The organism is Azospirillum sp. INR13, assembly GCF_015390205.1.
Lineage (GTDB): Bacteria > Pseudomonadota > Alphaproteobacteria > Azospirillales > Azospirillaceae > Azospirillum.
Genome location: NZ_VUOI01000008.1, coordinates 1 through 110,255, shown reverse-complemented (window position 1 = coordinate 110,255; position 110,255 = coordinate 1). Strand labels below are relative to the sequence as shown.

Below are 110,255 nucleotides of genomic sequence, written 5' to 3'. Positions count from 1 at the left end.
CGGCGCGGCGCACCGTTGTCGCGCGCGACGGTCAGCGTGACCAGGGTGCCCGTCGGGCCACGCAGCCGGTCGCGCATCTCCGATGCGGTCATCCGCGTCGTCAGGTCGCCGTCGATCGCCAGAAGCTGTTCGCCGTCGATGATGCCGGCGCGTTCGGCCGGGCTGTGCGGCATGATGTCATGCACGGTCACGCGGCCGTTGGCGTTGCTGTCCAGCGAAATGCCGACGCCGCCATAGCCTTCGCGCTGCGCCCGCTCGTTGGTTGCGCGCTGGACGCCGGTATAGCGGGAATAGCCGTCGAGATCGGCGGTGATGCCGTCGAACACCACCTGGTACAGCCGTTCCGGCGTCGCCTTGGACAGGACGGGGGAGTGGCTGCGCGCGCGGTCGATGACGCGGGTGGTCAGCGCCGCCCAGCCGCCGGCGTCGGCGTCCGGCGCCGCCCCGTACTCCGCGGCCAGAGTGCCCGACACGTACAGGCGTACGGTGCTGCCGGCGCGCTCCACCGTCACGGCGGGATCGAGGGCGCTCAGGCCCTTCAGCCCGTCCAGGCCCAGGCGGTTGAAGGACACGGCGTCCAGATACACCTCGGCGATCTTGCCGAAGCCGATGGCGAAGACCTGCTCGCTGACGGACGGTGGTGCGCTGGCCGGAAGGGACTGGGTGGGTGCGGCAACCGCGGTGGAGGCGAGGAGCGCCACGGTTGAAAGCTGAAGGGTGGAATGGCGGATGGAGCGGCGCAGGCGGCGCGTCAAGCTCGACATCGCGGGGATCCGAAACGGCAACACGCGTGACGGTACGGTGTGATCGCACGCGCTGTGATCGCAATTGGCCATGGGGCGAACCGCGGCCTCCCTTTCCTGCAGCCGGACCGGACGAGGATGGTGCCGGTCCCGGATGGGGGATAGATACACCTTCGGCCAGAATGGCGTGCGGGACAAAATTGCGGAGCGATTCGCAATGTTGCGGATTGTCCCGGCCTGTGTCGCCCAGGTCACGCTTGTATGGTGCGGCAGGAGAGAACCCTTGGCATTGCCACGAGTCCGCCATCGGTTCGCCACACTGCTTAAGCGTTGCCGTTAAGCAACTGTATCGGAGGGAGACCGGAAGTCAGTCGGAGTCGGCCAGCCGGAAGAGCATGCTGCCGCTGACCGGATCGGCCTCCGTCAGGATCACCTTGACCGGGCTGCTGAGACGGTATGTCCGGCCCGTACGCTGCCCGACCAGGGCGTGCGCCGCCTCGTCATGATCGTACCTGTCGTCGGGCAGGGTGCTGGCGGGGATGAGCCCGTCGGCGCCGCTCTCGTCCAGCCGCACGAACAGTCCGAACCGGCTGACGCCGGCGATGCGGCCGCCGAAGCGCTCCCCCACCCGGTCGGCCAGGAAGGCCGCGGTGTAGCGGTCGACCGCGTCGCGCTCCGCGGCGGCGGCGCGGCGTTCGGTTCCCGACAGATGCTCCCCGATCTCCGCCAGCCGGCCCAGCGTCTCGTCGTCCAGCCCGCCGACGCCCAGCCCCAGGGTGCGGATCAGCGCCCGGTGGACGATCAGGTCGGCATAGCGGCGGATCGGCGAGGTGAAATGGGCGTAGCGGTGCAGGGCCAGCCCGAAATGGCCGATGTTGTCGGGGCTGTAGGCGGCCTGCGCCTGGGCGCGCAGGATCACCTCGCTGACCAGCGGCGCGTGCGACGTGCCCGCCACCTTGCGCAGGATGCGGGTGAAGTGGCTGGGGGTCAGGTCGGCGCTCTTGCCCAGCGGATGGCCGATGTCGGCGAGGAAGCCGCGCAGCGCCTCCATCTTGTCCATGGAGGGACGGTCGTGGATGCGGTAGAGGCCGGGCATGGTGCGCCGTTCCAGCACCTCCGCCGCCGCGACGTTGGCGGCGATCATGAATTCCTCGATCAGCCGGTGGCTGTCGTGGCGTTCGCGCACCGCGATCTCCGCGACCCGCCCGCGCTCGTCGATGCGGACGCGGCGTTCCGGAAGGTCGAGTTCCAGCGTGCCGCGCTTGGCACGGGCGGCGGCGAGCCGGGCGTAGGCGCCGAACAGCGGGGCGATCACGCTTTCGGCCAGCGGCGCCGTCACCTCGTCCGGCCGGCCATCGTGGCAGCTCTGCACCTGTTCATAGGTCAGCCGTGCCGCCGACCGCATGAGCCCGCGGACCAGCCGATGCCGGATCAGCACACCGTTGCGGTCGATCCACAGGTGGAAGGCCAGACAGGCGCGGTCCTCCCCCGGCCGTAGCGAGCACAGCCCGTTCGACAGCGCCTCCGGCAGCATCGGCACGACGCGGTCGGGGAAGTACACCGAGTTGCCGCGCTCGTACGCAGCCCGGTCGAGCGCCGATCCGGGACGCACGTAATAGGACACGTCGGCGATGGCGACGATCAGGTGCCAGCCTTCCGTGTTCTCCGGGGCGCTGTCGGGTTCCGCCCACACCGCATCATCGAAGTCGCGGGCGTCGGCGCCGTCGATGGTCACCAGCGGGATGTCGCGCAGATCCTCCCGCTGCATCAGCGCCGGCACCGCCGCCAACTCCGCCTCGCGCAGGGCCGTATGCGGAAAGACGGTGGGTATGCCGTGGGCATGGATGGCGATCAGGCTGAAGGCGCGCGGTTCGTCGGTGGAGCCAAGCCGTTCCACCACGCGGGCCTGCGGCTGGCCGGCGCGCCCGGCCGGCAGGAGGTCGGCGAAGACGAGGTCACCCGCCTCGGCGTCGCCGCGGTTGGGCGGCAGCACCAGGAACTCGCTCTTGTGGCGGCGGTCGGTCGGCAGGATGCGTCCGCCATCGGCGCTCGGCCGGTAGACGCCGAGGATGCGGCCCTCGCGCTCGCCGTCAATGCGGCGGATGACGCGGGCCTCATAGAGGCGGTCGTTGATGCGGGCGAGCTTGGCCAGCAGCGTGTCGCCGACCGCCAGCGGCTTTCCCTCGCCCCGCGATTTCTTTTCCGGCAGCAGGAAGATGCGCGGCGGGTTGCCCTCGCCGGTCCAGGTCAGCGGGCGGGCCGACAGTTCGCCGTCCGCATCGACGCCGGTGATCAGCAGCACGGCGACGGCGGGCAGGGACTGCGGCGGGGCCATGCGCTTGTTGCGCCCGCGCTCCACCGCTCCGTCCGCTTCCAGTTCGCGCAGGAGGTCCTTCAGCATTTCGCGGTCGGCCGATCCGGACAGCTTGAAAGCGCGGGCGATCTCGCGCTTGCCGACGGGGGTGGTGCTGGACCGGATGAAGGCGAGAATGGCGTCCTTGCCGGGGAAATGGCTGTCGGTCACGGGGCGGGGAGTCCGTCGGTTCTTGTCGCTGGGATGGCTATATAGGGATCAATCGGCATCGGGGCGGATTGCCCATGGCCTGCCTGCCATCGCGCGGATGGTGTCGCTGCGTTCCAGCGCCTCGCGGAAGCCGGCGAGCGGGAAACGCACCTCCGTCTTCTCGCCGGCCGGCGACTGGCCGACGATGGAGACCTCCGGCGCCGGGGCGATCCGCTCCACCATGCGGCGGTTGATGTCGGGATCGGTCACGGCACAGGTGTTGGTTTCGAACCGGTAGGGCTTGCAGGGGGAGTCCGGCTTGAACACCGCCCGGTCGGACCAGACCCGCACCAGCTTGTCGAGATCCAGCGATTCGGCGGAGACGCGGAAGCGCAGCCCCTCGCGCCATTTCTCGGTCGAGCGCAGCCAGACCAGCCGCGCGGTGCGATCGTTGGTGCCGCGGGCGGTCAGTTCGCATTCCACCTGCCGGGTGGCGGTCCAGAGCTGACAGTAGAGCTTCCAGGCCTTGAAGGTCTCGTCGAACTCCTGGAAGGGCCTGTCGTTCGCCTTGGCCACGGGGGAAGCGCCGGCAGAGAGAGCGGCCAGCATCGCCAGGGCGAGGATCAGGCGCTGTCCGTGGCGGAGGGCGGGCATGGGGTGGTCCTGTAGGGCTGTTCGAGGTGGGCGGGGGCGGACCCCCACCCTAACCCTCCCCCGCTGGGCGGGGGAGGGGACAAGTGCTTAAGCGGCAAAGCAGCGGCAGTCCCTCCCCCATCCAGTGGGGGAGGCTAGGTGGGGGACTAAGTCCGCAAGAAACCCACACCCTCACTCCCGCCGCTCGGCCCGGCGCCGCAGCAGGTGGTCGGCCAGCACGCAGGCCATCATCGCTTCGCCGACGGGCACGGCACGGATGCCGACGCAGGGATCGTGGCGGCCCTTGGTCAGGATGTCGGTGTCGTTGCCGGCGGTGTCCACCGTCTGGCGCGGCGTCAGGATCGAGCTGGTCGGCTTCACCGCGAAGCGCACGACGATGTCCTGCCCGGTGGAGATGCCGCCCAGGATGCCGCCGGCATTGTTGGACAGGAACTGCGGCTGGCCGTCGATGCCCATGCGCATCTCGTCGGCGTTCAGCTCGCCGGTCAATTCGGCGGCGGCGAAGCCGTTGCCGATCTCCACGCCCTTCACCGCGTTGATCGTCATCATCGCGCAGGCGAGGTCGCTGTCCAGCTTGTCGTAGAGCGGGTCGCCCAGGCCGACCGGCACGCCGGACGCCACCAGTTCCACCACCGCGCCGACCGACGAGCCGCTCTTGCGGATGCCGTCGAGATACTCGGCCCACTGGGTGGCGGCGACCGGGTCGGGGCAGAAGAAGGGGTTGTTGTCGATCTCCGCCCAGTCCCAGCGGCTGCGGTCGATCCTGTGCGGGCCGATCTGCACCAGGGCGCCGCGCACCTGGATGGCGGAGCCCAGCACCTTGCGCGCCACCGCACCGGCGGCGACCCGGCAGGCGGTTTCACGCGCCGAGGAGCGTCCGCCGCCGCGGTAATCGCGGATGCCGTATTTCTGCCAATAGGTGTAGTCGGCATGGCCGGGGCGGAATTTCCCGGCGATGTCGCTGTAGTCCTTGGAGCGCTGGTCGGTGTTCTCGATCAGCAGCGAAATCGGGGTTCCGGTCGTCTTGCCCTCGAAGACGCCGGACAGGATCTTCACCTGATCGGGTTCCTGGCGCTGGGTGGTGTAGCGAGACTGGCCGGGCCGGCGCTTGTCCATCCAGGGCTGGATGTCGGTTTCCGCAACGAGGTCGATCAGCGACGGGCAGCCGTCGACGACGACGCCGATGGCCGGACCGTGGCTTTCGCCCCAGGTGGTGAAGCGGAAAAGCGTGCCGAAGCTGTTGCCGGCCATGGTGACATCCTCCCGAGACGAACCCGCGCCTGTGACTTCACAAAATGTGAAGAAGCGGGAGGTTTCTTGCGGCCTTTCGGCGGCAAGGTCAAGGAAGCGATGAACCGATTTTCAAGGGGAGTTTTTAAAGAGGGAAATGGTGCTGCCAGAGAGGATTGAACTCTCGACCTCTCCCTTACCAAGGGAGTGCTCTACCACTGAGCTACGGCAGCGCCGGATACGAACGCCTGATGACAGGATCGGAGGAATGGTGCTGCCAGAGAGGATTGAACTCTCGACCTCTCCCTTACCAAGGGAGTGCTCTACCACTGAGCTACGGCAGCCCCGATAACCGATCATCGCCGGGGCGATGCGTTCGGGCGAGGCGTTCAGGCTTGACCGCCCCCCGAAGTGGCGCGGGTTATGCCACAGGCCTTTTGGGGATGCAAGCGCTTAAAATCACCTCGCCGCTGACTTTTTTCCGCACTCGAAACAGACGCGCGGATCACGCCTGCGTCGCAGCGGGCGGAAGCACCGCTTCGGCGCGGAAATCGGGCACGACGGTGCCGAGGATCGACAGGACCCGCTCGCCGTCTCCGGCCCGCGCCGCCGCTTCCAGCTCGCCCACCGCGCGGTTGACCAGCGCATAGTCGATCAGACGGGGGGAGGCGAGGAAGACGCCGTCGGCCTCGGTGCGGCTCGGCGCCTCCGCGGCGGTCAGGATCTCCTCGAACAGCTTCTCGCCGGGACGCAGGCCGGTGAAGGCGATCTCGATGTCCACGCCTGGCCGGTAGCCGGCCAGCCGGATCATCTGGCGGGCGAGGTCGGCGATCTTCACCGGCTCGCCCATGTCCAGCACCAGAATCTTGCCGCGGTCCTCCGCCCGGGTGGCGCCATGGGCCGACGCCTGCAGCACCAGTTCCACCGCTTCGCGCACCGTCATGAAATAGCGGCGCATGTCGGGATGGGTGACGGTCAGCGGCCCGCCCTGCGCCAGCTGCCGGGTGAACAGCGGCACCACCGAACCGGACGAGCCCAGCACGTTGCCGAAACGCACGGTCATGTAGCGGGTGGCGTGCTCCGTCCCGTCGCGTGGCGGCAGCACGTCCAGCGCCTGGCAATAGGTCTCGGCGAAGCGCTTGGCTGCGCCCATGACGCTGGTCGGGCGGATCGCCTTGTCGGTGGAGATCAGCACCATGGCGAGGCAGCCGGCGGCGCGCGCCGCGTCGGCCACGTTGCGGGTGCCGACCACATTGGTCAGCGCGCCCTCGCACGGGTTTGCCTCCACCAGCGGCACATGCTTGAGTGCTGCGGCGTGGAAGACCAGGGCGGGGCGTTCGTCCTGGAACAGGCGCATGATGCGGTCGCGGTCGCGCACGTCGGCGATCACCGCGCGGGTGTCGAGGCCGGGGAACTTCTCCCGCACCTCCATCTCGATGCTGTAGAGGTTGAACTCCCCGGCATCGAGCAGGATCAGCCGTTCCGGCCCCAGCGCCGCGATCTGGCGGACCAGCTCGCTGCCGATGGTGCCGCCGGCGCCGGTGACGATCACCCGCCGCCCGCCGATCAACCCGGATATGGCACCGCGGTCTAGCACCGCCTGCGGCCGGCCCAGCAGGTCCTCCAGCGCGATGGGACGCACCTCCACGCCCTTGCCTTCGCCCAGCGCCGACTTGAACTCGGTCAGGCTGGGCAGGCGGGACATGACCAGCCCAAGCGCCTCCGCCCGGTCGAGCAGGCTGCGCAGGGTCGATCCCTTCAGCTCGGCGTTGCCCTTGGTGACGATCAGCCGCTGCGGCCGCTCGCCCTTGCGCTCAAGCGCCTGGACCACCTGTTCGAGGTCGTCGGGGCCGCCCAGCACCGGCACGCCGCGCACGGCATGGCCGATGCGCCGGCCCTTGTCGTCGAGGATGCCGACCACGCGGTAGGCCGACTGTCCCGGCTGGTCGAGCGAGCGGATGAACAGCTCCGCCGCGTCGCCGACGCCCAGCAGCAGGACGGGGATGCGCGGCACGCCCTCAACCGCCTCCGCCCAGCTGAAGCGGCGGTCTTTCAGGAATCGGTAGGCGAAGCGCGGCCCGCCCAGCAGCAGCATCTGCACCAGCCAGAGGATCGGCGGCAGCGAGCGGGGCAGCAGTTCGGCGCGCGTCAGCAGGAACATCGCCAGCACGAAGCACAACACCGCCACGGTGACGGCGCGCACCACCTGCATCAGGTCGGGGATGGAGGCGTAGCGCCAGATGCCGCGGTACAGCCCGAACAGCACGAACACCGCGGCCGAAACGCCGACCAGCACCGGCAGCGCGATGGACAGCGCGTCGGAATAGAGGCCGAAGGCGGAACCGCCCACCCGCAGATAGAGGGCGACGACCAGGGCCACCCCGGTCATCACCAGATCATGCAGGAACACCAGGGATGCCCGTGCGGACGGGATGCGCATGCCGCTAAACCTTGTTCATTCGTTCGGCGACTGGAGCCTGTGACGGCGGATCCAGCCCGGAAATCAGCCGCGGGAAGCTTTGAACCATTCCGCCGTGGCGCGCAACCCGGTCGCAAGGTCATGCGGCGGGCGCCAGCCGAGCCTGTCGCGGATGGGACCGTCATCCACCGTCAGTGTGCCGGCCAGTCGGTCGAACACCGCCCGCGTCCCGGTCAGCGCCGCGCCCAGCGCCATCAGCCCCTGCGGCACCGGGATCAGCCGGGCCGGCCGGTCGAGCGCTGCGGCAATGGCGCGCACCAGATCGGCGGTCGACAGCGGCTCGCCGTCCTGGACCAGGAAGGTCCGGCCGGCGGCGTCCGGATGCTCCAGCACCGTCACCACCGCGTCGGCGAGGTTGCCGACATAGATCAGGCTGCGCCGGTTGCGGATGCCGCCCAGCGGCAGCGGCAGGCCGGTCGCCACCAGCTTCACCAGCGCCCGCATGTTGCCGGCGGCACCCGGGCCATAGACCAGCGGCGGGCGGATCACCGCCACCTCCATGCCGGTGCTGGCGGAGATCGCCGCCAGCGCCCGTTCCGCCTCCAGCTTCGAGATGCCGTAGGGGCTGGTCGGGGCGGGCGGGGTCGCCGAGTCCAGCGGGGTGGGGCGGCTTTCGTCCACCATCGCCTTGATGCTGCTGAGAAAGACGAAGCGCTTCACCCCGGCCGCCGCGGCCTGCTCCGCCAGCCGGATGGTGCCGGCGGTGTTGACGCGGCGGAACTCCGCCAGCGGATCGGCGGCGGTGTCGCGCATCACATGGACGCGGGCCGCCATGTGGATTACGGCATCCATGCCGGCGAGCGCGGCGGTCCAGTCGGTGTCGGGGCCGATGTCGCCGACGACGGCCGGCTCCCACGGCCCTTCCGAGGCGGTGCGCAGCGCCGCGCGCACCCGGTGTCCGCGGGCGGCGAGCAGCGGGACGGTGTGGCGGCCGACGAAGCCGGTGGCGCCGGTCAGGAGAACGCGCATGTGCAGGATCGTCCGGGCTTGGTTCGTATGGTGGACTGAGCGACGATTTATTATCCGGTTTGGCCAGGGTGCGCCACGGCGCAAAGTCCCACGCCCCTTTTCCGGCTTTCGGTTGATGAAGGGAATGGTTATAAGCTGGACAGGGACGCGTGAATAAGGACGCTACCAAGACATGTCACATATCGTGGACGATGCGAATGATCGGCACAGCCGAATCATCATCGTCAGCTTTAATTGCGCCGACTTCGTCAATCGCGTCATTGGTTGTCTGCTCGACCAGACCGATCCCGCTTTCGAGGTGGTGATCGTCGACAATGCCTCGAAGGACGTCGACGGCATCGCTCTGCCTGCCGATCCGCGATTCCGCATGATCCGGTCGGACACGAATGTCGGCTTCGCCAAGGCCAACAACATCGGCGCGGCCGGTGCCACCGTTCCCTGGATCGTCACGCTGAACCCCGACGCCTTTCCGCGGCGCGACTGGATGGAGCGGTTGCAGGCCGCCGCCCAGGCGCAGCCCGACGTGGCGATGTTCGGTTCGACCCAGCTCTTCTCCCACGATCCCCGCATGATCGACGGCGAGGGCGACCAGTATTCCATCTTCGGCTTCGCCTGGCGGGTCAATTACCGCCGCATGCTGAAGCCGCCCTATTACAGCGGTACGGTCTTTTCGCCCTGCGCCGCCGCGGCCATGTACCGGCGCGACTATTTCGAGGCCGTCGGCGGTTTCGACGAGGATTTCTTCTGCTATTGCGAGGATGTCGATCTCGGCTTCCGCATCCGGCTCAGCGGCGGACCGGCGGTCCAGGTCGGCGACGCGGTGGTGGAGCATGTCAGCAGCGGCGTGTCCAAGCAGTACGGCACCTTCGCCCAGTATCACGGCGTCCGCAATCTGGTGTGGACGATGGTGAAGAACATGCCGCTGCCGCTGCTGCCGCTGGCCTTCGCCGGCCATGCGCTGCTGGTGGTCTATCTGGTGTTGCGCAGCCTGGGCAGCGACCGCACCGGCGCCATCGGCCGCGGCATCCGCGATGCGTTGCGCGGGCTGCCGCGCATGATCGCCAAGCGCCGCACCATCCAGCGCGACCGCAAGGCCACTCTGGGGCAGGTCGCCCGCATGATCGCCTGGAACCCGCTGCTGCTGAAGACCCGCGGCCGGCCGGGGCTGCGGAAATCGCACAGCTCAGACCAGCCGCCATCCGTGGGTGTTGAAAAAGCGTAGGGCGGAGCGGGCGAACATCCGGATATGCGTGCCGCCCTTGCCTGCGGCCTTGCCGCCGAAATGCACCATGCGCACGTCCGGCACATAGGCGATCTCACCCAGCGCCATCGCCCGGCGCGACAGGTCGAAATCCTCGAAATACAGGAAATAGCCGTCGTCGAAGCCGCCCAGCCGGCTCAGCGCGTCGCGCCGGAACAGCATGAAGGCGCCGCTGACCTGCTCCAACCCGGTGACGACGGCGTCGCGAGTGACGTCGCGCATCTCGTAGCGGTCGAGCCGCCGGGCGAACATCCGCTTGACCGATGCGGGGGCGAAGGCGCGCAGGCCCAGATCCAGCACGGTCGGTCGGCGCTTGCACAGGAACTCCTGCTCCCCCGACGGGCCGAACACCTTGGGCGTCAGCAGGACCGTGCGCGGGTGCGCCTCCATATAGCGCCAGCCGGCCAGCAGAGCGTCGGGTTCCAGCAGGATGTCGTAGTTCAGGATCAGGTGATAGGGCGCATCGCCCTGACGGATCGCCAGATTGTGGCCGGCGCCGTAGCCGACATTGCCGTGCCCGGCGATCAGCGTCACCGGCGGCCGGCCGGCTTCCGCATAGCGGTCCAGCAGCGCCCGGAACGGGTTGGAGCCTGGTCGCTGCCCTCCGGTGCGCCATTGTCGATGATCCACAGCCGGGTCTGCACCCCGGTCCCGTCGGCCAGCCGGTCGGCGGCGGCACCGATGGTGTCGAGGGAGCGGGCCAGCAGGTCCGGATCGGGATGGTAGAGGACGACCGACAGGTCGAGGAAGGCGGCGGTCATCAGGATCAGGCCTTCGACATGCGCGTCAGCGTCGCCAGCAGCAGCGCGACGGTCACCGCACCGGGCAGGAGCGTCCAGGCGCCGAAGCTCCCCGCTGCCAGCGCGGCGGCGACGAGCACGAGGCTGTAGCCGATGATGGTCAACACCACGCGGTCATGCCGGCCGACGCCCTTGGCGGCCTTCTGATAAAAATGCTCGCGGTGAGCCTGCCAGATCTTCTCGCCGCGCAGCAGCCGGCGCAGCAGCGTGATGGTGGCGTCGGTCAGGTAATAGGCAGGCAGGATCAGCGCCGCCGCCCAGTCGCCCTGTGCCGCCAACGAGGCCAGCAGGAAGGCCAGGATATGGCCGAGCGGAATGCTGCCGACATCGCCCATGAACATGCGTGCCGGCCGCCAGTTGTGGGTCAGGAACCCCGCCGCCGCCCCGGCCAGCGCCGCCCCGGCGACTCCGGTCAGACCGAACGCTCCCATCACCAGCGACACCAGCGCGACGCCGCCGCCGATCAGGATGGTCTCGCTGCCGGCCAGCCCGTCGATCCCGTCCATGAAATTGTAGAGGTTGACGAACCATAGCCACAGGAAAGCGGTCGCCGCCCGGTCGAGCCACCAGGGCAGCCAGCCCTGCCACACCAACTGGTCGGACGGCAGCGCCAGCAACCCGAAGGCCACCGCCAGCGCCTGCACCGCCAGCCGCAGCAGCGGCGACAGCTCGCGCCGGTCGTCCATCCACGACACCCCCATCAGCGCCAGCGTCCCCAGCAGCACCGCCCCGGTCTCCAGCGGCCGGCCGAAGGCGATCCCGGCGATGGCGAAGACCGGCACCACCGTCAGCATCACCGCCCAGCCGCCGCCGCGCGGAGTCGGGGCCTGATGGCTCGACCGTTCGTTCGGGATGTCCATGATGCTGCTGGCCAGCAGATAGCGCAGAACCCGCGTCGACAGGTACCAGCCGACGGCCAGACACAGCAGGAAGACACCGATCAGCGCGGACGAATAGGCGGTGGAGGTCATGATGGCTCGGGTGGTGGAGGGCAGGTGGAGACGGGGGGAAGGCTCAGAGCTTGTGATAGCCCTTGTACCACTCCACGAAGCGGGGCAGGCCGATCTCGATCGGGGTCTTCGGCTCGAAACCCAGCACTTGGCGGCTCAACTCGATGTCGGCAGCGGTTTCCTGCACGTCGCCGGCCTGCATCGGTTCCATCACCTTCACCGCCTCGCGGCCGAAGGCCTGCTCCAGCACGCCGATGAAGCGCATCAGCTCCTCGCACCGGTTGTTGCCGAGGTTGAAGGCGCGGTGCGGGGCGCCGGTCTCCGCATCGACGGGGGCGGGGCGGTCGAGGGCGGCCAGGACGCCGGCGACGATGTCGTCGATATAGGTGAAGTCGCGCTTCATCCGGCCGCCGTTGAAGACGCGGATCGGCCGGCCGGCGGTGATGGCGTCGGCGAACAGCCATGTCGCCATGTCCGGACGGCTCCACGGGCCATAGACCGTGAAGAAGCGCAAGCCGGTCATCGGCAGCTGATAGAGGTGGCTGTAGGTGAAGGCCAGCATTTCCGCCGCCTTCTTGGTGGCGGCATAGACCGACACCGGGCTGTCGACCCGATCCTCCACCGAGAACGGCATCTTGCGGTTGGCACCGTAGACGGACGAGGTCGAGGCATAGACGAAATGCTTCAGACCGGGCATGCGCCGAGCCGCCTCCAGCAGGGTCACCTGACCGGTGACGTTGGCGTCGACATAGGCATAGGGATTCTCGATGGAGTAGCGGACGCCCGGCTGCGCCGCCAGATGGACCACGCCGGTCGCGTCGGCGAACTGCGGCCACAGCCCCTCCACCGCCGCGCGGTCGGAGATATCGGTTTTGAGGAAGCGGAAGCCGGGCCGCCCACTCAGCCGGGCCAGCCGCGCCTCCTTCAAGGCAACCTCATAATAGTCGTTCAGGTTATCGAGGCCGAGCACGCTCTCCCCGCGGTCCAGCAGAGCGGCGGCGACATGCGATCCGATGAAGCCGGCGGCACCGGTGACGAGGATGGTCATGGTCTCAAGGCCCTTATGACGATGGTCCACCGGTCTTATGCCCCAGCGGCGGCCAAGGCGCCAGCTTCCATCCAGGCCCTTCCGTGGCCGGTCCGCACGCTTGACAGCCGCTCCGCGCTGCCGGTCTACTGCGCGACCGCGACACATCAGGACCGATGGGACCATCGATGCCCCCGAAGAAGAATCCGCTGAACCTGAACCCGCTGCAGCTGCGCACCCTGACCCTGCTGCAGGAACTCGCCCGTCTGGAGAACAAGCCGGCCGAGGACGAGGAGGGTGGCTTCCAGATCACCGCCCTGCCGCATGCGCACGGCAACCACTTCCATCTCGGCCATTCCGTCGTTGCCGCCAAGGACGCCACCGGACTGCAGAACGACGCCGTCTGGACCATTCTGGAGCGCAAGGGCATCGTGAAGCGCACCCCCGGCGCGGCGATCCTGACCGCGACCGGCGTCGAGTACGACACCGGCCTGCGCGACCAGATCCTCCACCAGTCCAACCACTGAGGCCGGCCACCGAGGCCGGCTGCGGAGCCGCTCCGATGGACGACACCGCCGAGTCGAAGAAGGAGCCGCCGGTTCCGGTGAAGCCGAAGCCGGCGGCATCGGGCCGCGACGACCGCCTCGCCGCCCGCCTGCGCGAGAACCTGCGCAAACGCAAGGAGCAGGCGCGGCAGCGGGGGGAGTGAGTTGCGAAGTTAGACCCCACCTATCCTCCCCCGCTCTCAGCGGACCTACGGTCCGCCTGCCGCGTCAGCACAAAGCATAGCTTTGTGCGAGAGCTGGGCGGGGGAGGGACTGCCGCCACTCTCCCGCATAAGTACCTGTCCCCTCCCCCGCTGGGCGGGGGAGGGTTTGGGTGGGGGGTTAACCTCGTCCACAATCTGCAGCCCCCTAAACCAAATCCTTCCTGAACCAGATCTGCCTGTGCCCCGGCGGATAGCCCTCCATCTCCGCCCACACCTGATAGCCGTGCTTCGGATAGAAGCCCGGCGCCTGGAAATCGTAGGTGTAGAGCCGAGACCAGCGGCAACCGCGCGTCTTCGCCTCCGCCTCCGCCGCGGCCAGCAATTGGCTGCCGAGACCGCTGCCGCGGCTCGATTCGTCCACCCACAGAAAGTCGACATACAGCCACTCCCACAGGGTGTAGCCGACCAGCCCGCCCTTCAGCGTGCCGTCCGCATCGCGGGCTACGGCCACCAGGTCGCGGCGGTCATAGGGACGGCCGAGCGCCGCCTCGTTATAGGCACGCAGGCCGTCGAAGACTCCGGCCAGATCGGCCGGGGCGGGGGTGTCCGTCACGGACAGGGTGAAGCTCTGGATCATGATGGACAGCTTAGCCGCGGCGGCGGGCAAGACCAGCGCCGTGATAAAGAACCGTCCATGCACGCCGAGCGGCCTAGCTTTCCTTGAGCCCCGCCGCGTGCTCGGCTACAAACCAGCCTTCACGACCCCTCCATCCAATCGATACGCCAAGGAGTACCCCCGCGATGGGCATCATGCCGGACAGCTGGATCCGCGAGATGGCCGAGACCAAGGGCATGATCGAGCCCTTCGTCGAGACCCAGAAGCGCGAAGGCGTGATCTCCTACGGCGTGTCGTCCTACGGCTACGACGCCCGGGTCGCCGACGAATTCAAGATCTTCACCAACGTCGACAACGCCATCGTCGACCCGAAGCGCTTCGACGATTCGAGCTTCGTCGACCGCAAGACCGACGTGTGCATCATCCCGCCGAACAGCTTCGCGCTGGCCCGCACGGTTGAGTATTTCCGCATCCCGCGCGACGTCCTGGTCATCTGCCTGGGCAAGAGCACCTATGCCCGCTGCGGCCTGATCGTGAACGTCACCCCGCTGGAGCCGGAGTGGGAAGGCCACGTCACGCTGGAAATCTCCAACACCACCCCCGCCTGCCCGCCAAGGTCTATGCGAACGAGGGGCTGTGCCAGTTCCTGTTCCTGAAGGGCGACAGCGTGTGCGAGGTGTCCTACGCCGACAAGTCCGGCAAATACATGGGGCAGAAGGGCGTCACGCTGCCCCGGCTCTGAGCGCTCCTAATCCGACGCCTTTTCCGAAGGCGTATCCGCGAAAGAAAACAGGTCCATGGACAAGATCCGCATCCGCGGCGGCCGCCCGCTGAACGGCTCCATCACCGTTGGTGGGGCCAAGAATGCCGCCCTGCCGCTGATGACGGCGTCGCTTCTCACCGACGAGACGCTGACGCTGACCAACCTGCCGATCCTGGCCGACATCAACACGCTGTGCAATCTGCTGCTGCAGCACGGCGTGGCGATCCACATGGCCGGGGCGGGCGGCGACTGCGCCGGCCGCGCCGTGGACTTCACCGCCCGCGACATCACCAACACCACCGCTCCCTACGATCTGGTCCGCAAGATGCGCGCCAGCGTGCTGGTGCTGGGGCCGCTGCTGGCCCGCTGCGGCGAGGCCAAGGTGTCGCTGCCCGGCGGCTGCGCCATCGGCGCGCGCCCGGTGGACCTGCACATCAAGGGCTTGGAGGCGATGGGCGCCGACATCCGGATCGAGGCGGGCTACATCGTCGCCAGGGCGCCGGCCGGCGGCCTGCGCGGCGCGGAATACGTCTTCCCCAAGGTGTCGGTCGGTGCGACCGAGAACCTGCTGATGGCCGCCACGCTGGCCAAGGGCACCACCATCCTGGTCAACGCCGCGCGCGAGCCGGAAGTGACCGACCTCGCCGAATGCCTGGTGAAGATGGGGCGAAGATCACCGGCATCGGCAGCGACCGGCTGGTGATCGAGGGTGTGGACCGGCTGCATGCCGCCCGCCACATGGTGGTGGCCGACCGCATCGAGACCGGCACCTACGCCATGGCCGCGGCGATCACCGGTGGCCGTCTTGACATCATGAACACCCGTCTCGATCTGATCAAAGCGGCGGTCAAGGCGCTGGCTCCGGCCGGCGTCGCCTTCGAGGAGATCGAGAACGGGATCCGCGTTTCGCGCGCCAACGGCGAACTGCACGGCGTCGATGTGATGACCGAGCCGTTCCCCGGCTTCCCCACCGACCTTCAGGCCCAGATGATGGCCCTGATGTGCACGGCCAAGGGCGCGGCGATGATCACGGAAACGATCTTCGAGAACCGCTTCATGCACGCACCGGAACTGACGCGCATGGGCGCGCGGATCACGGTCCACGGCTCGTCGGCCCTGGTGCGCGGCGTGGAGCGGCTGACCGGTGCGCCCGTGATGGCGACGGACCTGCGCGCCTCGGTGTCGCTGGTGCTCGCCGGGCTGGCGGCGGAGGGGGAGACGACGGTCAACCGCGTCTACCACCTCGACCGCGGCTATGAGCGGGTGGAAGAGAAGCTGGCCGCCTGCGGTGCGGAGATCGAGCGCATCCACGGCGGCGACGAGTAAGCGGCGGGGGCACCCCTCCCGCCATCCCATTGAGGTTGGCCTTTCCCGAGAGGTGCCCCTGATTATGACGGCCATCACCCCGATCCGCCTGCGTGCCGAGGATGAGGAGGACCTGAAGGTCGTTTCCGCCTGCCTGCAGGATGCCATCCTGCCGGTCGGCGACATGTGCTTCCAGCCCGACGAGAACCGGTTCGTCATGGTCGTCAACCGCTTTCGCTGGGAGTCGGCGGACCTGCCCCGGCCCGGCCCCACCGCCGACGACGACGATCTGGCTCCCTACGAGCGGGTCCATTGCGGCGTGCGGGTGGAGGGAGTGACCGGCGCCAAGCTGCGCGGTTTCGACCTGAAGGACCGCGGCCAGATGCTGGAATTGCTCTCGATGGAGACGATGGAGGGCGGGGTCGCCCTGCATTTTGCCGGCGGCGGCTGTGTCCGGCTCGACGGGCCGTCCTGGCGCATGGTGGTGGAGGATCTGGGGGAGCCCTGGCCCACCGGCTGCAAACCCTGCCATCCCGACGAAACCGGTCCCGACCGGATCGGCTGAGCGGTCGGGCGGCTCGGCGGAACGCCGGTTCAGCGCTCCGCGACCCGGTTCAGCGCTCCGCGACCCGGTTCAGCGCTCCGCGACCTGGGTGTCGCTGTGCAGGCGGCGGATCACGTCCTCCGCGGTCTTCTTGTAGGTGACGGTGTCCACATCCTCGCCCGGCGTAAGGTGCGAGCGGTGGACGGTGAAGAAGCGGTGGCCGACGTCCAGCATGCCGCTGGCCTCGACCAGGATGCTGTCATCCTTGCCGTTGGCGGACGGGGAAACGGAAACGATCTGGCCCAGCTCTTCGCCGAGCAGGCCGGTCACCTCGACGCCGACGAGGTCGTCACCGCCGCGCGGATCGGCGGCCAGCGCCGACTCGGCGTGGGCAAAGGATAGGGTGGTCGCCAGCGCAAGGCCGGCCAACATGGTCTGGAACCGCATGAGTCGGGCTCCCATCGCTGATGTGTGTCTCGTATGTCACAATCAACATGGGAATTGCGGGACAGTTCCCAGGGAACCATCCAGGGGTAATCCGGTTGCTGCGGAATAACCTTCAGCGAAGGAGACCCCTCCATGGCCCAGAAACTCGACGGCAAGACCGTCGCCGTCCTCGCCACCGATGGCTTCGAACAGGTGGAACTGACCGAACCGGTGAAAGCGCTGCGCGACGCCGGCGCCACCGTGCATGTGGTCGCGCCCAAAGCCGGGCAGATCCAGGGCTGGAATCACCATGACCGCGGCGACATGGTCGATGTGGACGTGACGCTCGATCAGGCCGATGCCGGCCGTTACGACGCGCTGCTGCTGCCGGGCGGAGTTATCAACCCGGATGCCCTACGGCTTGAGCCCAAGGCGATCGAGTTCGTGAAGAGCTTCGTCGACTCCAACCGTCCCATCGCGGCGATCTGCCACGGCCCGTGGACGCTGATCGATGCGGGCGGTGTGCGCGGCAAGCGCATGACCAGCTGGCCGTCGCTGCAGACGGACCTGCGCAATGCGGGGGCGACCTGGGTCGACGAGCAGGTGGTGACCGACCATGGGCTGGTCACCTCGCGCAAGCCCGACGACATTCCGGCCTTCTGCCGCAAGATGATCGAGGAATTCTGCGAAGGCCGCCACGCCGGCCATCGCAACGCTGCGGAGTAGGGGAGCAGGATTCTTGCGGCGTTAGACCCCCACCTAACCTCCCCCACTGGGTGGGGGAGGGACTGCCGCTACTCCCGCGAATATGTACTCAGTTTCCTCCCCCGCCCAGCTCTCGCACAAAGCTCCGCTTTGTGCTGACGCGACAGGCGGACCGTTGGTCCGCTGAGAGCGGGGGAGGATCAAGGTGGGGGCATCGTCAGCCGACGCCTCTCCAGCACTTCTCCCTACGCCGTCACCAGCGGCGACAACCCGTTCTGGATCGCCCACACCGCGGCCTGCGTGCGGTTCTGCGCGTTGATCTTCCGCATCACGTTCTTGAAATGCATCTTCACGGTGGATTCCGTGATGTGCAGGTTGCGCGCAATGGCCTTGTTCGACTGCCCGGCCAGAAGGCAGCGCAGGATCTGCACCTCGCGCTTCGACAGGTCGCCGCTGGGCGGCATGGCGATGGGAGTCGGGGTGTGCTGCGGACGTTCGTTGGCGGCGGCCATCAGCAGGCCGGCGACATGGGTGGGGTAGACCACCTCGCCCAACATCACCAGCCGCAGGGAGCGCAGCAGGCTCTCGCTCGACATGCTCTTGTTCAGATAGGCGTCGGCGCCCGCCTTCAGCGACTGCGACAGGCTGCGGTCGGCGATGGTGTCGGCCAGCACGACGATCCGCGCCGACGTGCCTTCGCGCAGGCGGCGGATGCCGGCGATCTCCTCGGGCATGCCGTCCTGCAGCGCCAGCACGATCAGGTCGGGCTGGTCGCCATCGGCGATGAGGTCGAGCGCGTCGTCGGCACTGGCCGCATGGGCGCTGACCCGGAAGGGGCCGCCGCCGATCAGCGTCGCCAAAGCCGCCGAAAAAAGCCGGTCGTGGTCGACCAGCATCACAGTCCATGTCTTCATCGATCATCCTCCGCTGGACCGCCCATTGCCGGGCGGCGGCGATCCCCCCTTTGATCTGCATCCCCTGGACCTTGGTCCGAAGACAAGGGCCAAGGACCGGGCCGACTGATCCGGTCCAGGCAGACTCCGAACATGAAAAATTAGAACAATATTGTTCGGAACAGCGGGCTTTACGCTTCGTGCCGGGATGATTTATACGGTTCATTAACCAACCGCGCAAGATGAGAACAGGAAAGTCACAGCCAATAGATCGGATTTGGTCAGAAATTGAACACAGATTCGTTCATTCGATATTGAGAGGTAGGAGCGCCATAGAGCGGCGCGAATGAACCGCTTTCCCGATGGGGTTTTTTGGTGTTCTTGGCCCTTCTGGTAAAGCGGTCCGCTGAGCATAAGGGGACACGATGGAGTTCGAGCTTCAAGCGCGCGGCAGTTCGCGCAGCGCGGGCAATCCGACGCGGATTTTTCTGGTGGTCGACGAGCAGCCGATGGTCCGCCACGGCTTTGCCCTGTCCATCGGCGAAATCTGCCCCGGAACGCGCGTGCTGGAGGCCGGGTCGTTGGATGAAGCACTGGACATCGGCCGCAAGACCCCCGAGTTGGCCCTGGTCCTGTACGATCCCGGCCCGCCGCGCCTGGACGATGCGGATGCCGGCGGCGGCGGCGCCATCGACGGGCTGCGCCGCCTGAAGGAAGCACTGGGCGGGGTGCCCGTCCTGATCCTGACCAACTCCGACGAGGTGGCGGACATCGTCGACAGCGTCCGCATGGGCGCGCGCGGCTATGTGCTGAAGACCAGCCCGCCGGAGGTGCTGGAGCATGCCATCTCGCTGGCCCTCAGCGGCGACGTCTTCCTGCCGCTGCCGCGCGCCGTGCTGAACGGAGCGCTGAGCGAGGGACCGCGCGGCAACGACGACATCCTCGACCGGCTGACCGACCGCCAGCGCGACGTGTTCGAACTGCTGCTGGCCGGCCATTCCAACAAGGAGATCGCCCGCGGCCTCGGCGTGCTGGAAGGCACGGTGAAGGTGCATGTGCGCGCCATCATGCAGAAGCTGGGCGTGCGCAACCGCACCCAGGTTGCGGTGGTCGCCGCCCGCAACGGCTGTTTCAACGGCGAGGGCTGAGCGGGGCGGGGTGTTTGTCCGCATTGCCTGAACGGCTCCGCTTCCGGCAGACTGGCGCCCGCATCATCCAGTTGGGGAGCGGGCGCTTGGTTCAGGTGGCGGTGGCCGACAGGCCGGATAATTCGGCGCGCATTTCAGGGGGCGAGGAAAAGAAGGTCGCGGTCCATGGCGCAGCGACCGTCCGGTTCGAACATCGCCACGGCGAGACCCGTCTGGCGACGCTCTACCACCACGACCCGCTGCGGGTGCTGATGCCGACGCCGCGCCGCGGCGATCTTCCCATCGCCGTGCTCGCCACCACGTCCGGCGGCATGGTTGGCGGCGACCGCATGGACATCGCGCTGTCGGTTGGGACGGGAGCGAAGGCCCTGATCACCACCCAGGCGGCCGAGAAGGTTTACCGCTCCACCGGCGCCGACTGCCGCATCGACACCACGCTGTCGGTCGAAGGCGGCGCGTGGCTGGAGTGGATGCCGCAGGAGGCCATCGTTTTCGAAGGCTCCCGCCTGCGCCGCCTGACACGGATCGACCTGTCGGGCGACGGCCGCGCAATCGCCGGCGAGATGCTGGTCTTCGGCCGCGCCGCCTTCGGCGAGACGGTCACCCGCGGCTTGATCCGCGACGCCTGGGAGGTCGCCCGCGACGGCCGCCTGATCTGGGCCGACGCCCTGCATCTGGACGGCGACATCGCCGAGACGCTGGCCCACCCCGCCGGCTTCGGCGGAGCCGCCGCCTGCGCCACCCTGCTGCACGCCGCCCCCGATGCCGCCCGCCACCTCGATGCCGTCCGTGCCCTGGCGGAGCCGCTGGAGGGCGCGCGCATCGGCGCCACGGCGCTGGACGGCCTGCTGGTCGTCCGCATCCTCGGCGGCGAGGCCCGTGCCGTGCGGCTGGCCTACGCCGCGCTGTGGTCCGGCTTGCGCAATGAGGCCGCCGGACTGCCCACCCGCCTGCCACGGCTGTGGGAGGTGTGATCGAGGCAATCTGCACCGCGTTGCGATTGCTGCGAAGATCTCGCGTTTTTCCGCGAGTGTGATACCCTTTTCGAGCATGTGTGCGGAGCGTACACAGAGCACGGAATGTCAGGGACATGGGCAATGGACTCCTACCGCAAGAACTACGAACCGCTGCCGGATACGGATGGGCTGGACGGCGTTCGCATGGGCAACGGCAGTGAGGTGCTCGATTATGACGCTGCGGTCCGGCATCTGGCGGCGTCCAGCGCGTTTTTGGCAGAACGGTCGAAGCGGATGGCTGCGCGTATTGCGCAGGGTTCCGCGACGGAATGAGCGACCGGTTATCGACCCTGTTTCTCAAGCGGCGGCATTTTCTCGTTGAGTGCGGTCGTGCCGCCGTTATCGCCTTGCCGGACGGTCTCCGCCCCATTTTCCTGGCGGAAAGCCTGCACCTCGATCAACTGGTTGAAGATTACGGCGCCTTGCGCGACCAGTTCGTGGCCCGCCACGGCATGGGCGAAAACCTGCTGGCAAACCACAAGGTTGCGGCCCTTTATGTCTGGCTTCTGTCCAAGGTGCCGGCGGAGTTGCTGTTCCGCTTTCCATCCGATGCGCCCGTCGACTCCCGGCGGCTGGTCATGGCGACCATGATGAATGCGGTGATCGTGGCTCTGCTTGGCATTGATCCGTCACGTGTTGACGGTCTTTTGCAGGACGACATCGAGTACTGCTTGCTGAAGGAAGCTCCGGCGAATCTGGAGTGACTGTGCTGCACGTTGCACGCCCATTGTCTGCTGAACGGTGCGCGGACCAACATCGCCCGCTACTGATGCCAAGCACTTTCAACCCCCTACGTCATACGACGCACTTGGCGCACCGCATCATCGTGGCATAATCGCTCCCAACCGGCCGGCAATGATCCGGTGACGAACAGGGCGGCGAAAGGGCAATCCCCCGATGAACCTGACAGGGCGCGAGAAGGACAAGCTGCTCGTCGCGATGGCGGCGATGGTGGCGCGGCGGCGGCTGGAGCGCGGCGTCAAGCTGAACCATCCGGAGGCGGTCGCCCTCATCACCGATTACGTGGTGGAGGGCGCGCGCGACGGCCGCACGGTGGCCGAGCTGATGCGCGACGGCGCCACCGTGCTGACCCGCGATCAGGTGATGGAGGGCATCCCCGAGATGATCCACGACATCCAGGTCGAGGCGACCTTCCCCGATGGCACCAAGCTCGTCACCGTCCACCAGCCGATCCGTTGAGGGATGCCCGATGAAACCCGGTGAAATCTTCCCGGCGGCCGGCGAGATCGTGCTGAACGACGGCCGCGCCACCGTCGAACTCGACGTCGCCAATGCCGGCGACCGGCCGATCCAGGTCGGCTCGCACTTCCACTTCTACGAGACCAACAGCGCGCTGACCTTCGACCGCGAGAAGGCGCGTGGCTTCCGGCTGGACATTCCGGCCGGGACGGCGGTGCGCTTCGAGCCCGGCCAGACCCGCCGTGTGACGCTGGTCGCCTATGGCGGCGACCGGGTGGTGATCGGCTTCAACCGCAAGGTCAACGGCGCCCTCTGACGGGCCGACAGGGAAGGGCGAAGGAAATGGCGCACCGCATCGACCGGGCCGAATATGCGGCCCTCTACGGCCCGACCACCGGCGACCGCGTCCGGCTGGCCGACACCGACCTGATCGTGGAGGTCGAACGCGACCACACCGTCTATGGCGAAGAGGTGAAGTTCGGCGGCGGCAAGGTGATCCGCGACGGCATGGGGCAGTCCCAACGCTCGCGTCACCAGGGGGCGGTCGACACCGTCATCACCAATGCCCTGATCATCGACCATTGGGGCATCGTCAAGGCCGACATCGGCATCACCGGCGGGCGCATCGCCGCCATCGGCAAGGCCGGCAACCCCGACATCCAGCCCGGCGTCGACATCGTCGTCGGTCCGGGAACCGAGGTGATTGCCGGCGAGGGCAAGATCGTCACCGCCGGCGGCATCGACGCCCACATCCACTTCATCTGCCCGCAGCAGGTGGACGAGGCGTTGAACAGCGGCGTGACCACCATGCTGGGCGGCGGTACCGGTCCGGCCGCCGGCACCGCGGCCACCACCTGCACGCCGGGACCGTGGCACATGGAGCGGATGCTCCAGGCCGCCGAAGGTCTGCCGATCAACCTGGGCTTCTTCGGCAAGGGCAACACCAGCCGCCCCGACGCGCTGCTGGAACAGATCGCCGCCGGCGCCTGCGGCCTGAAGCTGCACGAGGATTGGGGCACCACGCCCGACGCCATCGACACCTGCCTGACGGTCGCCGACCAGTTGGACGTCCAGGTGGCGATCCACACCGACACGCTGAACGAATCCGGCTTCGTCGAGGACACCATCGCGGCGTTCAAGGGCCGCACCATCCACACCTTCCACACCGAAGGGGCGGGCGGCGGCCATGCGCCGGACATCATCCGGGTGGCGGGGCTCAACAACGTGTTGCCCAGTTCCACCAACCCGACGCGGCCCTTCACCATCAACACGGTGGACGAGCATCTGGACATGCTGATGGTGTGCCACCACCTCAGCGCCCGCATTCCCGAAGACGTCGCCTTCGCCGAAAGCCGAATCCGGCGCGAGACCATCGCGGCGGAGGACATCTTGCACGACCTGGGCGTCTTCTCCATGATCTCGTCGGACAGCCAGGCGATGGGCCGGCTGGGCGAGGTGATCATCCGCACCTGGCAGACCGCCCACAAGATGAAGCTGCAGCGCGGCCGGCTGCCGCAGGAGACCGGCGACAACGACAATTTCCGGGTCAAGCGCTACATCGCCAAATACACCATCAACCCGGCGCTGTCGCACGGCATCGGCCATGTCGTCGGCTCGGTCGAGGTCGGCAAGCTGGCCGATCTGGTGGTGTGGTCGCCGGCCTTCTTCGGGGTGAAGCCGGACATGGTGATCAAGTGCGGCACCATCGCCGCGGCGCTGATGGGCGATCCGAACGCGTCGATCCCGACGCCGCAGCCGGTGCATTACCGCCCGATGTTCGGCGCCTTCGGCCGGGCGATGCAGGCCAGCAGCGTCACCTTCGTCAGCGCCAAGGCGATGGAACTGGAGGTCGGCCGCCAGCTTGGCCTGCACCGCGAAACTGATCGCCGTCCAGGGCACCCGCACCGTCGGCAAGAAGGACATGATCCACAACGACGCCACCCCGCACATCGAGGTGGACCCGGAGACCTACGAGGTGCGGGCGGACGGGCAGCTGCTGACCTGCGAACCGGCGGACGTCCTGCCGATGGCGCAGCGGTATTTCCTGTTCTGATGGTACGCTCCCTCTCCCGCCCCGGGAGAGGGAAGGGGCCCATGCGGAGCATGGGAAGGGTGAGGGGTTGGGCAAGGATAGGAAATCCATGTCCGGATCACCCCTCACCCTCCCGCCTTCGGCGGGTCCCTCCCTCTCCCGGGGCGGGAGAGGGTAATGGTTGCGAAGGCTCAAACAGTTGATCGGTGTATTCGACTCAGGACATGGCGGATTGACGGTGCTGCGCGCCCTGGTGGACGCCGCCCCCGACCGGCCCTTCGTCTATCTCGGCGACCATGCCGCCGCTCCCTACGGCCCGCGCAGCGAGGACGACATCTACCGGCTGACCGTGGCCGGGATGGACCGGCTGTTCGCCCAGGGCTGCCGGCTGGTCGTCATCGCCTGCAACACCGCCGCGGCCGTTGCGCTGCGCCGGCTGCAGCAGGAATGGCTGCCGTCGGCCCATCCCGGCCGCAACGTGCTGGGCGTGCTGGTGCCGATGGTGGAGGCGATCACCCGCGTGCCCTGGATGATCGACACCGTGCCGCCGGACCATCTGGCAGAACCGCGCAGCGTCGGCATCTTCGCCACCGCGGCGACGGTCAACTCCGGCTCCTTCCCGCGGGAGATCGGCAAGCGCGCCCCCTCCGTCCGCGTGGTGCAACAGGCCTGCCCCGATCTCGTGCCGTTGATCGAGCGCGGCGCGTCGGATGACGAGATCGAACCGGCGGTCGCCGGCTATGTCCGCGTCCTGCTGGACAAGATGGGCAATCAGCCGCTGGACACGGTGGTGCTGGGCTGCACCCATTATCCGCTGGTACGCCACCTGTTCGCCCGAGCGCTGCCGCCGGGTGTGGAGGTGCTGTGCCAGCCGACGCTGACTGCCCGCTCGCTGGAGCAGTATCTCGACCGCCACCCCGAATACCGCCCTGACCCAGCCGAGCAGGGCCTGCGCTTCTTCACCACCGGGGACGCGGCGCTGGTCAGCGAACTGGCCGGCCGCTTCTTCGGCCACCCGACCCCCTTCGAACGGCTTTAGCTGATGACCGATCCCTCCCGCCGCGCCACCCGTGTCCATGCCCGCGGCCATTGGTCCGCCGAGCAGGCGGCCGGCACCGTGACGCTCGCCTTCGACGACCGCTTCCGCCGCCGCATGGCGATGACCGACGATGCCGGCGGCGCCTTCCTGCTCGACCTGCCGCGGGCGGTGGCGCTGGACGACGGCGACGGGCTGGAGTTGATCGACGGCAGCTTCCTGCGCGTGGTCGCCGCCGCTGAGGAGCTGATGGAAGTCCGCGCGCCCGGCCCGGTCGAGGCCTTCGCGCGGGTGGCCTGGCATCTCGGCAACCGCCACCTGCCGGTGCAGATCGTCGGCGACACCATTCGCCTGCGCCGTGACCATGTGATCGAGGACATGCTGCGCGGGCTGGGGGCCGAGGTGCATGACGTGACCGCGCCATTCATGCCGGAAGGCGGCGCCTATGGCGGGCATTCGCATGGCGGCGGGCATGGGCATTCGCACTGACGTGGGAGATAGCGTCTCCACCCACGCCCTGACGCGCCTGCTGGCGTGGCTGTCGCCCAGCTTCCCGGTCGGCGGCTTCTCCTACAGCCATGGGATCGAGGCGGCGGTGGAGCAGGGACTGGTGCGGGACAGGGCGACGATGATCGTCTGGCTCGACGGTATCCTGCGCCATGGCGCCGGGCGGACCGATGGCATGCTGTTCGCCGCCGCCCATCGCGCCGTGCGGTCGGGGGGACGAGGCCGGTTTCGCCTGGGCTTTGGAGCGGGCCGACATCCTGCGCGCCTCCTCCGAAACGGCTCTCGAATCGCGGGCGCAGGGGCAGGCTTTCCTGTTGGCGATCCGCGCCGCATGGCCGCTCGATGACCTGTCGCGCTGGGATGCCGTCATAGCATCCACCGGACGGCCGGTCGCTTATGCGGTGGCGGTGGCGCTGGTATCGGCGCTGATCGGCGTGGCGGAGGGGCCGGCGCTGACCGCCTACCTGCACGCCTTCGCCGCCAATCTGGTGTCGGCCGGCGTTCGTTTGGTGCCGCTGGGCCAGACCGACGGACAGCGGGCGCTGGCCGCCCTCGACCCCATCACGCATAGCGCGGCGGAGGCGGCGCTGGCGCCCCCGCTCGACGATCTCGGCGGCCGGGCGATGGCCGTCGACTGGACCTCGATGATCCACGAAACCCAATATACGAGGCTGTTCCGCTCATGAGCGCTCTCCCCGCTATCGAAAAGAGCCACGCCGGTCCGCTTCGCGTCGGCATCGGCGGTCCTGTCGGCTCCGGCAAGACCGCACTGACCGACGCGCTGTGCAAGCGCATGCGCGAGGATTGGGAGGTCGCGGCGATCACCAACGACATCTACACCAAGGAGGACGCGGAGTTCCTCACCCGCTCCGGCGCGCTGAAGCCGGAACGGATCATGGGGGTGGAGACCGGCGGCTGCCCGCACACCGCGATCCGTGAGGATGCGTCGATCAACCTCGCCGCCGTCGACCAGATGAACGCGAAGTTCCCCGATCTCGACCTGATCTTCATCGAATCGGGCGGCGACAACCTCGCGGCCACCTTCTCGCCGGAACTGGCGGACATCACCATCTACGTCATCGACGTGTCGGCCGGCGACAAGATCCCGCGCAAGGGCGGGCCGGGCATCACCCGGTCGGACCTGCTGGTGATCAACAAGACCGACCTCGCCCCGATGGTCGGCGCCAGCCTGGAGGTGATGGACCGCGACGCCCGCAAGATGCGCGGCGACCGTCCCTTCGTCTTCGCCAACGTCAAGGCCGGCGAAGGGGTGGACGCCATCCAGTCCTTCATCGTCCAGCGCGGCGGGCTGCCCCTGCCGGGTTGAGAGTCTTACACCCGAAGACACAACCGCAGGAAGACCGGCGCACGGGAACCTCCGGCTTGGCCATGCTGTTCATGCAGCATGAGACGATTCAAGCCGGAGGATGCCCTGATGACGCGCCCGACCCCTGCAACGGCCTTGGGCACTGCGCTGCTGCTGGCCGCGCTGGGACCCATCGCCGCGCCCGCGCTTGCCGCCGACGAGTGTGCGGCCGGGCTCGACCGGCTGGGACAGCAGGCGGCGGCCCTCGAGGCCGCGGCACCCAACAATCCGGCCCCGGTGACCCAGCAGGAGATCGCCCAGCTGCGTGCCCTGCAGCAGGCCGCCCAAGGCGCGGCGCAGAAGGGCAACGCGCCGGCCTGTCAGGCGATCCTGGCGAGGCCACGGCGCTGCAGGAGTCCATCGCCCATCCCCGCGCAATCGCCGCCGACGACCTCGAGGACGCCAAGCTGCGCAGCCCGGACGGCAAGGATATGGGCGAGATCTCCGAACTGGTGATCGATCCGGCGACCGGCCGCATCGCCTATGCGGTGGTCGAACTGGGCGGCTTCCTCGGCATCGGCGACAGCGACTTTCCCGTTCCGTGGGCCCTGTTCGCCCCGTCCGGCGATGGATATGTCCTGAACGTCCCGAAGGACAAGTTGACCAACGCCCCGCGCTTCGACGACAGGAACCGCCCGAACATGAACGACCGCCAATGGGCGATGGCGGTGCACACCTATTACGGCGTCGCTCCCTACTGGATGCAGCAGTCGGCGACGCTGGCCGCCATCGCCGGCTCGACCGGCGGCGGCGGCGACGCCGCGGCGGCGCCCCTGCGCCAGGAGGTCCAGCGCCTGTCCCAGGAGGTGTCGCGGCTGAACCAGGAACTGCAACAGGCGCGGGCATCCGGCTCCAGCGCCGCGACGGCCGGCGGAAGCGGGCAGGGTGGCGCCTCCCAGACATCTCCTCAGGCGTCTCCGCAGGCACCGTCGGGGAACGACACCCCCCAGCCGCCGGTTTCCCAACAGTGACACGATAACGATCCGATCGCGGGCGCACCCGGCTTCGGGTCCCGCATCCAGGAGGACCGACATGGAACTCTCTTCCATCACCGATACGGCCCAGCGCAACCTGCGCAATCTCAACGACCGCATCCATGGTCCCGGCGGCGGCTATACCATCAATGTCGGCCACAGCGAACGGCTGGCCTCTCTGGCCGGTGGCGTGGCCCTGGCGGTGCTGGGCCTGCGCCGGCCGAACTGGAGCGGTGCCGCGATGGCGCTGGCCGGCGGCGTCCTGGTGGCGCGCGGCCTGACCGGCTACTGCCCCGGCAAGTCGATGCTGGCCGATTGGGCGCGCGGCGACCGCGCGGCCATTCCGTCGCAGGATGTGGAACGCGGGATCGATCCCTATTCCCGCCATCCCGGCGACATCTATCAGGAAGCCTGCGAGGAGGAGATCGTCGACGAGGCGTCTCAGGAATCCTTCCCGGCCAGCGATCCGCCCTCCTTCATGCCCGGTGTTGCCCGGTAAGGGGTGATCGGCCAAGCGGTGTGGCTGGATAACAGAAATGTCATCAAGAAACGGCCTTCCGGCCCGGTGCCGGAGGGCCGTCTTGACATGGATCAATGAAAGGGATTGCGGGCAGGGCTTCTGCCTTTACTGAACATACCGGCGTCAATGCTGCGCGATGATTGGGGGGCGGGTGCGGATTGCATCCATTGCACGTTGCGGACCTCTCGTTATTGGTTTATGGTGCACCGCACAAGGAACGCCGCGTGCCCTTGCCCGGCGAAAAGGCCGCCAGGGTTGCGGCCGCTCCTCCCGTCACACCGACCGCAGGACCGTCCGCCATGACCACGATCATTCCCGCCGCCGCCACGCTCGAAGGCAAGAAGGGGCTCGTCCTTGGCATCGCCAACGACCAGTCCATCGCCTGGGGCTGCGCCCGCGCCTTCCGCCGCGCTGGGTGCCGACCTTGCGGTCAGCTACCTGAACGACAAGGCGAAGCGCTTTGTCGAGCCGCTGGCCCAGCAGCTTGAGGCCGAGATCTTCGAACCGGTGGACGTCACCGGCGAAGGCGAGCTGAAGGCCATGTTCGACAAGATCGGCGAGAAGTGGGGCAAGCTGGACTTCGCGCTGCACAGCATCGCCTTCGCGCCGAAGGAGGACCTGCACGGCCGCGTCGTCGACTGCTCGCGCGAGGGCTTCCAGCAGGCGATGGACGTCTCCTGCCACTCCTTCATCCGCATGGCCAAGTATGCGGAGCCGCTGATGAAGGACGGCGGGTCGCTGTTCACCATGTCCTATTTCGGCGCCAACCGCGTCATCGACAATTACGGCGTGATGGGTCCGGTCAAGGCCGCGCTGGAGGCCAGCGTGCGCTATCTGGCGTCCGAACTCGGCCCGAAGGGCATCCGCGTCCATGCCATCTCCCCCGGCCCGATCAAGACCCGCGCCGCTTCGGGCATCGCCCATTTCGACGAGCTGATGAACAAGGCCACCGAGCGGACCCCCGAAGGCCGCTTGGTGACCATCGAGGAGGTCGGCTACACCACCGCCTTCCTCGCCACCGACGGCGCCAAGGGCATCACCGGCGACACCACCTACGTCGATTGCGGCTATTCCATCATCGGCTGAGGTCGGCGGATTTCCGGTTGAAGAATGGGGCGGGTGCGGCGACGCATCCGCCCCATTCCGTTTGGAACGCCTCTCCAAGGTGCGTCAAATTGCCGTGTGACGTCCCGACTGTTTGGGTGCGGTGGTAGCACCAGCCATAATCCGCCCGAACGGGGTGCCGGCAAGGGGGGAGGCGGCAAGGTCATGGGCGCCATCACATGGCGACGGCAGTTGAGCGTCGGCCAGCCGGCCATCGACGACGATCACAAGCATCTGATCGAGTATCTGAACGAACTCGACGCAGCGCTGGCCGCCCCGCGGTTCCAGCCGGTTCGCGTTGCCAAGATTCTGGTCAAGCTGCTGGAATACACCAAGGAGCATTTCGCCCGCGAGGAGCGGATCATGCAGATCGTGCGCTATCCGCAATTCGAGGAGCACGTCGCCATGCACCGCGCCGCGGTCAAGATGGTCAGCGAACTGTCCAACCGCTTCTCCATCGAACCCACCCACGAGAACGCCGAGAAGCTGTACAAATTCACCGCCGACTGGCTGGTCCGCCACATCATCCTGATGGACACGCAGCTCACGCCCTATGTGCGCGGCGTCTGGGCGTGATCGGATAGGGGCAGGCGCCTACCCCACGAACTCGGTGGCGCGATAACCCTGGGCGTAGAGCAGGGCGGTCAGGTCGCCATGGTCGATGCGGGCGCGGGCCTCGGCGGCGACCACCGCCTTGGCGTGGAAAGCGACGCCGAGCCCGGCAGCCAGCAGCATCGGAAGGTCGTTGGCGCCGTCGCCGACGGCCATGGTCTCCGCCATCGGCACGCGGTTCTCGCCGGCATAGGCCATCAGCGCCTGCAGCTTGCTGTCCTTGTCCAGGATCGGCTCGGTCACCATGCCGGTCATCACGCCGTCGACCACTTCCAGATCGTTGCCGCGGTCGTCGTCGAAGCCGATCCAGCTGCGCACCCGGCCGGTGAAACAGCGGAAGCCGCCCGACACCAGCACGCAGACGGCGCCGTTGGCGCGCATGGTGCCGACCAGCTGGGCCGCCCCCGGCATCAGGGTGGCGCGCTGCCACACCTCGTCGATCACCGTCTCCTTCAGACCCTTCAACAGAGCGACGCGTTCGCGCACCGCGTCCTTGAAGTCGATCTCGCCGTTCATGGCGCGGGCGGTGATGGCGGCGATGTGGTCCTTCAGCCCGACATAGTCGCCGAGCTCGTCCAACATCTCCTGCTCGATGATCGTCGATTCCATGTCGGCGACCAGCAGCCGCTTGCGCCGGGTCGCCGCCGGCTGGGCAACGATGTCCAGTCTCGCGCCATTCAGCGCATGGCGGATTGCCGCCTCCGCCTGTTCCGGCGCCAGATTGCCGAAAGGCAGGTCGCAGGCGGTGCCGGGGGCCAGCCAATCCGGCGCCCCGGCATCGGCGCCCAACCCGACCAGTGCCGCCTTGGCGGTCTGGACGACGGACTCGTCGAGCGTGGCGGTGCGCGGGGCGATCAGCGTGGCGACGGCGTTCATCGGCGGGTATCCCGAGGAAAAGAGGGCCTTTGCGCGCTGCCTACCACAGGCGGAGAGCCGGGTCCAACGAAGCTTCGGCGGCGGCATGCGGTTGGGTGTTGCAAAGAGAGCGCCGGAACGCCATGGAAGGACGATGGAACAGGTTCGACGGACCATATCCCCTCTCCCCCCCGGGGAGAGGGTTAGGGTGAGGGGGAGCGCCTCGTGGCTTTGCTCGACGCGCGACGCTTTGGCTTCTCCCATCAATCCACACTGTGCCTCCCCCTCACCCGACCCTCTCCCCGGGGGGGAGAGGAGGATATGAGGCGGGGGGCCTGCGATGACCGACCTCACCGACGTCATCGTCATCGGCGGGCCGACTGCGTCGGGCAAGTCGGGGCTGGCGCTTGCCGTCGCCGAGGCGTTCGGCGGCACCGTCATCAATGCCGACAGCATGCAGCTCTACGCCGACCTCGACGTGCTGACCGCCCGCCCGCCGGCCGAGGATCTGGCGCGGGCGCCGCACCGCCTCTATGGCGTGCTGCCGGCGGCGGAGCGCGGGTCTGCGGCGCGCTGGCGCGACATGGCGCTGGCGGAAATCGACGCCGCCAAGTCCGAGGGGCGGCTGCCCGTGGTGGTCGGCGGCACCGGTCTCTATCTGCGTGCGCTGATGCAGGGTTTAAGCGAGGTCCCCCCCATCCCCGACGAGGTGCGCGCCGCTGCTCACGCCCGGCTGGCGTCCATCGGCGGCGAGGCCTTCCGCTCCGAGCTGGTCGCCCGCGATCCGGCATCGGCCAAGCTGAACCCCGGCGACACCACCCGCTTGACCCGCGCCTGGGAGGTGCTGGAGGCCACCGGCCATCCGCTGTCCCACTGGCAGAGCCAAACCGCCCAGGGCGCGCCGGAGAACCTGCGCTTCACCGTCATCGTGCTCGATCCACCGCGCGCCGACCTCTACGCCCGGTGCGACAGGCGTTTCGACCTGATGATGGAGCAGGGCGCACTGGAGGAGGTGCGGCGGCTGGATGCTCTGGCGCGGGAGCAGGGCCTCGCCCCGGACTTGCCGGTGCTGAAGGCGCTGGGCGTGCCGGAACTGCGCCGCCACCTGCATGGCGAAATCCCGTTGGACGAGGCGGTCGCGCTGGCCCGGCAATCCACCCGCCGCTATGCCAAACGGCAGGTGACGTGGTTCCGGCATCAGATTGTTGGCAAAGCACCGGAAATGCTGGTAAGTCATACAGGACAGCATAGCTGCCATACCATCGATTCACCCTGTTCAGAGGCGGAACGAAATGCAATGCTCGGCCGCCTGAGAACGATACTAAATTACTGATCCGAAGGAGAAGCACCGTGTCGGTTGATTGGGGTCATGTGTTCGCGGGCCGCGTGGGCGGCATGACGGCGTCCGAAATCCGGGAACTGCTGAAGCTGATCGATCGCCCGGAGATCATCTCCTTCGCCGGCGGCATTCCCGACCCGGACCTGTTCCCCAGCTCTGCCATCGCGCGGTCCTACGAGAAGATCTTCCAGTCCAACGCCGGTGCCGGGGCTGCGCTGCAGTATTCCATCACCGAAGGCTATACGCCGCTGCGGGAGTGGATCTGCGATTACATGGGCGGCAAGGGCGTCAACATCGGGCTGGATGGCGTGCTGGTCACCAACGGCTCGCAGCAGGTACTGGAGTTCGTCGGCAAGCTGCTGATCGGCCCCGGCGACAAGATCGTTGTCACCCGCCCGACCTATCTCGGCGCGTTGCAGGCCTTCTCGCCCTACGAGCCGACCTACCTCTCCATCCCGATGGACGAGGAAGGGCCGGAGATGACTGCGCTGACCGAGGCGCTGGCCCAGAAACCGAAGTTCTTCTACCTCGTCCCCGATTTCCAGAACCCCAACGGCACCACGGTGACGCTGGCCCGCCGCCACGCCATCCTGGACGCCTGCGATGCGGCCGGCGTGCCGGTGATCGAGGACACCGCCTATTGCGAACTGCGCTATGACGGCGAACATCTGCCGCTGATGGCGGCGCTGGATTGCGAGCGCAACGGCGGCAAGCTGACCAACGTGATCTTCGGCGGCACCTTCTCCAAGACCATGGTCCCGGCGATGCGCGTCGGCTGGGTCAATGCCGCGCCGGAGGTGGTGAACCGGCTGGTGCTGATGAAGCAGGCGGCCGACCTGCACGCCAGCACGATCAACCAGATCGTCATGCACGACGTCGTCTCGCAGATCTTCGACAGCCACATCAAGCTGCTGCGCGCCCAATACAAGGAGCGTCGCGACGCCATGCTGGCGGCCCTGGACGAATACGCCCCGCCGGGCGTCACCTGGACCAGGCCGGAAGGCGGCCTGTTCGTCTGGATCGAGGCGCCGGAGGGCGTCGACGGCACCGAACTTCTGGCCCGCGCCATCAAGGAGGCCAACGTCGCCTTCGTCCCCGGATCGGCCTTCCACGCCGACCGGTCGGGCAAGAACACGCTGCGCCTGGCCTTCTCCGTCACCAAGCCGGCCCAGATCCGCGAGGGCATCCGCCGGCTGTGCGAGCTGCTGAAGACCGCCGCCTGACGGTTCGTCCGTCCCAGTCGTCGCCTGTTCGAAACGGCGGCCGCGCTTCGGTGCGGCCGCCGTTTCCGTTTCGGGCAAGCTGGGACCGGGCAGGACCGCCACCTCCTATGGGCGCGCAACAATTGGAAAAACTGCGGCAAAAAAACTTTGCAAACATTCGCGAATAGGGTTGACCTATGACGGATGATTTGACTAATTTGCCGGTCCCAGCACACGCCATCGGGGCTAAGTCGTTGTTCTGAACGGCTATGCCCATCCGGCGGGGTTGGTGTTCCCAAGGAACCGGGTGCCCTAGAGGAGGCGCCCACATGAGAAGGTCGTGAGCGATGTCCGAACAGAAGCTGACCGGCGCCCAGATCGTCATCAAGGCCCTGAAGGATCAGGGCGTTGACATCATCTTCGGCTATCCCGGCGGCGCCGTACTTCCCATCTACGACGCGCTGTTCCAGCAGAACGACCTGAAACATGTCCTCGTACGCCATGAACAGGCCGCGGTTCACGCGGCGGAGGGCTATGCGCGCTCGACCGGCAAGGTCGGCTGCGTGCTGGTGACCTCCGGCCCCGGCGCCACCAACGCGGTGACCGGCCTGCTGGACGCCCTGTGCGACAGCATTCCGCTCGTCTGCCTGTCGGGGCAGGTGCCGACCCACCTGATCGGCAACGACGCCTTCCAGGAAGCCGACACCACCGGCATCACCCGTCCCTGCACCAAGCATAATTACCTGGTGAAGGACGTCGACAATCTGGCCCGCACCCTGCACGAGGCCTTCTATGTCGCGCGCAGCGGCCGTCCCGGCCCGGTGCTGGTCGACATTCCGAAGGACGTGCAGTTCGCCGACGGCACCTATGTCCCGCCGGCGGAGGTCAAGCACAAGACCTACCGTCCGCAGGTGAAGGCGGAGATCGCCCGCATCGAAGAGGCGATCGAGTTGATCGCCAACGCCAAGCGGCCGGTCTTCTACACCGGCGGCGGCGTGATCAACGCCGGCCCCTTCGCGGCCAAGCTGCTGACCCAGTTCGTCAAGACCACCGGCTTCCCGATCACCTCCACCCTGATGGGCCTCGGTGCCTTCCCGGCGTCGGACAATCAGTGGCTGGGCATGCTCGGCATGCACGGCACGTACGAGGCGAACCTCGCCATGTACGAATGCGACGTGATGATCAACATCGGCGCCCGTTTCGACGACCGCGTGACCGGCAAGCTGTCGGCCTTCTCGCCGGGCTCCAAGAAGATCCATGTCGACATCGATCCCAGCTCGATCAACAAGAACGTTGCGGTCGACATCCCGATCGTCGGCGATTGCGGCGCCGTGCTGGAAGACATGCTGCGCATCTGGAAGGCGCGCGCCAAGAGCGCCGACAAGCCGGCGCTGAAGGAGTGGTGGGGCAAGATCGAGGGCTGGCGCGCCCGCAACTGCCTGAACTACAACCGCACCGAATCGGTCATCAAGCCGCAATACGCCCTGGAGCGCCTGCGCGAGGCCCTGCGCGGCAAGGACCACTACATCACGACGGAAGTCGGCCAGCACCAGATGTGGGCCGCCCAGTTCCTGCCCTTCGACCAGCCCAACCGCTGGCTGACCTCGGGCGGGCTCGGCACCATGGGCTACGGCCTGCCGGCTGCCATCGGCGCGCAGCTCGCCCACCCCGACGCCATCGTGGTGGACGTGTCGGGCGAGGCCAGCTTCCTGATGAACATGCAGGAGATCGGTACCGCCGTGCAGTACCGCGCGCCGGTCAAGATCTTCATCCTGAACAACCAGTATATGGGCATGGTGCGCCAGTGGCAGGAACTGCTGCACGGATCGCGCTATTCCCAGAGCTATTCGGAAGCCCTGCCGGACTTCGTGAAGCTGGCGGAATCCTGGGGCTGCGTCGGCCTGCGCGCCACCACGGTGGCCGAGGTCGATCAGGTGATCGAGAAGATGCTGGCCGTCACCGACCGCCCCTGCATCATCGACATCGCCGTCGATCCGAAGGAAAACTGCTTCCCCATGATTCCGGGCGGCAAGGCCCACAACGAAATCCTGTTCGGTCCGGACGACAGCCCGTCCGACGCCACGCCGGAAGACGGCATGGTGCTGGTCTGATCGGCTGACGACGAACGAACGGGGGGAATGGGTCTCATGGAAAACGCGATCGAAAAGCACACCATCGCCGTGCTGGTGGACAACGAGCCGGGCGTTCTCGCCCGCGTCATCGGGCTGTTCTCGGGCCGCGGCTACAACATCGAAAGCCTGACCGTGGCGGAGGTGAACAACGCCGACCACCTGTCGCGCATCACGCTGGTCACCTCCGGCACCCGGATGATCATCGAGCAGATCAAGGCGCAGCTCGGCCGGCTGGTTCCGGTCCACCGCGTCCACGACCTGACCGACGAAGGGCCGTCGGTGGAACGCGAACTGGCGCTGGTCAAGGTGGCCGGCACCGGCGACCGCCGGATCGAGGCGCTCCGTCTCGCCGACATCTTCCAGGCCAAGGTGGTCGACGCGACGCTGAGCAGCTTCGTCTTCGAGCTGACCGGCACCACCGAGCAGGTCGACGATTTCGTCGGCCTGATGGGCCAACTCGGCCTCGTGGAAGCCAGCCGCACCGGCGTTGTCGCCATGTCGAAGGGACCGGCGGCGTTCTGAGGCGCCGTCACCCGCAGAAGAACATTCTGCGAAAGATCGGAGCGGCAAAAACGCAAGGAAGCTTTGCATTTTGCCGTTCCGTCGAGCGATTGTTTCCCTTGACGGGCGGCTTTGCTCAATGGAGTAATCCGCCGCAGGAAACGCACTCAGTCTTCGTTCGTTGCGAATTCAAGGAACCATCTCCATGCGCGTCTATTACGATCGTGATGCCGACGTCAACCTGATCAAGGGCAAGAAGGTCGTCATCGTCGGCTACGGCAGCCAGGGCCACGCCCACGCCCACAACCTGCGTGACAGCGGCGTGAAGGACGTGCGGATCGCGCTCCGCCCGGGTTCGGCCACCATCAAGAAGGCCGAGACTGCCGGCTTCACCGTGATGACCCCGGCCGAAGCCGCTGCCTGGGCCGACGTCGTGATGGTTCTGACCCCGGACGAGCTGCAGGCCGACCTGTACCGTGACGATCTGGCCCCGAACATGAAGCAGGGCGCCGCCCTGGCCTTCGCGCACGGCCTGAACGTCCACTTCAACCTGATCGAGCCGCGCGCCGACCTCGACGTGTTCATGATCGCGCCGAAGGGCCCCGGCCACACCGTGCGCAGCGAGTACCAGCGTGGCGGCGGCGTGCCGTCGCTGGTCGCCGTTCACCAGAACGCTTCGGGCAACGCGCTGGACATCGCCCTGTCCTACGCCTCGGCCAATGGCGGCGGTCGCGCCGGCATCATCGAGACCACCTTCAAGGAAGAGTGCGAGACCGACCTGTTCGGCGAGCAGGCCGTGCTCTGCGGCGGCCTGACCGAGCTGATCCGCGCCGGTTACGAGACTCTGGTCGAGGCGGGCTATGCCCCCGAGATGGCCTATTTCGAGTGCCTGCACGAAGTGAAGCTGATCGTCGACCTGATGTACGAGGGCGGCATGGCCAACATGCGCTACTCGATCTCCAACACGGCCGAATACGGTGACTACCGCACCGGCCCGCGCATCATCACGCCCGAGACCAAGGCCGAGATGAAGCGCGTCCTGACCGACATCCAGGAAGGCCGCTTCGTCCGCGACTGGATGCTGGAATGCAAGGCCGGCCAGCCGTCCTTCAAGGCGATCCGTCGCCGCAACGCCGAGCACGAGATCGAGAAGGTCGGCGAGAAGCTGCGCGCCATGATGCCGTGGATCGCCGAGCGCCGTCTGGTCGACAAGTCGAAGAACTGATCGGGCGAAAGCCAAGTCGGTTTTCCGGAAAGCGCGTCCCTTCGGGGGCGCGCTTTTCATTTGGGAGGTGCTTCACGTGATGCCCCCTCCCTAACCCTCCCCCGTGATCGGACCGGCCTTTGGCCGGCCGAGGGTGGGGGAGGGAGTAACCACGGCGAAAGCCTACCCCCGCGGATCCTTGAAACTCGACGGCGGGGTTTCGGCCACCGCGGCGCGGCCGGGGTCGCGCTTCTGGGTTTCCAGCAGGATGTCGCGGGCGATCGGCGCCGCCGCGGTGGAGCCGCCGCCGCCATGCTCGACGAAGACGGCGCAGGCATAGCGCGGCGCCTGGACGGGCGCGAAGGCGACGAACAGGGCGTGGTCGCGTTCGCGCCAGGGCAGATCCTCGTTCTTCTTCACGCCGGTGGTGCGCTCCGCCATGGTGATGCGGCGGACCTGGGCGGAACCGGTCTTGCCGGCCATCTCGTACCCGACCTCGGTGATGCGCGACTTGAAGGCGGTGCCGTTCGGCGCGTTGGTCACCTCGTTCATGCCGCGCAGCACGATGTCGAGATTCTCCTTCTTCACGCCGATGCTGGGCCAGGCGGTCTGTTCGCCGCTGACGGTCTTGATCTGCTTGGTCAAATGCGGCTTGACCGCATAGCCGCCGTTGGCCAGCCGGCAGGTCATCACCGCCAGTTGCAGCGGCGTCGTCAGCACATAGCCCTGGCCGATGGAGGCGACCAGCGTCTCGCCCATGTCCCAGCCCTTGCCCAGGGTCGCCTTCTTCCAGGCGATGGACGGCATCAGCCCGGCGCGCTCGTGCGGCAGGTCGATGCCGGTGCGGGCGCCCAGGCCGAAGCGGTTGGACATCTCGGAAATGCGGTCGATGCCGATGCGCCGCGACACGTCGTAGAAGAACACGTCGCAGGAATGGCGCAGCGCCCCGACGAAATCGACCGTACCGTGGCCGCCGCGCTTCCAGCAGTGGAAGCGATGGTCGCCCAGTTCCATGTGGCCGGGGCAGAAGACGGTGTGCCGGCTGCTGACGATCCCCGATTCGAGTGCCGCCAGCGCCGCCATCATCTTGAAGGTGGAGCCCGGCGGATACTGGCCGACCACCGCCTTGTTGTTCAGCGGCGTCGCCTGGTTGGACAGCAGCTCCTCCCACAGCTCGGCGCTGATGCCCATGGTGAACTGGTTGGGATCGTAGCTGGGGTGGGAACTCAGCGCATAGATGCCGCCGGTGTGAACGTCCATCACCACCGCCGACGCGCTGACCTCCTTCGACAGGCGTTCCTGCACGAAGCGCTGCAGCGCCATGTCGATGGTCAGCTGGATCTCGCGGCCCGACTGCCCCTCGTCGCGCGACAGCTCGCGGATGACGCGGCCGACAGCGTTGACCTCCAGCTGGCTGGTGCCGGCGGTGCCGCGCAGAACCTTCTCGTGGAACTTCTCGATGCCGGCCTTGCCGATGCGGAAGCCGGGCAGGGACAGCACCGGATCGCTGTTGCCGCTCAACTCCGCTTCCGAAACCGCGCCGACATAGCCCAGGATATGGGCGGTGGCCTCCGCCTGCGGGTAATGGCGCAGCTCGCCCACCTCGATCGACACGCCCGGCAGGTCGGGGGTGTTGGTCTCCAGCGTCGCCACCTGCTCCCAGGTCAGGTTCTCGCGCACGGTGACGGGGACGAAGCGGCGCTTGCGGTGCAGTTTCGCGCATCACACGGCGGCGGTCGCCATCGGTCAGCGGGACGATGCGGGAGATCTTGTCGAGCGTCTCCTGGATGTTGTGGGTGCGCTCCGACACGACGACGACCCGGTAGTTCTGCTCGTTCACCGCCAGCGGCACGCCGAACCGGTCGACGATGTTGCCGCGCGACGGGGCGATCAGCCGCAGGCTGATGCGGTTCTCCTCCGCCAGCATGGTGTAGCGCGCGGATTCGACCACCTGCAGGTAATAGAGCCGACCGACCAGCGCGGACAGACCGGCCAGCTTGATGCCGCCCAGCACCAGGGCGCGGCGCGCCAGCAGGCGGGAACGGTCGGTGTCGCGATCGATCGAACTCATGAAACCGCCGGGACCCTTTACCCGTTCAAGAACGCGCGGTGGACGCGGATCAGCAGCCAGCCCACCGCAGGAAACACCGCCACCGTCAGCAGGCCCTGGAACAGCGCCGGCAGGATCGACAGCGCGGCCGCATCCAGTGCCGTGAAAGCCAGCCATTGCAGAACCACGGCACCGGCCATCACCAGGGTGAAGCCGAACCACAGCAACGCGAAGGTGCTGGCCAGGAACACCCGGCGCTGGTTCAGGACCGCCCACTGCGCCACGATCAGCAGCAAGGCATTGACGCCCAGCGGCCCGCCGATCAGGAAATCCTGCAGCAGCCCGATCAGAAAGGCCACCCCCGGACGCATCAGGTCAGGCCTGTGGATCGTCCAGTAATAGACGGAAACCAGCGTCAGGTTCGGCGCCACCGGGGCGTAGCCCGGCACCGGCACCGGAATCATGCCGACCAGAACCATCATGACGGTAACGGCGAAGGGTGCCAGATTGCGCCCGGCCTTATCGACCCGTTGCCAGAACGTTGCCGTCATACCGGCGGCCTTCCCGCCGGGGCGCTGTCGGACCGGCTCACTTCCACTCCGGCGACGGGTCCAGGTCGGTGCCGGGCAATCCGAAATCCACCAGGCGCAGATGTTCGATCCGCGACAGGTCGGCGCTGGGCAGCACGCGCACGCCACGCTCGCTGACCGCGGTCACCACGCCGACCGGCAGGCCGGACGGGAACAGGCCGCCGTCGCCCGAGGTCACCACCTGCTCGCCCACCTGGATCGGCGACTCCGGCGGCAGATAAAGAAGCTTGGCCTGGTCGGAATTGTCCCCGGCCAGGATGGCGCGCTGACGCGTGTTGGCCAGGATTACCGGGACACGGGCGTTGATGTCGGTCAGCAGCAGGATGCGGGACGACCATTCGCCGACTTCGATCACCCGGCCGACCAGACCGGCGCCGGCCAGCGCAGCCTGTCCCTTGCGCACCCCGTCGCGCTTGCCGGCGGTCACCACAAGCGTGCGGACGAAGGAACTGCCGGGGGGTCGCGATGACGCGGGCGGCGATGTAGGTGAGAGAGGGGTCCGGACGGACGCGCAGCAGGCTGCGCAGGCTGCTGTTTTCCGCCTCCAGCCGCAAAGCCGCCTGCTTCCACTGCAGAAGCCGGGCGTTCTCGGCCTTCAGGCGCTGGTTCTCGTCGAAGGCGTTCTCAAGCTCGACCACCGACTCGACCACGCGCGCCGCGGTCGCGGCGGGGCGGGAGATCGCGTCGAGGATCGGGGCGAAGGCGTCGGTCATGCGGGCGCGGGCGCTGTCCACCGATACGGACTCGATCTTGCCGACCATCATCAACGCGATGGAGGCAAGGACAAGCAGGAGGAAGGAGAAACGCTGCGCGAGAGCCCGCAAAGGCGCGGCAAGGCGGATGACGGAGCCGGATGAGCGTGACTTCACAGGAAATTCCCGTCCAGATACGCGGTCCGTCTCCGGCCCTCACCGCCCGGGGTTGGGCGACGGGCCGGAGGCCTTCCAATCAGGGATACACCAATCAGTAAGCGCTGACCAAGACGTTTCGCAGCGTCTTCATCTCCTCCAGCGCGCGGCCGGTGCCGAGCGCCACGCAGGAGAGGGGATCGTCGGCGATCGACACCGGCAGGCCGGTGGCGTGGCGCAGGACGAAGTCCAGGTTGCCCAGCAGGGCGCCGCCGCCGGTCAGCACGATGCCCTTGTCGACGATGTCGGCAGCCAGTTCCGGAGCGGTGTGTTCCAGCGCCACCTTCACCGCCTCGACGATGGCCGACACGGGCTCGGCCAGCGACTCGGCGATCTGCCGTTCGGAGATGATCAGTTCCTTGGGCACGCCGTTCATCAGGTCGCGGCCCTTGATTTCGAGGATGCGGCCCTCGCCGTCCTCGGGCGGGCAGGCGGAGCCGATTTCCTTCTTGATCCGCTCGGCCGAGCCTTCGCCGACCAGCAGATTGTGGCTGCGACGGATGTAGCCGATGATGGCCTCGTCCATCTTGTCGCCGCCGACGCGGACCGACCGCGAATAGACGATGCCGCCCAGCGACAGCACGGCCACCTCGGTGGTGCCGCCGCCGATGTCGACGACCATCGAGCCCGTCGGTTCCGTCACCGGAAGCCCGGCGCCGATCGCGGCGGCCATCGGCTCCTCGATCAGGAAGACGCGGCGGGCGCCTGCGGCCTCCGCCGATTCCTGGATCGCCCGGCGTTCCACCGCGGTCGAGCCCGACGGCACGCAGATGATGACCTGCGGGCTGGCGAAGCTGCGGCGGTTGTGAACCTTGCGGATGAAATGCTTGATCATTTCCTCCGCGACTTCGAAATCGGCGATGACGCCGTCGCGAAGCGGCCGGATGGCCTGGATGTTGCCGGGGGTTCGGCCGAGCATCATCTTCGCCTCGTCACCGACGGCGAGGACCTGCTTCTTGCCGCGCACGTTGGCGATGGCGACGACGGACGGTTCGTTCAGGACGATGCCGCGGCCCTTGACATAGACCAGGGTGTTGGCCGTGCCCAGATCGATCGCCATGTCGGCGGACAGAACGCCCAGCAGTTTGGAGAGCATGGAGCTGACGAACTCTATCAAAGCGGTTGAGACGGCCGAGCCGGCGGCGACTGGCATAGCATGCCCGCCGACGGTTCCATAGTCGAATGCGTCCGCACGCTCAAGCGGAGAGTGCGCCCGGCAGGCCTGACCCGTGTCGCGAAAGCAGGTTCCGGTTGGCCGGTGCCCGCCGCTCTTGCGGTGTCTGGTGAAGGCAAAACTGGCGGATCAGGGTTAATTTTCCGTCAACGGCCGAACTCTTGAGATCGGCCCTTGCGGTAAATGCCGTCCCGATCCGCCGATAGCCATTCGGCCGGTGTGGCGGTTCAGTGTCTAGTCCGAACCATGGTGTGCCGCAATGGGCAATTGCCCGCCTGTCCGGCAGGGTGGTCAGTGATGCCCGGCCTCGGGATTGCCCGTCGGCTTTGCCGCATGGGCGTGGTGTCCCTCCAGCCGGTCCATGCAGGCCAGCAGAACGCCCGACACCACGAAGGTCATGTGGATGATCACCAGCCACATCAGCTCCTCCTGCGAGGTCTGGGACAGATTCATGAAGGCCTTCAGCAGATGAATGCCGGAAATGGCGACGATGGAGGCGATCAGCTTCAGCTTCAGCCCACCGAAATCGACCTTGCCCATCCAATCCGGACGATCTTCGTGATTGGCCACGTCGATCTTCGAGACGAAGTTCTCGTAGCCGGCGAAGATCACCATCAGCAGAAGATTTCCGGCGAAGGACAGGTCGATCAGCGTCAGCACGGCCAGCAGCACGTCCTTCTCGCTCATGTCCAGCACATGCGGAACGATGTGCAGGATTTCCTGGGTGAACTTCACCAGCAGGAGCACCAGCGAGACCACGAGCCCGAGATAGAAGGGGGCGAGCAGCCAGCGGCTGGCGAAGATGATCTGTTCGAAGCGGCGTTCGATCATGGCGGGTTCGGCACGTCGTTGATTAGGGAAGTCGCGGAGACGGCGGATGTGTCGCAATGCTGCGCCGCAAAATCAATCGGACATTTCATTCGTCGTGCCGAGGGCGGGGAACCTCCATTCGTCATAGGCATTGTCATCGTATCGTAACGTCGAGGCGCTATGGTCGCGGCTTTGGATGAGACCGCCGGGAAGGGTTTGCCGACCATGAAGACCTCCGCTCCACACATCGTGTCCGCGTTCGAGGACGCGCTGAAGCGGATGAAATCCGCCATCGTGCAGATGGCCGGCGCTGCGGAGACGCAGATCGACCAGGCACTGACCTGCCTGGCCCAGCGCAACCCCGATCTGGCGCGGGAAATCGTCGAGTCGGACGCGCGACTCGACTCGTTCGAGCATGACATCGAAGCGCACTGCATGCGCCTGCTGGCACTGCGCCAGCCGGTGGCCGACGACCTGCGCGAGGTCGTGGCGGCGCTGAAGATCGCCGGCAACCTGGAACGCATCGGCGACCATGCCGCCAACACCGCCAAGCGCGCGGTCGCCATCTTCAGCCTTGCGGAATCGGCCTCTCTGTCGGGCCTGCCGCAGCTCGGGCGGCTGGTGCGCGAGCGGCTCAGCGCCGTGGTCGACGCCTATGTCGACAGCGACAGCGAGGCGGCACTGCGCATCTGGCGCACCGACGATGAGGTGGACGCGCTCTACACCAGCCTCGTTGCGGAGGTGGAACGGTCCGCCCTGGCGGCACCGGACCAGTTCATGGCGCATATGCATCTGATGATGATCGCGAAGAACCTGGAGCGCATCGGCGACCACGCCACCAACATCGCCGAGGTCGTGCATTTCGTCAGCACCGGCCAGACCCTGCTGGACGAGCGTCCAAAGGCCGACCATTCCTATGATCCGGTGAGCTGAGGCCCTGATCCGAGACAAGGGGGCGTCACCGCAAGGCATAAGGCGATCGTTCGGCCTGGAACCGGGCCGATGGGGGATAGCATTTCCGTTGCGGAGCGATCACGTTAACGGGATGCCGTTCCCACCCGCAGACGAGACAAACCCTCCCTGATGACCGACGACCTGATCCGCCTCTATGCCGCCATCCTCGACCGCCAGCAAATGGACCCGGCGCAGTCCAAGACCGCCCGTCTGATCGCCGCCGGTCCGAAGAAGATCGCCAAGAAGGTGGGCGAGGAAGCGGTCGAGGTGGCGCTGGATGCGATGAACGAGGATCGCCAGGGGGTCATCAACGAAAGTGCCGACCTGCTGTACAACCTGTCGGTCCTCTGGGCGACGCTGAACATCCACCCGGACGACGTGTTCGCCGAAATCCGCCGGCGCGAAGCGCTTTACGGCATCGCCGAGAAACTGCCGAAGGTGGTCGCCGAGCGTTGAGCGGGGCTGTCGGGGACATCGACGTCGACACCTCCTGTCCTCAAGCCGCTCCCAAACCCTCCAGCAACGGCAGCCTCCGCTGCACGAAAGCCGCATGCCGGCGCGTCAGTTCAGTCCGGCTGGCCTCATCCCCCTCGCACCGCTCGCCGTCGCGGCCAAGCGTGATACCGTCGGCGGACAGATGGCGCCAGGCGAAGGCTGCGGGGTCCTCACCCAGCCGGGCGGCCAGCAGGAACAGCGCCTCGATCCGCGATACCGGCACCCCGGCGCCCAGCAGCGGGGAGGCGAGCTGCCCCGGCGTATCGCCAAAGCGGTGGCGTTGCAGAACGGCGGCGTTGAAGCGCTCGCTCGAAGCTTTACGTTCCGCAAATCCGTCTTCGGGCATGATCGGCGCCGCCAGAGTCAGGCTCGTCAGCAGGACCAGCGCGCGCAGCACGGCATCCTCCCCTTGCGCCGCCAGGGCCGGCCGGGCGAGCAGCGCGTCGAGGCTCTGCGGCTCCTCGGCCAGCGCCTCGCCCAGCGGCTGGTAGAGCGCCTGCGGGAAGGGCAGGCGGCCGATGGGGGTGGAGGCGACTTCCGGCAAATCGTCGGCGGCCACCAACAGCGCGAACCGGGTCTCACCCAACAGCGCGCGCCGCTCCGCCGGTCCCAGCCGCTCGCCGCCCTTCACGAACAGGTCGCGGCGGAAGCTGCGGTTGGTCATCACGTCGCGCAGGGTCTCGGCCTGGGCCGGATCGCGCGCCTCATCCGCCAGCGCCTGCTTCGCGGGGGACAGGCTGAGATCGTGCAACTGCTCCATCGGCACGGCAGCGCCGGCGAACTCCAGCTTGGCGGCCGCCAGCTCGCGCGCCACGTCGGCATGGTAGAAGGCCGTCCAGTCGCCGTTCAGATATTCGTGGGCGATGTAGTTCGGCGACTTGTGGCGCAGCTGCTCGATCCGCTCCACCACGCCGTCGGTGGCGCCGAACCAGCCGCCGCCCCGGGCGGCCATCCGCGAGGCGAACTCGACCGCCCGCGCGATGCGGTCGGGCAGGGGGCCATCGCCGTCGGCGCAGCGCTCCACCAGCAGGCGGCGCAACGGCATATGGGCCAACGTGCCGGGGAGGGCGTTGTAGCTGACGAACACAACGCCACCCGGTGCCAGTCGGCGGCGCAGCGTGTCGAGCAGGATCGCCCGGTTCTCGGCGCTTACCCAGGACCAGACGCCGTGCAGGGCGACCACGTCCAGCATCGGCCCCTCGCGCCGGGCATAGTCGGCGAAGCTCTCCTCCAGGAAGTCGGCATTGTCGAGCCCGGCATCGTCGGCCAGCCGACGGACGCCGGCGATGTGGGAGGGGTTGAAGTCCATCGCCTCGAAACGTGCGGCCGGATGGGCGCCGGCCAGCAGCGCACTGGTCAGCCCGTGGCCGCATCCCGGTTCCGCCATGGTGAAGCAGCCGCGGCGCAGCGCCTCGGGCGGACGCCAACCGCGCAGCGTCAGGGCCAAGCTGAGCAGGGCCGGCGACCAGTCGCGATAGACGGCGCGGATATAGTCGATGCCGCCGACATAGCCTTCCGTCCAGCCGCCCATTCCCGATCTCCCGTTTCGATGCCCATTGTCGACAGCGCCGGTGTAGCCGCCGTGGGTGGAGTCCGGCCACCGAAAAGCGCGCGCCAAAAAATTCACATGGGGTGCGATTTTGCTATCGACAGGCCAAAAGCCCTTCGCTATAAACCGCGCCACACCGGCCGGGACAACGGCTTGGCCGGGGCGATGAACAGTCGGCTGTTTCAGCCAAGTTCGCCGCAGCAAGAGATGGGCGCATAGCTCAGTTGGTAGAGCAGCTGACTCTTAATCAGCGGGTCCAAGGTTCGAGTCCTTGTGCGCCCACCATCTCTTGAGCATTTCCTACGGATGGGCGCATAGCTCAGTTGGTAGAGCAGCTGACTCTTAATCAGCGGGTCCAAGGTTCGAGTCCTTGTGCGCCCACCATCCATAAGGGGCTGGAACCGAGCAGGTTCCGGCCCCTTTCCAGTTTTGGGCTTCTGTTTGGGAGCGGTCGTGGCGTCTCGTGTGATGCCCCCTCCCTAACCTTCCCCCACCTTCGGTGGGAGAGGGAACTCCGCCGCTTTCGCGGTTACTTTACGCCGACAAGCGTCCTGCCCCCTCTCCCGCGATCGGACCGGCCTTTGGCCGGCCGAGGGCGGGGGAGGGATGGGGAGGGGGCAGCCGGCTGCCGAACCCTCACCCTTGCACCTGCGCCAGGAAATCCGCGGTCACCCGGTCCATCGTCGCCAGATGGGTGTGGAACCAGTCCGGGAAATGCTCGGTGACGTACAGGCGGGCGCGGTCCTCCTTGCCCTCGGCCAACTCCGCTTCGATGGTCGCGACCACCTTCAGGACGCGGGCATGTTCGTCCTTGTGGCAATGCAGGGCGAAGAAGCCGTGCTGCGTCATCAGCGCGTTCTCGCGGGCAAAATGCTCGCGCAGATGCTTGGCGAAGGCGGCGAAGGGAGCCTGCAGTTCGCCGGCCGGCGCATCGCAGGCGGCCTGCAGCAGGGCGACGGAATCGACATGGTCGCGGTCCATGACCGCATAGCCGAGCATGGGGACATCGCTGGTGGGGTCGGCGGCGGGGGTGGTGGTCGCAAGCATGGTGGGGCTTCCTGAAACGAAGATGGCCTTCGGAGACGACGCTCCGAAGGCCACCATACCCGCACTGTCGTCATGGTCTCTTGACGGCGGTCAAGACACCCGGATCGTCAGCCTTTCGCCTCGCCGGCCTCCAACTCGTCGATGAAGCCGCGGATGACGCCGAGGCCCTTCTGCCAGAAGGCCGGGTCGGAGGCATCCAGCCCGAAGGGAGCCAGCAGTTCCTTGTGGCGCAGCGTGCCACCGGCCGACAGCATCGCCAGATACTTCTCGGCGAAGCCCTTCTCCGCGTCCTGGTAGACCGCGTAGAGCGAGTTCACCAGGCAGTCGCCGAAGGCATAGGCGTAGACGTAGAAGGGCGAATGGATGAAGTGGGGGATGTAGGACCAGTAGTGCCGGTATCCCTCGTCGAAACGAAGCGCCGGGCCGAGGCTTTCGGTCTGCACCGCCATCCAGATCTCGCCGATGCGGTCCGAGGTGAGCTCGCCCTCGCGCCGTTCGGTGTGGACGCGGCGTTCGAAATCGAAGAAGGCGATCTGGCGGACCACCGTGTTCAGCATGTCCTCGACCTTGCCGGCCAGCATGATGCGGCGGCGCTTCGGGTCGGTCTCCGCCGCCAGCAGGGCGCGGAAGGTCAGCATCTCGCCGAACACCGATGCCGTTTCCGCCAGCGTCAGCGGGGTGTCGGACAGGAAGTGCCCCTGCTTGCCGGCCAGGATCTGGTGGACGCCATGGCCCAGCTCATGGGCCAGCGTCATCACGTCGCGGGTCTTGCCCTGGTAGTTGACCAGCAGATAGGGGTGGACGCTGGGCACGGTCGGATGGGCGAAGGCGCCCGGCGCCTTGCCGGGACGAACCGGGGCGTCGATCCAGGGATTGTCGAAGAAGCGTTTTCCCAGGCCGGCGAGGTCGGGGGAGAAGCGGCCATAGGCGCCGAGCACGATGTCGCGCGCCTCCTCCCACGGGATGCTGCGGTCGGCATCCTCGGGCAGGGGGGCATTGCGGTCCCAATAGTCCAGACGGTCCTGGCCGAACCACTTGGCCTTCATCGCGTAATAGCGGTGGGACAGGTCCGGATAGGCGCCCTTGACGGCGGAGACCAGCGCATCGACGACCTCGTCCTCGACCCGGTTGGACAGGTTGCGGGCGGAGGTCGGCGTCGGGTAGTTGCGCCAGTCGTCCTCGATTTCCTTGTCCTTGGCCAGCGTGTTGGTGACCAGCGCGAACAGCCGCGCATTCTCGCCCAGCACCTTGCCCACAACCTCGCCGGCCTCGCGGCGGATCGCGGGGTTGCGGTCGGACAGGCGGTTCAGCGCCTCCGCACAGGTGAGCTCCTTCCCGCCCATGGGGAAACGCAGGCTGGCGATGGTCTCGTCGAACAGGCGGTTCCAGGCGGCGCGGCCGACGACATGCTTTTCGTGCAGCAGCCGCTCGATCTCGTCGGACAGCTGGTGGTCGCGGTAGAGGCGGACGTCGCGTAGCCACGGCTCGTAATGGCGCAGCGCCGGGGACGCCGTCTGTATGGCCGCCAGATCGGCCTCGTCCAGCCGGTTGATCTCCAGCGTGAAGAAGATCAGGTGGGCGGAGATGTCGTTCACCCGCTCCTGCGCCGACTGGTAGAACTTGGCGATGGTCGGGTCGACCATGTTGCCGTTGTAGACCAGTCCGGCATAGGACATGACGCGCGACAGCGTCTCGTCGATGTCCTCGTAGCTGCGGATCGCCGCGGCCAGTTCGTCGCCCTTCAGCGTGACCAGCTTGCCGGCGTAGCGTTCGCGGAAGGCCTTGCACTCCCGCTCCATCCGGTCGAGGTCGGCCTTCAGCTCCGGCGACTCCATGCCGGGATAGAGGTCGCTCAGGTCCCAGGTGGGAAGCGCACCCAGTTCGGGGGTGTCGTTTGCGGCCATGGCGGCGCTGCTGGTCATCGAATCCCTCCAGAGATTGGTTGGATCCATATAAGCGCGCACGCGCCGCGGGCAAAGTCCTCATGCGGGGTCCTGCAGCGCCCGCCGGCCGGCGCGCAGGACGGCACGCGACAGCCCGGCCAGCGCCGTTCCGGCGATGCGGCTCTGCTGCCAATGGAGCGGCACGTCCAGCGGCCGGCCGGGTACCAGCTCCACCAACCGGCCGGCAGCGAGATGGTCGGCGACCAGCGGGTCCGGGTTCATCCCCCATCCCAGCCCGGCCAGCGCCCCGTCGACGAAGGCGTGGGTGGAGGGCAGCCAGTGGGTGGGCGGAGTCGGCGTTTGCGAATCGTGGTCGCCCAGCACCAGACGCAGCCATTGCGTTTGCAGCCGGTCCTTGCGGTTGAAGGTCAGGCAGGGCGCGCGGGCCAGGGCGTCGGCTGTCACGCCGTCCGGAAAATGGCGGCGCATGTAGTCGGGGCTTGCGGTGGCGCGGTAGCGCAGCGCGCCCAGCGGATGGCTGTCGCAGCCGGGAACCGGCGCCGGGCTGGCGGTGACGGCGGCCAGCACCTCGCCCTTGCGCAGCCATTCGGCGCTGTGGTCCTGGTCGTCCAGAACCAGATCGAACAGGCAATCGGGCAAGTCTGCCATCGCCGCGACGAACCAGGTGGCGAGGCTGTCGGCGTTCACCGCGATGCGCAGGGTGGCCGGCCCCTCCGCCGGGATCAGGCCGGGCAGGGCACCGCGCAGTTCGCTTTCCAGCAGGGCCACCTGCTCCACATGCTGGCACAGGCGCTGGCCGGCGGCGGTCCCGGTGCAGGGCTGGCCGCGTACCACCAGGACGCTGCCCAGCCGTTCCTCCAGCAGCTTGACCCGCTGCGACACCGCCGATGGCGTGACGTGCAATTGCTGCGCGGCGCGTTCGAAGCTGCCGGTGCGGATCACCGCGGCCAGAGCGGTCAGCAGCGGATAGTCCAGCATGGATTAGCTCTGCTTAATCGGATCAAGGAGGATTAAGTACGGCAAAGGGAGATCAGATGGTAGCGGATTGGCGTCCACCGACTCCGGAACCGTGCCATGACCGATCCCTTCGCCGCTTCGATGGTCTCCTCCGCCCTCGTGACCGCCTTCCTGCCGGGCCTGTTCCTGGGGTTCAGCCTGATCGTCGCCATCGGCGCACAGAATGCCTTCGTGCTGCGCCAGGGCTTGCGCAACGAACATGTGCTGGCGATCTGCGCCACCTGCGCCGTTTCCGACGCGGTGCTGATCCTGGTCGGCGTCAGCGGATTTGCCACGGCCGGCGCGCGCTGGCCGTGGCTGGAACCGCTGATGCGTTATGCCGGCGCCGCGTTCCTGCTGGTCTATGGGCTGCGCAGCGCCCGTTCCGCCCTGCGCAACGGGACCGGGCTGACCCCGGCGGACCGGGAGCCGGCGGGCCTGCTGCCTGCGCTGCTGACCTGTCTGGCGCTGACCTGGCTGAACCCGCATGTCTACCTGGACACGGTGGTGCTGGTCGGCTCCGTCTCCGCCCGCTTCGCCGAGGCGCGGGAGGCCTTCGCGCTGGGGGCGATGACGGCGTCCTTCCTGTTCTTCTTCGCGCTCGGCTATGGCGCCCGCCTGCTGCGCCCGCTGTTCGCCCGGCCGGCGTCCTGGCGGGTGATGGACGGCGTCATAGCCCTGGTGATGTGGGCCATCGCGGCCGGATTGCTGATCGGCTAGGGGCGGGCGAACAGGGCTTCGTCCTCGCAGAACAGCAGCGAGCGGTGAAGCGCGGTTCCTGCGATCGTGCCGGCGCCGACGGCCAGCGCCACCGATCCCGCCGCCCGTGCCGCGTCGCCGCAGGCGAAGACGCCGGGGACACTCGTCTCCTGCATCGCATCGACCCGGATGTGGGTGCCGAGCGGCCCGTCCTCCGTCGCGCATCCCAACTGTTCGGCCAGCGGACTTGCGATGCGGCTTCTCGGCAGCACGAACAGGCCGGCGAAAGGTAGAATCCGCCCATCGTCAAGCACGACCTCCGCCGGATCGCCGCCGATCCCGGTGATGAGGCTGGTCTCGACGGCAACCCCGCGCCGGGCCAGATGGGCCGACTGGTCGGCGTCGGGCACGAACGCCCCGTTCAGGAGCAGTGTCGTCGGTCCCCAATCCGGCAGCATCAACGCATGGTGCATGGATTGCCCGGATACGGCGACGACGCCGATCCGGCCCTGCTCCAGCTCGTAGCCGTGACAGTAGGGGCAGTGGAAGACGGAGCGGCCCCATCGTTCCTTCAAGCCGGGAATCGCCGGCAACTCGTCGACCACACCGATGGCGAGCAGCAGCCGGCGCCCCCGGTGGGCGATCCCATCCGAATCGGTGATCCGAACTCCCTCCGCTGTCCGCGCGGCATTCTCGGCCCTGCCGGTCTTCCAGGTGACGGTCGGGTAGCGCATCAGCTGGTCGCGGGCCTCGGCGGCAATGTCTCCCGGCGGACGACCGTCCTGGCCGAGAAAACCATGGGAGTGGGAGGCGAAGCGGTTGCGCCGCACCCCCTCGTCGATTACCAGCACCCGGCGTCGGGCGCGGGCCAACTGCAGCGCCGCCGCGATTCCGGCATAGCTGCCGCCAACGATGATGGCGTCGTAGGTCGTCGTGTCGTTTCCGTACATGACCGTGCCTTTCCTCGGATTGGCTGGGCGCGCCGTCCGCGCCCAGTCACGACACATGATAAGTTACATGAAAGGCGGCGGTCAATGTGCCATGTAACTTATGAAGTGGCCTGACTTGTCCGGCCGCCCGGCGCGCTACCGGAAGGAACCGATCACCGATGCGACAGGACAGCCGCCTTTCCCGCATGCTGCATGTGCTGATCCACATGGATCGGCATGACGGCGCCCTGACGTCGGAGGCGATTGCCGAGATGCTGAACACGAATCCGGTGGTCATCCGCCGCACCATGGCGGGGTTGCGCGACGCCGGCCATGTCCGGTCGGAAAAGGGCCATGGCGGCGGCTGGCGGCTGGCACGGCCGCTCGATGCGATCACCCTGCTCGATATCCATCGCGCATTGGGGAGCCGGGGATTTTCGCCATCGGCCCGACGGCGGACGAGCCGAGCTGTCTGGTGGAGCAGGCCGTGAATGCGGCCCTGGACGGAGCACTGCGCGAGGCGGAGGCGGTGCTCGTCCGCCATCTCGGCCAGGTGACGCTTGCCGACCTCGCCGCCGATTTCGACCGGCGCATGACGGCGCGGGGGACTTGCGGGGCCTAGAGCCTACGCCCTTTCGGTCGTCTCCCCCTCCTGCGCCCGGCGGATCGCCGCCTCCACGCATTGCAGGTGCAGCTTCTTGCGGGCGAGCTGGCGGGCGCGGCGCTCCTCCAGGTCGGTGGTCGCCATCGCTTCGATGCTGCAGCCGCGCCAGCCGTTGGCGTCCAGCGCGCGGGCGACCTCCGCATAGCCGAAATAGCCCTTCTCCGGCTGCTCCCACGGTGCGCGGAAATCGGCGCGGCGCAGGACGAAGCGGTTGGACTGGCTGCCGCCGCCGAGATTGGTGAGACGAGCCACGATCAGGCGCTCGCCGTTGCCGTGGACGACGGTCAGGATCGGGCGAATCCCGGTGATGGGTGGATCGATGGCCATGATCCATGCATAACGGTCCGTGGGCGTCCTGACCAGAGCGTCGCTGATCCAGATGCCGCCCGCCTGACTTGACGTGCCATCCCTCGCCCGAACGGAGACTCGCCGATGCGCCCCGTCCCGACTCTGCCGTCCGTTCTTCTCCCGCTCCTGCTGCTGAGCGTGCCGGCCGCGGCACAGCTGGCCCCCATGCAGCCCGCCTTCGCTCCGGCCGCGGCTCCGCTTGCTTGCGAAGCCTACTCCGCCGCCCCGATGATCGAGGCGCAGCTGTTCTTCGGCCGCAACATCGGTGCGGACGTCGGCGTCAGCGAGCGCGACTGGGCCGATTTCCTGGATGGCGAGGTGACGCCGCGCTTCCCCAACGGCCTGACCGTCATCGACGCCTCCGGCCATTGGCGGGACAGCGAGACCGGCCGGCTGATCCGGGAGCCGAGCAAGGTGCTGACCCTGCTGGCCGAAGGCGGACCGGCGACGCTGTCGCTCATCCGCGAAATCGTCGAATCGTACAAGGAGCGGTTCCACCAGCAGTCGGTCGGACTCGCCATAAGGCCGGTTTGCGTATCCTTTTGAATTTCAGCGTTCGGAGCGGCATTTCGCGAACGGGAAATGCGACAGCTCGCCGCACCCCCGACCTTCTGACATTTGCCTGCACTTATGCTTTTGTCGCAGATTGTGGAGGCTGCGGAACTGATCGTTTCGCGGCCGAGAGGAAATGCGCACCGAATAGTACCAAAATAGAACGAGGGACGCCCCGCCATGAGCCCGACCGCCAGCACCACGACTGCAGAGCTTTTCGACCGGATGCATGCCCGTTCCCTGTCGGACCCCGCCGGGTTCTGGGGCGAGGCGGCGAAGGACATTTCCTGGTTCAAGCCGTGGGACAAGGTGCTGGACGACAGCAACGCGCCCTTCTACCGCTGGTTCACCGGCGGGGAGCTGAACACCTGCTACAACGCGGTCGACCGCCATGTGGAAGACGGTCGCGGCGCGCAGGCGGCGATCATCTATGACAGCCCGGTCACCCAGACCGTCCAGACCATCACCTATGCCGAGCTGCAGGATCAGGTCGCCCGCTTCGCCGGCGCGCTGCGCGCCCAGGGCGTGGAGAAGGGCGACCGCGTCCTTCTCTACATGCCGATGATCCCGCAGTCGGTCGTCGCCATGCTGGCCTGCGCCCGCCTGGGCGCCGTCCATTCGGTGGTGTTCGGCGGCTTCGCCCGCACGAGCTGGCGACCCGCATCGACGACGCCAAGCCGAAGGCCATCGTCTCGGCCTCCTGCGGCATCGAGCCGAACCGCATCGTCAAGTACAAGCCGATGCTGGACTCCGCCATCGAACAGTCGGCCCACAAGCCCAGCAGCGTCATCGTCTGGCAGCGCCCGCAGGAGACCGCGACCCTGGTCGCCGGCCGCGACGTCGACTGGATGGAGGCCGTGGCGAAGGCAGAGCCGGCGGAATGCGTGCCCGTCAAGGCGACAGACCCGCTCTATATCCTCTACACCTCCGGCACGACCGGCCAGCCCAAGGGCGTGGTGCGCGACAACGGCGGCCATGCGGTGGCGCTGCGCTGGACCATGACCAACATCTACAACGTCAAGCCCGGCGAGGTGTATTGGGCGGCGTCGGATGTGGGCTGGGTCGTCGGCCATTCCTACATCGTCTATGCGCCGCTGCTGACCGGCTGCACCACCGTTGTGTTCGAAGGCAAGCCGGTCGGCACCCCCGATCCGGGCACCTTCTGGCGCGTGATCGAGCAGCACAAGGTCGGCACGCTGTTCACCGCCCCCACCGCCTTCCGCGCCATCAAGCGCGAGGATCCGGACGCCAATTACCTGAAGAAGTACGACCTGTCGCACTTCCGCGCCCTGTTCCTGGCCGGCGAGCGGTCGGACCCCGACACGCTGCACTGGGCCGAGGACAATCTGAACGTTCCGGTCATCGACCACTGGTGGCAGACCGAGACCGGCTGGGCGATTTCCGGCAATCCGCTGGGCGTGCACCTGTTCCCGATCAAATACGGCTCCGCCACCCGCCCGATGCCGGGCTGGGACGTGCGGGTGCTGAATGCCGAGCTGAAGGAGGTTCCGCGCGGCGACATCGGCGCCATCTGCGTCAAGCTGCCGCTGCCTCCGGGCACGCTGCCGACGCTGTGGAACGCCGACGAGCGCTTCAAGAAGTCCTACCTCGCCGATTACCCCGGCTATTACCAGACCGGCGACGCGGGCTTCATCGACGATGACGGCTATGTCTACGTCATGGCGCGCACCGACGACATCATCAACGTCGCCGGCCACCGCCTGTCCACCGGCGCCATGGAAGAGGTGCTGTCGAGCCACAAGGACGTCGCCGAATGCGCGGTGATCGGCGTGGCCGACGACCTGAAGGGTCAGGTGCCGCTGGGCTTCGTCTGCCTGAAGGCCGGCGTTACCCGTCCGCATGAGGAGATCGTCAAGGAGGTCGTCCAGCTGGTGCGCGAGCAGATCGGCCCGGTCGCCGACTTCAAGCGCGCCCTGGTGGTCGACCGCCTGCCGAAGACGCGGTCGGGCAAGATCCTGCGCGGCACCATGCAGAAGATCGCCGACAGCCAGGACTACAAGATGCCGGCGACCATCGACGATCCGGGCATCCTGCCGGAGATCGCCGACGCGCTGAAGACGCTGGGCTACGCCAAGACCAGCAGCACGCCGGCCTGATCGGGCGGACAGGGAAAAGGGCGGCTCTCGGGCCGCCCTTTCTCATCAGGCTGTGTCAGACGGATACGACCGACAAATTCTCCGGCTCCTCGCTGCCGAGGTCGAGCAGCGGCAGGAAGCTCGCCGGCTCCTGCGCGCCGGACAGCGCGTAGCGGCGGTTGAAGATGTAGCAGGGCACCGCCTGCAGCCCCATCTGGCGGGCCAGCGCGTCGGCGGCATGCACGGAAGCCGATTCGGCTTCGGTGGACAACTGGCGCCGCGTCTCGGCAAAATCCATGCCCAGCCCGGCGGCGACGCTGGCCAGCGCGTCCCGGTCGCCGATGTCCACGCCCTCGACGAAATAGGCGGCGAACAGCGCATCGGCCATCGCGTTGCCCAGCCCGTGGCGCCCGGCGATTCGGACCAGCCGGTGCGCGTCGAAGCTGTTGGGCGTGCGCTGGATGCGGTCGAGCGCCAGCGGCAGCCCGTCGCGTGCCGCCGTGTCCTCGACCACCCGGTGAATCTGCCGGGCGCGCTCCCCGCCGCCGAACTTCGCGGCCAGATAATCGTCGCGCGACATTCCCCCGCGCGGCATGTCCGGGTTCAGCTGGAACGGCTGCCAGCGGAGCTCCGGGCGCAGGCCGGGCCGTTGCATCAGCGCGCGGTCGAGCCGGCGCTTTCCGATGTAGCACCAGGGGCAGATCAGGTCGGCGAAGGTTTCGATCAGCATCCCGCCACTATCCGCGCCTCCCGGTTCCGCGGCAACCGCTTCTTCCATTCCTTCCGGAATGTGCAAAGGGCTCTGCAACCGTTTGTTAACCGAGTTGGACCGACAGTCCTCCGTGGTTCTCGCGGTCCCAAAGCGGCTGGCGGACATATCCCGGTGGACGATTCCCGATGAGCAATTCCTACGTCGACGGCAAGGTCCGCGAAGCGATCCTGGCGGCCAAGGGCAGCCGGATGAACGCGCAGAAGATCCTGATGGCCTGGGCCGTCGAGGACCCCGACCTGCTGCGCGGGATCGCCCAGCCCTTCCTGAAGGCCATCGCCGCCGCCGCCATCGAGCGTGCCGGCCGTCCGCCCAGCCGGAGCGCGGCCGCGCGTCCGGCCGCCGGCGGCGGGGCAGGGGGAGGGCGGACGTCCGCTTCCGGCCTCAGCCGCGATGCACTTGAAAACCTGCTGAACCAGCTTGGCCGCGACTCCGGAGAATCTGTGCCGCAACGCGGCGCCCCCGCCGGCAAGGCTGTGGCGGCTGCAAAGGGAGCCACCGTTCACGATGCACCGGCCGGCGGACCGACGCACGAGAAGGCGATGATGGCGATCGCCAAGGCCTTCGTCGCCAAGAAGGTGCGCTGAACGGCACGGAAAAGCCGAACGTTCAGGTCCCGTTGTTTGCCGTATAGGGCGTGGCGTCGTCGAACCAGCTCTTCCTGCGCGGCACGGTCCGGATGTCCGGCGGCGGGCTGGCGAGCGCCGTGTTGCCGTTGCGGTAGGGATCGGGAATGTGGTGGCACTCGACATCGGCCAGCGTGCGGTAGCAATAGACCCGCGAGCGGTCGACTTCCACCTTGTCCGGGCAATAGTCGCCGCTCTGCTCGAAGCTGATGATCGAACAGTCGCGGCCGGTCGCGGCCGACACCAGATGATCGCCGATGGTCTTCTTGGTGGCGTTCAGCGTCACCACATCCGCGCCGGCCACCGCCAGCCCGAGCGGGGAGGTGCAGCCGGCCAACGCCACAACCGGCCCTGCCACGGCAATGGCCAGCCAACCCCGCATCGACGCCGTCCGTCCCATGCCCATCGTCATCCGGCCCCTGTTGCCATGCGCGCACCGCTCCTGGTCCGCCGCATTCCGCAATTGCGCGCGACCGCGGTTAACAAGCGGTGAATTCACTCATACGGCTCGTCCTTGCGGCTCTCAGCGCGCCAGCGCACAGATGCGCGACCGGCACTGCACGACGACGAAGGCGTCCTTGTCCTCGCTGCAGCCGATCTTGAAGGTCGTCGATCCCTCGCGCCCGACCGTATAGCGCAGGACCTCGACCTTGGCCGGGGTGCAGTTGCCCATGGACTTGGCGATCTCCTTGGCCTCAGCCTGCGCGGCGGAGACGTTGGAGGCGGCCGGCGCCGGTTCCGCCGCCATGACGAGGCCGGCGGTCAGCAGAAGGGCGACGAGGCTGCGGCAGAATGAAGCATGGAACGGCATGGCTGGACTATCGCATGGGACGGCCCCTCTTCGGAAGAGGTGCCTCCGAAATGTCGCAGCGTGCGATTCCCGCCGCTCCGCCGCGGCGAAACTGCTATCCTGCAGACGCAACCGAAACACCGGCGGCCGATGGCCGGCCGCAGAAATCCACGGGCTGGGGAAACGCATGACTTCGAACGACCGGCGGCTCGGCGACCGCATCCTCGCCGCTCTCGAACTGGCGCTGGAACAAAAGCATCTGGACGTTGCCGAACATCTGGCCCGGGCACTGGAAGAAACACTGACCCGTTTCGGCGGACCCGATGCCGTCGACCACCGGGAACTGTCGGCCGGCATGATCCAGGCCTTCGACCTCCTGGAGGCTCTGCGCCGGGAAGCGCATCAACTGCCTTGAACAGGGTGGGGCGACGGCCAGGACCCGAGCGACCGGCTCGACATTAATTTTTTGCAATTTGGTGATTGACAGGCGGCCTCCCGGGCGACTACAAACCGCCCACCGAACGACGGGGGGCCTCAACGGTCCCGGTGAAAACAGCAGTCAGTTCAAAGCTTTGGCTTTGCGATTGGATGGTGTTCGAACCAAGTCGCTCAGCGCGGGTGTAGCTCAGTTGGTTAGAGCGCCGGCCTGTCACGCCGGAGGCCGCGGGTTCAAGTCCCGTCACTCGCGCCACTTTCCTTTTGAAAAATCTCTGACGTTCGCCAGTATGGCCCAAGGACTCGCAGATCGCGGGTCCTTTTTCGCATGCGAATAGTCTTTCCTTTGCCCGTTTTTAAAAACGTGGTATTACCAGGATCTACCGCAGGGACCGGCTTGTCCTTCCGCGTAGTGAAAAGCGATTCAAAGCGCTTTCCTTGCCCACGGTCTCGGCATATATTCCGGCCCGTCTGATGGGCTAATCCAAGGCATGGCTGCCACGGCTTTGCGCTTCCGCCGATTTCCGGCTGGAACGGCGCCCGTGGTCGTGGGCTTATGGGAGGAACGCGGTGTCGACTCCGCTGATCATTGAGTATCTTCCGATCCTGGTGTTTCTGCTGATCGGCATCGCGCTGGCCGCGGTGATGGTTGGGGCATCCTACGTCATCAGCCCGAAGAACCCGGACGCCGAGAAGGTCTCCCCCTACGAATGCGGCTTCGAGCCGTTCGAGGACGCGCGCACCAAGTTCGACGTGCGGTTCTATCTGGTCTCGATCCTGTTCATCATCTTCGACCTGGAAGTCGCCTTCCTGTTCCCGTGGGCGATCGCCCTCGGCGATATCGGGCTGTTCGGCTTCTGGTCGATGATGCTGTTCCTGGGCATCCTGACCATCGGCTTCATTTATGAGTGGAAGAAAGGAGCTCTGGAATGGGAGTAGAGGTCGCCAAGCCGCTGGCGCCGATTCCGCCCGGACCGGAACAGGACGCCTACATCCGCGCGGTCTCCGACGAGATCCAGGACAAGGGCTTCGTGCTGGCGAAGTACGAGGACGTGCTGGCCTGGGCCCGGACCGGCTCGCTGTGGCCGATGACCTTCGGTCTGGCCTGCTGCGCGGTGGAGATGATCCACGCCTATATGAGCCGGTATGACCTGGACCGTTTCGGCGTGATCCCGCGTCCCAGCCCGCGCCAGTCCGACTGCATGATCGTCGCCGGCACCCTGACCAACAAGATGGCCCCCGCGCTCCGCAAGGTCTACGACCAGATGCCGGAGCCGCGCTGGGTGATCTCCATGGGGTCCTGCGCCAACGGCGGCGGTTACTATCACTACTCCTACGCCGTGGTTCGTGGCTGCGACCGGATCGTTCCGGTCGACATCTATGTGCCCGGCTGCCCGCCGACGGCGGAGGCGCTGATCTACGGCATCCTCCAGCTCCAGAAGAAGATCAAGCGCGGCAACCGCATCGCCCGCTGACCACGGCGTACCGTTCCCGCCCGCAGCCATGCCGCTGCCGGGCGGGACGAACGACAAGCGCGCTGAAGACAAGTAGGAAGGCAGGGTCCCACCCATGTCCGAACAGGCGTTGAAGGAACTCGGGGACGTCATCGCGGCCAAACTCGGCGGCGACGTCCTGAAGGTCGAGGTGAGGCTCGGCGAGCTGATGGTGACGGTCAAACGTCCGGCCATCCTGACGGTGCTGACCGCGCTGCGCGACGATCCGGCCACCCGGTTCGAGCAGCTGACCGACATCACCGCGGTCGATTACCCGGATCGCGTCGAGCGGTTCGAGGTCGTCTATCAGCTGCTTAGCTACACCCACAACCGGCGCATGCGCGTGAAGCTGGCCACCGACGAGGACACGCCCGTTCCGTCGGCCGTGTCCGTCTTCAGCGCGGCCAACTGGTTTGAGCGCGAGGTGTGGGACCTGTTCGGCATCTTCTTCGAGAATCATCCGGACCTGCGCCGCATCCTCACCGACTACGGGTTCGAGGGGCACCCCTTCCGCAAGGACTTCCCGCTGACCGGCTATGTCGAGGCCCGGTACGACGAGGACCAGAAGCGCGTGATCTACGAGCCGGTCCGTCTGACCCAGGATTTCCGCGCCTTCGACTTCCTCAGCCCGTGGGAAGGCATGACCAACGTCATGCTGCCCGGCGATGAGAAGGCGGCCCTCCAGGACGGGAGCAAGAAGCCGTGAGCATGACCGTTTCGACCGAATCGGCGACCGGCGTCGTCACGACTGGTCCGATCAGCGCGTCGGGTCCCGAGACCAAGACGCAGATCAAGCCCTACACGATGAATTTCGGGCCGCAGCACCCGGCCGCCCACGGCGTGCTCCGTCTGGTTATGGAGCTGAACGGCGAGGTGGTGGAACGCTGCGATCCGCACATCGGCCTGCTGCACCGCGGCACCGAAAAGCTGATCGAGTACAAGACCTACGTCCAGGCCGTGCCGTATTTCGACCGGCTGGACTATGTCAGCCCGATGTGCATGGAGCACGCCTATGTGCTCGGCATCGAGAACCTGCTGCAGATCAAGGCGCCGCTGCGCGCCCAGTACATCCGCGTGCTGTTCTCCGAGATCACGCGCATCCTGAACCACATCCTGTCGATCACGACGGGTGCGCTCGACGTCGGCGCCATCACGCCGGCTCTCTGGGGCTTCGAGGAACGCGAAATCCTCATGGAGTTCTACGAGCGGGTTTCGGGTGCGCGCCTGCACGCCAACTATTTCCGGCCCGGCGGCGTCGCCTGGGACCTGCCGGACGGGCTGCTGGACGACATCTGGGCCTTCACCGAGCGTTATCCGAAGTTCATGGACGACCTCGAAAGCCTGCTGACCGAGAACCGCATCTTCAAGCAGCGTACGGTCGACATCGGCATCGTCACCAAGGAGGAGGCGCTCGACTGGGCCTTCACCGGCCCGATGCTGCGCGGCTCCGGCGTGGCCTGGGACCTGCGCAAGTCGCAGCCCTACGAGGTCTACGACCGCATGGAGTTCGACGTGCCGGTCGGCCTGACCGGCGACTGCTGGGCGCGCTATCTGGTGCGCATGGAAGAGATGCGGCAGTCGCTGCGCATCATCCGCCAGTGCTGCAAGGAGATGCCGGCCGGCCCGTACAAGATCGAGGACCGCAAGGTGTCCCCGCCGCCGCGCGGCGAGATGAAGCGCTCGATGGAAGCGCTGATCCACCACTTCAAGCTCTTCACCGAGGGCTTCCACGTCCCCGCCGGCGAGACCTACACCGCCATCGAGGCGCCCAAGGGCGAATTCGGCGTGTATCTGGTGTCCGACGGCACCAACAAGCCCTACCGCTGCAAGATCCGCGCGCCGGGCTTCGCCCATCTTCAGGGCCTGGACTTCATGTCGAAGGGTCACATGCTGGCCGACGCCGTCGCCAACATCGCCTCGATGGACATCGTTTTCGGAGAAATCGATCGATGAGCGCGCCCGCTTCCGATCACGGCCACGCCGAGCCGACCAGCTTCGCCTTCACTCCGGAAAACCTGGAGCTGGCGAAGCGCATCATCGCCAAGTACCCGCAGGGCAAGCAGGCCAGCGCCTGCATGCCGCTGCTGGACGTGGCCCAGCGCCAGAACGGCGGCTGGCTGCCGCGCGTCGCCATGGACGCCGTGGCCGACCTGCTCGGCATGCCGCGCATCCGCGTGTACGAGGTCGCGACCTTCTACACGATGTACAACAAGAACCCGGTCGGCAGGCACCACATCCAGGTCTGCACCACCACGCCCTGCTGGCTGCGCGGGTCGGACGACATCGTCCACACCTGCAAGAAGAAGCTCGGCATCGAGGTGGGCGAGACCACGGCCGACGGCCAGTTCACGCTGGGCGAGGTCGAATGCTCGGGCGCCTGCGTCAACGCGCCGGTTGTGCAGATCGGCGACGATTACTACGAAGACGTGGCCCCGGAGCATATGGAGCGCATCCTCGACGCGCTGGCGCGCGGCGAGACGCCGAAGCCCGGTTCGCAGACCGGCCGTCAGTCTTCGGAGCCGGTCGGCGGCCCGACGACGCTGAAGGCCTTTACCACCGCGCAAGCGGACGCCACCACCGCGCAAGCGGAAGATTGAGGGGGAGGGGACAGCGATGCTTCGCGATGAGGACCGCATCTTCACCAACCTCTACGGCTACCAGGACTTCGGTCTCGAGGCGGCCCGCAAGCGCGGTGACTGGGACAACACGGCGTCCTTCCTGGCCAATGGCCGGGACTGGATCATCGAGCAGGTGAAGGAATCGGGGCTGCGCGGCCGCGGCGGCGCCGGCTTCTCGACCGGCATGAAGTGGTCCTTCATGCCCAAGAACGTGACCGACAAGCCCGTCTACCTCGTCATCAACGCCGACGAGGGCGAGCCCGGCACCTGCAAGGACCGCGACATCCTGCGCCACGATCCGCACAAGCTGATCGAAGGCTGCCTGATCGCCGGTTTCGCCATCGGCGCCAGCGCCTGCTACATCTACATCCGCGGCGAGTTCTACAACGAGGGCTCCAACGTCCAGCGCGCCATCGACGAGGCGTATGCGGCGGGGCTGATCGGCAAGAACGCCTGCGGCACCGGCTACAGCTACGATGTCTACATCCACCGCGGTGCGGGCGCGTATATCTGTGGCGAGGAAACCGCGCTCATCGAGTCGATCGAGGGCAAGAAGGGGCAGCCGCGCAACAAGCCGCCGTTCCCCGCCCAGGCCGGTCTCTATTCCTGCCCGACCACGGTGAACAACGTCGAATCCATCGCGGTTGTTCCCACCATCCTGCGTCGCGGCGCCTCCTGGTTCGCCGGCCTCGGCCGTCCGAAGAATTCGGGCACCAAGCTCTTCTGCATCTCCGGGCACGTCAACAACCCGTGCAACGTGGAAGAGGAGATGGGCATCCCGCTGAAGGAGCTGATCGAGAAGCATGCCGGCGGCGTGCGCGGCGGCTGGGACAATCTGCTGGGCATCATCCCCGGCGGTTCGTCGGTTCCGGTCCTGCCGAAGTCGATCTGCGACACCGTCCTGATGGACTTCGACAGCCTGCGCGAAGTGCAGTCCGGCCTCGGCACCGCCGCGGTGATCGTGATGGACAAGTCCACCGACATCGTGAAGGCCATCGCCCGCCTGTCGCAGTTCTACGCGCATGAATCCTGCGGCCAGTGCACGCCGTGCCGCGAAGGCACCGGCTGGATGAACCGCGTCATGCAGCGCATGGTCACCGGCAACGCGCGCATGGAAGAGATCGACATGCTGCTGCAGGTCACCAAGCAGGTCGAAGGCCACACCATCTGCGCGCTCGGCGACGCCGCCGCCTGGCCGATCCAGGGCCTGTTCCGCCACTTCCGCCCGGAAGTCGAGCGGCGCATCCAGGCCTACCGCAACAGCGCCCCGCTGGCGGCCGAGTAAGGAGTTCCCGTTCCCATGCCGAAACTGACCATCGACGGGATCGAGATCGAGGTCGAGCCGGGCACCTCGATCCTCCAGGCTTGCGAGCAGCTGGGGATCGAGATTCCGCGCTTCTGCTACCACGAGCGCCTCAGCGTGCCGGCCAACTGCCGCATGTGCCTGGTGGAGATGGAGCGCGCGCCCAAGCCGGTCGCGTCCTGCGCCATGCCCTGCGGCGACGGAATGGTCGTCCGCACCAACAGCGAGACCGTCCTGAAGGCCCGCAAGGGCGTCATGGAATTCCTGCTGATCAACCACCCGCTGGATTGCCCGATTTGCGACCAGGGCGGCGAGTGCGATCTGCAGGACCAGGCCATGGCCTATGGCTTCGACCGCGGCCGCTACGGCGAGAACAAGCGGGCGGTCAACGACAAGTATATGGGTCCGGTCATCAAGACCATCATGACCCGTTGCATCCACTGCACCCGCTGCATCCGCTTCATCAACGAAGTGGCCGGTGTTCCCGATGTCGGCGCCGTCTATCGCGGCGAGCATATGGAGATCACCACCTTCGTCGAGAAGGCGATCGGTTCGGAGCTGTCCGGCAACCTCGCCGACGTCTGCCCGGTCGGTGCCCTGACCCACAAGCCCTACGCCTTCACGGCGCGTCCGTGGGAACTGCGCAAGACCGAGACCATCGACGTCCTCGACGCCGTCGGCTCGAACATCCGCGTCGACGCCCGTGGGCCCGAGGTGATGCGTGTCCTGCCGCGCGTCAACGACGACATCAACGAGGAGTGGCTGAACGACAAGAGCCGCTACTCCTATGACGGTCTGAAGCGCCAGCGCCTGGACCGCCCCTACATCCGCCAGAACGGCAAGCTGGTCCCGGCCAGCTGGGCCGAGGCCTTCACCGCCATCGCGGCGCGCCTGAAGGGCCTGCCCGGCAACCGCATTGCCGCCATCTCCGGCGATCTGGTCGATGTCGAGGCGCAGTTCGCGCTGAAGGAGCTGCTGTCGCGTCTGGGTTCCACGAACCTGGATTGCCGCCAGGACGGTGCGCGGTTCGACACGTCGGTGCGCGCCGGCTACCTGTTCAACTCGGGCATCGCCGGCATCGAGAAGGCCGACGTGATCCTGCTGGTCGGCACCAACCCGCGCTGGGAAGGCACGCTGGTCAACGCCCGAATCCGCAAGCGCTATCTGGCCGGCGGCGTCACCATCGCCTCCATCGGCGAGCAGCGTGACCTGACCTATCCCTACAGCGTGATCGGCTCCGGTCCGGAGACGTTGCAGCAGCTGGTCGACGGCAGCCATCCGTTCGCCGAGACCCTGCGCGCCGCCAAGAACCCGATGATCATCGTCGGCATGGGCGCCTTCCAGCGCGCCGACGGTCTCGCGGTGCAGGCCGCCGCCCGTCTGGTCGGCGAGGCCTACGGCATGTTCCGCGACGACTGGAACGGCTTCAACGTGCTGCACACCGCCGCGGCGCGTGTCGGCGGCATCGAGGCCGGCTTCCTGCCGGGCGAGGGCGGCCGCGACGTCCACGGCATCCTCGACGGTGCGTCGAAGGGCGAGATCGACGTCGTCTACCTGCTGGGCGCCGACGAGATCGATACGGCGAAGCTGGGCAACGCCTTCGTCGTCTATCAGGGCCACCATGGCGATGCCGGCGCCCACCGCGCCGACGTCATCCTGCCGGGTGCCGCCTACACCGAGAAGAACGCGGTCTACGTCAACACCGAGGGCCGTCCGCAGCTCGCCCGCCTCGCGGTCTTCCCGCCCGGCGAAGCGCGCGAGGACTGGAAGATCGTCCGCGCCCTGTCGGAAGTCCTGGGCACCACGCTGCCCTTCGACACGCACGGGCAGCTGCGCCAGCGGCTGATGGCGGCGAACCCGATCTTCGGTGCGATCGGCGAGATGACCCCGGCCGCCTGGGCGCCCTTCGGCGCGCAGGGGCCGGTCGACGCTGCGCCCTTCGTGACGCCGATCACCAACTTCTACATGACCGACCCGATCAGCCGGGCATCGGTGACGATGGCCAACTGCACGGAAGCGCTGGTGGGCCCTGTTCAGGAGAGGACTGGCACCCATGGCTGAGTTCTGGAGCGGCTTCCTCCTGCCGCTGATCATTATGGTCCTGCAAATCCTGGCGATCGTCGTGCCGCTACTGGTCGCCGTGGCCTTCATGACTTACGCCGAGCGTAAGATCATGGGCTCGATGCAGCTGCGCCAGGGGCCGGCCATCGTCGGGACCCTTCGGCCTGATGCAGCCCTTCGCCGACGGCCTGAAGCTGTTCGCGAAGGAGCAGATCCTGCCGGAAGGCGCCAACCGCGTCGTCTTCTACATCGCACCGATGCTGACCTTCTTCCTGGCGCTGGTCGCCTGGGCGGTCATCCCGTTCGACTACGGGGTGGTGCTGTCCAACATCAACGTCGGCGTGCTGTACCTTTTCGCGATCTCGTCGCTCGGCGTGTACGGCATCGTGATGGCCGGCTGGGCGTCGAACTCGCGCTACGCATTCCTGGGTGCGCTCCGCTCGGCGGCGCAGATGGTGTCGTATGAGGTCTCGATGGGCCTCATCATCATCACCGTGCTGCTGTGCGTCGGCTCGCTGAACTTGACCGACATCGTGCGCGCCCAGGAGACGGTGTGGTTCGCCATCCCGCTGCTGCCGATGTTCGTGATGTTCTTCATCTCGGCGCTCGCAGAAACCAACCGCGCCCCCTTCGATCTGCCGGAAGGCGAATCGGAACTGGTCGCGGGCTTCATGGTGGAATACAGCTCCGCTCCCTTCGCGCTCTTCTTCCTTGGCGAATACGCCAACATGATCCTGATGAGCGCGATGACGAGCATCCTGTTCCTCGGCGGCTGGCTGCCTCCGCTGCCCTTCGCGCCCTTCACCTGGGTGCCGGGCATCGTGTGGTTCGCGCTGAAGATCGCGCTGTGCCTGTTCACCTTTGTCTGGGTTCGCGCCACCGTGCCGCGCTACCGCTACGACCAGCTGATGCGGCTGGGTTGGAAGGTCTTCCTGCCCTTCTCGCTGTTCTGGGTCGTGCTGACCGCCGGTGTCCTGGTGACCTTCGACTTGCTGCCCAAGTAAGCGGACCCCGCACAAGCAAGTACCGAACCCATCACTGATGTGTCGATTTGAGTGCCGGCGAGCCGTCCGAACGAACGGGCGTCCGCCGGCGAGGAAGGAGACGAAGAGGCCATGGCGTTCCTCGACCGCGCGGCGCGCAGCCTGTTCCTGACCGAGCTGCTGGGCGGCATGGCGCTGACCTTGCGCTACATGTTCAAGCCCAAGGTCACGATCAACTATCCCTATGAGAAGGGACCCATCAGCTCGCGCTTCCGCGGCGAGCATGTGCTCCGCCGCTATGCGAACGGCGAGGAGCGCTGCATCGCGTGCAAGCTCTGCGAAGCGGTGTGCCCGGCTCTCGCCATCACCATCGAGGCCGAACCGCGTGACGACGGCAGCCGCCGCACGACGCGCTACGACATCGACATGACCAAGTGCATCTACTGCGGCCTGTGCCAGGAGGCCTGCCCGGTCGATGCGGTGGTCATGGGGCCGAACTTCGAGTTCTCCACCGAATCCCGTGAAGAGCTCTTCTACAACAAGCAGAAGCTGCTGGCGAACGGCGACCGCTGGGAGGCGGAAATCGCCCAGAACCTCGCGGCCGAGGCTCCTTACCGGTAAGCGGAAGCGAGAAAAACGATGATACTCCAAGGCATCGCCTTCTACGTGTTCGCCGCGCTGCTGGTGGCCTCCGGTGTGATGGTCATCTCGGCGCGGAACCCCGTTCACTCAGTTCTTTTCCTGATCCTCGCCTTTTTCCAGGCGGCCGGTCTCTGCGTCCTGATGGGCGCCGAGTTCATCGCGATGATCCTCGTCATCGTCTATGTCGGCGCCGTGGCCGTGCTGTTCCTGTTCGTGGTGATGATGCTCGACATCAACTTCCGCGAACTGCGCAAGGGTGCGATGGAAGCGCTGCCGCTGGGCGCGCTCGTCGGGTTGATCCTGCTGGCGGAACTGGCGGCCGTGCTGGGCGGCTGGATCGTCGCCCCGAACGTCGCGACCGTCGCCGGTGCGCCGACGCCGGCGCTCGACCAGGTGACGAACACCCATGCCCTGGGCCGGCTGATGTACACGCAGTACGTCTACCTGTTCCAGGCGTCGGGCATCGTCCTGCTGATCGCCATGATCGGCGCCATCGTGCTGACGCTGCGGCATCGTCCGGGCGTGCGCAAACAGAATGTCGGCGCCCAGATCTCCCGTCGCCGGGAAGACGTGGTCGTCATTCGCAAGGTACCGACCGGGGAGGGCGTGTGATCATGGAGATCGGTCTCGGACATTACCTGACGGTCTCGGCCATCATCTTCACGCTGGGTGTGCTGGGAATCTTCCTGAACCGGAAGAACGTCATCATCATCCTGATGTCGATCGAGATGATGCTGCTGGCGGTGAACCTGAACCTCGTCGCCTTCTCGACCTTCCTGCACGATCTGGTCGGCCAGATCTTCGCCATGATCATCCTGACCGTCGCCGCCGCCGAGGCGGCCATCGGCCTTGCCATCCTGGTGGTCTACTTCCGCAACCGCGGCTCGATCCGAGTCGAAGACATCAACATGATGAAGGGCTGAGGCGGCGCCATGGAAGTGCTAGTCGTATTCCTTCCGCTCCTGGCGTTCCTCGTCGCCGGATCGATTGCGCTGTTCGGCGGGCCGAAGGCCGAGCCGGCGGCTGCGGGTCACGGAAGCCACGGTCATGGCCATGACGATCACGGGCACGCCCAGATCGCCCACGCCCATGACGATCATGCCCACCACATCTCGCACGACGAGCTGGACCACGCGCACGACGACGCCCACGACGACCACCATGTCGTCGCCGGCCCGCCGACCGTCGGCGACCGCGTCTCGCAGTTCGTGACCGCGGGGGCCGTGCTGGTCTCGGCGATCCTGTCCTGGGTCCTGTTCTTCGACGTCGCCGTGGGCGGTCATCCGCGCACCATCGAGCTGATGACCTGGATCCAGAGCGGCACGCTGGACGTGAAGTGGGCGCTGCGGGTCGACCAGCTCACCGCGGTGATGCTGATCGTCGTCAATACCGTCTCGGCCTGCGTGCACGTCTACTCCATCGGCTACATGGCCGAGGATCCGCAGAAGCCGCGCTTCATGGGCTACCTGTCGCTGTTCACCTTCGCCATGCTGATGCTGGTGACGGCGGACAACCTGGTCCAGATGTTCTTCGGCTGGGAAGGCGTCGGTCTCGCCTCCTACCTGCTGATCAACTTCTGGTACGAGAAGCCGTCGGCCAACGCCGCCGCCATGAAGGCCTTCCTGGTCAACCGCGTCGGCGACTTCGGCTTCGCGCTCGGCATCTTTGCGATCTTCGTGCTGACCGGCTCGGTCCAGTTCGACGCCATCTTCGCCAAGGCCCCGACGCTGACCGGCGAGACGCTGCATTTCCTCAGCTGGGACTTCAACGGCCTGACCATCGCCTGCCTGCTGCTGTTCATGGGCGCCATGGGCAAGTCGGCGCAGCTTGGCCTGCACACCTGGCTGCCGGACGCGATGGAAGGCCCGACTCCGGTGTCGGCGCTCATCCACGCGGCCACCATGGTGACCGCCGGCGTCTTCATGCTCTGCCGCCTGTCCCCGGTGTTCGAATACGCGCCGACGGCGCTGGAAGTCGTCGCGGTGGTCGGCGGCCTGACGGCGTTCGTCGCCGCAACCATCGGCTTCACCCAGTTCGACATCAAGCGGGTCATCGCCTATTCGACGATGTCCCAGCTCGGCTACATGTTCTTCGCCATCGGCGTGTCGGCTTACGGCGCCGCCATGTTCCACCTGTTCACGCACGCCTTCTTCAAGGCCCTGCTGTTCCTCGGTGCCGGCTCGGTCATCCATGCCCTGCACCATGAGCAGGACATGCGCAAGATGGGCGGCGTCTGGCGCAAGATCCCCGTCACCTACGCGATGATGTGGATCGGCAACCTCGCGCTGGCCGGTCTGCCCTTCTTCGCCGGCTTCTATTCCAAGGACATGATCCTGGAGGCGGCCTTCGCCTCGGGCAGCGGGGTTGGGCGCTTCGCCTTCGCGCTCGGCATCGCCGCCGCACTGATGACCGCCTTCTACTCCTGGCGCCTGCTGTTCATGACCTTCCACGGCACGCCGCGGATGGACAAGGAAGTCTACGACCATGCCCATGAGTCGCCGCTCGTCATGCTGGTGCCGCTGGCGGTGCTGACGCTTGGTGCGCTGTTCGCCGGCGTCGGCTTCCACGAGTGGTTCATCGGCCACGACCGTGCCGAGTTCTGGGGCAAGGCCCTGATGGTTCTGCACGACCACGACACCATCGAGGCCGCGCACCACCACACCCCGGGCTGGGTCAAGCTGGCTCCGCTGGTGGTCGGCCTGCTCGGCATTGCCATGGCCTATGTCGGCTACATCATGATGCCGGGCCTGCCGGGCAAGATCGCCGGCACCTTCCGCGGCATTCACCAGTTCCTCTACAACAAGTGGTACTTCGACGAGCTGTACGACGCGCTGTTCACCCGTCCGGCCAAGGCCCTGGGCTATGGGCTGTGGAAGGCGGGTGACGGTGCGGTGATCGACGGCGTGGGGCCGGACGGCATTGCCGCCGCCACCCGCGACATCGCGGCACGCACCAGCCGGCTGCAGTCGGGGTACGTCTATCACTACGCCTTTGCCATGGTGATCGGGGTCGTCCTGTTCGTCGCCTGGCTGTCGGTCTTCGGCTGAGCGGTATCGAAGGAGAACAACAACAATGGCTAGCTGGCCGATCCTGTCGTTCGCGACCTTCCTGCCGCTCGTGGGCGTCGCGCTGATCCTGCTGTTCTGCCGGGGCAATTCCCCGGACGTGCTGCGGAACGTGCGGTACATTTCTCTGTGGACGACGCTCGTCACCTTCGTGCTGACGCTGCTCGTCTGGGCCAACTTCGATCCGCGCAATCCCGGCTACCAGATGGTCGAGAAGGCGGGCTGGATCCCGGAATTCGGCATCAACTACCACATGGGCGTCGACGGCATTTCGGTGCTGTTCGTCGTCCTGTCCGGCTTCCTGATGCCGCTGTGCATCCTGGCGAGCTGGGAGTCGGTGCAGGTCCGGGTGAAGGAATACATGATGGCCTTCCTCGCGCTGGAAACCCTGATGATCGGGATGTTCTGCGCGCTGGACTTCGTGCTGTTCTACATGTTCTTCGAAGGCGTCCTGATCCCGATGTTCCTGATCATCGGTGTCTGGGGCGGTCCGCGCCGCGTCTATGCCGCCTTCAAGTTCTTCCTCTACACGCTGCTCGGCTCGGTGCTGATGCTGCTGGCGATCCTGGCCATGTACTTCGTGGCCGGCACCACCGACATCCCGACCATCACCGCCACCCAGTTCCCGCGCAACATGCAGCTGTGGCTGTGGCTCGCCTTCTTCGCCTCCTTCGCGGTGAAGGTGCCGATGTGGCCGGTCCACACCTGGCTGCCGGATGCCCACGTCGAGGCGCCGACCGCCGGTTCGGTCATCCTGGCCGGCGTGCTGCTGAAGATGGGCGGCTACGGCTTCCTGCGCTTCAACATTCCGATCCTGCCGGAAGCCACCGAGTATTTCGCGCCGCTGATCTACACCCTGTCGGTCGTCGCCGTGATCTACACCTCGCTGGTCGCTCTCGCCCAGGAGGACATGAAGAAGCTGATCGCCTACTCGTCGGTCGCCCATATGGGCTTCGTCACCATCGGCATGTTCGCGCTGAACCAGCAGGGCATCGAAGGCTCGATCTTCCAGATGCTGTCGCACGGCATCGTGTCGGGAGCCCTGTTCCTGTGTGTCGGCGTCGTCTATGACCGGCTGCACACCCGCGAGATCGCCCGCTACGGCGGTCTGGTGAAGAACATGCCGAAATACGCGGTGATCTTCCTGTTCATGACCATGGCGTCGGTCGGCTTGCCGGGCACCGCCGGCTTCGTCGGTGAATTCCTGGTGCTGCTCGGCGTCTTCCGCGACAACACCTGGGTTGCCGCCCTGGCCGCCACCGGCATGGTTCTGGGTGCCGCCTACGCGCTGTGGCTGTACCGCCGCATCGTCTACGGCAAGCTGGTGAAGCCGGACGTCAAGGCGATGTTCGACATAACCCCGCGCGAGGTCGCGGTGTTCCTGCCGCTGGTCGCCGTCGTCCTGTGGATGGGCGTCTATCCCAGCAGCTTCCTGAACGTCACCTCGGCATCGGTCGAGCAGCTGATCCAGACCTACCAGACCAAGCTGGCCGCGTCGCACGCCGCGTCCGGTGTCTCGGTCGCCGCTCGGTAAGGGGTTCTTCGACATGACCGCAGTGTTTCCCGACATCTGGCCGGCCCTGCCGGAGATCTTCCTGGCACTCTCGGGCGTCGCCCTGCTGATGCTGGGCGTGTTCCGCGGCGACGGCTTCACCCGTCCCGTCTCCTACCTGGCGATCGTCTGCATGCTGCTCGCCGCCGTCCTGGCGATGGGCTACGGCAGCGGCCGCATCGTCACCTTCAACGGCATGTTCGTGATGGACGCCTTCGGCGTCTTCATGAAGGTGCTGGTGCTGGTGTCGGCGGCCTTCGCCGTCGTCCTCTCGCTCGGGTTCAACGAGCGGGAGCAGATGGCCCGCTTCGAGTTCCCGGTGCTGATGGTTTTCGCGACCCTCGGCATGCTGATGATGATCTCGGCGAACGATTTCATCTCGCTGTATGTCGGCCTGGAGACGCAGAGCCTCGCGCTCTATGTCATCGCGGCCTTCCGCCGCGACAGCGCCAAGTCGTCCGAAGCCGGCCTGAAGTATTTCGTCCTCGGCTCGCTCTCCTCGGGCATGCTGCTGTACGGTGCGTCGCTGGTCTACGGCTTCGCCGGCACGACCTCCTTCGACAAGGTCGCTGCCCTGTTCGCGGGCGGCGCCCACGTGTCGCCGGGTCTGGTGATCGGTCTGGTCTTCGTGATGGCCGGTCTGGCCTTCAAGGTCTCGGCCGCGCCGTTCCACATGTGGACCCCGGACGTGTATGAGGGCGCGCCGACCCCGGTGACCGCCTTCTTTGCGGCGGCGCCGAAGGTCGCGGCCATCGCCCTGCTGACCCGCGTGGTGATCGAGCCGTTCGGCCATCTCGCCGACCAGTGGCATCAGGTGCTGGTCGCCGCCGCCGTTCTGTCGATGGTGATCGGGTCCTTCGTCGCCATCATGCAGACCAACATCAAGCGCCTGATGGCCTACAGCTCAATCGGCCATGTCGGTTACGCCCTGGTCGGCCTGACCACCGGCACCCAGGACGGCGTGCGAGGCGTGCTGATCTACATGGCGCTCTACATCGCCATGAACATCGGCGCCTTCGCGGTCATACTCAGCATGAAGGCCAAGGGCCAGATGCTGGAGGAGATCAAGGACTTCGCCGGCCTGTCGAAGACCAACCCGATGCTGGCCGCGACCATGGCGATCTTCATGTTCTCCATGGCCGGCATTCCGCCGATGGCAGGTTTCTTCGGCAAGCTCTACGTCTTCCTGGCCGCCGTCGCGGCGCAGGAATACACGTTGGCCGTGATCGGCGTGCTGACGAGCGTCGTCGGCGCCTTCTACTACCTGCGCATCATCAAGATCATGTATTTCGATGAGCCCGCGGTGGTGGTCGACAAGGTGGACGACGACGGCATGACCGGTGTCCTGGTCGTCACCAGCCTGTTCACCCTGCTGTTCTTCGTCGCCCCGGCGCCGATCCTGAACGGCGCGGCGGCTGCCGCGGCGGCTCTGTTCGCCGGCTGACGGCGGACCGATGACGGTATCGTTCGAAGCGGAGGCGGCGCGACTGCGCCTGCCTCCGGGCTTCCAGGTCAAGGCCTTCGACTCCGTCGGCAGCACGAACGACGAAGCGAAGGCCTTGTCGCGTTCAGGGGCACCGGAAGGCACCATCGTCTGGGCGCGCCGGCAGGAAAGCGGCCGAGGCCGGCGCGGCCGGGCCTGGACGTCTCCCGAAGGCAACCTCTACAGCACGACGATCCTGCGGCCCGGCCTGCCGCCGGCGGAAGCTGCCCAGGTCTCCTTCGTCGCCGCCCTGGCCATTGCCGAGACCGCCGAATCGGTGCTGCCCGATCCCGGCGGGGTGCGCTGCAAATGGCCGAACGACGTGCTGGTCCATGACCGCAAGCTGTCCGGCATCCTCCTCGAGTCGGAGCCTGCGGCGGACGGTACGGTCGCCTGGGTGGTGCTGGGCGTCGGCATCAACCTGCGGCATTTTCCCGCGACCGCCGATTACGGTGCCACCTCGCTGATCGCCGAAGGAGCGCCGCCGATGGGGCCAGGGCCCTTGCTGGAGGTCTTTGCCGGCCATCTGGCGAGTTGGTATGGCCGCTGGCGCGCCCATGGCTTCGCTCCGGTGCGGGAGGCGTGGCTGTCGCGCGCCCGTGGGCTCGGCGGGCCGATCGTGGTCAGGCTTGCCGATCGGACGATCCCCGGCACCTTCGCCGATCTGGACAGCGACGGCGTTCTGTTGCTTGATCCAACGGACGGCGGACCGCGCCAGCGGATCGCCGCCGGGGATGTGTTCTTCGCACCCCCTGCCGCCAGCTGACCCCAAGTGCCCATCGCCTTCAGGACCAAGCCATGCTGCTAGCCATCGACGCCGGAAACACGAATGTGGTGTTCGCCATCTATGACGGCGACCGCCAGCGCGGCATCTGGCGCACGGCGACCGATCCCAAGCGCACCTCCGACGAATACATGGTGTGGCTGACCCACCTGATGGCGTTGAAGGGGCTGAAGCCGGTCGACATCCATGGCGCGATCATCGCCAGCGTCGTGCCGGGCGCCACCTTCAACCTGAAGCGCCTGTGCAAGGATCATTTCGGCTGCGAACCGGTGATCGTCGGCCAGTCCGGCGTCGAATTGGGCGCCAAGGCGCTGGTCGACCGGCCGGAGGAGGTCGGGGCCGACCGGCTGGTCAACACGGTGGCAGCCGCCGCGACCTACAAGACCCCGCTGATCGTCATCGATTTCGGCACGGCGACGACCTTCGACGTGGTGGATGCCGACGGCAACTATTGCGGCGGCGTGATCGCGCCGGGGCTGAACCTGTCGCTGGAGGCGCTGCAGATGGCCGCCTCCAAGCTGCCGCGGGTGGAGATCCAGCCGCCGGACCAGGTGATCGGCAGGAACACCATCGCCTGCATGCAGTCGGGCATCTTCTGGGGGTATGTCGGCCTGATCGAAGGGCTGGTGGCCCGCATCCGGGCGGAGTACGGCGAACCGATGCGGGTGGTAGCCACTGGCGGATTGGCTGTTCTTTTCGCCAAGGCTACCCATGTGATCGAACACACCGACAATGAGCTGACGCTCCGCGGTCTCCTCCTGATCCACAAGCGCAACACGGTCCAATGACACAATCCTCCAAGACAGCCGCCGGAATCCCTGCAGCCCCGGCGGACACCTTCGTTCCGGAGGATGGCGGCCTGTATTTCCTCCCGCTCGGCGGTTCCGGCGAGATCGGGATGAACCTCAACCTCTACGGCCATCAGGGCAAATGGCTGATGGTGGATCTCGGCATCTCCTTCGCCGACGACACCATGCCCGGCCTCGACGTGATCATGCCCGACCCGGCTTTCATCGCCGAACGGCGGGCGGATCTGGTCGGGCTGGTGCTGACCCACGCGCATGAGGACCATCTGGGCGCCGTGCAGTATCTGTGGCCGGAACTGCGCTGCCCGGTTTATTGCACGCCCTTCACCGCGGCCTTCCTGCGCGCCAAGCTGCACGAGAAGGGGCTGAGCGCGACGGTTCCGATCCATGAGATCCCGCTGGGCGGCACGGTGGAGATCGGTCCCTTCTCCGTCGAATACGTCACCATGACGCATTCGATTCCGGAGCCGAACGCGCTCGCCATCCGCACCTCCGCCGGCACCGTCCTGCACACCGGCGACTGGAAGCTGGACCCCGATCCGCTGGTCGGCGACACCGCCGACGAGGCGCGGCTGCGTGCCATCGGCGACGAGGGGGTGCTGGCGCTGGTCGGCGACAGCACCAACGCGTTGGTCCCGGGCTCCGCGGGCTCGGAGGCGACGGTGCGGGCCTCGCTGATGGAACTGTTCGGGCGCTACCGCGACTCGCGCATCGCCGTCAGCTGTTTCGCCACCAACGTGGCGCGGCTGGAGAGCATCGCCGCCGCCGCCGCCGCCCACGACCGCCATGTGGCGCTGGTCGGACGGTCGCTGTGGCGGATCAACGAGGCGGCGCGGGCCAGCGGCTATCTGGCCGAGGTGCCGAAATTCCTGTCGGAGCATGACGCCAGCTACCTGCCGCGGGAAAAGCTGGTGCTGATCTGCACCGGCAGCCAGGGGGAGCCGCGCTCCGCCCTTGCCCGCATCGCCGCCAACGACCATCCGCAGGTGACGCTGTCGCGCGGCGACGTGGTGATCTTTTCCTCGCGCGAGATCCCCGGCAACGAGCGGGCCATCGGGCGCATGCAGAACCAGCTGGTCGCGCAGGGCGTGGAGCTGGTCACGGCGGACGAGGCGGCGGTCCACGTCTCCGGCCATCCGGCGCGGGACGAGCTGGTGCGCATGTACCAATGGGTGCGGCCGCGCATTGCGGTGCCGGTCCATGGCGAGCAGCGCCACCAGCAGGCCCACGCCGCCCTGGCGGAAGATTGTCAGGTCGCCCACAGCATCGTGCCGGCCAATGGCGAACTGATCCGGCTCGACGGGGCGGAGGGCGCGCAGGTGGTCGCCCATGTGCGGTCCGGCCGCATGGCGGTGGATGGCAAGCGGCTGGTGCCGCTCGACACCGGCATGATGCGGGCGCGCAACCGCATGGTGAACAATGGCGCCGCCGTGGTGACGTTGGTCATGACCGGAACGGGCGAGCTTCTGACTGCGCCGCAGGTGGCGGTGATGGGGTTGATCGACGAAGCGACCGACCGCGACATGCTGCTGGACGTCATCGACGCGGTGCGGGAATCGGTGGCGATGCTGCCCAGATCAACGCGCACCGACGATGCCCAGGTGAAGGAGGCGGCACGGATTGCCGTCCGCCGCTGCTTCAATGCGTCCCATGGCAAGAAGCCGGTGACGGAGGTCCATCTGGTCCGCGTCTGACGGAAATTTGTGTATAACAGGCTTATCAGAGCCCGCTAACGGGCCAAACGGACAGCCAGCGAGAGGACACGCATGATCGGAAAGCTCAACCACGTCGCCATCGTCGTTCCGGACCTGCCGGCGGCGACGGCGCTCTACCGCGACACGCTGGGTGCGGCGGTGTCTCAGCCGGTGGATCTGCCGCCGCATGGCGTGACCGTGGTTTTCGTCACCCTGCCCAACACCAAGATCGAGCTGCTGCATCCGTTCGGCGAGAAGTCGCCGATTGCCGGCTTCCTGGAAAAGAACCCGTCCGGCGGCATCCACCACATCTGCTACGAGGTGGACGACATCCTGGCCGCCCGCGACCGGATGAAGGAGCAGGGCGCCCGTGTGCTTGGCGACGGCGAACCCAGGATCGGCGCCCACGACAAGCCGGTCCTGTTCCTGCACCCCAAGGACTTCTGCGGGACGCTGGTGGAACTGGAGCAGGCCTGATCCGGTCTGAGCGGACCTGAGTGCGGAGAGGGCGATGGACAACTGGGTGACGGCGGTCTTCGTCTATATCGTCGTGTGGTGGGTCGTGCTGTTCGGGGTGCTGCCCTGGGGTGTCCGGACGCCGGACGAACCGGAACCCGGCATGGCCTCCTCTGCCCCCGTCGAACCGCGCATCCTGCGCAAGTTCATGATCACGTCGGTGGTCGCCCTGCTGGTGTGGCTGGTGATCTTCGGCGTGGAGCGCACCGGGATCATCTCCTTCCGCGAGATGGCGCGGCACATGTACTGACCGACCGGAGAGGAGACGGCGGGTGAGCCTGACCTATTGCGCGGCCGCACCCGGCCATCCCCACCACGGCCCCTACCATGACGGCGAATACGGCTTCCCGAGCGGCGACGACCGGGTGCTGTTCGAACGGCTGGTGCTGGAGATAAACCAGGCCGGTCTGTCCTGGCTGACCATCCTGAAGAAGCGTGAGGCGTTCCGCGCCGCCTTCGACGATTTCGACATCGACCGGGTCGCCGCCTATGGCGAGGCGGAGCGGGCGCGGCTTCTGGCCGACGCCGGTATCGTCCGCAACCGTCTGAAGGTCGATGCGGTGATCGAGAATGCCCGCCGGATCATCGCCCTGCGCGAGACCCACGGCTCCTTCCACGGTTGGCTGCGCGCTCACCACCCCCTGACCAAGGCGGAATGGGTGAAGCTGTTCGGCCGAACCTTCCGCTTTACAGGCGGCGAGATCGTCGGCGAGTTTTCTGATGAGCCTGGGTTACCTGCCGGGTGCGCACCAGCCCGATTGCCCGGTCCACGCCATCGTTCTGGCCCAGAGTCCGCCCTGGAAAACCGCTGTGGACGGCGGCTATCGCGGGTATGAGCCCATGAAGTAGGCAAAGATCCGGTCAGAACGGCGGCAATCGCTGAAAGGCTGGGCAAAAATGCAAAAACTTTGAGCATGGCAGGGTATTGCCTTTGTTTTGGGCTTGCCATGGCTGCGGCACGGGTTCACTCTTTTCATGTGACGAGGGAGGACCTTCCTCCCTTTCCGACGCCTGGTGGCGATTCCTCCCTAAACTCGACAGGCCGCGCCGCATTCGCCGCGCGGCCTTTCTTTATCCGCGATGGCGATTGTTTGCCTGTGGACAGGAAATTTCCTCTGCAGGTCCAGAAAACGTTAACGGTTTCCTTGGTAGCGTTGCCCGGGCCAACTCCGCCTCCGGGTTTCCCCCTATCCGGCGAGAATGGACGCAAGAACGCCGCCCGGAGGCACGCGCCGCCTGGATGGCCGTCCGCATTGACCGATCGGCCCAGCCGGTCATTCGTCCGTTCCGGCGGGCGTCAGAAGAAGGACGACAGTCGAGGCGCCGATGACCGCGAACGAAAACGAACGGTTCGATCAGTTCGCCGCGGTTCTGACGACCGAACTGTTGGAGCGGACCAGAAAAAGCATGGAGCTGCTGGCGCCGGATCAGCAGCCCTGCTCCATGCTGCCGTTCATCCAGACGCCATCCTTCGTCGAGTTCTACCAGGATCTCGTACGCGTCGGCATCCTGCCGGTGGTGCTCAGCCGCCGTCCGGTCCGCGCCATCGTCGGCGACGTCGATTGGGCGCGGGAAGGCCGCGAGTATCTGCTGACCGTCCTCGACGACCGCTCCAACGCCATCTTCACCGCCTGGGAATATGCCTGGGACTCGCTGTGGGACGAGCGCAAGGTCGGGCAGGACAGCGGCGGCGCCGGTGGCGGCGCCAAGCCGAAGAAGGGCTTCTTCAGCGCCCTGTTCGGCCGCAAGCGCGAGGAGAGGTCCGACAGCGGCCAGGGCGGTGGTGCGGAGGGAGGCGTGATGGCCGGGTTGCACATCATGCTGACCGAACTGGCGGAGAAGCGCGGTTTCCTGCCATTGTTCCACGACGATGTCCGCATCCTGAAGGCCCTGCCGCGGCTGAAACCCGGTCGGGTCGCCCAGGCGTGGAAGGAGATCTTGCAGTATCACCACCAGGAATTCTATCTACCTGAACCGGAACAGGCGAAGCCGGGCGTGACCTCCGACTGCCTGCAGAAATGGCATTACAATCTGCCGGACAAGATCGGCGAGTTCCTGGTGCTGAAGGCCGCGGTGGACCTGGAGCATGTGAACAAGCCCTTCATCGGCAAATACATCCGCCAGTCGGCGCGGACCCAGGAGGAGGCGGAGAAAGGGATGCCCTACCTGTCGCTCTATTGGAAAGCCATGCGCAACCCGGCCATGCTGGCCGAGCGGCACACGCTGTGACGGCGCCAATGGCCCTGCGCGCCGGCCTGACCGCGTGCCTGCTGGTTCTTGCGGCCGGAACCGCATCGGCGCAATCGCAGCCGCAGTTGCCGGGTCCGATCCCTTTGACCCCCGATGCCGCCCGCGAGCGGCCGGTGATCGATTTGTCGCTGTGCCAGCGGCTGACCCGCCATGTGCCGGCCGCCGACGTGGAATACCGGCCGGGGGTGGATGTGAACGGCCGCCCGGTGGTGCCGGCCGACCTGCCGGGCACCGCGGGCGCGCAGCCGCCGGTTCCCATTGACCTGCCGCTGTCGGTCGATCTCGCCCGGCGGATGGGCATCGCCCTGCCGTCGGTGCCGTTTCTGCCGACGACGTCACTTCGGTCTGGCTGAGCGTGGTCGGCGACCGGCTCTATCTCAACGGCCAGCCGATCGATCCGGGGGTGGAGGACCGCCTCTACGCCTATTGCCGCACCGGTAGCCGGCCGGGCGCGGTCGAGGAGGAAGCGGGGGCTTACAGTGGACAAGTGCGGGCGACCTTCCTAAAGTCGCTCACCCGCCGCCCGAGTCCGCTCCCGTTCGAAAAAGGAGCATGTCCGCGCGGCCTTGTCGAACACCTCGCACACGAGAGCAGAGCCATGCGGCTGTCCAGCTTCTTCATGCCGACCCTCAAGGAGACCCCGACCGAGGCGCAGATCGTCTCGCACCGCCTGATGCTGCGGGCCGGGATGATCCGCCAGACCAGCGCCGGCATCTATGCCTGGCTGCCGCTGGGCTATCGGGTTCTGCGCAAGATCGAGCAGATCGTCCGCGAGGAGCAGGACGCCGCCGGTGCGCAGGAACTGCTGATGCCGACTATCCAGTCGGCCGATCTGTGGCGCGAGAGCGGCCGCTACGACGATTACGGCAAGGAGATGCTGCGCATCACCGACCGCCATGACCGCGAGATGCTGTTCGGCCCGACGAACGAGGAGATGATCACCGACATCTTCCGCTCCTTCGTCAAGAGCTACCGCCAGCTGCCGCTGAACCTCTACCACATCCAGTGGAAGTTCCGTGACGAGATCCGCCCGCGCTTCGGCGTGATGCGCGGGCGCGAGTTCCTGATGAAGGACGCCTATTCCTTCGACATCGACGCGGCCGGCGCCCGCCGTTCCTACCAGAAGATGTTCCTGGCCTATCTCCGCACCTTCGCCCGCATGGGGCTGAAGGCGATCCCGATGCGCGCCGACACCGGCCCCATCGGCGGCGACCTGAGCCACGAGTTCATCATCCTGGCGGAGACCGGCGAAAGCGGCGTCTTCTGCCACAAGGACTGGATGAACCTGGACGTGCTGAAGGACGCCCCCGGCATGGAGGACGACCTGCAGCCATTCTTCGACCGCGTCACCGCCATCTACGCGGCGACCGACGAGAAGCACGACCCGGCCAACAGCCCGGCGCCGGACTCGGATCTGGTGTCGGCCCGCGGCATCGAGGTCGGCCACATCTTCAACTTCGGCACCAAATATTCCAAGCCGATGAACGCGGTGGTCGCCGGCCCGAACGGCGAGTCGATCCCGGTGGAGATGGGCAGCTACGGCATCGGCGTGTCGCGCCTGATGGGTGCGATCATCGAGGCCAGCCACGACGACAACGGCATCATCTGGCCGGACGCCGTCGCGCCCTTCAACGTCGGCCTGATCAACCTGAAGTCCGGCGACGCAGAGACCGACCGCGTCTGCGCCGAGCTGAACGCCAAGCTGGAGGCCGCCGGCCTGGAGGTCGCCTATGACGACCGCGACGAGCGTCCCGGCGCCAAATTCGCCGACATGGACCTGATCGGCGTTCCCTGGCAACTGGTCGTCGGCCCGCGCGGCCTGAAGAACGGCGTGGTCGAGCTGAAGCGCCGCGCCACCGGCGAGAAGGAAGAACTGCCCGTCGAGGCGGCGCTGGCGAAGCTTCTGGGCTGATCGGCTTACCCCGTGAGGAGGCCCGGATCGCCGTGACGGCGGCGATCCGGGCTTTGCCCTTTTTCCGCCACGCTCACGTTCCCATGTAGGGCATCGTTTCCGCCCACCCACAGGACCCCAGCCGCATGATCTTCAACGCCTTCGAACGCATGGTCGCGATGCGTTACCTCCGGGCGCGCCGCCAGGAAGGGTTCATCTCGGTCATCGCGGGGTTCTCGCTGCTGGGCATCGCGCTCGGCGTCGCGACCCTCATCATCGTGATGGCGGTGATGAACGGTTTCCGGGCGGAGCTGCTGGGCCGCGTGCTCGGCCTCAACGGGCATCTCAACGTCTACAACATGCGCGGCGGGCCGCTGCCGGACTTCGACATCCTGGCCGGCAAGCTGCGCAACACGCCGGGCGTCAACACCGTCACCCCGACGGTGGAAGGCCAGGCGCTGGTGTCGGTGCGCGGCGTCGCGTCGGGCGCGGTCATCCGCGGCGTGCGGGCGGAAGACTTCAAGATGCGGCCGACGCTTGCCAACAACGTCATCCGCGGTTCGGTCGAGGAGTTCGGGGACGACCGCATCGCCATCGGATCGCGCATGGCCCAGCGGCTGGGGTTGAGCGTCGGCGACCAGATCACGCTGATCGCGCCGCAGGGCAACGTCACCGCCTTCGGCACCGTGCCGCGGATGCGCAGCTATCCCGTCGGCGCCATCTTCGACGTCGGCATGTTCGAATACGACAACAGCTTCATCTTCCTGCCGCTGGAGGAGGCGCAGGCCTTCTTCCGCACCGGCGACGCCGTGACATCGCTGGAAGTCTTCATCGACGACCCGATGCAGATCGTGGCCGCGCGTGCCGCCGTCCAGGCGGCGGTGGCCGGGGAAGGGCGGGTGGTCGACTGGCAGCAGTCGAACGCCAGCTTCTTCACCGCGCTGCAGGTCGAACGCAACGTGATGTTCCTGATCCTGTCGCTGATCATCATGGTCGCCGCCTTCAACATCATCTCCAGCCTGATCATGCTGGTGAAGGACAAGGGGCGCGACATCGCGATCCTGCGCACCATGGGGGCGACGCGCGGCATGGTCATGCGCATCTTCTTCCTGTCCGGGGCCAGCGTGGGCGTGACGGGGACGCTGCTGGGGCTGGCGATGGGCGTGTCCTTCGCGTTGAACATCGAGAGCATCCGCCAGGTGATCCAGGGCCTGACCGGCACCAACCTGTTCAACGCCGAGATCTATTTCCTCTCCCACCTGCCGGCCAAGATCGACTGGAGCGAGGTGGTGCAGGTGACGCTGATGGCGCTGGGCCTGTCCTTCGCCGCCACCATCTACCCGTCCTGGCGCGCCGCCCGGCTCGATCCGGTGGAGGCGCTGCGCTATGAGTGACGCGGTCATGCAGCCGATGCTGGAACTGAAGGGCATCGTCCGCCGCTTCGAACAGGCGGGCGAGATTCTGGAGGTGCTGCGCGGGGTCGAGCTGACCGTCGGCGCCGGGGAACTGGTGGCGCTGGTCGGCCCCTCGGGTGCCGGCAAGTCGACGCTGCTGCACATCGCCGGCCTGCTGGAACGGCCCACGAGCGGCACGGTGCGCATCGCCGGCACCGACGTGTCGAACCTGGACGACGGCAAGCGGACCGAGGTTCGGCGCCGCTCCATCGGCTTCGTCTACCAGTTCCACCACCTGCTGCCGGAATTCTCGGCGCGGGAGAACATCGTGCTGCCGCAGATGATCGCCGGCGTGCCGAAGTCCGTCGCCCGCCAGCGCGCGGACGAGCTTCTGCGCATGGTCGGGCTGGAACAGCGTGGCACCCACCGCCCGGCCCGCCTGTCGGGCGGCGAGCAGCAGCGCGTCGCCATCGCCCGCGCGCTGGCCAACGCCCCGTCGCTGCTGATCGCCGACGAGCCGACCGGCAACCTCGACCCTCACACGGCGGAGCATGTCTTCACCATGCTGTCGGCCATCGTCCGGCAGGCCAAGGTGGGAGCCCTGGTCGCGACGCACAATCTGGACCTCGCCCGCCGCATGGACCGGGTTCTGGAGATGCGCGACGGGCGGCTGGTCGAATACCAGCCGTCTGAACTGGTCCCGCTGGCAGAGGCTGTGCCGGACGCGTCATAGGCCGAAAGCGCGTCGTCCCTCCGGTTGCCAAGCCGGTGCCGTGCCCCCACTCTCAAGCGCGACCGCACCGGCTGAGCTGCGGCGTACGCAAGAACAGGGGGCATCGGGGATGGACCAGCGTATCATCGACCTCTACGACGAATACACCCATGCGCCGCTGCCGCGCCGCGTCTTCCTGGAGCGGCTGGCGGCGCTGGCCGGCAGTGCGGCGGCGATCCCGGCCATCCTGTCGGCGATCGAGCCGAACTATGCCCATGCAGCCATCGTCGGCGAGGACGACACCCGTCTGGCGGCGGAAAAGGTGAGCTTCCAGGGGGCGACCGGCGACGTTGCCGGATATCTCGCCCGGCCGAAACTCTCGGACAAGGCCCCGGCGGTGATCGTCATCCACGAGAACCGCGGCCTGAATGCCTATGTCGAGGACGTCACCCGCCGTCTCGCCACCGAAGGCTTCGTGGCGCTCGCGCCCGACCTGCTGTCGCCGCTGGGCGGCACGCCGCAGGACCCGGACAAAGCCCGCGACATGATCGGCCAGCTCGACGCCGACAAGACGGTCAACAACCTCGTTGCGGCGATGAGCTACCTGATGGCCTATCGCTATTCCTCGGCCAAGGTCGGCGCCGTCGGCTTCTGCTGGGGCGGCGGCATGGTCAACCGGCTGGCGTTGAAGGCACCCGACCTGAAGGCCGGCGTCGCCTTCTACGGCCCGGCACCCGACCCGGCGCTGGTCACCACCGTCAAGGCGCCGCTGATGCTGCACTACGCCGGGCTCGACCAGCGCATCAACGCCGGCATCCCCGCCTACGACGAGGCGCTGAAGAAGGCCGGCGTCGAACATCAGATCCACATGTACGAGGGTGTCAACCACGCCTTCCACAACGACACGTCAGCCGAACGCTACAACAAGGAGGCCGCTGACCTCGCCTGGACGCGGACGGTGGAGTTCTTGAAGGCGAAGCTGGCTTAGGCGCGGAGTTCGACCCCCACCCTAACCCTCCCATAGGCGCTAACATGAGACTGTTGCGATAGATGGTTTGGGCGTGAGGAATTGCCCCGGGCTTTGTTTTTCCGGGATGTTTGCGACCGATCCCACCGATGCCCCCTGGCGTGCGGTTGAGACGCTGGTCCGCTCGGTCATCGACCTTGAGGCGAGCGCAGCCGAGACGGGGGCCTTCCGCCAAGCCCGCGGCGTGCCGAGCGCCGCGGTGCTTCTTCGCCTCTGTCTGGCCTCTGCGGTGTGCCGGCTGTCCTTGCGCCAGACTTGCGCCTGGGCGGCGGAGATCGGTGTGGCCCGGCTTTCCAACCCTGCCTGGGAGAAGCGCTTCCAGAACGCTGGCGCGTGGCTGGGTGAGATCGCCGGTGCGCTGTTGGCGGCGCGTGCCGCGGTGCCGCCGCGTTGGCCCGGGTACCAACTGCGCTTGGTCGATGCCACCGCGCTCAGCGTCCCTGGCGCCTCCGGCACCTCCTGGCGGCTGCACCTGAGCTACGACCTCGGGCGCGGGTGCATGTGCCAAGCCAGCCTCACCGATGGGCACGGCGGCGAACGGCTGGGCCGCTTTGCCCCGCCGCTGCCCGGCACCGTCGTGCTGGCCGACGCCGGCTACCCGCATCCACGCGAACTGCGCGGCCATCTGGCGGCGGGCGGCGACCTCATCGTGCGGACGAGTTGGGCGGCGGCGCGCCTGCTGACCCCGGCGGGCGGGCGCTTTGATCTGTTCGACGCCTTGCGGCGGCTCGACGGCCCGGCGGGAGCCTGGGATGTGGTCGTCGACGACCACCAGCCGGCGTTGCCGCCGCTGCACCTGCGCCTGGTCGCCGGGCGCAAGCCGGCGGCGGCGTGCGAACAAGCGCGCCGCCGGGTGCGCGAGACCGCCAAACGCAAGGGCAAGACGCCCGACGCGCGCTCGCTGGAGGCGGCCGACTGGGTGTTGCTGCTGACCTCGCTGCCGGCCGCCGCGTTCGATGCGGCGGCGGTGCTGGCCGCCTATCGCTTGCGCTGGCAGGTGGAACTGGCGATCAAACGCTGGAAAACCTTGCTCGCCTTGGGCGAGGTGCCGGTACGCACCCCGGCAACCGCGACCGCCTGGATCTACGCCATGCTGATCGCAGCGCTGCTCATCGAGGATAAAGTTGCCAGGGCGGCGACGCAATTCCCCCCTGGGCAGCCCGCGCATGCCGCAGGGGTTCTCCCTGTGGCGCATGTTCGCGCTCTTGGCCCACAGCCTGTGCTTGGCAGTGTTCGGGCCATTCCACTGGCCGTCGCTTGATCCACTGGCACCGTGGCTCACCCGACACATCGCCGACCCGCCCAGACGACGAAAACGCCAGACCGAAACTATACCGCATCCTTTCATAAGCGGGCCGGCATGTTAGCGCCTATGCCCTAACCCTCCCCCGCTGGGCGGGGGAGGTTAGGTGGGGGCGCTCGAAGCCGACACCTCTCCCAACACCTCCGCCGTCTCCACCACCGTCGCATATTCGCCGTCCATGTTGGCGAGCGACAGGTCGTGGACCTCGTCCGCGGTGCGCAATCTCCCCGAGCGGTCAATCCTGGCGAAGGTGAAGCAGGCGTCGGCGACCAGACGCACGTCGTAGCCCAGGTTTCCGGCCACCCGCACCGTCGCCTCGACGCTGTTGTTGGTGATGACGCCGGACACCACCAGCGTGCCGATGCCGCGACCGCGCAGCCACTCGTCCAGGCCCGTGCCGATGAACGCGCTGTTCACCCGCTTTCCGATCACCGTCTCCCCCGCAACTGGCATGGCCTCCTCCTTGAAGGCATGGCCGGGGCCGCCCGGACGGTAGGTGGAGTCGGGCTCCACCGAATCGTGGCGGATATGGACGATGGGCCGCCCCTCCCGCCGCCACGCGGCCAGCAATGCGGCGATGTTGGTCTCGGCCTGCGGGTTGTTGCGCGGGCCGATGCGGCTCCAGCGCGGATCGTCGATGGCCTTTTGCAGGTCGACGATCAGCAGGGCGGCGTCGTGGGGGAGCGTTTCCATGCCGACGATCCTGCCGCCATTGTCCATCGCGTGACAAGTGGCGCGGTTTCTGGCTCTAATCCGGCGCTCGATCCCCACTCCCACCGTCCTGCGCTGAACCGGAGGCGCCGTGCTCGCATCCCCCTTGTCCTTGCTTGCCGTCGCCGTCGGTGGTGCCGCCGGATCGGTGGCGCGCTATCTGATGCTGCTGGCGATCATGCAGTGGGTCGGTATCCGTTTCCCGGTGGGGACGATCGTCGTCAACGTCATCGGCTGCACGGTGATGGGCGTGCTGTCGGAACTGGCGGCACTGACCTGGTCGCCCTCGCCGGAGCTGCGCGCCTTGCTGCTGGTCGGCGTGCTCGGCGGCTTCACCACCTTCTCCTCCTTCACGCTGGACATCGGCGTTCTCGTCGCCCGTGACGAGTTCGCCGCGGCGGCGGGATACTTCCTCGCCTCGACGCTGTTCAGCGTGGTGGGCTTCTTTGCCGGCCTGTGGGCCGTGCGTTCTCTTGTTTCGGTGTCCCTCTGATGACTGACTCTCGCAATCCCGCTGACGATCACGCCGATACCGCGTCGACCGAATCCAAGGGCGACAGCAAGGTCGTAACCCGCATCGTCACCGCCGACGAGGCCGACATGCGGCTCGACCGCTGGTTCAAGCGGCATTTCCCCGACGTGAACCACAGCTATCTGCAGAAGCTGCTGCGTACGGGCCAAGTCCGCATCGACGGCAAGCGGGCGGAGACGTCGTCGCGGCTGGTGGCAGGGCAGGGCGTGCGCATTCCGCCGCTTGCCGCCTGGGCGGCTCCGGTCAAGGGCCCCAATCCTGGGGCGGGCAAGCCCAAGGGCATGTCGGACAAGCAGATCGCCGAGCTGCAGGCGCTGGTGCTCTACCGCGACGCCGACGTGATCGCCATCAACAAGCCGGCCGGGCTGGCCGTGCAGGGCGGCACCGGCACCTCCAAGCACCTCGACGCGATGCTGGATGCCCTGCGCTTCGACGGCAACGAACGGCCGAAGCTGGTCCACCGGCTGGACAAGGACACCTCGGGCGTGCTGCTGCTGGCCCGCACCACCTTCGCCGCCAGCAAGCTGACGGAGCTGTTCCGCGGCAGCGCCGTGCGCAAGATCTATTGGGCCGTCACAGTGGGCGTGCCGACGCCCTACCAGGGCAAGATCGACCTCGCGCTGGCCAAGGAAGGCGGTCCGCATGGCGAGCGGGTGGCGGAGAACAAGGAAGAGGGCAAGCGCGCCGTCACCGTCTATTCGGTGCAGGAGAATGTCGGCAAGCAGGCGGCCTTCGTCGCCATGTGGCCGCTGACCGGCCGCACCCACCAGTTGCGAGTGCATATGGCCGCGGTGGGCACGCCGATCCTCGGCGACGGCAAATATGCCGGGCAGGGCGCCTTCCTGGCCGGCGCGGAGGTGACGAAGAAGCTGCACCTGCATGCGCGCCGGCTGATCCTGCCGCACCCGCGCGGCGGCAAGACCATCGACGTCACCGCTCCGCTGCCCGACCACATGCAGGCGACCTGGAAGTATTTCGGCTTCAGCCCGAACCTGCGCGACGATCCGTTCGAGGATTTCGAGTGATGGCGGTTCCAGGCAGGTCGCCCCTGCGCTTGGCTCTGTTCGATTGCGACGGCACGCTGGTCGACAGCCAGTTCGCCATCATCGATGCCATGACCCAGGCGTGGGCCGAGCATGGGCTGGGCGAGCCGGACCCGATGGCGGTCCGCCGCATGGTCGGGCTGTCGCTGGTCGAGGCGGTGGCCCTGCTGCTGCCGACGCACGACGCCGAAGCGCATGTCGCAGTGGCCGAGAGCTACAAGCGCGCCTTCTCCGCCGCGCGCGGCCGGGGCGATGTGGACGAGCCGCTGTTCCCCGGCATCGTCGACACGCTGGCGGCGCTGGAGGAGGCGGGCGTCCTGCTGGGCGTCGCGACCGGCAAGTCGCGCCGCGGGCTGAACGCGGTGCTGAAGGGGCATGGGTTGACCGGGCGCTTCGTCACGCTGCAGACCGCTGATGTCGGCCCGGGCAAGCCGAACCCGCACATGGTCCAGCGCGCGCTGGCCGAGACCGGCGCGGAAGAGGCAGGCACGGTTGTGATCGGCGACACGACCTACGACATTCAGATGGCCCGCAACGCGCGGGTGCGGTCGGTCGGCGTCTCCTGGGGCTATCATGCGGTGCCGGAGCTGGAGCGCGCCGGGGCGGACCGCATCGTTCACCGCGGGCGGGATGTCGCCACCGCGGTGCTGGAGCTTTTGGAAGGGTAAGCGATGAAGCGTTTCTACAAGGCGGCAGGCGTCGGCGAGACCGAGGGCGGTTTCCGGGTGGAACTGGACGGCCGTCCGGTGCGCAGCCCGGCCAAGGCGCCGTTGGTCTTCCCCAGCCGGCCGCTGGCCCAGGGGGTGGCTGACGAATGGGCGGCGCAGGGCGACCAGATCGACGCCCATTCCATGCCGCTGATGCAGCTGTCCAGCACCGCCGTCGACCTGATCCCGGCCAAGCGGCCCGATATCGTCCAGGCCATCAGCGCCTATGCCGGCACCGACCTGCTGTGCTACCGCGCCGAACATCCGCAGCCGCTGGTGGACCGTCAGGCCCAGCTGTGGCAGCCGCTGCTGGACTGGGCGGCGCTTTCCTACGACGCGCCGCTCCATGTCTGCGCCGGCCTGATGCCGAAGCCTCAGCCGGAGGAGGCGCTGGCCGCCCTGCGCCGGGTGGTGGAGCGGACGGACGACTGGTACCTGTCGGCGCTGCAGACCACGACCGGCGTCTGCGGCTCCATCATCGTGGCGCTGGCTTTGCTGGAAGGCCGCATCGGTGCGGAAGAGGCCTTCGAGGTCTCGCAGCTGGACGAGACCTATCAGATCGAACAATGGGGCGAAGACGCCGAGGCCACGAAGCGCCGCGCGAACGTGCGTGCGGAGATCGTGGCCTGCCGGCGGTTCGTGGATCTGCTGCGGGGGTGAGGGTGCCGAGTTAGACCCCCACCCCAACCCTCCCCCGCTCTCAGCGGACCTACGGTCCGCCTGTCGCGTCAGCACAAAGCGCAGCTTTGTGCGAGAGCTGGGCGGGGGAGGGGGTAAGTGCTGATCCGGGAGAGTGGCGGCAGTCCCTCCCCCACCCAGCGGGGGAGGTTAGGTGGGGGTCTAACTCCCCGGAGACCGCGACGACCTTTACTGCGCCGTGCTGCCGCCGGTGGTGCCGGTCCCGGTCGTTCCGGTGGTGCCCATCGAGCCGCCCGTCGGGGCGGCGCCCGGCGCCATCTTCTCGTCCTCGGCCGGCTTCCGGTTCTTGTTCAGCGACGTCATGGTGTCGTCGTACTTGAACTCCGGCATCGCCTTCACGTCGTCGCGGCTCATGCCGGCCAGGTTCAGGCGGTTGTTCTGCGAATCCCAGTTGGCGGCGGTGTAGTCGACCGCGACCTGCTTCTCACCGATGCCGAGGAAGCCGCCGGAGCTGACAACCAGCTGCTTGGCCTGCCCGTTGGCGTCGAGGATGACGTCGTCGATCTCGCCGATCTTCTCGTTGTCGCGGCCGTAGACGTTCTTGCCGATCAGTTCCTCGGCGCTGGCCAGCTGACCGCCAGTGGCGCTGGTGGCCGCCGTGGAGCCGGCCGTGCCGCCGGTGGTGGCGCTGTCCGGCGACGCGGTGTTCGACATGCTGGAAGTCGACGAGGACGGATTGCCCACGGTCGGCGAGGTGGTCTGCGCGACGGCGGCGCCGGAGAGCAAAGCCAGCGTGGCGGCGGTGGCGATCAGGGTGCGACGCATGGGGTGGCTCCTTTGTCGTTGTGTCGAAAGACACCGGTACAACAGGCGCAAGCCCCGTTTGATTTCACCGTCCGTGAACTCTTTCGGTGTGGGACTAGCCCTTCGTGGTGGCGTCCCACTCCGGTTCGCAAGGCGTCAGCGTCGCCGGACCGGCCTGAAATGTAAGCCGGTTTTCGGCCGCGCGCTGCACCTCCTCCAGCCGCAGCAGGGCGAGAGCCGAGCCGTCGCGGACGCTGCGGATCTCCCCGGCGTCCTTGCCGTCCAGCGTCACCGGGGTGCCGGGCTCCGGCGCCGGGCCGTCGATGGCGGCGGGGAACAGCTTCTTCTTGATCAGCGCGCGGTACTTGGTGCGGGCGGTCAGCTCCTGCCCCATGTAGCAGCCCTTGTCCCAGGAGATGGCGTTCAGCGCATCCATCCGATTCTCCAGGGGAATCGACTTTTCCGGGATCAGCTCGCCGGTCCCGTCCGGCACGCCCAGCGACAGGCGCAGGCGGTCGTACGCCGCGGCATCCAGTCGCACCAACCCGGCTGTCTCCAGCGCCGCAATGCCTTCCGCAGGCCCCTCCACCGGCAGGAACAGGCGCGCACCCAGTGCCGGCAGGCGGGGGTCGGTGAAGGCGATCCCGCCGCCGAAGGGCCGTGCCGCGCCCGGCTCCGCCGGCAGGCCCACCGCCGCCAGCGCGCCGTCGCCGAAGGCCACCACGACGCGCAGCGTCTCGGCCCGGTCCTCCAGCGCGATCTTGGAGCGGAGCTTGTACATCTTCAGCCGGCGCAGCAGGTCGGCGCGGCGGTCCGTCTCCGGATCGAGCAGAAGCGCGGCGGCGGCATCCGCACCCGACTCGACCACACTGAAATCATGCAGGAACTTGCCCTGTGGTGTCAGGAACAGGGCATAGGCGGCATGATCCGGGGTGACGCGCAGCATGTCGTTGGGACACCAGCCCCTGCAGGAAGGCCTTGCGGTCCTCCCCCGTCACCGCCACCACGCTCCGCCGGTCCAGCACCGCGTAACCCGCCGACATCCTTGCCTCCACCCTGTCCGATCGGCCGAACTGCCGACCGTCTGGAGTGTTGGTCCGAACGGGCCGGCTGGCAAGGGTCTGCCGCAACGCAACAGCCCCCCGGGCGAAAGGCTGGGTTGCCGTCACGGACTGTGGCATGATGACCGAAGCGGCAAATGCATTGCGTATAGGCAGAGGATCGGCTGTTGACGGCCGGTGGTGCCACCGGATTACTCTGTTGGTAGCGGTGGCACGGCTTTGGCATTGCCATACAGGTTTGACCTTATCCCGGATTTCCCCTCCTTGCCTTCGCACGCCGAGACTTTCCCCCCGGACGCTCCGCCGCCCCGCCTGGAGCTGCGCGGCATCACCAAGCGATTCCCCGGATGCCTCGCCAACGACCATGTCGATCTCGTCCTCCAGCCGGGCGAGATCCATGCGCTGCTGGGTGAGAACGGCGCCGGCAAATCCACCCTGGTCAAGATGATCTACGGGGTGCTGCACCCCGACTCCGGAACCATGCTGTGGCAGGGGGCGGAGACCACTGTCCCCGATCCGGCCGGCGCCCGGCGGCTGGGCATCGGCATGGTGTTCCAGCATTTCTCGCTGTTCGACACGCTGACGGTGACGGAGAACATCGCGCTCGGCCTGGACGATGCCGGCCGGATGGACGAGCTGGCCGACCGCATCCGCAGCGTGTCCGAACGCTATGGCCTTGCGCTCGACCCCGAACGCCATGTCTTCCACCTGTCGGTGGGCGAGCGCCAGCGGGTGGAGATCGTGCGCTGCCTGCTGCAGGACCCGAAGCTGCTGATCATGGACGAGCCGACCTCCGTCCTGACGCCGCAGGAGGCCGCCAAGCTGTTCGAGACGCTGCGCGTCCTGGCGGCGGAGGGCTGCACGATCCTCTACATCTCGCACAAGCTGGAGGAGATCCGCGCGCTGTGCAGCCGCGCCACCGTGCTGCGGGCCGGCAAGGTGGTGGGTGCCACCGACCCGCGGCAGGAGACCGCGCGCAGCCTTGCCGAGATGATGATGGGGGCGGAACTGTCCACGCCCGAACGGCCGCCGCAGGGTGCCGCCGGGGCCGCGCGCCTGTCGGTGCGCCACCTGTCCACCACCTCCGACAATCCCTTCGCCACCAACCTGAAGGACGTCAGTTTCGAGGTGCGGGCGGGCGAGATCCTGGGCATCGCCGGAGTGGCCGGCAACGGCCAGGCGGAGCTGATGGCCGCGCTCAGCGGCGAGATGCTGGTCGCCGACTCCGAGTCCGTGGTGATCGAGGGTACGTCGGCCGGACATCTCGGGCCGCGGGCGCGCCGGACGCTCGGGCTCGCCTTCGTGCCGGAGGAGCGGCTGGGCCGCGGCGCCGTGCCGGAGCTGAGCCTGTCGGAGAACGCGCTGCTGTCGGGCTATGCCCGCGAGCCGCTGGTGCGCGGCGGCATGGTCCATTTCGGCCGGGCGCGGGCCTATGCCGAGACGATCATCCGCGGCTTCAACGTGGTCGCCCACGGCCACCGGGCGGAGGCGCGCTCGCTGTCGGGCGGCAACCTGCAGAAATTCATCATCGGCCGCGAGATCCTGCAGAAGCCCAAGCTGCTGGTGGTCGGACAACCGACCTGGGGCGTCGATGCCGGTGCCGCGGCGGCGATCCACAAGGCGCTGATCGGGCTGGCGCGCTCGGGCGCCGCGGTACTGGTGATCAGCCAGGACCTGGACGAGCTGTTCGTGCTGAGCGACCGGATTTCCGTGCTGTTCCACGGCCGCCTGTCAGACAGCCGGCCGACGCACGAGACGACGGTGGAACGCATCGGCCTGCTGATGGGCGGCCTGTTCGGCACGCCGCCGGACGAAGACGGGGAGATCACGCGTGCGGTCTGATGGTTTCGTGATTGCCGGAGACGCCGCATGAGCTTCATCCGTCTCGAGCCGCGCGGGCAGGCGTCGAAGACCATGGTCTACGTCACGCCGCTGCTGGCGGTGGCGCTGACCCTGCTCAGCGGCTTCATCCTGTTCCTGGCGCTGGGATTCGACCCCGTCAAGGCGCTCCATGCCTTCTTCATCGCCCCGCTGACCTCGGTGCGCGGACTGGGCGAGCTGGTGGTGAAGGCGACCCCGCTGGTGCTGTGCGCCGTCGGCCTTGCCATCGGTTTCCGCGCCAATGTCTGGAACATCGGCGCCGAGGGCCAGCTGACGCTGGGCGCCATCACCGGCGGCGGGCTGGCGCTGGCCTTCTACGGCGAGGGCGGCTGGTGGCTGCTGCCGCTGATGGTGATCGGCGGCGCGGTCGGCGGCGCGGTCTGGGCGGCGGTTCCGGCCTTCCTGCGGCTGCGCTTCAACGCCAGCGAGATCCTGACCAGCCTGATGCTGAACTACGTGGCGCTGCTGCTGCTGAACTATCTGGTTCACGGCCCCTACCGCGACCCCGACGGCTTCGCCTTCCCGGAATCGCGCCTGTTCGAGGCCGACGCCGTGCTGCCGATCCTGTGGAGCGGCACCCGCGTCCATCTGGGCGCGCTGTTCGCGCTGTTGGCGGTGGCGGGCGGCTGGCTGCTGATCGCGCGGACCTTCATCGGCTTCCAGATCAAGGTGATCGGCCTGACGCCGGCCGCCGCCGGCTATGCCGGCTTCGACCAGAAGCGGATCGTCTGGCTGGCTCTGCTGCTGTCGGGGGCGCTGGCCGGCATCGCCGGCATGGGCGAGGTCGCCGGCCCGATCGGGCAGGTCACCGCCGGCATTTCGCCGGGCTACGGCTATACCGCCATCATCGTCGCCTTCCTTGGCCGCCTGCATCCGGTCGGCATCCTGCTGGCGGCGCTGCTGATGGCGCTGTCCTTCATCGGCGGCGAGGCGGCGCAGATCGCCATGGGCCTGCCCAAGGCCATCACCGGAGTGTTCCAGGGCATGCTTCTGTTCTTCCTGCTGGCGAGCGACGTGCTGATCCGCTACCGGGTCCGCTTCGGGACGCGGAGGGCGGTGGCATGAACGACTTCGCCCTGATCGGCCCGATCCTGGCCGCCATGTTCGCCGCGGCGACGCCGCTGCTGTTCGCGGCGCTGGGCGAACTGGTGGTCGAGAAGTCCGGCGTCCTCAACCTGGGTGTCGAGGGCATGATGCTGGTGGGCGCGGTCTGCGGCTTCGCCGTGACGATCCAGACCGGCAGCGCCGTCACCGGCTTCCTGGTCGCGGCGCTGGCCGGTGCCGCCACGGCCTCGCTGTTCGCGGTGCTGACCCTGTTCCTGCTGGCCAACCAGGTGGCGACCGGCCTGGCGCTCACCCTGTTCGGCGTCGGACTGTCGGCGCTGATCGGGCAGGGCTTCGTCGGCATTCCGCTTGAAGGGCTGCCCAAGCTGTACATCCCCGGCCTGACCGACCTGCCGGTGGTGGGGCAGGCCTTGTTCGGCCAGGACATCATGGTCTATCTGGCCGTCGCCGCCGTGCCGCTGGTCCATCTGTTCCTCTACCGCACACGCGCCGGGCTGGTCCTGCGCGCGGTGGGGGAGAACCACACGGCCGCCCACGCGCTGGGCTACAAGGTGCTGCGCATCCGCTTCCTCGCCGTGCTGTTCGGCGGCGCCATGGCCGGGCTGGGCGGCGCCTTCCTGTCGATGGACTACACGCCGATGTGGGCGGAGAACATGACGTCGGGACGCGGCTGGATCGCGCTGGCGCTGGTGGTCTTCGCCACCTGGAAGCCGGTGCGCGCCATGCTGGGCGCCTGGCTGTTCGGCGGCGTCACCATCCTGCAACTGCACGTTCAGGGGCTGGGCATCGACGTGCCCTCGCAGCTCTTGTCGATGCTGCCGTATCTGGCTACCGTTCTGGTCCTGGTGCTGATTTCGCGGGACGTCGCCCGCATCCGCCTGAACGCGCCGGCCTGTCTGGGAAAACTGTTTCATCCCGATGCTTGACGCGTCGTTTTGAAATCGAAACAAAGCCCATATCACAGAGATATCAAGAACAAGGAGCTTCGACGTGAACAGAAGGACGATGGGCAAGGCGGTGCTGGGTCTGGCCGGCGCCGCCATCGCGCTGAGCGTGGGCATGGGCGCAGGGATCGGCTCGGCCCTGGCGCAGGACAAGCTGAAGGTCGGCTTCGTCTATGTCGGCCCGGTCAGCGACCACGGCTACAGCTACCAGCACGACCAGGGCCGCCTGGCCGTTGAGAAGGAGCTGGGCGACAAGGTCACCACCACCTTCGTCGAGAATGTGCCGGAAGGCGCCGACGCGGAGCGTGTGGTCGAGCAGCTGGCCGCCAGCGGCCACAAGCTGATCTTCACCACCTCCTTCGGCTTCATGAACCCGACGCTGAAGGTGGCCAAGCGCTACCCCGACGTGAAGTTCGAGCACGCCACCGGCTACAAGCGCGCAGAGAACGTCGCGACCTACTCCGGCCGCTTCTATGAGGGCCGCACGGTGGTGGGCGCCATCGCCGGCAAGATGACCAAGTCGAACATCATCGGCTACATCGGCTCCTACCCGATTCCCGAGGTGGTCGGCGGCATCAACGCCTTCACCATCGCGCTGCGCGAGCAGAACCCGAAGGCCGAGGTTCGCGTCGTCTGGGTCAACAGCTGGTACGACCCCGGCAAGGAAGCCGAGGCGGCCAAGGCGCTGATCGACCAGGGTGCCGACGTCATCGTCCAGCACACCGACAGCCCGGCCCCGATCCAGACCGCGCAGGAGCGTGGGCTGTGGTCGGTCGGCCAGTCGTCCGACATGACCCGCTTCGGGCCGAAGTCGCACCTGACCGCGATCATCGAGGACTGGAACGGCTATTACGTCCAGCGCGTCAAGGCGGTGATGGACGGCAGCTGGAAGCCGATCGACACCTGGGGCGGCATCAACACCGGCATGGTCGAACTGGCCCCCTACAACCCGGCCATCCCGGCCGACGTCGTGAAGATGGCCGACCAGCTCAAGGCCGACATCGTGTCGGGCAAGCGCCACTCCTTCCAGGGTCCGGTCAAGGACCAGGCCGGCAAGGTCGTGATCCCCGAAGGCAAGACCGCCACCGACGAGCAGATCCTGAAGATGGACTGGTACGTCGAGGGCGTGCAGGGCAAGGTTCCGAAGTAAGCGCTACCGCGGGCCGGGCCGGGGGAGAGTCCCTCCGGCCCGCGCCACGGCGGCGGCGATGTGGGGAGGTGGGCCATGGACCAAAGCAGCCTCTACGACCGCGATTTCTACGCCTGGGCGAACGAACAGGCGGCCCTTCTGCGGGCCGGCAAACTCGACGCGACGGACATCGAGCACATCGCCGAGGAGATCGAGAGCATGGGGCGCCGGGAGCGGCGTGAACTCCTCAACCGTCTCCGGGTCCTTCTTCGGCACCTGCTGGTTTGGACTTGCTTGCCGTCTGGACAGTGCGGTTCTTGGCGATCCGCCATCACCGGCGATCGCAAAGAAATAGAATATCTTCTACGCGACAGCCCGAGCTTGGCAGGCAAGTTGGATGACTTGGTGGCCGAAGCATACTTGCGGGCACGGCTCGATGCCGTCATCAGGACGGGCATGGACGAAGCGACCTTTCCGGCGAGTTGCCCGTGGGGTTTCGCCGAAATGATGGACGAGTCGTTCTGGCCGGATGCTTGAGCGGCGCCTTCGGACGCCGCCCGACTTACAGATACTCCCCCAGCAGCCGCAGGAACGGACGCGCTTCCTGCAGGACCAGGGTCGTCTGGTGGAACAGGTCCTCGGGCGAGGCGTGGTGTTCCAGCCTGATTTCCGAGAACAGGATGATCTTCTGTCCGCCCTGGACGATGAAGCGGACATGGGGCAGCCCTTCGATCCCGCGCAGCACCGCCAGCAGGGCGCGGCGGCGCTCGGGCGCCTGGGCGGTGTAGGGCACATGGCCGACATCGGCCCAGATCTGGCAGATCGACCCGCCGCCCTCATCTTCGCTCTCATGCCGGACGGCGACGTTGAAGGGCAGGCCGTCCGCCATGAAGGTCAGCTTGCAGGGGCGCGGCGGCTTGGCGATGCCCAGCACGCCTTCCGGCGTCATCTCGATGGAATCGGGGCTGATCGGCAGGGCGCCGTCGGGCACCTCGGCCAGCGATTGAATGGTCTTCAGATCGGGAACGGACAAGGTGGTACGCTCGGCTTCTGGGGTGATTGAGACGACAGGATGGCCTCCGCCAGCTAAAATTCTGTAAAGGCCCGGAACGCACGTCTAGAATGGCTGTTCGCTGTGGTCTGAAAATACGAAGAAAGCAGGCGATGTCCGCCATCGATACCGTCGTCGTCCCCATCCACCGTGCCGGCTGGCCCTTCATCGCCGGCTTTGCCGTGGTCTCCCTGGTTCTCGGTCTCGCCGTCTGGGCGCCGCTCGGCTGGATCGGGCTGGTCCTCACGCTCTGGTGCGCCTACTTCTTCCGCGATCCGGACCGCGTGACGCCGACCCGGCCCGGCCTGCTGGTCAGCCCGGCCGATGGGCGCGTCACCATGATCGTCCAGGCCGTGCCGCCCAAGGAACTGTGCATGGGCGACAAGCCGCTGACCCGGATCAGCGTGTTCCTCAACGTCTTCAACGTCCACGTCAACCGCGTGCCGGCCAACGGCACCATCGTGGCGGCCGAATACCACAAGGGCACCTTCGTCAACGCCGCGCTCGACAAGGCCAGCGACGAGAACGAGCGGATGGCCTTCCGCCACCGCCTGCCCGACGGGCGCGAGATCGCCTATGTCCAGATCGCCGGTCTGGTGGCGCGCCGTATCCTGTGGTGGGTCAAGGCGGGGCAGGAGGTGAAGGCGGGCGAGCGGTTCGGCCTGATCCGATTCGGCAGCCGCACCGACATCTACCTGCCGGACGGCGTCGCCCCGCTGGTCTGCGTCGGCCAGACCGCCATCGGCGGCGAGACGATCCTGGCCGACCTGGACGGGACGGAAGCGCAACGGCAGGGGGATGTGCGTCGATGAAACGACCGCCCGTCTTCCGCCAGCAGATCTTCCGCCCGCACCGGGCGCGCCGCCCCGGCCGGCCGCACCCGCGGCTGAAGGGCTTGTCGATCAACCACCTGCTGCCGAACGTGCTGACGGTGCTGGCGCTCTGCTCCGGCCTGACCGCGATCCGATTCGCCATGCAGGGGCGGTGGGAGCCGGCGGTCATCGCCATCGTCATCGCCGCCATCCTGGACGCGCTGGACGGCCGGATCGCCCGCCTGCTGAACGGCCAAAGCAAGTTCGGCGAGGAGTTGGACAGCCTGTCCGACGCCATCAGCTTCGGCGTCGCGCCCGCCTTCATGATGTATCTGTGGGGGCTGAATGGCGCGGGCAGCCTGGGCTGGATCGCCGCCATGGCCTATGCCGTGTGCTGCGCACTGCGTCTCGCGCGATTCAACTCGCGACTCGGCGTGGTCGATCTGCCGCCCTGGGCCTACAACTATTTCACCGGCGTTCCGGCTCCGGCCGGCGCCGGTCTCGTCCTGCTGCCGATGATTCTGGGGTTCGAGATCGGGCCGCAATTTCTCGGCCATCCGGCGGTGATCGTGCCCTGGACCCTGCTGATCGGCGGGCTGATGGTCAGCACCCTGCCGACCTTCTCCTTCAAGGGTGCCCGCGTGCCGGCCCAATGGGTGGTTCCGGCGCTGGCCGGCGTCGGCCTGCTGGCGGCGATGCTGGTCAGCCAGCCCTGGTGGACCCTGTCCATCGTCGGGTTGGCCTATCTGTCGATGCTGCCCTTCTCCGTCCTCCAGTTCCGCAAGCTGCAGAGTGCCGCGGAACTGATGCGGACGGAGATCGCGGAACCTGGGCTGGATGCCGGGGCCGAAGCCTCTCCCGGGGCGCAGCCGTCGGACGACATCGCAACGCCCGGAGAGGAACCGCGGAAGCCGGTCTGACCGGCCTTCCGCCTGCTGCGTTTCGCCGCCGCTACTCCGCCGCAACCAGCTCCGCGGCGGATGCGGTGGCGGCAAGCTCCGCAACGATGACCCGCGCCACCATCGGGATCTGTTCCAGGCAACGGCCGATATGGTCGGTCTCCGCCTGGGGCAGATCACCGACCTCCATGGCGATGGCGAGCGTATCCCCGGTCAGGCGGCTGTGCAGGGCCAGCGGGACCAGTCCGCGCTTTGCCACGAATTCCAAGATGCGGGGCAGGGTGCCGGGATCGGCATCTGCGACCAGGGAAAAGGCGACCCGGCGGCCGGGCGCGGTGACGCGCGCATCAGACGCGGATGCGGCGGTGGTCTTCACGGTGACGGACATGGCGTGATCAGGCCTTCAGACGGTTCTGCGGAATGGACGAGCGAAATCCCCGGCTCTCAAAGGAGAACCGGGCCGCTAATTCGCAGAATGCCGTCGAAGCGATGCGTGATCATGGAAGCAGCCTAAGACGCCGCAGCCGCCCCGTCAACAGGGGCCGATCAGCCGGAAGTCCGCAGGCATCGCGTTCGGGGAGCACCGGAGGAGTCGAATCCCCCCTTGGTGGTGGCGAAATGTCACGTTCGAGCCGGACAGGAACAATATCCACGCATACCCGTTCCGATCCCGCTTGTCCGTCACGAAAGCTCCATCAGAAGGGAGAAGGCCATGCTCGGCACGATTCTGCTCATCATCCTGATTCTGTTGCTTCTTGGTGCCGTTCCGGCCTGGCCGCACAGCCGCGGCTGGGGGTACGGCCCCAGCGGCATCCTCGGCGTGCTGTTGATCGTCCTGATCGTTCTGCTGCTGATGGGCCGGATCTGATCCGCAACCCATCGGGCAATCTATCCGTTTGATGCACGGCGGGGCCGGCGGAGGGCGAACATCAGCCACCCGACCGGCCCCAGCATCAGCACCATCACCAGCCAGCCGGCGCGCGGGCCGAAGGGGCAGCGTGATCCGGTGGGCGGGCGCCATCCGCCACCGCGGCGCGACAGCGCCACATGGAGCAGCGGCAGCCCATACAAGGCGAACAGGACCAGCCAGGGAATGGCGGCCCAGAGACCGTTGGCGGAGGAATCGGCGTTCATCGCTCCAGGATAGCACCGAAGACGGAGCGTTTGCGACCGATCGTCACGGCATAGTGCAGCCGCACGCAGTCTCGGTTGCGCCGCACACAGGACAGCGAGGTTGAAGGCGGGCGCGACTTTCGGCTAGGGTCGTCGGCGAATTCGTCCGAAGGGCCTAGTCATGGCACTGGAAATCGAGCGACGATTCCTGGTCCGCAAGGATGTCCGGCATCTCTGCCGCGACGGCGTCCGAATCGTCCAGGGATATCTGCCGTCCGACGGCATCAGCACGGTCCGCGTCCGCATCGCCGACGACCGCGCGACACTCACCATCAAATCCTTGAAGCAGGGCGCCTGCCGCGAAGAGACGGAACATCCCCTGTCGCTGGATTTCGCCCGCCGCCTGATGCTCTACGGCTGCGAGGGACGGGTGATCGACAAGACGCGCTACCGTCACTGCCAGGATGGCCTGTGCTGGGAAATCGACGTGTTCCACGGTGAGAACACCGGCCTGATCATCGCAGAGGTCGAACTGGAAGACCCCGACCAGACCGTTCCGTTGCCTGACTGGATCGGGGCGGAGGTCACCACGCTGCGGGCCTACGGCAACTCGTCCCTATCCCGCGCACCCATCCAACGATGGTCGTCGCCTGCGGCCGCTTGAGCGGGCAGCCGCAGACGACGGTGTCCTGAAGACGTTACGCCTTCCGCACCCTACGCCGTCCGCACCTTGTCGAGGAATCCCTGTACCTCGCCGCGCAGTCGGTCGGCCTGGGCGGTCAGGGTGCGGCTGGCATTCAGGACGGCATCCGCGGCGCCGCCCGTCTTGGTGGCGGCGGTGGTCACCTCGGCGATGTTGCGCATCACCTGCTGGGTGCCTTCGGCAGCCTGCTGAACATTCTGGGCGATCTCGCGGGTGGCGCTGCCCTGCTGTTCCATCTCGTGGGCGATGTCGGTGACGGTTCCGCTGATGGCCGTCACCGCGTCGGAGATGGTGCGGATGGCCGCCACGGCGCTGGAGGTGGCGGTCTGCATCTCCGCGACCTGGGCGGAGATCTCCTCCGTCGCCTTGGCGGTCTGGCCGGCAAGGTTCTTCACCTCCGTCGCCACCACGGCGAAGCCCTTGCCGGCCTCTCCCGCGCGGGCCGCTTCGATGGTGGCGTTGAGCGCCAGCAGGTTCGTCTGCTCCGCGATCTCGCCGATCAGCCCGACGACCTGACCGATCCGCTCGGCGGCGAGCGACAGGCCTTCGACGATGCTGTTGGTCTGCACCGCCTTGTCGGCGGCGCCGGATGCGGTGGCGGAGCTGGCGTTCAGCTGGCGCGAGATTTCGGCGATGGAGGCGGACAGCTCCTCCGCCGCTGCGGCGACGGTCTGGACATTCGCGGTCGCCTGTTGCGAGGCGGTGGCGACGGCGGTGGACTTGGCGGTGGTCAGCGCCGCATCGGACGACATCTCCTGAGCGTCGCGACCCAGCGACCCCGCCGATTCGGTCAGCGACATCACCACGCCGGACACTGCCTGCTCGAAGCCGTTGGCGAACTCGTTCATGGTGCGGCGCCGGTCGGCGTCGATCTGGATGCGCATCTCCTCGCGTTCGCGTTCCATCCGCTGCATCTCAAGGGCATTGTCCTTGAAGATGGTCATGGCGTCGGCCATGTGGCGCATCTCGTCCTTGCGGTCGCCGCCGGGGATTTCCACCGTCAGGTCGCCTTCGGCCAGCCGGCCCATGGCGCCGGTCATGGCGTGCAGCGGGTGGGTGATCGCGCGGTCGATGATCCAGGCCATCAGCGCGCCCAGCAGCAGGGCGACCGCCGCACCGATGGCGATCACCATGCCGGCGCTGGCGCGGCCGGCCTCGCGGTCCTCACGCTGGAGGGTGACCAGCCGGCCGACCTGTCCGCTGACCGCGGAGGAGGCCTGGGCCATGGCGGCCGACGCCTCGTGCTGCTTGGCGGCGGCCGCCGATAGCGCTGCGAATTCCGAGTCGAAAGCGCGGGCGGCGTCGGTGATGGCGGCGATCAGTGCGCGCCCTTCCTGGTCGACCAGCACGGCCCCGGCCTGCCCGGCGATGTCGAGGATTTCCTTGACCGCCGCGGCGACCGCCGCCTTCGCGCCGGACGTGGCCTCCGACGTGCCGGACAGCAGAAAATCGCGCTGGCCCAGCATCGCGGCCTGGGCACCCTGCACCAGACGCATCGCCAGACCGCGCAGCATCACCGCCTCGTTCACCTCGCTCTGGGCGAATTTGGAAGCTTCGCGCAGTGCCTCGGTCACGATGGCCTGGTTCTGCTGAAGCTCCACGGCGCGTTCCTGCACGCCGCGTGCGGCCTCGTCCAGCCCGGCGGCGACCCCGGCATCGGCCAGCGCCGCGGCTCCCCTGCCGCGCAGGGACTGCACCGTGCCGTGGTAGGCACGGGTGTCGTCGGCGATTCGCGCGGCCAGCGTCTCGTCGTTGGTGCCGACAAGGTCCTTGGCGACGGTGTCGGTGGTCTGCACAAGCTCGTCCAACGCCTCCCCGATCTGGGCGGCCAGCGCCTCCTCGGGATTGCGCCGCAGATCGCTCTGCCGGCGGCGGACCTCCAGAACCCGTTCGATCACGCGGTTGGCCCGCTCGGCGGTGTCCATGGCATGGCGCAGTTCGGCGTCGGCGTCGCGCTTGCTGGCCATGTTCAGGTCATAGCGCTCCGACTGTTGCTTGCCGATCTTCTCGGCGATCTCGCGCAGGGCGCGCGCGCGCGTTTCCATGCTGGCGGTGCGGGCGTGCGCCTCGGCGTCCTGGGTGACGAAGTTGGTGAAGGCGGTGCGGTAGCCATCGATGCCCGAACGCACCTCGTCCAACAGGCGCCGGCCTTCCCCGTCGGCGAGCGCGGCGCGGGTCTCCTGCGCTTCGGCCTGCAGGGCGTCCAGCATGCCGGGAACATTGGCCGCGGCCTTGGCGTCGCGTTCCGTCACGAAGCGCGCCTCTTCCAGCCGCACCGACTTCAGCCGCGTGTCGAGATCGGCGGTGTGGGCCGCCAGATCCACGCGCTCGGCATAGGTGCTGAGGCTGTTCCAGCCGACGAACGCCACGCCAACCGTCAGAAGCAGCACGGTGGCGAAGCCAAGCGCGATCCGCGTTCCGATCGTCATGAATGGTGGACTCCCCGCTCGCGTCGCCCTTCCGGAGACGCTTTTCTCCCGATCATTATCCGATTGAACCACAGGTCGGTTAACGTCCGGTTTGATTCAGGTCAGGAAACTGCCTTATTTCAAAAGCGGTCAGGCATCCAGGGCGCCGCGCCGCAAAATATGCGCTGCAGCCGGTCGATCATCTTTTCTTCACCATGAAGCAAACCCGCCCGCCACAATGCGCGAGCGCTTGCGTGTCCGGTGAACAGACTGGCAAAGGTGCCGATCTCCATCCTGGCCGGCGCCTCGACAACTTGCTCGATTTGAGAGATATTCCCCGTGGAATGGGCAACCTCAAGATGGTATCGCCCGCAATTGCCGAAAATTAAGGGATCTCTTATCTCGAAAGTAGCCGATTCGGTGAGGCCGGCCGGATAGCCGCGTTTCTCCAACGCCGTCGCAACGTCCAACGGCCGGACCAGCCACTCTTCCCGTCCGTCCAGCCGCAAGCCGTCACCAGCCAGCAGCGCCAGAGAGTCGTTGGACCGCCGGACCATGTGACCCGGTCCACCTGGGCGCGGAAGCCTTCCAGCAGGCCCATCGCCCCGCCCATCGTTGCGCCGGAGGGCAGGCAGTGGTCGGCGACCGCAAGCCGCCGATCCCGCGGCGGAATGATGGCGATGTATCCGTCTGCGTCGCGGAACAGGTCGGCCGGATCGCCGTCCGGACAGAGGGCAAGCGTCCACAGTGCCTCCGTCCGTTCCGGCAACCCGTTTCCGTCGGCCAGCAATGGACGGCGGAGCAGGGCCAGCGGCGCGGCGTCGAGCGGATCCGCCGGCCGAAGGACTGCTGCGCGGGATGGCGGCGTGGCGAAGGCGGTGGGCGGTGCGCTCCACTGGCAGGTGACGCCTCCGCACCCGTACCCCAGTCCGCGATAGAATGGCAGCGTGGCGGGGCAGAGGATCGACAGGACTGCTCCGGCGGCACGCGCCTCCATCAGCAGCGACTGCATCAGTGTCTTGCCAAGGCCGGCGCCGCGCAGGGCCGGATCGACCGCCACCATGGCGACCGCCTGTACCGGAACCGGGCTTCCGCCGAACCACTGGTCCATCATCCAGTGCGCGGCACAGGCCACCGGGGTGGTGCCGCTGCCTTGCGGACGTCTCAGCACCCGGATGGTGTCGGGGCCGAACAGAGCCGCATAGCGGTCGAACAGGTCGCGCGATAGCCCGAAGCCGAGCCGGGCCAATCTGGCGACGGCGCTCAGTTCGTCCGGATGTGCCGGACCATAGTCGGGCTGTGGCGTGAGAAGGGAAACGGCCGGCCTCCGCTCATTCGGCGGCAGGCGGCACCGCGGCGACGCGGGTCGGGATCAGCGCGGCGAGGATGCGCGACTGCTCGTCCAGGCGGCCTTCCATCCGGCTGATGCGTTCGCTTTGCTCGTCGAGCCGCGATTGGATCGGATCAGAGCGAACTTCAGGCATGTTGCCCCTGCCGGCTACGCGGTCGCACCAATAGTCGATTCTCGACTTAAAATCTGCCAAGGCGGCCAACACCTGCTCTTTCTCGATGTCGGTCATCTGAGCCCTCCGGATTTCAACGTTCAGACGTCAAATCAGCCTCAAGATTAGAAGTACACGCTCTCGGCTCGGAATTCACCGGTGATCTCATTCAAATCTGTCAATCGCATCACCAGTGTCTCATGCGGAAACGTAGCCAAAATGGATCGAGGGGATGCATTGATGTCCTTGGCCCGATTCATAACCACCCGAAACAAGCCTCCACATTGATCCCTCGCCCAAAGCAAATTGCGAATGCGCTCTCGGTTGCCGATGCGGTTGGTCCAATCCGCTAATCTCGGATTCCCATATACATCGAGAACCATCGTCCCGTTCAAATTCTTAATCTCATCTTCCATATAGTGAGCACCACCACGCGCCCATCGCCAGATTTCGCTGACCAACTCCATCTGGATTTACCGGCTTTGCGCCGAAATATTCATAAGCCTTGGTTAAATGTCCAACGCCTTGTCATTTGGTGCTCCCCACGGCGAGAACGAGGCAAAAAGAAATATTCTGCGAGCTATTCTGCCATAGGTTGGGAGCTGAGCGTGAATCGGGAGATCTTGGAAACGGTACTTCAAGAGTGCACGTAGGTAGCTTGGCGCCTGCTAGAGACTCAACCGTGCCACTGCCCATCCGGCAGCCTCGCGCACCACGTCGCTCGGATCCTTGCACAGAGCCGCCGCAACCGGCCGCAACGCCGGGTTGCCACTGTTCCCGATGGCGACCAGCACGTTGCGGACGAAGCGGTCGCGGCCGATGCGCTTGATGGGGGAGCCGCTGAACACCTGCCGGAAGCCGGCATCGTCCAGCTGGGCCAAGTCGGCCAGCCGGGGCGCCGTCAGTTCGGCGCGCGCAGGAAGGCCGGCTCACGGGTGGCGCGGGCGAACTTGTTCCAGGGGCAGGCGGCAAGGCAATCGTCACAGCCATAGATGCGGTTGCCCATCAGCGGCTTGAGTTCGTCGGGGATCGGTCCCTTGTGCTCGATGGTCAGGTAGCTGATGCAGCGCCGGGCGTCGATCTGGTAGGGCGCCGGAAAGGCGGCGGTCGGGCAGGCGACCTGACAGCGGTCGCAGGAGCCGCAGCGGTCGCGCGCCGGCGGGTCGGGCGGCAGTTCCAGGGTGGTGTAGATCTCACCCAGGAACAGCCAGGAACCATGGTCACGCGATACCAGATTGGTGTGCTTGCCCTGCCAGCCCAATCCGGCCTGCGCCGCCAGCGGCTTTTCCATCACGGGCGCGGTGTCGACGAACACCTTCACCCCCGCCTTGGTCTGGTGAGCCAGCCATTGGGCCAGAGTCTTCAGCCGCCCCTTGATCAGGTCGTGGTAATCGCGGTTGCGGGCATAGACGGAAACGACGCCACGGTCGGGATGCTCCGCCAGCCGGCGCGGGTCGTCATGCGGGGCGTAGCTGGTGCCAGCGCGATGACGGTGCGCGCCTCGTCCCACAGGGATTGCGGATGGCTGCGCTGGTCGCTGCGCTCGGCCATCCATCCCATGTCGCCGTGCCGGCCTTCCGCCACGAAGCGGGCGAGACGCTCGCGGGCTTTCCGGTCCCAACGCGGCGGGGGCGAATCCCACGCGTCGAACCCTCCCGCCAGCGCGCGGTTGCGGATGGCCTCCCGCAGCCGAGCCGGGTCGGCGGACGCCAGCGGAGCGGGCTTAGCCGCGGCCACGGTAGGTCGGGACGTCCTGCGACGGGATCCAGACGCCCTTCGGCGGCTCGCCGGTCTTGGAAGAACACGTCGATGGGGATGCCGCCGCGCGGATACCAATAGCCGCCGATGCGCAGCCCACACCGGCGACAACTCGTCCACCAGCCGCTTGCCGATGCCGACGGTGCAGGCCTCGTGGAAGGCGCCGTGGTTGCGGAAGCTGGTCAGGAACAGCTTCAGCGACTTCGATTTCGACCAGCCAGTCGCCCGGCACATAGTCGATCATCAGATGGGCGAAGTCCGGCTGGCCGGTGATCGGGCAGAGCGAGGTGAATTCCGGCGCGGTGAAGCGCACGCAATAGGCATCGCCGGGGTTCGGGTTCGGCACCCGCTCCAGCACCGCCTCTTCCGGAGTCTTGGCTGGACGGTGGAGCCTCCGAGCTGGTCAGGCCGGCGTAAATGTTCTCAGTCATCGGTCTTTTCCTCCGCCACCCGGTCCTTCTTGGGCGGCGGCCCTGTTTCGGCGGCTTGCCGGGCTTGGCGATGGGGTCCACGGTCGCCTCGATGTCGCCCTCGTTCAGACGGGCTTCCATTGCGCGGCGACCTCTTCGAAATTGCCGTCCTGGATGGCCTGCCGCATCGTCCGCATCACGTCCTGGTAGTAATGCAGGTTGTGCCAGTCAGCAGCATCGGCCCCAGCATCTCTTCCGCCTTGAACAGATGATGCAGATAGCCCCGGCTGTAGCTGCGGCAAGCGGGGCAGCCGCATTCGGCGTCGAGCGGACGCTCGTCATGGGCATGGCGGGCGTTGCGGATGTTGATGTGCCGCGGCGGACGAAGGCCTGACCGGTGCGGCCCGAGCGGGTCGGCATCACGCAGTCGAACATGTCGACGCCGCGCCGCACCGCACCGATCAGGTCGCTCGGCGCCCGACGCCCATCAGGTAGCGCGGCCGGTCCTTGACCATCAGCGGCTCGGTGAAGTCCAGCACGCGGAACATCGTCTCCTGACCCTCGCCGACCGCCAGTCCGCCGATGGCGTAGCCGTCGAAGCCGATGTCGGTCAGGGCGGCGACGCTCTCCGCCCGCTGCTCCGGATAGACGCTGCCCTGGACGATGCCGAACAGGCCGTAGCCGGGCGCTCGACGAAAGCGTCCTTGCTGCGGCGCGCCCAGCGCATCGACAGGCGCATGGAGGATTCCGCCTGCGCTTCCGTCGCCGGGAAGGGCGTGCACTCGTCCAGGCACATGGTGATGTTGCTGTCCAGCATGTGCTGGATCTGGATGGAGCGTTCCGGCGTCAGATGGTGGCGGCTGCCGTCCAGGTGCGATTTGAAGTGACGCCTTCCTCCGACATGGTGCGCAGTCGGACAGGCTCATCACCTGGAAGCCGCCGCTGTCGGTCAGGATCGGCTTGTCCCAGTTCATGAAGCGGTGCAGGCCGCCAAGCTGCGCCACCCGCTCCGCCGTCGGGCGCAGCATCAGATGGTAGGTGTTGCCCAGCAGGATTTCCGCGCCCGTGGAGGCCACCGCGTCGTGGTCATCGCCTTCACCGTCGCCGCAGTGCCGACCGGCATGAAGGCCGGCGTCTCGATGGTGCCGTGGGCGGTGGTCACGCGGCCGCGCCGCCCGCCCGTCGGTCGCCAGAAGGTCAAAGCCGATGCCGGTCATGATGGGTCCGTCCTGTGCAGCAGCGAGGCGTCGCCGTAGCTGAAGAAGCGATAGTGGGTGTCGATGGCGTGGGCGTAGGCCGCCGCATGCGGTCGTAGCCGGCGAAGGCGCAGACCAGCATGAACAGGGTCGATTTCGGCAGGTGGAAGTTGGTCCACAGCAGATCGACGATGCGGAAACGGTAGCCGGGGGTGATGAAGATGTCGGTGTCGCCGCTGAACGGGACCAGCGTCCCGTCCGGCTGGCCCGCCGTCTCCAGGATGCGTAGCGCCGTGGTGCCGACCGAGACGATCCGGCCGCCGGCCTTGCGCGTCTCGTTCACCGCGGCGGCGGTCTCCGGAGAAATCTCGCCCCACTCGCTGTGCATCTTGTGGTCGGCGATGTCGTCGACCTTCACCGCAGGAAGGTGCCGGCGCCGACATGCAGCGTGACCGGCACCCGCCGCACCCCGCGTTTGTCCAGCGCCGCCAGCAGCTCCGGCGTGAAGTGCAGCCCGGCGGTCGGGCGGCGACGGCGCCTTCGCGGGCGGCGAAGACGGTCTGGTAATCGGCGTTGTCGCCCTCGTCGCCTTGCGGCGGATGTAGGGCGCAGCGGCATCCGGCCGTGGCGGTGCAGCGCCTCCATCAACTCCGCCCGCCGGCGGAGAAGCGCAGACGCACCTCCATCCCGTCCTTGGCGACCACCTCGGCGCTGAAATTGTCCGCAATGACGATGGTGTCGCCGGGCTTCAGCCGCTTGCCGGGCTTGGAGAAGGTCGCCCATTCCCGTTCGCCCAGCCGCTTGTGCAGCGTGATCTCCACCGCCACCTCACCGCGCCGGCCATCGAGCCGGGCGGGGATGACGCGGGTGTCGTTGACCACCATCAGTCGCCCGGCTGCAACAGCGTCGCAGGTCCCGCACGATGAGGTCGCGAAAGGAGGAACCCACCTCCAGCAGGCGGGCGGCGTCACGCGGCCGGACGGGATGCTCGCGCGATCCGGTCGGGCGGCAGGTTGAAGTCGAAATCGGCGGTCTTCATGGGAGGGGCAAGCTATAGACTGAACGGTGGGCGGATGGGAAGGTTTGGGGGCTGGCTTCTTGCGACGTTAGACCCCCCCCATCCCTCCCCGCTGGGCGGGGAGGGGCAAGCGCTTGTGCAGGCGGCGGCGGCAGTCCCTCCCCCACCCAGTGGGGAGATAGGTGGGGTTTAACGCCGCAAGGAACCCGAGCGCCCCCCTTCACTCCGCCTGCGGCAACCCTTGCGCCGCCAGCGCCGCGCTCTGCCGTGCCGTCAGCGCATCGACGTCGAAGTCGCGGATCAGCCCCTGGAACATCTGGTACCAGTTCAGCTCCGCCTTCAGATGCAGGAAGACCGAACCCAGCCCGACCGCGGCGCGGTCCATGAAGACGAACTCGCGCGGGATCTCGACGCCGCCGACGCGGCGCAGCTCGCATGGACTTTGCCCGCCGTCTCCCGGCCGTAATGCCCGCCGTTGGTCTCCTCGATCTTGCGCTGGCGGTCCTCCATGATCGGGCGTAGACGAAGCGCGCCAGATGTTCAGCACGTCGACCAGCTCGTTCGACGGGTTGACGAAGCCCCAGGTGCGATAGGCCTCCACCGCCTGCTCGCGGTTGTCGGTGCGCAGCGCGTTGTAGAGATCGATCACGCCCTTGACGAAACTGGCTTGAAGACGCGGATGCAGCCGAAATCCAGCAGGTTGATCGAGCGGTCGGGCCGGACCGTGTAGTTGCCCAGATGCGGGTCGCCATGGATGACGCCGTAATTGTAGAAGGGCACGTACCAGGCGCGGAACATGTTCATCGCCAGCTCGTCGCGCGCCTCCGGATGCTCGGCGACGAAGTCCAGGATCTTGCGGCCATGCACCCACCCATGTCAGCAGCCGTTTGGTCGACAGCTCCGGCACCACGTCCGGCACATGGACGCCCTGCGTGCCGGCCAGCATCGACTGGTAGAGGCGGCGTGTTTGGCCTCCCGCTCGTAATCCAGCTCCTCGCGCAGACGGGCGCCGATTTCCTTCTGGATCTGGCGGTGGAGATGGCGCTGTCGGTGCGCTCGAAGATCGCGAAGATCAGGCCCAGCTGCCGCAGGTCGGCCTCCACCGCCGAGGCCATGTCGGATATTGCAGCTTGCAGCAAGCTCCCGCCCGTCGGGCCGATAGCCTTGTGGACCTGACCCAGCGACGCGGCGGCGGCGGCCGTGTGCTCGAAACTCTGGAAGCGCGACTGCCAGCTTGGACCAAGTTCGCTCGCCATCCGCCGCTTGACGAAGGGCCAGCCCATCGACGGCGCGTCGGCCTGAAGCTGCGCCAGTTCCTGGGTGTATTCCTTCGGCAGGGCGTCGGGATGGTGGACAGGATCTGCGCCACCTTCATCAGCGGCCCCTTCAGCCCGCCGAGTGCGGCCCGCAGTTCCGCGGCGTGGCGTTCGCGCTCCACGCGGATTCCCAGCACGCGCTCGCCCGCCAGGCGCGCGGCCAGCCCGCCAACGGCGGTGCCGACCCGCGCATATCGCGCGACCCGTCCCCCATGTGTTCTCATCGTGTTCCGGCATGCCCACAAGGTGGTGCGGCCCCCTGCAAA

The 110,255-nt window shown here is 67.2% G+C and carries 114 protein-coding genes, 5 tRNA genes and 14 pseudogenes (1 of these 133 running past the window's edge); 82 read left to right on the top strand and 51 right to left on the bottom strand.

All coding sequences use genetic code 11. From position 1 onward, the window contains the following. The 8 genes from F1643_RS09205 to F1643_RS09170 form a co-directional block, all read right to left on the bottom strand. Nucleotides 1–764 carry the 5' end (the start) of a S41 family peptidase gene (locus F1643_RS09205; protein WP_194912695.1) on the bottom strand. Its footprint begins 817 nt before the window's first position, so 764 of the gene's 1,581 nt are visible here — the first part of the coding sequence; it begins with the start codon at nt 762–764; its stop codon lies beyond the left edge, outside the window. Nucleotides 765–1,110: 346 nt separating this feature from the next. Then, the gene (gene rnr, locus F1643_RS09200; RefSeq protein WP_194912694.1) at nt 1,111–3,267 is read right to left on the bottom strand and encodes a ribonuclease R; all 2,157 of its coding nucleotides are present in this window, start codon (nt 3,265–3,267) and stop codon (nt 1,111–1,113) included. A gap of 48 nt (nt 3,268–3,315) precedes the next feature. Next, entirely contained in the window at nt 3,316–3,900 is a 585-nt protein-coding gene (locus F1643_RS09195) for a hypothetical protein (RefSeq protein ID WP_194912693.1), read from the bottom strand. 171 nt (nt 3,901–4,071) lie between these two features. Next, the gene (gene aroC, locus F1643_RS09190; RefSeq protein ID WP_194912691.1) at nt 4,072–5,151 is read right to left on the bottom strand and encodes a chorismate synthase; all 1,080 of its coding nucleotides are present in this window, start codon (nt 5,149–5,151) and stop codon (nt 4,072–4,074) included. 137 nt (nt 5,152–5,288) lie between these two features. After that, nucleotides 5,289–5,363: transfer RNA gene (locus F1643_RS09185), tRNA-Thr, on the bottom strand. Between the two features lie 36 nt (nt 5,364–5,399). After that, a tRNA-Thr gene (locus F1643_RS09180) sits at nt 5,400–5,474 on the bottom strand. A 161-nt stretch (nt 5,475–5,635) separates the two neighbouring features. Continuing rightward, nucleotides 5,636–7,570 (bottom strand): nucleoside-diphosphate sugar epimerase/dehydratase, encoded by a 1,935-nt coding sequence (locus F1643_RS09175; RefSeq protein WP_194912690.1) that lies wholly within the window; start codon nt 7,568–7,570, stop codon nt 5,636–5,638. Between the two features lie 63 nt (nt 7,571–7,633). Beyond that, nucleotides 7,634–8,578, bottom strand: coding sequence for an SDR family oxidoreductase (locus tag F1643_RS09170; protein ID WP_194912689.1), 945 nt, complete (start codon nt 8,576–8,578; stop codon nt 7,634–7,636). 172 nt (nt 8,579–8,750) lie between these two features. On the opposite strand from F1643_RS09170, the gene F1643_RS09165 reads away from it, so the two are divergent. After that, nucleotides 8,751–9,800 carry a glycosyltransferase family 2 protein gene (locus F1643_RS09165; protein WP_194912688.1) on the top strand — a complete coding sequence of 350 codons (1,050 nt, stop codon included), beginning with the start codon at nt 8,751–8,753 and terminating at the stop codon, nt 9,798–9,800. Here F1643_RS09165 and F1643_RS09160 read toward each other — a convergent pair. The 4 genes from F1643_RS09160 to F1643_RS09150 are packed head-to-tail and all read right to left on the bottom strand — an operon-like array spanning nt 9,762 to nt 12,637. After that, nucleotides 9,762–10,373, bottom strand: coding sequence for a glycosyltransferase (locus F1643_RS09160; RefSeq protein ID WP_370540544.1), 612 nt, complete (start codon nt 10,371–10,373; stop codon nt 9,762–9,764). The genes F1643_RS09165 and F1643_RS09160 overlap by 39 nt on opposite strands. Continuing rightward, nucleotides 10,370–10,600: a hypothetical protein gene (locus F1643_RS22740; RefSeq protein ID WP_255542579.1), complete on the bottom strand. Its 231-nt coding sequence runs from the start codon at nt 10,598–10,600 to the stop codon at nt 10,370–10,372. The genes F1643_RS09160 and F1643_RS22740 overlap by 4 nt, the downstream gene beginning before the upstream one ends. A gap of 5 nt (nt 10,601–10,605) precedes the next feature. Beyond that, on the bottom strand, nt 10,606–11,610 hold the full coding sequence (locus F1643_RS09155) for a glycosyltransferase family 4 protein (protein WP_194912687.1): 1,005 nt from the start codon (nt 11,608–11,610) through the stop codon (nt 10,606–10,608). A 43-nt stretch (nt 11,611–11,653) separates the two neighbouring features. Beyond that, nucleotides 11,654–12,637 carry an SDR family NAD(P)-dependent oxidoreductase gene (locus tag F1643_RS09150; protein ID WP_194912686.1) on the bottom strand — a complete coding sequence of 328 codons (984 nt, stop codon included), beginning with the start codon at nt 12,635–12,637 and terminating at the stop codon, nt 11,654–11,656. Between the two features lie 167 nt (nt 12,638–12,804). On the opposite strand from F1643_RS09150, the gene F1643_RS09145 reads away from it, so the two are divergent. Together F1643_RS09145 and F1643_RS09140 are read left to right on the top strand one after the other, a co-directional pair. After that, on the top strand, nt 12,805–13,143 hold the full coding sequence (locus tag F1643_RS09145) for a hypothetical protein (RefSeq protein WP_194912685.1): 339 nt from the start codon (nt 12,805–12,807) through the stop codon (nt 13,141–13,143). A gap of 35 nt (nt 13,144–13,178) precedes the next feature. Next, the gene (locus F1643_RS09140) at nt 13,179–13,325 is read left to right on the top strand and encodes a hypothetical protein (protein ID WP_194912684.1); all 147 of its coding nucleotides are present in this window, start codon (nt 13,179–13,181) and stop codon (nt 13,323–13,325) included. 205 nt (nt 13,326–13,530) lie between these two features. On the opposite strand, the gene F1643_RS09135 is transcribed toward F1643_RS09140, so the two are convergent. Continuing rightward, nucleotides 13,531–13,992: a GNAT family N-acetyltransferase gene (locus F1643_RS09135; protein ID WP_255542578.1), complete on the bottom strand. Its 462-nt coding sequence runs from the start codon at nt 13,990–13,992 to the stop codon at nt 13,531–13,533. 134 nt (nt 13,993–14,126) lie between these two features. Between F1643_RS09135 and dcd the strand changes: the two are divergent. The 3 genes and pseudogenes from dcd (at nt 14,127) to F1643_RS09120 (ending at nt 16,574) form a co-directional block, all read left to right on the top strand. Further along, nucleotides 14,127–14,683 (top strand): annotated as a pseudogene (dcd, locus tag F1643_RS09130) (dCTP deaminase). Between the two features lie 55 nt (nt 14,684–14,738). Next, nucleotides 14,739–16,030, top strand: a pseudogene (gene murA / locus F1643_RS09125) (UDP-N-acetylglucosamine 1-carboxyvinyltransferase). 64 nt (nt 16,031–16,094) lie between these two features. Beyond that, the gene (locus tag F1643_RS09120) at nt 16,095–16,574 is read left to right on the top strand and encodes a DUF2948 family protein (protein WP_194912683.1); all 480 of its coding nucleotides are present in this window, start codon (nt 16,095–16,097) and stop codon (nt 16,572–16,574) included. A 69-nt stretch (nt 16,575–16,643) separates the two neighbouring features. On the opposite strand, the gene F1643_RS09115 is transcribed toward F1643_RS09120, so the two are convergent. Further along, a complete protein-coding gene (locus F1643_RS09115) occupies nt 16,644–17,000 on the bottom strand; it encodes a hypothetical protein (RefSeq protein ID WP_194912682.1) in 357 nt (118 codons plus the stop codon). A 132-nt stretch (nt 17,001–17,132) separates the two neighbouring features. On the opposite strand from F1643_RS09115, the gene F1643_RS09110 reads away from it, so the two are divergent. Continuing rightward, the gene (locus F1643_RS09110; RefSeq protein WP_194912681.1) at nt 17,133–17,705 is read left to right on the top strand and encodes a type 1 glutamine amidotransferase domain-containing protein; all 573 of its coding nucleotides are present in this window, start codon (nt 17,133–17,135) and stop codon (nt 17,703–17,705) included. A gap of 224 nt (nt 17,706–17,929) precedes the next feature. Here the strand turns inward: F1643_RS09110 and F1643_RS09105 are convergent, their stop codons facing one another. Then, entirely contained in the window at nt 17,930–18,598 is a 669-nt protein-coding gene (locus tag F1643_RS09105) for a response regulator transcription factor (protein WP_014248463.1), read from the bottom strand. Nucleotides 18,599–19,002: 404 nt separating this feature from the next. Between F1643_RS09105 and F1643_RS09100 the strand changes: the two genes are divergently transcribed. The 17 genes and pseudogenes from F1643_RS09100 (at nt 19,003) to F1643_RS09030 (ending at nt 30,056) form a co-directional block, all read left to right on the top strand. Further along, a complete protein-coding gene (locus F1643_RS09100) occupies nt 19,003–19,725 on the top strand; it encodes a response regulator transcription factor (protein WP_194912680.1) in 723 nt (240 codons plus the stop codon). Between the two features lie 95 nt (nt 19,726–19,820). Continuing rightward, entirely contained in the window at nt 19,821–20,699 is an 879-nt protein-coding gene (locus F1643_RS09095; protein ID WP_370540550.1) for an urease accessory protein UreD, read from the top strand. Nucleotides 20,700–20,822: 123 nt separating this feature from the next. Then, nucleotides 20,823–21,014, top strand: a complete 192-nt coding sequence (locus F1643_RS09090) for a hypothetical protein (RefSeq protein ID WP_194912679.1) — start codon at nt 20,823–20,825, stop codon at nt 21,012–21,014. Continuing rightward, entirely contained in the window at nt 21,011–21,445 is a 435-nt protein-coding gene (locus F1643_RS09085; protein WP_194912678.1) for a hypothetical protein, read from the top strand. The genes F1643_RS09090 and F1643_RS09085 overlap by 4 nt, the downstream gene beginning before the upstream one ends. Nucleotides 21,446–21,638: 193 nt before the next feature. Then, nucleotides 21,639–21,941 carry an urease subunit gamma gene (locus tag F1643_RS09080; protein WP_014248459.1) on the top strand — a complete coding sequence of 101 codons (303 nt, stop codon included), beginning with the start codon at nt 21,639–21,641 and terminating at the stop codon, nt 21,939–21,941. 10 nt (nt 21,942–21,951) lie between these two features. Further along, nucleotides 21,952–22,257 (top strand): urease subunit beta, encoded by a 306-nt coding sequence (locus F1643_RS09075; protein WP_136704390.1) that lies wholly within the window; start codon nt 21,952–21,954, stop codon nt 22,255–22,257. 26 nt (nt 22,258–22,283) lie between these two features. Then, nucleotides 22,284–23,994, top strand: a pseudogene (gene ureC / locus F1643_RS09070) (urease subunit alpha). Nucleotides 23,995–24,172: 178 nt separating this feature from the next. Further along, on the top strand, nt 24,173–25,012 hold the full coding sequence (gene murI / locus F1643_RS09065) for a glutamate racemase (RefSeq protein WP_194912677.1): 840 nt from the start codon (nt 24,173–24,175) through the stop codon (nt 25,010–25,012). A gap of 3 nt (nt 25,013–25,015) precedes the next feature. After that, nucleotides 25,016–25,498, top strand: coding sequence for an urease accessory protein UreE (locus F1643_RS09060; protein ID WP_194912676.1), 483 nt, complete (start codon nt 25,016–25,018; stop codon nt 25,496–25,498). Continuing rightward, nucleotides 25,482–25,862, top strand: coding sequence for an urease accessory protein UreF (locus tag F1643_RS24655; RefSeq protein WP_370540543.1), 381 nt, complete (start codon nt 25,482–25,484; stop codon nt 25,860–25,862). Before F1643_RS09060 ends, F1643_RS24655 begins: the two co-directional genes overlap by 17 nt. After that, the gene (locus tag F1643_RS24650) at nt 25,756–26,202 is read left to right on the top strand and encodes an urease accessory protein UreF (RefSeq protein ID WP_370540542.1); all 447 of its coding nucleotides are present in this window, start codon (nt 25,756–25,758) and stop codon (nt 26,200–26,202) included. Before F1643_RS24655 ends, F1643_RS24650 begins: the two co-directional genes overlap by 107 nt. Further along, complete coding sequence (gene ureG / locus F1643_RS09050; RefSeq protein WP_194912675.1) at nt 26,199–26,843, top strand: urease accessory protein UreG; 645 nt, start codon at nt 26,199–26,201, stop codon at nt 26,841–26,843. Before F1643_RS24650 ends, ureG begins: the two co-directional genes overlap by 4 nt. Before the next feature lie 108 nt (nt 26,844–26,951). Further along, nucleotides 26,952–27,338, top strand: coding sequence for a hypothetical protein (locus F1643_RS22735; RefSeq protein WP_255542576.1), 387 nt, complete (start codon nt 26,952–26,954; stop codon nt 27,336–27,338). Further along, entirely contained in the window at nt 27,314–27,853 is a 540-nt protein-coding gene (locus F1643_RS22730) for a PRC-barrel domain-containing protein (RefSeq protein WP_255542575.1), read from the top strand. Before F1643_RS22735 ends, F1643_RS22730 begins: the two co-directional genes overlap by 25 nt. Before the next feature lie 61 nt (nt 27,854–27,914). Then, on the top strand, nt 27,915–28,355 hold the full coding sequence (locus tag F1643_RS09040) for a DUF2892 domain-containing protein (RefSeq protein WP_194912674.1): 441 nt from the start codon (nt 27,915–27,917) through the stop codon (nt 28,353–28,355). 320 nt (nt 28,356–28,675) lie between these two features. Then, nucleotides 28,676–29,462 (top strand): annotated as a pseudogene (gene fabI / locus F1643_RS09035) (enoyl-ACP reductase FabI). A 183-nt stretch (nt 29,463–29,645) separates the two neighbouring features. Then, nucleotides 29,646–30,056, top strand: coding sequence for a bacteriohemerythrin (locus F1643_RS09030; protein ID WP_111066794.1), 411 nt, complete (start codon nt 29,646–29,648; stop codon nt 30,054–30,056). 18 nt (nt 30,057–30,074) lie between these two features. Here F1643_RS09030 and serB read toward each other — a convergent pair whose 3' ends face one another. Beyond that, nucleotides 30,075–30,968 carry a phosphoserine phosphatase SerB gene (gene serB, locus F1643_RS09025; protein ID WP_194912673.1) on the bottom strand — a complete coding sequence of 298 codons (894 nt, stop codon included), beginning with the start codon at nt 30,966–30,968 and terminating at the stop codon, nt 30,075–30,077. A 319-nt stretch (nt 30,969–31,287) separates the two neighbouring features. Here serB and miaA point away from each other — a divergent pair, with 319 nt between their 5' ends. The 5 genes from miaA (at nt 31,288) to ilvC (ending at nt 37,346) form a co-directional block, all read left to right on the top strand. Continuing rightward, a complete protein-coding gene (gene miaA / locus F1643_RS09020; protein WP_194912672.1) occupies nt 31,288–32,280 on the top strand; it encodes a tRNA (adenosine(37)-N6)-dimethylallyltransferase MiaA in 993 nt (330 codons plus the stop codon). Nucleotides 32,281–32,297: 17 nt separating this feature from the next. After that, nucleotides 32,298–33,509, top strand: a complete 1,212-nt coding sequence (locus tag F1643_RS09015) for a PLP-dependent aminotransferase family protein (protein ID WP_194912671.1) — start codon at nt 32,298–32,300, stop codon at nt 33,507–33,509. A 326-nt stretch (nt 33,510–33,835) separates the two neighbouring features. Further along, nucleotides 33,836–35,599: an acetolactate synthase 3 large subunit gene (locus F1643_RS09010; protein ID WP_149222129.1), complete on the top strand. Its 1,764-nt coding sequence runs from the start codon at nt 33,836–33,838 to the stop codon at nt 35,597–35,599. Nucleotides 35,600–35,635: 36 nt separating this feature from the next. Beyond that, nucleotides 35,636–36,142: an acetolactate synthase small subunit gene (gene ilvN / locus F1643_RS09005; protein WP_194912668.1), complete on the top strand. Its 507-nt coding sequence runs from the start codon at nt 35,636–35,638 to the stop codon at nt 36,140–36,142. A 184-nt stretch (nt 36,143–36,326) separates the two neighbouring features. Next, nucleotides 36,327–37,346, top strand: a complete 1,020-nt coding sequence (gene ilvC / locus F1643_RS09000; protein ID WP_014248441.1) for a ketol-acid reductoisomerase — start codon at nt 36,327–36,329, stop codon at nt 37,344–37,346. 162 nt (nt 37,347–37,508) lie between these two features. Here ilvC and mrdA read toward each other — a convergent pair. From mrdA to mreC, 3 genes and pseudogenes are all read right to left on the bottom strand, one after another. Continuing rightward, nucleotides 37,509–39,396: pseudogene (mrdA, locus tag F1643_RS08995) on the bottom strand (penicillin-binding protein 2). Nucleotides 39,397–39,413: 17 nt separating this feature from the next. Further along, the gene (mreD, locus tag F1643_RS08990) at nt 39,414–39,926 is read right to left on the bottom strand and encodes a rod shape-determining protein MreD (RefSeq protein WP_194912667.1); all 513 of its coding nucleotides are present in this window, start codon (nt 39,924–39,926) and stop codon (nt 39,414–39,416) included. A gap of 37 nt (nt 39,927–39,963) precedes the next feature. Beyond that, nucleotides 39,964–40,392: a rod shape-determining protein MreC gene (gene mreC, locus F1643_RS24645; protein ID WP_370540541.1), complete on the bottom strand. Its 429-nt coding sequence runs from the start codon at nt 40,390–40,392 to the stop codon at nt 39,964–39,966. Nucleotides 40,393–40,399: 7 nt separating this feature from the next. On the opposite strand from mreC, the gene F1643_RS24640 reads away from it, so the two are divergent. Continuing rightward, nucleotides 40,400–40,822, top strand: coding sequence for a hypothetical protein (locus tag F1643_RS24640; protein ID WP_370540540.1), 423 nt, complete (start codon nt 40,400–40,402; stop codon nt 40,820–40,822). 106 nt (nt 40,823–40,928) lie between these two features. Here the strand turns inward: F1643_RS24640 and F1643_RS08980 are convergent, their stop codons facing one another. Both F1643_RS08980 and F1643_RS08975 read right to left on the bottom strand, forming a co-directional pair. Next, on the bottom strand, nt 40,929–41,969 hold the full coding sequence (locus F1643_RS08980) for a rod shape-determining protein (protein ID WP_012974729.1): 1,041 nt from the start codon (nt 41,967–41,969) through the stop codon (nt 40,929–40,931). A gap of 369 nt (nt 41,970–42,338) precedes the next feature. Continuing rightward, nucleotides 42,339–42,878, bottom strand: coding sequence for a TIGR00645 family protein (locus tag F1643_RS08975; RefSeq protein WP_194912664.1), 540 nt, complete (start codon nt 42,876–42,878; stop codon nt 42,339–42,341). Nucleotides 42,879–43,082: 204 nt separating this feature from the next. On the opposite strand from F1643_RS08975, the gene phoU reads away from it, so the two are divergent. Together phoU and hisE are read left to right on the top strand one after the other, a co-directional pair. Further along, entirely contained in the window at nt 43,083–43,790 is a 708-nt protein-coding gene (phoU, locus tag F1643_RS08970; RefSeq protein ID WP_149222123.1) for a phosphate signaling complex protein PhoU, read from the top strand. A gap of 150 nt (nt 43,791–43,940) precedes the next feature. Next, nucleotides 43,941–44,267, top strand: a complete 327-nt coding sequence (gene hisE, locus F1643_RS08965; RefSeq protein WP_149222122.1) for a phosphoribosyl-ATP diphosphatase — start codon at nt 43,941–43,943, stop codon at nt 44,265–44,267. A gap of 40 nt (nt 44,268–44,307) precedes the next feature. Here the strand turns inward: hisE and F1643_RS08960 are convergent, their stop codons facing one another. Beyond that, complete coding sequence (locus F1643_RS08960) at nt 44,308–45,837, bottom strand: class I SAM-dependent methyltransferase (RefSeq protein ID WP_194912661.1); 1,530 nt, start codon at nt 45,835–45,837, stop codon at nt 44,308–44,310. A gap of 227 nt (nt 45,838–46,064) precedes the next feature. Between F1643_RS08960 and F1643_RS08955 the strand changes: the two genes are divergently transcribed. Further along, a tRNA-Lys gene (locus tag F1643_RS08955) sits at nt 46,065–46,140 on the top strand. A gap of 23 nt (nt 46,141–46,163) precedes the next feature. Beyond that, nucleotides 46,164–46,239 (top strand) — tRNA-Lys (locus F1643_RS08950). Nucleotides 46,240–46,491: 252 nt separating this feature from the next. Here F1643_RS08950 and F1643_RS08945 read toward each other — a convergent pair. The 3 genes from F1643_RS08945 to F1643_RS08935 form a co-directional block, all read right to left on the bottom strand. Then, nucleotides 46,492–46,902 carry a bacteriohemerythrin gene (locus F1643_RS08945; RefSeq protein WP_194912660.1) on the bottom strand — a complete coding sequence of 137 codons (411 nt, stop codon included), beginning with the start codon at nt 46,900–46,902 and terminating at the stop codon, nt 46,492–46,494. A 107-nt stretch (nt 46,903–47,009) separates the two neighbouring features. Next, the gene (locus F1643_RS08940) at nt 47,010–48,824 is read right to left on the bottom strand and encodes a M3 family oligoendopeptidase (RefSeq protein ID WP_194912658.1); all 1,815 of its coding nucleotides are present in this window, start codon (nt 48,822–48,824) and stop codon (nt 47,010–47,012) included. Between the two features lie 60 nt (nt 48,825–48,884). Next, on the bottom strand, nt 48,885–49,784 hold the full coding sequence (locus F1643_RS08935; RefSeq protein WP_194912657.1) for a LysR family transcriptional regulator ArgP: 900 nt from the start codon (nt 49,782–49,784) through the stop codon (nt 48,885–48,887). 96 nt (nt 49,785–49,880) lie between these two features. Here F1643_RS08935 and F1643_RS08930 point away from each other — a divergent pair, with 96 nt between their 5' ends. Then, nucleotides 49,881–50,522 (top strand): LysE/ArgO family amino acid transporter, encoded by a 642-nt coding sequence (locus tag F1643_RS08930; protein WP_194912656.1) that lies wholly within the window; start codon nt 49,881–49,883, stop codon nt 50,520–50,522. On the opposite strand, the gene F1643_RS08925 is transcribed toward F1643_RS08930, so the two are convergent. Beyond that, nucleotides 50,519–51,451: an NAD(P)/FAD-dependent oxidoreductase gene (locus F1643_RS08925; RefSeq protein ID WP_194912655.1), complete on the bottom strand. Its 933-nt coding sequence runs from the start codon at nt 51,449–51,451 to the stop codon at nt 50,519–50,521. The genes F1643_RS08930 and F1643_RS08925 overlap by 4 nt on opposite strands. A 158-nt stretch (nt 51,452–51,609) precedes the next feature. On the opposite strand from F1643_RS08925, the pseudogene F1643_RS08920 reads away from it, so the two are divergent. Next, nucleotides 51,610–52,052, top strand: a pseudogene (locus tag F1643_RS08920) (Rrf2 family transcriptional regulator). Nucleotides 52,053–52,055: 3 nt separating this feature from the next. Here the strand turns inward: F1643_RS08920 and F1643_RS08915 are convergent. After that, entirely contained in the window at nt 52,056–52,421 is a 366-nt protein-coding gene (locus tag F1643_RS08915) for a hypothetical protein (RefSeq protein ID WP_194912654.1), read from the bottom strand. 105 nt (nt 52,422–52,526) lie between these two features. Here F1643_RS08915 and F1643_RS08910 point away from each other — a divergent pair, with 105 nt between their 5' ends. Continuing rightward, complete coding sequence (locus tag F1643_RS08910; RefSeq protein ID WP_194912653.1) at nt 52,527–52,988, top strand: DUF3574 domain-containing protein; 462 nt, start codon at nt 52,527–52,529, stop codon at nt 52,986–52,988. 186 nt (nt 52,989–53,174) lie between these two features. Further along, nucleotides 53,175–55,111, top strand: a pseudogene (locus F1643_RS08905) (propionyl-CoA synthetase). Nucleotides 55,112–55,166: 55 nt separating this feature from the next. Here the strand turns inward: F1643_RS08905 and F1643_RS08900 are convergent. Beyond that, nucleotides 55,167–55,820 (bottom strand): DsbA family oxidoreductase, encoded by a 654-nt coding sequence (locus F1643_RS08900; RefSeq protein ID WP_194912651.1) that lies wholly within the window; start codon nt 55,818–55,820, stop codon nt 55,167–55,169. A 167-nt stretch (nt 55,821–55,987) separates the two neighbouring features. Between F1643_RS08900 and F1643_RS08895 the strand changes: the two genes are divergently transcribed. After that, nucleotides 55,988–56,446 (top strand): hypothetical protein, encoded by a 459-nt coding sequence (locus tag F1643_RS08895; RefSeq protein ID WP_194912649.1) that lies wholly within the window; start codon nt 55,988–55,990, stop codon nt 56,444–56,446. A gap of 22 nt (nt 56,447–56,468) precedes the next feature. Here the strand turns inward: F1643_RS08895 and F1643_RS08890 are convergent, their stop codons facing one another. Next, complete coding sequence (locus F1643_RS08890; RefSeq protein WP_255542573.1) at nt 56,469–56,867, bottom strand: hypothetical protein; 399 nt, start codon at nt 56,865–56,867, stop codon at nt 56,469–56,471. A 141-nt stretch (nt 56,868–57,008) separates the two neighbouring features. Next, the gene (locus F1643_RS08885) at nt 57,009–57,296 is read right to left on the bottom strand and encodes a hypothetical protein (RefSeq protein ID WP_255542572.1); all 288 of its coding nucleotides are present in this window, start codon (nt 57,294–57,296) and stop codon (nt 57,009–57,011) included. A gap of 166 nt (nt 57,297–57,462) precedes the next feature. On the opposite strand from F1643_RS08885, the gene F1643_RS08880 reads away from it, so the two are divergent. The 29 genes and pseudogenes from F1643_RS08880 to F1643_RS08740 all read left to right on the top strand — a co-directional run bounded on the left by F1643_RS08880 (nt 57,463) and on the right by F1643_RS08740 (nt 85,245). Next, a complete protein-coding gene (locus tag F1643_RS08880; RefSeq protein ID WP_194912648.1) occupies nt 57,463–57,690 on the top strand; it encodes a hypothetical protein in 228 nt (75 codons plus the stop codon). Between the two features lie 199 nt (nt 57,691–57,889). After that, nucleotides 57,890–57,966, top strand: a tRNA-Asp gene (locus F1643_RS08875). Between the two features lie 314 nt (nt 57,967–58,280). Then, nucleotides 58,281–58,649: an NADH-quinone oxidoreductase subunit A gene (locus tag F1643_RS08870; RefSeq protein WP_014248419.1), complete on the top strand. Its 369-nt coding sequence runs from the start codon at nt 58,281–58,283 to the stop codon at nt 58,647–58,649. Further along, nucleotides 58,640–59,185: an NADH-quinone oxidoreductase subunit B family protein gene (locus tag F1643_RS08865; protein ID WP_194912647.1), complete on the top strand. Its 546-nt coding sequence runs from the start codon at nt 58,640–58,642 to the stop codon at nt 59,183–59,185. The genes F1643_RS08870 and F1643_RS08865 overlap by 10 nt, the downstream gene beginning before the upstream one ends. A gap of 94 nt (nt 59,186–59,279) precedes the next feature. Continuing rightward, entirely contained in the window at nt 59,280–59,909 is a 630-nt protein-coding gene (locus F1643_RS08860; RefSeq protein WP_014248417.1) for an NADH-quinone oxidoreductase subunit C, read from the top strand. Continuing rightward, nucleotides 59,906–61,156, top strand: coding sequence for an NADH-quinone oxidoreductase subunit D (locus F1643_RS08855; protein WP_149222110.1), 1,251 nt, complete (start codon nt 59,906–59,908; stop codon nt 61,154–61,156). The genes F1643_RS08860 and F1643_RS08855 overlap by 4 nt, the downstream gene beginning before the upstream one ends. Next, nucleotides 61,153–61,800, top strand: a complete 648-nt coding sequence (gene nuoE / locus F1643_RS08850) for an NADH-quinone oxidoreductase subunit NuoE (protein ID WP_194912645.1) — start codon at nt 61,153–61,155, stop codon at nt 61,798–61,800. The genes F1643_RS08855 and nuoE overlap by 4 nt, the downstream gene beginning before the upstream one ends. Nucleotides 61,801–61,816: 16 nt before the next feature. Further along, nucleotides 61,817–63,106 (top strand): NADH-quinone oxidoreductase subunit NuoF, encoded by a 1,290-nt coding sequence (gene nuoF / locus F1643_RS08845; protein WP_063635038.1) that lies wholly within the window; start codon nt 61,817–61,819, stop codon nt 63,104–63,106. Between the two features lie 15 nt (nt 63,107–63,121). Further along, nucleotides 63,122–65,185 carry an NADH-quinone oxidoreductase subunit NuoG gene (gene nuoG, locus F1643_RS08840; protein ID WP_194912643.1) on the top strand — a complete coding sequence of 688 codons (2,064 nt, stop codon included), beginning with the start codon at nt 63,122–63,124 and terminating at the stop codon, nt 65,183–65,185. Then, nucleotides 65,178–66,189, top strand: a pseudogene (gene nuoH / locus F1643_RS08835) (NADH-quinone oxidoreductase subunit NuoH). The gene nuoG and the pseudogene nuoH overlap by 8 nt, the downstream one beginning before the upstream one ends. 111 nt (nt 66,190–66,300) lie before the next feature. Continuing rightward, nucleotides 66,301–66,789 (top strand): NADH-quinone oxidoreductase subunit NuoI, encoded by a 489-nt coding sequence (nuoI, locus tag F1643_RS08830; RefSeq protein WP_014248411.1) that lies wholly within the window; start codon nt 66,301–66,303, stop codon nt 66,787–66,789. 18 nt (nt 66,790–66,807) lie between these two features. Then, nucleotides 66,808–67,422, top strand: a complete 615-nt coding sequence (locus tag F1643_RS08825) for an NADH-quinone oxidoreductase subunit J (protein ID WP_149222105.1) — start codon at nt 66,808–66,810, stop codon at nt 67,420–67,422. Nucleotides 67,423–67,424: 2 nt separating this feature from the next. Then, on the top strand, nt 67,425–67,733 hold the full coding sequence (nuoK, locus tag F1643_RS08820; protein WP_014248409.1) for an NADH-quinone oxidoreductase subunit NuoK: 309 nt from the start codon (nt 67,425–67,427) through the stop codon (nt 67,731–67,733). Nucleotides 67,734–67,742: 9 nt separating this feature from the next. Beyond that, on the top strand, nt 67,743–69,857 hold the full coding sequence (gene nuoL, locus F1643_RS08815; protein WP_194912640.1) for an NADH-quinone oxidoreductase subunit L: 2,115 nt from the start codon (nt 67,743–67,745) through the stop codon (nt 69,855–69,857). Nucleotides 69,858–69,882: 25 nt separating this feature from the next. Further along, entirely contained in the window at nt 69,883–71,409 is a 1,527-nt protein-coding gene (locus tag F1643_RS08810) for an NADH-quinone oxidoreductase subunit M (protein WP_194912638.1), read from the top strand. Nucleotides 71,410–71,422: 13 nt separating this feature from the next. After that, a complete protein-coding gene (gene nuoN, locus F1643_RS08805) occupies nt 71,423–72,871 on the top strand; it encodes an NADH-quinone oxidoreductase subunit NuoN (protein WP_014248406.1) in 1,449 nt (482 codons plus the stop codon). A gap of 10 nt (nt 72,872–72,881) precedes the next feature. Further along, nucleotides 72,882–73,676: a biotin--[acetyl-CoA-carboxylase] ligase gene (locus F1643_RS08800; protein ID WP_194912635.1), complete on the top strand. Its 795-nt coding sequence runs from the start codon at nt 72,882–72,884 to the stop codon at nt 73,674–73,676. Between the two features lie 32 nt (nt 73,677–73,708). Then, nucleotides 73,709–74,482 (top strand): type III pantothenate kinase, encoded by a 774-nt coding sequence (locus F1643_RS08795; protein WP_194912633.1) that lies wholly within the window; start codon nt 73,709–73,711, stop codon nt 74,480–74,482. Further along, entirely contained in the window at nt 74,479–76,194 is a 1,716-nt protein-coding gene (locus F1643_RS08790; RefSeq protein ID WP_194912631.1) for a ribonuclease J, read from the top strand. The genes F1643_RS08795 and F1643_RS08790 overlap by 4 nt, the downstream gene beginning before the upstream one ends. Before the next feature lie 72 nt (nt 76,195–76,266). Continuing rightward, complete coding sequence (gene mce, locus F1643_RS08785) at nt 76,267–76,671, top strand: methylmalonyl-CoA epimerase (RefSeq protein WP_194912630.1); 405 nt, start codon at nt 76,267–76,269, stop codon at nt 76,669–76,671. Between the two features lie 34 nt (nt 76,672–76,705). Then, nucleotides 76,706–76,960 carry a DUF1467 family protein gene (locus tag F1643_RS08780; RefSeq protein WP_194912629.1) on the top strand — a complete coding sequence of 85 codons (255 nt, stop codon included), beginning with the start codon at nt 76,706–76,708 and terminating at the stop codon, nt 76,958–76,960. Between the two features lie 22 nt (nt 76,961–76,982). Next, nucleotides 76,983–77,559 (top strand): annotated as a pseudogene (locus tag F1643_RS08775) (DNA-3-methyladenine glycosylase I). Nucleotides 77,560–78,036: 477 nt separating this feature from the next. Then, the gene (locus tag F1643_RS08770; protein WP_194912628.1) at nt 78,037–78,939 is read left to right on the top strand and encodes a hypothetical protein; all 903 of its coding nucleotides are present in this window, start codon (nt 78,037–78,039) and stop codon (nt 78,937–78,939) included. An 8-nt stretch (nt 78,940–78,947) separates the two neighbouring features. Continuing rightward, nucleotides 78,948–79,313: a hypothetical protein gene (locus F1643_RS08765; RefSeq protein WP_255542570.1), complete on the top strand. Its 366-nt coding sequence runs from the start codon at nt 78,948–78,950 to the stop codon at nt 79,311–79,313. Nucleotides 79,314–79,558: 245 nt separating this feature from the next. After that, complete coding sequence (gene proS, locus F1643_RS08760; protein ID WP_194912773.1) at nt 79,559–80,872, top strand: proline--tRNA ligase; 1,314 nt, start codon at nt 79,559–79,561, stop codon at nt 80,870–80,872. A 125-nt stretch (nt 80,873–80,997) separates the two neighbouring features. Next, the gene (locus tag F1643_RS08755; RefSeq protein ID WP_194912627.1) at nt 80,998–82,245 is read left to right on the top strand and encodes a lipoprotein-releasing ABC transporter permease subunit; all 1,248 of its coding nucleotides are present in this window, start codon (nt 80,998–81,000) and stop codon (nt 82,243–82,245) included. Continuing rightward, nucleotides 82,238–82,978 (top strand): ABC transporter ATP-binding protein, encoded by a 741-nt coding sequence (locus tag F1643_RS08750; RefSeq protein WP_194912626.1) that lies wholly within the window; start codon nt 82,238–82,240, stop codon nt 82,976–82,978. Before F1643_RS08755 ends, F1643_RS08750 begins: the two co-directional genes overlap by 8 nt. A gap of 109 nt (nt 82,979–83,087) precedes the next feature. Then, entirely contained in the window at nt 83,088–83,945 is an 858-nt protein-coding gene (locus F1643_RS08745; RefSeq protein WP_194912625.1) for a dienelactone hydrolase family protein, read from the top strand. Nucleotides 83,946–84,051: 106 nt separating this feature from the next. Next, on the top strand, nt 84,052–85,245 hold the full coding sequence (locus F1643_RS08740) for an IS4 family transposase (RefSeq protein ID WP_194912624.1): 1,194 nt from the start codon (nt 84,052–84,054) through the stop codon (nt 85,243–85,245). Between the two features lie 144 nt (nt 85,246–85,389). Here the strand turns inward: F1643_RS08740 and F1643_RS08735 are convergent, their stop codons facing one another. After that, complete coding sequence (locus tag F1643_RS08735) at nt 85,390–85,980, bottom strand: cysteine hydrolase family protein (protein ID WP_194912622.1); 591 nt, start codon at nt 85,978–85,980, stop codon at nt 85,390–85,392. A gap of 109 nt (nt 85,981–86,089) precedes the next feature. Between F1643_RS08735 and crcB the strand changes: the two genes are divergently transcribed. From crcB to F1643_RS08715, 4 genes are read left to right on the top strand one after another with little or no spacing between them, the layout of a single operon-like run. Then, nucleotides 86,090–86,491, top strand: a complete 402-nt coding sequence (gene crcB / locus F1643_RS08730) for a fluoride efflux transporter CrcB (RefSeq protein WP_194912621.1) — start codon at nt 86,090–86,092, stop codon at nt 86,489–86,491. Next, nucleotides 86,491–87,555, top strand: coding sequence for an RluA family pseudouridine synthase (locus tag F1643_RS08725; RefSeq protein WP_194912619.1), 1,065 nt, complete (start codon nt 86,491–86,493; stop codon nt 87,553–87,555). The genes crcB and F1643_RS08725 overlap by 1 nt, the downstream gene beginning before the upstream one ends. Next, nucleotides 87,555–88,241 (top strand): HAD-IA family hydrolase, encoded by a 687-nt coding sequence (locus F1643_RS08720; protein WP_194912618.1) that lies wholly within the window; start codon nt 87,555–87,557, stop codon nt 88,239–88,241. Before F1643_RS08725 ends, F1643_RS08720 begins: the two co-directional genes overlap by 1 nt. A gap of 3 nt (nt 88,242–88,244) precedes the next feature. Beyond that, nucleotides 88,245–88,940, top strand: a complete 696-nt coding sequence (locus tag F1643_RS08715; RefSeq protein WP_194912617.1) for an ATP12 family chaperone protein — start codon at nt 88,245–88,247, stop codon at nt 88,938–88,940. Between the two features lie 207 nt (nt 88,941–89,147). Here F1643_RS08715 and F1643_RS08710 read toward each other — a convergent pair whose 3' ends face one another. Beyond that, complete coding sequence (locus F1643_RS08710; protein ID WP_194912616.1) at nt 89,148–89,744, bottom strand: PRC-barrel domain-containing protein; 597 nt, start codon at nt 89,742–89,744, stop codon at nt 89,148–89,150. Nucleotides 89,745–89,838: 94 nt separating this feature from the next. Beyond that, nucleotides 89,839–90,669, bottom strand: a complete 831-nt coding sequence (locus F1643_RS08705) for a folate-binding protein YgfZ (protein WP_255542569.1) — start codon at nt 90,667–90,669, stop codon at nt 89,839–89,841. A gap of 379 nt (nt 90,670–91,048) precedes the next feature. Between F1643_RS08705 and F1643_RS08700 the strand changes: the two genes are divergently transcribed. The 5 genes from F1643_RS08700 (at nt 91,049) to F1643_RS08680 (ending at nt 96,340) form a co-directional block, all read left to right on the top strand. Continuing rightward, complete coding sequence (locus tag F1643_RS08700; protein WP_194912615.1) at nt 91,049–92,626, top strand: ABC transporter ATP-binding protein; 1,578 nt, start codon at nt 91,049–91,051, stop codon at nt 92,624–92,626. Nucleotides 92,627–92,653: 27 nt separating this feature from the next. Further along, a complete protein-coding gene (locus tag F1643_RS08695; protein ID WP_194912614.1) occupies nt 92,654–93,730 on the top strand; it encodes an ABC transporter permease in 1,077 nt (358 codons plus the stop codon). Next, entirely contained in the window at nt 93,727–94,656 is a 930-nt protein-coding gene (locus F1643_RS08690) for an ABC transporter permease (RefSeq protein WP_014248382.1), read from the top strand. Before F1643_RS08695 ends, F1643_RS08690 begins: the two co-directional genes overlap by 4 nt. 79 nt (nt 94,657–94,735) lie before the next feature. Further along, nucleotides 94,736–95,824, top strand: a complete 1,089-nt coding sequence (locus F1643_RS08685) for a BMP family ABC transporter substrate-binding protein (RefSeq protein WP_194912772.1) — start codon at nt 94,736–94,738, stop codon at nt 95,822–95,824. A 75-nt stretch (nt 95,825–95,899) separates the two neighbouring features. Then, nucleotides 95,900–96,340, top strand: a complete 441-nt coding sequence (locus F1643_RS08680) for a DUF29 domain-containing protein (protein ID WP_194912613.1) — start codon at nt 95,900–95,902, stop codon at nt 96,338–96,340. A gap of 25 nt (nt 96,341–96,365) precedes the next feature. Here the strand turns inward: F1643_RS08680 and F1643_RS08675 are convergent, their stop codons facing one another. After that, nucleotides 96,366–96,836, bottom strand: a complete 471-nt coding sequence (locus F1643_RS08675) for a hypothetical protein (protein ID WP_194912611.1) — start codon at nt 96,834–96,836, stop codon at nt 96,366–96,368. Between the two features lie 131 nt (nt 96,837–96,967). Here F1643_RS08675 and F1643_RS08670 point away from each other — a divergent pair, with 131 nt between their 5' ends. Further along, nucleotides 96,968–97,666 (top strand): phosphatidylserine decarboxylase, encoded by a 699-nt coding sequence (locus F1643_RS08670; RefSeq protein WP_370540539.1) that lies wholly within the window; start codon nt 96,968–96,970, stop codon nt 97,664–97,666. After that, nucleotides 97,663–98,586: a phosphatidylcholine/phosphatidylserine synthase gene (locus F1643_RS08665; RefSeq protein ID WP_194912607.1), complete on the top strand. Its 924-nt coding sequence runs from the start codon at nt 97,663–97,665 to the stop codon at nt 98,584–98,586. The genes F1643_RS08670 and F1643_RS08665 overlap by 4 nt, the downstream gene beginning before the upstream one ends. Nucleotides 98,587–98,617: 31 nt before the next feature. Here F1643_RS08665 and F1643_RS08660 read toward each other — a convergent pair whose 3' ends face one another. Next, a complete protein-coding gene (locus tag F1643_RS08660) occupies nt 98,618–98,953 on the bottom strand; it encodes a hypothetical protein (RefSeq protein ID WP_194912606.1) in 336 nt (111 codons plus the stop codon). A 324-nt stretch (nt 98,954–99,277) separates the two neighbouring features. Here F1643_RS08660 and F1643_RS08655 point away from each other — a divergent pair, with 324 nt between their 5' ends. Further along, nucleotides 99,278–99,433, top strand: a complete 156-nt coding sequence (locus tag F1643_RS08655) for a DUF3309 family protein (RefSeq protein ID WP_082860756.1) — start codon at nt 99,278–99,280, stop codon at nt 99,431–99,433. Between the two features lie 20 nt (nt 99,434–99,453). Here the strand turns inward: F1643_RS08655 and F1643_RS08650 are convergent, their stop codons facing one another. Further along, nucleotides 99,454–99,699: a hypothetical protein gene (locus F1643_RS08650; RefSeq protein ID WP_194912605.1), complete on the bottom strand. Its 246-nt coding sequence runs from the start codon at nt 99,697–99,699 to the stop codon at nt 99,454–99,456. Nucleotides 99,700–99,859: 160 nt separating this feature from the next. Between F1643_RS08650 and F1643_RS08645 the strand changes: the two genes are divergently transcribed. Then, nucleotides 99,860–100,342, top strand: a complete 483-nt coding sequence (locus F1643_RS08645) for a CYTH domain-containing protein (RefSeq protein WP_194912604.1) — start codon at nt 99,860–99,862, stop codon at nt 100,340–100,342. Between the two features lie 50 nt (nt 100,343–100,392). Here F1643_RS08645 and F1643_RS08640 read toward each other — a convergent pair whose 3' ends face one another. The 15 genes and pseudogenes from F1643_RS08640 to F1643_RS24610 all read right to left on the bottom strand — a co-directional run bounded on the left by F1643_RS08640 (nt 100,393) and on the right by F1643_RS24610 (nt 109,929). Further along, nucleotides 100,393–102,810 (bottom strand): methyl-accepting chemotaxis protein, encoded by a 2,418-nt coding sequence (locus F1643_RS08640; RefSeq protein ID WP_194912603.1) that lies wholly within the window; start codon nt 102,808–102,810, stop codon nt 100,393–100,395. A gap of 119 nt (nt 102,811–102,929) precedes the next feature. Further along, nucleotides 102,930–103,241 (bottom strand): sterol carrier protein domain-containing protein, encoded by a 312-nt coding sequence (locus F1643_RS22725; protein ID WP_255542568.1) that lies wholly within the window; start codon nt 103,239–103,241, stop codon nt 102,930–102,932. Next, on the bottom strand, nt 103,187–104,038 hold the full coding sequence (locus F1643_RS22720) for a GNAT family N-acetyltransferase (protein ID WP_255542567.1): 852 nt from the start codon (nt 104,036–104,038) through the stop codon (nt 103,187–103,189). Before F1643_RS22720 ends, F1643_RS22725 begins: the two co-directional genes overlap by 55 nt. Before the next feature lie 82 nt (nt 104,039–104,120). After that, nucleotides 104,121–104,369 (bottom strand): hypothetical protein, encoded by a 249-nt coding sequence (locus tag F1643_RS08630; protein WP_194912602.1) that lies wholly within the window; start codon nt 104,367–104,369, stop codon nt 104,121–104,123. A gap of 47 nt (nt 104,370–104,416) precedes the next feature. Next, a complete protein-coding gene (locus tag F1643_RS08625; protein WP_194912601.1) occupies nt 104,417–104,758 on the bottom strand; it encodes a hypothetical protein in 342 nt (113 codons plus the stop codon). Nucleotides 104,759–104,959: 201 nt separating this feature from the next. Next, nucleotides 104,960–106,028 (bottom strand): annotated as a pseudogene (gene queG, locus F1643_RS08620) (tRNA epoxyqueuosine(34) reductase QueG). Next, nucleotides 106,015–106,480 (bottom strand): annotated as a pseudogene (gene queF / locus F1643_RS08615) (preQ(1) synthase). Before queF ends, queG begins: the two co-directional pseudogenes overlap by 14 nt. 104 nt (nt 106,481–106,584) lie before the next feature. Next, a pseudogene (locus F1643_RS24635) lies at nt 106,585–107,082 on the bottom strand (tRNA-guanine transglycosylase); the annotation flags it as partial. Beyond that, nucleotides 107,070–107,285, bottom strand: coding sequence for a hypothetical protein (locus F1643_RS24630; RefSeq protein WP_370540549.1), 216 nt, complete (start codon nt 107,283–107,285; stop codon nt 107,070–107,072). The pseudogene F1643_RS24635 and the gene F1643_RS24630, both read right to left, overlap by 13 nt. 139 nt (nt 107,286–107,424) lie before the next feature. After that, nucleotides 107,425–107,582, bottom strand: a pseudogene (locus F1643_RS24625) (tRNA-guanine transglycosylase); the annotation flags it as partial. 74 nt (nt 107,583–107,656) lie between these two features. Next, nucleotides 107,657–108,273: pseudogene (locus F1643_RS22715) on the bottom strand (S-adenosylmethionine:tRNA ribosyltransferase-isomerase). Between the two features lie 26 nt (nt 108,274–108,299). Beyond that, the gene (locus tag F1643_RS22710) at nt 108,300–108,539 is read right to left on the bottom strand and encodes an S-adenosylmethionine:tRNA ribosyltransferase-isomerase (protein ID WP_255542566.1); all 240 of its coding nucleotides are present in this window, start codon (nt 108,537–108,539) and stop codon (nt 108,300–108,302) included. Nucleotides 108,540–108,893: 354 nt separating this feature from the next. Further along, nucleotides 108,894–109,322 carry a hypothetical protein gene (locus F1643_RS24620; RefSeq protein ID WP_370540538.1) on the bottom strand — a complete coding sequence of 143 codons (429 nt, stop codon included), beginning with the start codon at nt 109,320–109,322 and terminating at the stop codon, nt 108,894–108,896. Next, the gene (locus tag F1643_RS24615) at nt 109,319–109,540 is read right to left on the bottom strand and encodes an AarF/UbiB family protein (RefSeq protein WP_370540537.1); all 222 of its coding nucleotides are present in this window, start codon (nt 109,538–109,540) and stop codon (nt 109,319–109,321) included. Before F1643_RS24615 ends, F1643_RS24620 begins: the two co-directional genes overlap by 4 nt. Next, nucleotides 109,474–109,929 carry an AarF/UbiB family protein gene (locus tag F1643_RS24610; RefSeq protein ID WP_370540548.1) on the bottom strand — a complete coding sequence of 152 codons (456 nt, stop codon included), beginning with the start codon at nt 109,927–109,929 and terminating at the stop codon, nt 109,474–109,476. Before F1643_RS24610 ends, F1643_RS24615 begins: the two co-directional genes overlap by 67 nt. Here F1643_RS24610 and F1643_RS24605 point away from each other — a divergent pair. Beyond that, nucleotides 109,840–110,255: hypothetical protein (locus F1643_RS24605; protein WP_370540551.1), on the top strand; the 416-nt coding region annotated here is incomplete at its 3' end. The two genes, F1643_RS24610 and F1643_RS24605, sit on opposite strands and share 90 nt — an antisense overlap.

Excerpts from the sequence above, each read along its gene's own strand:
- F1643_RS08625 (WP_194912601.1), bottom strand. The coding sequence starts at position 104,758 with ATGGAGTTGGTCAGCGAAATCTGGCGATGGGCGCGTGGTGGTGCTCAC.
- F1643_RS09150 (WP_194912686.1), bottom strand. The coding sequence starts at position 12,637 with ATGACCATCCTCGTCACCGGTGCCGCCGGCTTCATCGGATCGCATGTC.
- F1643_RS08945 (WP_194912660.1), bottom strand. The coding sequence starts at position 46,902 with ATGCTTGCGACCACCACCCCCGCCGCCGACCCCACCAGCGATGTCCCC.
- F1643_RS08770 (WP_194912628.1), top strand. The coding sequence starts at position 78,037 with ATGACCGCGAACGAAAACGAACGGTTCGATCAGTTCGCCGCGGTTCTG.
- F1643_RS08630 (WP_194912602.1), bottom strand. The coding sequence starts at position 104,369 with ATGACCGACATCGAGAAAGAGCAGGTGTTGGCCGCCTTGGCAGATTTT.
- serB (WP_194912673.1), bottom strand. The coding sequence starts at position 30,968 with ATGAACGCCGTCGCCACGCTGATCGCCCCGCGCACCGCCACGCTCGAC.
- F1643_RS08695 (WP_194912614.1), top strand. The coding sequence starts at position 92,654 with ATGAGCTTCATCCGTCTCGAGCCGCGCGGGCAGGCGTCGAAGACCATG.
- F1643_RS08725 (WP_194912619.1), top strand. The coding sequence starts at position 86,491 with ATGACTGACTCTCGCAATCCCGCTGACGATCACGCCGATACCGCGTCG.
- F1643_RS08685 (WP_194912772.1), top strand. The coding sequence starts at position 94,736 with ATGGGCAAGGCGGTGCTGGGTCTGGCCGGCGCCGCCATCGCGCTGAGC.
- F1643_RS08715 (WP_194912617.1), top strand. The coding sequence starts at position 88,245 with ATGAAGCGTTTCTACAAGGCGGCAGGCGTCGGCGAGACCGAGGGCGGT.
- F1643_RS09030 (WP_111066794.1), top strand. The coding sequence starts at position 29,646 with ATGGGCGCCATCACATGGCGACGGCAGTTGAGCGTCGGCCAGCCGGCC.
- F1643_RS08900 (WP_194912651.1), bottom strand. The coding sequence starts at position 55,820 with ATGCTGATCGAAACCTTCGCCGACCTGATCTGCCCCTGGTGCTACATC.
- F1643_RS08895 (WP_194912649.1), top strand. The coding sequence starts at position 55,988 with ATGAGCAATTCCTACGTCGACGGCAAGGTCCGCGAAGCGATCCTGGCG.
- F1643_RS08720 (WP_194912618.1), top strand. The coding sequence starts at position 87,555 with ATGGCGGTTCCAGGCAGGTCGCCCCTGCGCTTGGCTCTGTTCGATTGC.
- F1643_RS08765 (WP_255542570.1), top strand. The coding sequence starts at position 78,948 with ATGGCCCTGCGCGCCGGCCTGACCGCGTGCCTGCTGGTTCTTGCGGCC.
- F1643_RS09195 (WP_194912693.1), bottom strand. The coding sequence starts at position 3,900 with ATGCCCGCCCTCCGCCACGGACAGCGCCTGATCCTCGCCCTGGCGATG.
- F1643_RS08865 (WP_194912647.1), top strand. The coding sequence starts at position 58,640 with ATGGGAGTAGAGGTCGCCAAGCCGCTGGCGCCGATTCCGCCCGGACCG.
- F1643_RS08925 (WP_194912655.1), bottom strand. The coding sequence starts at position 51,451 with ATGTACGGAAACGACACGACGACCTACGACGCCATCATCGTTGGCGGC.
- F1643_RS08690 (WP_014248382.1), top strand. The coding sequence starts at position 93,727 with ATGAACGACTTCGCCCTGATCGGCCCGATCCTGGCCGCCATGTTCGCC.
- F1643_RS09175 (WP_194912690.1), bottom strand. The coding sequence starts at position 7,570 with ATGCGCATCCCGTCCGCACGGGCATCCCTGGTGTTCCTGCATGATCTG.
- F1643_RS08660 (WP_194912606.1), bottom strand. The coding sequence starts at position 98,953 with ATGTCCGTCACCGTGAAGACCACCGCCGCATCCGCGTCTGATGCGCGC.
- F1643_RS09060 (WP_194912676.1), top strand. The coding sequence starts at position 25,016 with ATGACCGATCCCTCCCGCCGCGCCACCCGTGTCCATGCCCGCGGCCAT.
- miaA (WP_194912672.1), top strand. The coding sequence starts at position 31,288 with ATGACCGACCTCACCGACGTCATCGTCATCGGCGGGCCGACTGCGTCG.
- F1643_RS22735 (WP_255542576.1), top strand. The coding sequence starts at position 26,952 with ATGACGCGCCCGACCCCTGCAACGGCCTTGGGCACTGCGCTGCTGCTG.
- F1643_RS08890 (WP_255542573.1), bottom strand. The coding sequence starts at position 56,867 with ATGCGGGGTTGGCTGGCCATTGCCGTGGCAGGGCCGGTTGTGGCGTTG.
- F1643_RS08650 (WP_194912605.1), bottom strand. The coding sequence starts at position 99,699 with ATGAACGCCGATTCCTCCGCCAACGGTCTCTGGGCCGCCATTCCCTGG.
- ureG (WP_194912675.1), top strand. The coding sequence starts at position 26,199 with ATGAGCGCTCTCCCCGCTATCGAAAAGAGCCACGCCGGTCCGCTTCGC.
- F1643_RS08665 (WP_194912607.1), top strand. The coding sequence starts at position 97,663 with ATGAAACGACCGCCCGTCTTCCGCCAGCAGATCTTCCGCCCGCACCGG.
- F1643_RS08780 (WP_194912629.1), top strand. The coding sequence starts at position 76,706 with ATGGACAACTGGGTGACGGCGGTCTTCGTCTATATCGTCGTGTGGTGG.
- F1643_RS22740 (WP_255542579.1), bottom strand. The coding sequence starts at position 10,600 with ATGACCGCCGCCTTCCTCGACCTGTCGGTCGTCCTCTACCATCCCGAT.
- mce (WP_194912630.1), top strand. The coding sequence starts at position 76,267 with ATGATCGGAAAGCTCAACCACGTCGCCATCGTCGTTCCGGACCTGCCG.
- F1643_RS09040 (WP_194912674.1), top strand. The coding sequence starts at position 27,915 with ATGGAACTCTCTTCCATCACCGATACGGCCCAGCGCAACCTGCGCAAT.
- F1643_RS09010 (WP_149222129.1), top strand. The coding sequence starts at position 33,836 with ATGTCCGAACAGAAGCTGACCGGCGCCCAGATCGTCATCAAGGCCCTG.
- F1643_RS08670 (WP_370540539.1), top strand. The coding sequence starts at position 96,968 with ATGTCCGCCATCGATACCGTCGTCGTCCCCATCCACCGTGCCGGCTGG.
- F1643_RS08825 (WP_149222105.1), top strand. The coding sequence starts at position 66,808 with ATGATACTCCAAGGCATCGCCTTCTACGTGTTCGCCGCGCTGCTGGTG.
- F1643_RS09170 (WP_194912689.1), bottom strand. The coding sequence starts at position 8,578 with ATGCGCGTTCTCCTGACCGGCGCCACCGGCTTCGTCGGCCGCCACACC.
- F1643_RS09145 (WP_194912685.1), top strand. The coding sequence starts at position 12,805 with ATGCCCCCGAAGAAGAATCCGCTGAACCTGAACCCGCTGCAGCTGCGC.
- F1643_RS08735 (WP_194912622.1), bottom strand. The coding sequence starts at position 85,980 with ATGGAAACGCTCCCCCACGACGCCGCCCTGCTGATCGTCGACCTGCAA.
- F1643_RS08930 (WP_194912656.1), top strand. The coding sequence starts at position 49,881 with ATGACCGATCCCTTCGCCGCTTCGATGGTCTCCTCCGCCCTCGTGACC.
- F1643_RS08980 (WP_012974729.1), bottom strand. The coding sequence starts at position 41,969 with ATGCTCTCCAAACTGCTGGGCGTTCTGTCCGCCGACATGGCGATCGAT.
- nuoI (WP_014248411.1), top strand. The coding sequence starts at position 66,301 with ATGGCGTTCCTCGACCGCGCGGCGCGCAGCCTGTTCCTGACCGAGCTG.
- F1643_RS08800 (WP_194912635.1), top strand. The coding sequence starts at position 72,882 with ATGACGGTATCGTTCGAAGCGGAGGCGGCGCGACTGCGCCTGCCTCCG.
- F1643_RS08790 (WP_194912631.1), top strand. The coding sequence starts at position 74,479 with ATGACACAATCCTCCAAGACAGCCGCCGGAATCCCTGCAGCCCCGGCG.
- F1643_RS08680 (WP_194912613.1), top strand. The coding sequence starts at position 95,900 with ATGGACCAAAGCAGCCTCTACGACCGCGATTTCTACGCCTGGGCGAAC.
- F1643_RS08645 (WP_194912604.1), top strand. The coding sequence starts at position 99,860 with ATGGCACTGGAAATCGAGCGACGATTCCTGGTCCGCAAGGATGTCCGG.
- F1643_RS08885 (WP_255542572.1), bottom strand. The coding sequence starts at position 57,296 with ATGCCGTTCCATGCTTCATTCTGCCGCAGCCTCGTCGCCCTTCTGCTG.
- F1643_RS08935 (WP_194912657.1), bottom strand. The coding sequence starts at position 49,784 with ATGCTGGACTATCCGCTGCTGACCGCTCTGGCCGCGGTGATCCGCACC.
- nuoK (WP_014248409.1), top strand. The coding sequence starts at position 67,425 with ATGGAGATCGGTCTCGGACATTACCTGACGGTCTCGGCCATCATCTTC.
- F1643_RS22710 (WP_255542566.1), bottom strand. The coding sequence starts at position 108,539 with ATGGTGGTCAACGACACCCGCGTCATCCCCGCCCGGCTCGATGGCCGG.
- F1643_RS09090 (WP_194912679.1), top strand. The coding sequence starts at position 20,823 with ATGGACTCCTACCGCAAGAACTACGAACCGCTGCCGGATACGGATGGG.
- aroC (WP_194912691.1), bottom strand. The coding sequence starts at position 5,151 with ATGGCCGGCAACAGCTTCGGCACGCTTTTCCGCTTCACCACCTGGGGC.
- nuoE (WP_194912645.1), top strand. The coding sequence starts at position 61,153 with ATGAGCGCGCCCGCTTCCGATCACGGCCACGCCGAGCCGACCAGCTTC.
- mreD (WP_194912667.1), bottom strand. The coding sequence starts at position 39,926 with ATGACGGCAACGTTCTGGCAACGGGTCGATAAGGCCGGGCGCAATCTG.
- F1643_RS08915 (WP_194912654.1), bottom strand. The coding sequence starts at position 52,421 with ATGGCCATCGATCCACCCATCACCGGGATTCGCCCGATCCTGACCGTC.
- F1643_RS09165 (WP_194912688.1), top strand. The coding sequence starts at position 8,751 with ATGTCACATATCGTGGACGATGCGAATGATCGGCACAGCCGAATCATC.
- F1643_RS08810 (WP_194912638.1), top strand. The coding sequence starts at position 69,883 with ATGGCTAGCTGGCCGATCCTGTCGTTCGCGACCTTCCTGCCGCTCGTG.
- F1643_RS08860 (WP_014248417.1), top strand. The coding sequence starts at position 59,280 with ATGTCCGAACAGGCGTTGAAGGAACTCGGGGACGTCATCGCGGCCAAA.
- F1643_RS09155 (WP_194912687.1), bottom strand. The coding sequence starts at position 11,610 with ATGACCTCCACCGCCTATTCGTCCGCGCTGATCGGTGTCTTCCTGCTG.
- F1643_RS08655 (WP_082860756.1), top strand. The coding sequence starts at position 99,278 with ATGCTCGGCACGATTCTGCTCATCATCCTGATTCTGTTGCTTCTTGGT.
- F1643_RS09115 (WP_194912682.1), bottom strand. The coding sequence starts at position 17,000 with ATGCGGTTCCAGACCATGTTGGCCGGCCTTGCGCTGGCGACCACCCTA.
- F1643_RS09075 (WP_136704390.1), top strand. The coding sequence starts at position 21,952 with ATGAAACCCGGTGAAATCTTCCCGGCGGCCGGCGAGATCGTGCTGAAC.
- F1643_RS22730 (WP_255542575.1), top strand. The coding sequence starts at position 27,314 with ATGGGCGAGATCTCCGAACTGGTGATCGATCCGGCGACCGGCCGCATC.
- F1643_RS08640 (WP_194912603.1), bottom strand. The coding sequence starts at position 102,810 with ATGACGATCGGAACGCGGATCGCGCTTGGCTTCGCCACCGTGCTGCTT.
- nuoN (WP_014248406.1), top strand. The coding sequence starts at position 71,423 with ATGACCGCAGTGTTTCCCGACATCTGGCCGGCCCTGCCGGAGATCTTC.
- nuoG (WP_194912643.1), top strand. The coding sequence starts at position 63,122 with ATGCCGAAACTGACCATCGACGGGATCGAGATCGAGGTCGAGCCGGGC.
- F1643_RS08880 (WP_194912648.1), top strand. The coding sequence starts at position 57,463 with ATGACTTCGAACGACCGGCGGCTCGGCGACCGCATCCTCGCCGCTCTC.
- F1643_RS09120 (WP_194912683.1), top strand. The coding sequence starts at position 16,095 with ATGACGGCCATCACCCCGATCCGCCTGCGTGCCGAGGATGAGGAGGAC.
- F1643_RS08750 (WP_194912626.1), top strand. The coding sequence starts at position 82,238 with ATGAGTGACGCGGTCATGCAGCCGATGCTGGAACTGAAGGGCATCGTC.
- F1643_RS08745 (WP_194912625.1), top strand. The coding sequence starts at position 83,088 with ATGGACCAGCGTATCATCGACCTCTACGACGAATACACCCATGCGCCG.
- F1643_RS08910 (WP_194912653.1), top strand. The coding sequence starts at position 52,527 with ATGCGCCCCGTCCCGACTCTGCCGTCCGTTCTTCTCCCGCTCCTGCTG.
- hisE (WP_149222122.1), top strand. The coding sequence starts at position 43,941 with ATGACCGACGACCTGATCCGCCTCTATGCCGCCATCCTCGACCGCCAG.
- F1643_RS08740 (WP_194912624.1), top strand. The coding sequence starts at position 84,052 with ATGTTTGCGACCGATCCCACCGATGCCCCCTGGCGTGCGGTTGAGACG.
- proS (WP_194912773.1), top strand. The coding sequence starts at position 79,559 with ATGCGGCTGTCCAGCTTCTTCATGCCGACCCTCAAGGAGACCCCGACC.
- F1643_RS08975 (WP_194912664.1), bottom strand. The coding sequence starts at position 42,878 with ATGATCGAACGCCGCTTCGAACAGATCATCTTCGCCAGCCGCTGGCTG.
- F1643_RS08710 (WP_194912616.1), bottom strand. The coding sequence starts at position 89,744 with ATGCGTCGCACCCTGATCGCCACCGCCGCCACGCTGGCTTTGCTCTCC.
- ilvN (WP_194912668.1), top strand. The coding sequence starts at position 35,636 with ATGGAAAACGCGATCGAAAAGCACACCATCGCCGTGCTGGTGGACAAC.
- F1643_RS08940 (WP_194912658.1), bottom strand. The coding sequence starts at position 48,824 with ATGACCAGCAGCGCCGCCATGGCCGCAAACGACACCCCCGAACTGGGT.
- F1643_RS24610 (WP_370540548.1), bottom strand. The coding sequence starts at position 109,929 with ATGGCGAGCGAACTTGGTCCAAGCTGGCAGTCGCGCTTCCAGAGTTTC.
- F1643_RS08795 (WP_194912633.1), top strand. The coding sequence starts at position 73,709 with ATGCTGCTAGCCATCGACGCCGGAAACACGAATGTGGTGTTCGCCATC.
- F1643_RS09105 (WP_014248463.1), bottom strand. The coding sequence starts at position 18,598 with ATGAAGACATGGACTGTGATGCTGGTCGACCACGACCGGCTTTTTTCG.
- F1643_RS09080 (WP_014248459.1), top strand. The coding sequence starts at position 21,639 with ATGAACCTGACAGGGCGCGAGAAGGACAAGCTGCTCGTCGCGATGGCG.
- F1643_RS09140 (WP_194912684.1), top strand. The coding sequence starts at position 13,179 with ATGGACGACACCGCCGAGTCGAAGAAGGAGCCGCCGGTTCCGGTGAAG.
- nuoL (WP_194912640.1), top strand. The coding sequence starts at position 67,743 with ATGGAAGTGCTAGTCGTATTCCTTCCGCTCCTGGCGTTCCTCGTCGCC.
- ilvC (WP_014248441.1), top strand. The coding sequence starts at position 36,327 with ATGCGCGTCTATTACGATCGTGATGCCGACGTCAACCTGATCAAGGGC.
- F1643_RS08705 (WP_255542569.1), bottom strand. The coding sequence starts at position 90,669 with ATGCTGCGCGTCACCCCGGATCATGCCGCCTATGCCCTGTTCCTGACA.
- F1643_RS09110 (WP_194912681.1), top strand. The coding sequence starts at position 17,133 with ATGGCCCAGAAACTCGACGGCAAGACCGTCGCCGTCCTCGCCACCGAT.
- F1643_RS08755 (WP_194912627.1), top strand. The coding sequence starts at position 80,998 with ATGATCTTCAACGCCTTCGAACGCATGGTCGCGATGCGTTACCTCCGG.
- nuoF (WP_063635038.1), top strand. The coding sequence starts at position 61,817 with ATGCTTCGCGATGAGGACCGCATCTTCACCAACCTCTACGGCTACCAG.
- F1643_RS09100 (WP_194912680.1), top strand. The coding sequence starts at position 19,003 with ATGGAGTTCGAGCTTCAAGCGCGCGGCAGTTCGCGCAGCGCGGGCAAT.
- phoU (WP_149222123.1), top strand. The coding sequence starts at position 43,083 with ATGAAGACCTCCGCTCCACACATCGTGTCCGCGTTCGAGGACGCGCTG.
- F1643_RS08960 (WP_194912661.1), bottom strand. The coding sequence starts at position 45,837 with ATGGGCGGCTGGACGGAAGGCTATGTCGGCGGCATCGACTATATCCGC.
- F1643_RS24655 (WP_370540543.1), top strand. The coding sequence starts at position 25,482 with ATGGGCATTCGCACTGACGTGGGAGATAGCGTCTCCACCCACGCCCTG.
- F1643_RS09085 (WP_194912678.1), top strand. The coding sequence starts at position 21,011 with ATGAGCGACCGGTTATCGACCCTGTTTCTCAAGCGGCGGCATTTTCTC.